Annotated in this window: 114 protein-coding genes and 1 tRNA gene (2 of these 115 only partly in view); 86 read left to right on the top strand and 29 right to left on the bottom strand. The window is 64.1% G+C overall.

The window, feature by feature from the left end:
- From uvrB to K5554_RS11280, 3 genes are all read left to right on the top strand, one after another.
- Window positions 1–118 carry the 3' portion of an excinuclease ABC subunit UvrB gene (uvrB, locus tag K5554_RS11290; protein ID WP_221038562.1) on the top strand. The gene continues 1,985 nt to the left of window position 1, outside the view, so 118 of the gene's 2,103 nt are visible here — the last part of the coding sequence; its start codon lies off the left edge, out of view; its stop codon occupies window positions 116–118.
- Between the two features lie 50 nt (window positions 119–168).
- Window positions 169–354 (top strand): glutaredoxin family protein, encoded by a 186-nt coding sequence (locus K5554_RS11285; protein ID WP_221038561.1) that lies wholly within the window; start codon window positions 169–171, stop codon window positions 352–354.
- Window positions 355–459: 105 nt separating this feature from the next.
- Window positions 460–657, top strand: coding sequence for a DUF433 domain-containing protein (locus K5554_RS11280; protein ID WP_221038560.1), 198 nt, complete (start codon window positions 460–462; stop codon window positions 655–657).
- Between the two features lie 53 nt (window positions 658–710).
- On the opposite strand, the gene K5554_RS11275 is transcribed toward K5554_RS11280, so the two are convergent.
- The gene (locus K5554_RS11275; protein ID WP_221038559.1) at window positions 711–2,465 is read right to left on the bottom strand and encodes a PQQ-binding-like beta-propeller repeat protein; all 1,755 of its coding nucleotides are present in this window, start codon (window positions 2,463–2,465) and stop codon (window positions 711–713) included.
- A 204-nt stretch (window positions 2,466–2,669) separates the two neighbouring features.
- Between K5554_RS11275 and uvrA the strand changes: the two genes are divergently transcribed.
- From uvrA to K5554_RS11240, 7 genes are all read left to right on the top strand, one after another.
- Window positions 2,670–5,513 carry an excinuclease ABC subunit UvrA gene (gene uvrA / locus K5554_RS11270; RefSeq protein ID WP_221038558.1) on the top strand — a complete coding sequence of 948 codons (2,844 nt, stop codon included), beginning with the start codon at window positions 2,670–2,672 and terminating at the stop codon, window positions 5,511–5,513.
- An 11-nt stretch (window positions 5,514–5,524) separates the two neighbouring features.
- Window positions 5,525–7,327 carry an excinuclease ABC subunit UvrC gene (gene uvrC, locus K5554_RS11265; RefSeq protein WP_221038557.1) on the top strand — a complete coding sequence of 601 codons (1,803 nt, stop codon included), beginning with the start codon at window positions 5,525–5,527 and terminating at the stop codon, window positions 7,325–7,327.
- 636 nt (window positions 7,328–7,963) lie between these two features.
- A complete protein-coding gene (locus K5554_RS11260; RefSeq protein ID WP_221040610.1) occupies window positions 7,964–8,341 on the top strand; it encodes a DUF5320 domain-containing protein in 378 nt (125 codons plus the stop codon).
- Window positions 8,342–8,370: 29 nt separating this feature from the next.
- Window positions 8,371–8,733, top strand: coding sequence for a NifB/NifX family molybdenum-iron cluster-binding protein (locus tag K5554_RS11255; RefSeq protein WP_221038556.1), 363 nt, complete (start codon window positions 8,371–8,373; stop codon window positions 8,731–8,733).
- 140 nt (window positions 8,734–8,873) lie between these two features.
- Window positions 8,874–9,212: a NifB/NifX family molybdenum-iron cluster-binding protein gene (locus K5554_RS11250; protein WP_221038555.1), complete on the top strand. Its 339-nt coding sequence runs from the start codon at window positions 8,874–8,876 to the stop codon at window positions 9,210–9,212.
- 56 nt (window positions 9,213–9,268) lie between these two features.
- Complete coding sequence (locus K5554_RS11245; RefSeq protein ID WP_221038554.1) at window positions 9,269–10,111, top strand: ATP-binding protein; 843 nt, start codon at window positions 9,269–9,271, stop codon at window positions 10,109–10,111.
- Window positions 10,108–10,983 carry an ATP-binding protein gene (locus K5554_RS11240; RefSeq protein ID WP_221038553.1) on the top strand — a complete coding sequence of 292 codons (876 nt, stop codon included), beginning with the start codon at window positions 10,108–10,110 and terminating at the stop codon, window positions 10,981–10,983. The genes K5554_RS11245 and K5554_RS11240 overlap by 4 nt, the downstream gene beginning before the upstream one ends.
- A gap of 238 nt (window positions 10,984–11,221) precedes the next feature.
- Here the strand turns inward: K5554_RS11240 and K5554_RS11235 are convergent, their stop codons facing one another.
- Window positions 11,222–12,130 carry an N-acetylmuramoyl-L-alanine amidase gene (locus K5554_RS11235; RefSeq protein ID WP_221038552.1) on the bottom strand — a complete coding sequence of 303 codons (909 nt, stop codon included), beginning with the start codon at window positions 12,128–12,130 and terminating at the stop codon, window positions 11,222–11,224.
- Between the two features lie 194 nt (window positions 12,131–12,324).
- Between K5554_RS11235 and K5554_RS11230 the strand changes: the two genes are divergently transcribed.
- The 5 genes from K5554_RS11230 (at window position 12,325) to K5554_RS11210 (ending at window position 17,668) form a co-directional block, all read left to right on the top strand.
- A complete protein-coding gene (locus tag K5554_RS11230; RefSeq protein WP_221038551.1) occupies window positions 12,325–12,837 on the top strand; it encodes a MerR family transcriptional regulator in 513 nt (170 codons plus the stop codon).
- A 64-nt stretch (window positions 12,838–12,901) separates the two neighbouring features.
- Window positions 12,902–14,236 carry a type I glutamate--ammonia ligase gene (glnA, locus tag K5554_RS11225; protein WP_221038550.1) on the top strand — a complete coding sequence of 445 codons (1,335 nt, stop codon included), beginning with the start codon at window positions 12,902–12,904 and terminating at the stop codon, window positions 14,234–14,236.
- Between the two features lie 556 nt (window positions 14,237–14,792).
- Window positions 14,793–15,452, top strand: coding sequence for a coenzyme F420-0:L-glutamate ligase (locus K5554_RS11220; RefSeq protein ID WP_221038549.1), 660 nt, complete (start codon window positions 14,793–14,795; stop codon window positions 15,450–15,452).
- Window positions 15,449–16,909, top strand: coding sequence for an aminotransferase class I/II-fold pyridoxal phosphate-dependent enzyme (locus tag K5554_RS11215; RefSeq protein WP_221038548.1), 1,461 nt, complete (start codon window positions 15,449–15,451; stop codon window positions 16,907–16,909). Before K5554_RS11220 ends, K5554_RS11215 begins: the two co-directional genes overlap by 4 nt.
- 216 nt (window positions 16,910–17,125) lie before the next feature.
- The gene (locus tag K5554_RS11210) at window positions 17,126–17,668 is read left to right on the top strand and encodes a YhcN/YlaJ family sporulation lipoprotein (RefSeq protein ID WP_221038547.1); all 543 of its coding nucleotides are present in this window, start codon (window positions 17,126–17,128) and stop codon (window positions 17,666–17,668) included.
- Window positions 17,669–17,732: 64 nt separating this feature from the next.
- On the opposite strand, the gene K5554_RS11205 is transcribed toward K5554_RS11210, so the two are convergent.
- The gene (locus K5554_RS11205) at window positions 17,733–19,262 is read right to left on the bottom strand and encodes a Mur ligase family protein (protein WP_221038546.1); all 1,530 of its coding nucleotides are present in this window, start codon (window positions 19,260–19,262) and stop codon (window positions 17,733–17,735) included.
- Between the two features lie 126 nt (window positions 19,263–19,388).
- Between K5554_RS11205 and K5554_RS11200 the strand changes: the two genes are divergently transcribed.
- The 19 genes from K5554_RS11200 to K5554_RS11110 all read left to right on the top strand — a co-directional run bounded on the left by K5554_RS11200 (window position 19,389) and on the right by K5554_RS11110 (window position 37,876).
- Window positions 19,389–20,093: a VanW family protein gene (locus K5554_RS11200; protein ID WP_221038545.1), complete on the top strand. Its 705-nt coding sequence runs from the start codon at window positions 19,389–19,391 to the stop codon at window positions 20,091–20,093.
- A gap of 72 nt (window positions 20,094–20,165) precedes the next feature.
- Complete coding sequence (locus K5554_RS11195) at window positions 20,166–21,695, top strand: polysaccharide biosynthesis protein (protein WP_221038544.1); 1,530 nt, start codon at window positions 20,166–20,168, stop codon at window positions 21,693–21,695.
- A 128-nt stretch (window positions 21,696–21,823) separates the two neighbouring features.
- Window positions 21,824–22,165 carry a YerC/YecD family TrpR-related protein gene (locus K5554_RS11190; RefSeq protein WP_255565390.1) on the top strand — a complete coding sequence of 114 codons (342 nt, stop codon included), beginning with the start codon at window positions 21,824–21,826 and terminating at the stop codon, window positions 22,163–22,165.
- Between the two features lie 128 nt (window positions 22,166–22,293).
- A complete protein-coding gene (hisZ, locus tag K5554_RS11185) occupies window positions 22,294–23,355 on the top strand; it encodes an ATP phosphoribosyltransferase regulatory subunit (protein ID WP_221038542.1) in 1,062 nt (353 codons plus the stop codon).
- 18 nt (window positions 23,356–23,373) lie between these two features.
- Window positions 23,374–24,033, top strand: a complete 660-nt coding sequence (gene hisG / locus K5554_RS11180) for an ATP phosphoribosyltransferase (protein WP_221038541.1) — start codon at window positions 23,374–23,376, stop codon at window positions 24,031–24,033.
- On the top strand, window positions 24,026–25,300 hold the full coding sequence (hisD, locus tag K5554_RS11175; RefSeq protein ID WP_255565388.1) for a histidinol dehydrogenase: 1,275 nt from the start codon (window positions 24,026–24,028) through the stop codon (window positions 25,298–25,300). The genes hisG and hisD overlap by 8 nt, the downstream gene beginning before the upstream one ends.
- Window position 25,301: 1 nt before the next feature.
- Window positions 25,302–25,889 (top strand): imidazoleglycerol-phosphate dehydratase HisB, encoded by a 588-nt coding sequence (gene hisB / locus K5554_RS11170; protein ID WP_221038540.1) that lies wholly within the window; start codon window positions 25,302–25,304, stop codon window positions 25,887–25,889.
- A gap of 13 nt (window positions 25,890–25,902) precedes the next feature.
- Window positions 25,903–26,517, top strand: coding sequence for an imidazole glycerol phosphate synthase subunit HisH (hisH, locus tag K5554_RS11165; protein WP_221038539.1), 615 nt, complete (start codon window positions 25,903–25,905; stop codon window positions 26,515–26,517).
- Complete coding sequence (locus K5554_RS11160; protein ID WP_221038538.1) at window positions 26,508–27,248, top strand: HisA/HisF-related TIM barrel protein; 741 nt, start codon at window positions 26,508–26,510, stop codon at window positions 27,246–27,248. The genes hisH and K5554_RS11160 overlap by 10 nt, the downstream gene beginning before the upstream one ends.
- The gene (hisF, locus tag K5554_RS11155; protein ID WP_221038537.1) at window positions 27,238–28,011 is read left to right on the top strand and encodes an imidazole glycerol phosphate synthase subunit HisF; all 774 of its coding nucleotides are present in this window, start codon (window positions 27,238–27,240) and stop codon (window positions 28,009–28,011) included. Before K5554_RS11160 ends, hisF begins: the two co-directional genes overlap by 11 nt.
- Window positions 27,996–28,676: a bifunctional phosphoribosyl-AMP cyclohydrolase/phosphoribosyl-ATP diphosphatase HisIE gene (hisIE, locus tag K5554_RS11150; protein ID WP_221038536.1), complete on the top strand. Its 681-nt coding sequence runs from the start codon at window positions 27,996–27,998 to the stop codon at window positions 28,674–28,676. The genes hisF and hisIE overlap by 16 nt, the downstream gene beginning before the upstream one ends.
- A 111-nt stretch (window positions 28,677–28,787) precedes the next feature.
- Entirely contained in the window at window positions 28,788–31,016 is a 2,229-nt protein-coding gene (gene pcrA / locus K5554_RS11145; RefSeq protein ID WP_221038535.1) for a DNA helicase PcrA, read from the top strand.
- 76 nt (window positions 31,017–31,092) lie between these two features.
- Window positions 31,093–33,111 (top strand): NAD-dependent DNA ligase LigA, encoded by a 2,019-nt coding sequence (gene ligA / locus K5554_RS11140; protein WP_221038534.1) that lies wholly within the window; start codon window positions 31,093–31,095, stop codon window positions 33,109–33,111.
- Window positions 33,108–33,398, top strand: coding sequence for an Asp-tRNA(Asn)/Glu-tRNA(Gln) amidotransferase subunit GatC (gene gatC / locus K5554_RS11135; protein WP_221038533.1), 291 nt, complete (start codon window positions 33,108–33,110; stop codon window positions 33,396–33,398). Before ligA ends, gatC begins: the two co-directional genes overlap by 4 nt.
- A gap of 15 nt (window positions 33,399–33,413) precedes the next feature.
- On the top strand, window positions 33,414–34,895 hold the full coding sequence (gatA, locus tag K5554_RS11130; RefSeq protein WP_221038532.1) for an Asp-tRNA(Asn)/Glu-tRNA(Gln) amidotransferase subunit GatA: 1,482 nt from the start codon (window positions 33,414–33,416) through the stop codon (window positions 34,893–34,895).
- Window positions 34,888–36,333, top strand: coding sequence for an Asp-tRNA(Asn)/Glu-tRNA(Gln) amidotransferase subunit GatB (gatB, locus tag K5554_RS11125; protein WP_221038531.1), 1,446 nt, complete (start codon window positions 34,888–34,890; stop codon window positions 36,331–36,333). The genes gatA and gatB overlap by 8 nt, the downstream gene beginning before the upstream one ends.
- A 78-nt stretch (window positions 36,334–36,411) precedes the next feature.
- Window positions 36,412–36,873, top strand: a complete 462-nt coding sequence (locus tag K5554_RS11120; RefSeq protein WP_221038530.1) for a hypothetical protein — start codon at window positions 36,412–36,414, stop codon at window positions 36,871–36,873.
- A complete protein-coding gene (locus tag K5554_RS11115; RefSeq protein WP_221038529.1) occupies window positions 36,861–37,583 on the top strand; it encodes a DUF421 domain-containing protein in 723 nt (240 codons plus the stop codon). The genes K5554_RS11120 and K5554_RS11115 overlap by 13 nt, the downstream gene beginning before the upstream one ends.
- Entirely contained in the window at window positions 37,583–37,876 is a 294-nt protein-coding gene (locus K5554_RS11110) for a hypothetical protein (RefSeq protein WP_221038528.1), read from the top strand. The genes K5554_RS11115 and K5554_RS11110 overlap by 1 nt, the downstream gene beginning before the upstream one ends.
- A 13-nt stretch (window positions 37,877–37,889) precedes the next feature.
- On the opposite strand, the gene K5554_RS11105 is transcribed toward K5554_RS11110, so the two are convergent.
- A complete protein-coding gene (locus tag K5554_RS11105) occupies window positions 37,890–38,435 on the bottom strand; it encodes a hypothetical protein (protein ID WP_221038527.1) in 546 nt (181 codons plus the stop codon).
- Between the two features lie 206 nt (window positions 38,436–38,641).
- Here K5554_RS11105 and K5554_RS11100 point away from each other — a divergent pair, with 206 nt between their 5' ends.
- The 7 genes from K5554_RS11100 (at window position 38,642) to K5554_RS11070 (ending at window position 46,151) form a co-directional block, all read left to right on the top strand.
- Window positions 38,642–39,196, top strand: coding sequence for a pyruvate kinase alpha/beta domain-containing protein (locus K5554_RS11100; RefSeq protein WP_221038526.1), 555 nt, complete (start codon window positions 38,642–38,644; stop codon window positions 39,194–39,196).
- Complete coding sequence (gene rlmD / locus K5554_RS11095; RefSeq protein WP_221038525.1) at window positions 39,193–40,569, top strand: 23S rRNA (uracil(1939)-C(5))-methyltransferase RlmD; 1,377 nt, start codon at window positions 39,193–39,195, stop codon at window positions 40,567–40,569. Before K5554_RS11100 ends, rlmD begins: the two co-directional genes overlap by 4 nt.
- Before the next feature lie 41 nt (window positions 40,570–40,610).
- The gene (locus tag K5554_RS11090) at window positions 40,611–41,009 is read left to right on the top strand and encodes a nucleotidyltransferase substrate binding protein (protein WP_221038524.1); all 399 of its coding nucleotides are present in this window, start codon (window positions 40,611–40,613) and stop codon (window positions 41,007–41,009) included.
- Window positions 41,006–41,302, top strand: a complete 297-nt coding sequence (locus K5554_RS11085) for a nucleotidyltransferase family protein (RefSeq protein ID WP_221038523.1) — start codon at window positions 41,006–41,008, stop codon at window positions 41,300–41,302. Before K5554_RS11090 ends, K5554_RS11085 begins: the two co-directional genes overlap by 4 nt.
- A 463-nt stretch (window positions 41,303–41,765) precedes the next feature.
- Window positions 41,766–42,470 (top strand): ABC transporter ATP-binding protein, encoded by a 705-nt coding sequence (locus tag K5554_RS11080; protein ID WP_221038522.1) that lies wholly within the window; start codon window positions 41,766–41,768, stop codon window positions 42,468–42,470.
- Complete coding sequence (locus K5554_RS11075; protein WP_221038521.1) at window positions 42,467–44,830, top strand: ABC transporter permease; 2,364 nt, start codon at window positions 42,467–42,469, stop codon at window positions 44,828–44,830. The genes K5554_RS11080 and K5554_RS11075 overlap by 4 nt, the downstream gene beginning before the upstream one ends.
- A gap of 19 nt (window positions 44,831–44,849) precedes the next feature.
- Window positions 44,850–46,151 carry an efflux RND transporter periplasmic adaptor subunit gene (locus K5554_RS11070; protein WP_221038520.1) on the top strand — a complete coding sequence of 434 codons (1,302 nt, stop codon included), beginning with the start codon at window positions 44,850–44,852 and terminating at the stop codon, window positions 46,149–46,151.
- Here the strand turns inward: K5554_RS11070 and K5554_RS11065 are convergent.
- Window positions 46,148–46,879, bottom strand: a complete 732-nt coding sequence (locus tag K5554_RS11065; RefSeq protein WP_221038519.1) for a DUF1287 domain-containing protein — start codon at window positions 46,877–46,879, stop codon at window positions 46,148–46,150. The genes K5554_RS11070 and K5554_RS11065 overlap by 4 nt on opposite strands.
- A 101-nt stretch (window positions 46,880–46,980) precedes the next feature.
- On the opposite strand from K5554_RS11065, the gene K5554_RS11060 reads away from it, so the two are divergent.
- From K5554_RS11060 to K5554_RS11045, 4 genes are all read left to right on the top strand, one after another.
- On the top strand, window positions 46,981–47,178 hold the full coding sequence (locus K5554_RS11060; protein WP_221038518.1) for a hypothetical protein: 198 nt from the start codon (window positions 46,981–46,983) through the stop codon (window positions 47,176–47,178).
- A 110-nt stretch (window positions 47,179–47,288) separates the two neighbouring features.
- Complete coding sequence (gene corA / locus K5554_RS11055) at window positions 47,289–48,248, top strand: magnesium/cobalt transporter CorA (protein ID WP_221038517.1); 960 nt, start codon at window positions 47,289–47,291, stop codon at window positions 48,246–48,248.
- Between the two features lie 210 nt (window positions 48,249–48,458).
- Window positions 48,459–48,953, top strand: coding sequence for a hypothetical protein (locus K5554_RS11050; RefSeq protein ID WP_221038516.1), 495 nt, complete (start codon window positions 48,459–48,461; stop codon window positions 48,951–48,953).
- 80 nt (window positions 48,954–49,033) lie between these two features.
- Entirely contained in the window at window positions 49,034–50,059 is a 1,026-nt protein-coding gene (locus K5554_RS11045) for an acyltransferase (protein ID WP_221038515.1), read from the top strand.
- Window positions 50,060–50,123: 64 nt separating this feature from the next.
- Here K5554_RS11045 and K5554_RS11040 read toward each other — a convergent pair whose 3' ends face one another.
- Complete coding sequence (locus K5554_RS11040; RefSeq protein ID WP_221038514.1) at window positions 50,124–50,735, bottom strand: DNA-3-methyladenine glycosylase; 612 nt, start codon at window positions 50,733–50,735, stop codon at window positions 50,124–50,126.
- A gap of 191 nt (window positions 50,736–50,926) precedes the next feature.
- Between K5554_RS11040 and K5554_RS11035 the strand changes: the two genes are divergently transcribed.
- A complete protein-coding gene (locus K5554_RS11035) occupies window positions 50,927–52,093 on the top strand; it encodes a flavocytochrome c (protein ID WP_221038513.1) in 1,167 nt (388 codons plus the stop codon).
- Between the two features lie 110 nt (window positions 52,094–52,203).
- On the opposite strand, the gene K5554_RS11030 is transcribed toward K5554_RS11035, so the two are convergent.
- The 3 genes from K5554_RS11030 to K5554_RS11020 all read right to left on the bottom strand — a co-directional run bounded on the left by K5554_RS11030 (window position 52,204) and on the right by K5554_RS11020 (window position 56,541).
- Window positions 52,204–53,394 carry an amidohydrolase family protein gene (locus K5554_RS11030; protein WP_221038512.1) on the bottom strand — a complete coding sequence of 397 codons (1,191 nt, stop codon included), beginning with the start codon at window positions 53,392–53,394 and terminating at the stop codon, window positions 52,204–52,206.
- A gap of 138 nt (window positions 53,395–53,532) precedes the next feature.
- Entirely contained in the window at window positions 53,533–54,723 is a 1,191-nt protein-coding gene (locus tag K5554_RS11025; protein WP_221038511.1) for a hypothetical protein, read from the bottom strand.
- Window positions 54,724–55,050: 327 nt separating this feature from the next.
- On the bottom strand, window positions 55,051–56,541 hold the full coding sequence (locus K5554_RS11020; RefSeq protein ID WP_221038510.1) for a glucosyl-3-phosphoglycerate synthase: 1,491 nt from the start codon (window positions 56,539–56,541) through the stop codon (window positions 55,051–55,053).
- Window positions 56,542–56,728: 187 nt separating this feature from the next.
- On the opposite strand from K5554_RS11020, the gene K5554_RS11015 reads away from it, so the two are divergent.
- The 6 genes from K5554_RS11015 (at window position 56,729) to queG (ending at window position 63,401) form a co-directional block, all read left to right on the top strand.
- Window positions 56,729–57,883, top strand: a complete 1,155-nt coding sequence (locus K5554_RS11015; protein ID WP_221038509.1) for an NADP-dependent malic enzyme — start codon at window positions 56,729–56,731, stop codon at window positions 57,881–57,883.
- An 18-nt stretch (window positions 57,884–57,901) separates the two neighbouring features.
- Window positions 57,902–58,369, top strand: coding sequence for a GNAT family N-acetyltransferase (locus K5554_RS11010; RefSeq protein WP_221038508.1), 468 nt, complete (start codon window positions 57,902–57,904; stop codon window positions 58,367–58,369).
- Between the two features lie 19 nt (window positions 58,370–58,388).
- Window positions 58,389–58,949 carry an O-acetyl-ADP-ribose deacetylase gene (locus tag K5554_RS11005; RefSeq protein ID WP_221038507.1) on the top strand — a complete coding sequence of 187 codons (561 nt, stop codon included), beginning with the start codon at window positions 58,389–58,391 and terminating at the stop codon, window positions 58,947–58,949.
- A gap of 103 nt (window positions 58,950–59,052) precedes the next feature.
- Window positions 59,053–60,630, top strand: a complete 1,578-nt coding sequence (gene pckA, locus K5554_RS11000) for a phosphoenolpyruvate carboxykinase (ATP) (RefSeq protein ID WP_221038506.1) — start codon at window positions 59,053–59,055, stop codon at window positions 60,628–60,630.
- A gap of 360 nt (window positions 60,631–60,990) precedes the next feature.
- Window positions 60,991–62,226: a glycosyltransferase family 2 protein gene (locus K5554_RS10995; RefSeq protein ID WP_370636985.1), complete on the top strand. Its 1,236-nt coding sequence runs from the start codon at window positions 60,991–60,993 to the stop codon at window positions 62,224–62,226.
- A 107-nt stretch (window positions 62,227–62,333) separates the two neighbouring features.
- On the top strand, window positions 62,334–63,401 hold the full coding sequence (gene queG / locus K5554_RS10990) for a tRNA epoxyqueuosine(34) reductase QueG (protein WP_221038504.1): 1,068 nt from the start codon (window positions 62,334–62,336) through the stop codon (window positions 63,399–63,401).
- Here the strand turns inward: queG and K5554_RS10985 are convergent.
- Complete coding sequence (locus tag K5554_RS10985) at window positions 63,394–64,122, bottom strand: LysM peptidoglycan-binding domain-containing protein (RefSeq protein ID WP_221038503.1); 729 nt, start codon at window positions 64,120–64,122, stop codon at window positions 63,394–63,396. The two genes, queG and K5554_RS10985, sit on opposite strands and share 8 nt — an antisense overlap.
- 132 nt (window positions 64,123–64,254) lie before the next feature.
- Between K5554_RS10985 and K5554_RS10980 the strand changes: the two genes are divergently transcribed.
- The 28 genes from K5554_RS10980 (at window position 64,255) to K5554_RS10845 (ending at window position 90,777) form a co-directional block, all read left to right on the top strand.
- Entirely contained in the window at window positions 64,255–64,647 is a 393-nt protein-coding gene (locus K5554_RS10980; RefSeq protein ID WP_221038502.1) for a YlbF family regulator, read from the top strand.
- Window positions 64,637–65,359, top strand: coding sequence for an HAD family hydrolase (locus K5554_RS10975; protein WP_221038501.1), 723 nt, complete (start codon window positions 64,637–64,639; stop codon window positions 65,357–65,359). The genes K5554_RS10980 and K5554_RS10975 overlap by 11 nt, the downstream gene beginning before the upstream one ends.
- Window positions 65,360–65,440: 81 nt before the next feature.
- A complete protein-coding gene (locus K5554_RS10970; RefSeq protein WP_255565387.1) occupies window positions 65,441–66,271 on the top strand; it encodes a YitT family protein in 831 nt (276 codons plus the stop codon).
- A gap of 93 nt (window positions 66,272–66,364) precedes the next feature.
- On the top strand, window positions 66,365–66,622 hold the full coding sequence (locus K5554_RS10965; RefSeq protein ID WP_221038499.1) for an AtpZ/AtpI family protein: 258 nt from the start codon (window positions 66,365–66,367) through the stop codon (window positions 66,620–66,622).
- A gap of 3 nt (window positions 66,623–66,625) precedes the next feature.
- Complete coding sequence (locus K5554_RS10960) at window positions 66,626–67,012, top strand: ATP synthase subunit I (RefSeq protein WP_221038498.1); 387 nt, start codon at window positions 66,626–66,628, stop codon at window positions 67,010–67,012.
- Between the two features lie 7 nt (window positions 67,013–67,019).
- Window positions 67,020–67,670, top strand: a complete 651-nt coding sequence (gene atpB / locus K5554_RS10955; RefSeq protein WP_221038497.1) for a F0F1 ATP synthase subunit A — start codon at window positions 67,020–67,022, stop codon at window positions 67,668–67,670.
- A 46-nt stretch (window positions 67,671–67,716) separates the two neighbouring features.
- Entirely contained in the window at window positions 67,717–67,977 is a 261-nt protein-coding gene (gene atpE, locus K5554_RS10950) for an ATP synthase F0 subunit C (protein WP_305038879.1), read from the top strand.
- 65 nt (window positions 67,978–68,042) lie between these two features.
- A complete protein-coding gene (gene atpF / locus K5554_RS10945; protein ID WP_221038496.1) occupies window positions 68,043–68,564 on the top strand; it encodes a F0F1 ATP synthase subunit B in 522 nt (173 codons plus the stop codon).
- Window positions 68,561–70,363, top strand: coding sequence for a F0F1 ATP synthase subunit alpha (gene atpA / locus K5554_RS10940; RefSeq protein ID WP_221038495.1), 1,803 nt, complete (start codon window positions 68,561–68,563; stop codon window positions 70,361–70,363). Before atpF ends, atpA begins: the two co-directional genes overlap by 4 nt.
- A 15-nt stretch (window positions 70,364–70,378) precedes the next feature.
- On the top strand, window positions 70,379–71,260 hold the full coding sequence (gene atpG / locus K5554_RS10935) for an ATP synthase F1 subunit gamma (protein ID WP_221038494.1): 882 nt from the start codon (window positions 70,379–70,381) through the stop codon (window positions 71,258–71,260).
- A gap of 5 nt (window positions 71,261–71,265) precedes the next feature.
- A complete protein-coding gene (gene atpD, locus K5554_RS10930) occupies window positions 71,266–72,699 on the top strand; it encodes a F0F1 ATP synthase subunit beta (RefSeq protein ID WP_370636882.1) in 1,434 nt (477 codons plus the stop codon).
- 2 nt (window positions 72,700–72,701) lie between these two features.
- Entirely contained in the window at window positions 72,702–73,151 is a 450-nt protein-coding gene (locus K5554_RS10925) for a F0F1 ATP synthase subunit epsilon (protein ID WP_221038493.1), read from the top strand.
- Window positions 73,152–73,269: 118 nt separating this feature from the next.
- Window positions 73,270–73,671, top strand: a complete 402-nt coding sequence (locus K5554_RS10920) for a secondary thiamine-phosphate synthase enzyme YjbQ (RefSeq protein WP_221038492.1) — start codon at window positions 73,270–73,272, stop codon at window positions 73,669–73,671.
- Between the two features lie 12 nt (window positions 73,672–73,683).
- Window positions 73,684–75,549 (top strand): adenosylcobalamin-dependent ribonucleoside-diphosphate reductase, encoded by a 1,866-nt coding sequence (locus K5554_RS10915; RefSeq protein ID WP_221038491.1) that lies wholly within the window; start codon window positions 73,684–73,686, stop codon window positions 75,547–75,549.
- Window positions 75,550–75,576: 27 nt separating this feature from the next.
- A complete protein-coding gene (locus K5554_RS10910) occupies window positions 75,577–76,770 on the top strand; it encodes a pyridoxal phosphate-dependent aminotransferase (protein WP_221038490.1) in 1,194 nt (397 codons plus the stop codon).
- Between the two features lie 77 nt (window positions 76,771–76,847).
- Entirely contained in the window at window positions 76,848–77,216 is a 369-nt protein-coding gene (locus K5554_RS10905; protein WP_221038489.1) for a cell division protein SepF, read from the top strand.
- Window positions 77,217–77,289: 73 nt separating this feature from the next.
- Window positions 77,290–78,141, top strand: a complete 852-nt coding sequence (locus tag K5554_RS10900; RefSeq protein ID WP_221038488.1) for a tetratricopeptide repeat protein — start codon at window positions 77,290–77,292, stop codon at window positions 78,139–78,141.
- Between the two features lie 59 nt (window positions 78,142–78,200).
- The gene (locus K5554_RS10895) at window positions 78,201–81,611 is read left to right on the top strand and encodes a DNA polymerase III subunit alpha (protein ID WP_221038487.1); all 3,411 of its coding nucleotides are present in this window, start codon (window positions 78,201–78,203) and stop codon (window positions 81,609–81,611) included.
- Window positions 81,612–81,685: 74 nt separating this feature from the next.
- The gene (locus tag K5554_RS10890) at window positions 81,686–81,886 is read left to right on the top strand and encodes a putative signal transducing protein (protein ID WP_221038486.1); all 201 of its coding nucleotides are present in this window, start codon (window positions 81,686–81,688) and stop codon (window positions 81,884–81,886) included.
- A gap of 17 nt (window positions 81,887–81,903) precedes the next feature.
- Window positions 81,904–83,655: a pyruvate kinase gene (gene pyk / locus K5554_RS10885; RefSeq protein WP_221038485.1), complete on the top strand. Its 1,752-nt coding sequence runs from the start codon at window positions 81,904–81,906 to the stop codon at window positions 83,653–83,655.
- Between the two features lie 45 nt (window positions 83,656–83,700).
- Entirely contained in the window at window positions 83,701–84,513 is an 813-nt protein-coding gene (gene proB, locus K5554_RS10880; protein ID WP_221038484.1) for a glutamate 5-kinase, read from the top strand.
- Window positions 84,510–85,766 carry a glutamate-5-semialdehyde dehydrogenase gene (locus K5554_RS10875; protein ID WP_370636881.1) on the top strand — a complete coding sequence of 419 codons (1,257 nt, stop codon included), beginning with the start codon at window positions 84,510–84,512 and terminating at the stop codon, window positions 85,764–85,766. Before proB ends, K5554_RS10875 begins: the two co-directional genes overlap by 4 nt.
- 5 nt (window positions 85,767–85,771) lie before the next feature.
- Window positions 85,772–86,242 carry a thioesterase family protein gene (locus K5554_RS10870; RefSeq protein WP_221038483.1) on the top strand — a complete coding sequence of 157 codons (471 nt, stop codon included), beginning with the start codon at window positions 85,772–85,774 and terminating at the stop codon, window positions 86,240–86,242.
- A 4-nt stretch (window positions 86,243–86,246) separates the two neighbouring features.
- Window positions 86,247–86,948: a response regulator transcription factor gene (locus K5554_RS10865; RefSeq protein ID WP_221038482.1), complete on the top strand. Its 702-nt coding sequence runs from the start codon at window positions 86,247–86,249 to the stop codon at window positions 86,946–86,948.
- Window positions 86,939–88,360 (top strand): two-component system histidine kinase PnpS, encoded by a 1,422-nt coding sequence (gene pnpS, locus K5554_RS10860; protein ID WP_221038481.1) that lies wholly within the window; start codon window positions 86,939–86,941, stop codon window positions 88,358–88,360. Before K5554_RS10865 ends, pnpS begins: the two co-directional genes overlap by 10 nt.
- An 81-nt stretch (window positions 88,361–88,441) precedes the next feature.
- Entirely contained in the window at window positions 88,442–89,200 is a 759-nt protein-coding gene (gene pstB, locus K5554_RS10855; protein ID WP_221038480.1) for a phosphate ABC transporter ATP-binding protein PstB, read from the top strand.
- A 75-nt stretch (window positions 89,201–89,275) separates the two neighbouring features.
- Window positions 89,276–89,875 (top strand): phosphate signaling complex protein PhoU, encoded by a 600-nt coding sequence (gene phoU, locus K5554_RS10850; protein ID WP_370636984.1) that lies wholly within the window; start codon window positions 89,276–89,278, stop codon window positions 89,873–89,875.
- 86 nt (window positions 89,876–89,961) lie between these two features.
- The gene (locus K5554_RS10845) at window positions 89,962–90,777 is read left to right on the top strand and encodes an HAD-IIB family hydrolase (protein ID WP_221038478.1); all 816 of its coding nucleotides are present in this window, start codon (window positions 89,962–89,964) and stop codon (window positions 90,775–90,777) included.
- Window positions 90,778–91,106: 329 nt separating this feature from the next.
- On the opposite strand, the gene K5554_RS10840 is transcribed toward K5554_RS10845, so the two are convergent.
- The 8 genes from K5554_RS10840 to K5554_RS10805 form a co-directional block, all read right to left on the bottom strand.
- The gene (locus tag K5554_RS10840) at window positions 91,107–91,643 is read right to left on the bottom strand and encodes a helix-turn-helix domain-containing protein (protein ID WP_221038477.1); all 537 of its coding nucleotides are present in this window, start codon (window positions 91,641–91,643) and stop codon (window positions 91,107–91,109) included.
- A gap of 78 nt (window positions 91,644–91,721) precedes the next feature.
- Window positions 91,722–93,419 (bottom strand): AarF/ABC1/UbiB kinase family protein, encoded by a 1,698-nt coding sequence (locus K5554_RS10835; protein WP_255565385.1) that lies wholly within the window; start codon window positions 93,417–93,419, stop codon window positions 91,722–91,724.
- Window positions 93,420–93,579: 160 nt separating this feature from the next.
- The gene (locus tag K5554_RS10830; protein ID WP_221038476.1) at window positions 93,580–94,317 is read right to left on the bottom strand and encodes a hypothetical protein; all 738 of its coding nucleotides are present in this window, start codon (window positions 94,315–94,317) and stop codon (window positions 93,580–93,582) included.
- An 82-nt stretch (window positions 94,318–94,399) separates the two neighbouring features.
- Window positions 94,400–94,732 (bottom strand): phasin family protein, encoded by a 333-nt coding sequence (locus tag K5554_RS10825; RefSeq protein ID WP_221038475.1) that lies wholly within the window; start codon window positions 94,730–94,732, stop codon window positions 94,400–94,402.
- 40 nt (window positions 94,733–94,772) lie between these two features.
- Window positions 94,773–95,699: a patatin-like phospholipase family protein gene (locus tag K5554_RS10820; protein ID WP_221038474.1), complete on the bottom strand. Its 927-nt coding sequence runs from the start codon at window positions 95,697–95,699 to the stop codon at window positions 94,773–94,775.
- 24 nt (window positions 95,700–95,723) lie between these two features.
- Window positions 95,724–96,344, bottom strand: a complete 621-nt coding sequence (locus tag K5554_RS10815) for a 1-acyl-sn-glycerol-3-phosphate acyltransferase (RefSeq protein WP_221038473.1) — start codon at window positions 96,342–96,344, stop codon at window positions 95,724–95,726.
- Between the two features lie 32 nt (window positions 96,345–96,376).
- Entirely contained in the window at window positions 96,377–97,756 is a 1,380-nt protein-coding gene (locus K5554_RS10810; RefSeq protein ID WP_221038472.1) for a radical SAM protein, read from the bottom strand.
- 7 nt (window positions 97,757–97,763) lie between these two features.
- Window positions 97,764–98,807 carry a beta-ketoacyl-ACP synthase III gene (locus K5554_RS10805; protein ID WP_255565384.1) on the bottom strand — a complete coding sequence of 348 codons (1,044 nt, stop codon included), beginning with the start codon at window positions 98,805–98,807 and terminating at the stop codon, window positions 97,764–97,766.
- A 177-nt stretch (window positions 98,808–98,984) separates the two neighbouring features.
- Between K5554_RS10805 and K5554_RS10800 the strand changes: the two genes are divergently transcribed.
- The 3 genes from K5554_RS10800 (at window position 98,985) to K5554_RS10790 (ending at window position 101,623) form a co-directional block, all read left to right on the top strand.
- Entirely contained in the window at window positions 98,985–99,731 is a 747-nt protein-coding gene (locus tag K5554_RS10800; RefSeq protein WP_255565383.1) for an endonuclease III domain-containing protein, read from the top strand.
- Between the two features lie 142 nt (window positions 99,732–99,873).
- Window positions 99,874–99,962, top strand: a tRNA-Leu gene (locus K5554_RS10795).
- Between the two features lie 185 nt (window positions 99,963–100,147).
- On the top strand, window positions 100,148–101,623 hold the full coding sequence (locus K5554_RS10790; protein ID WP_221038470.1) for a L,D-transpeptidase family protein: 1,476 nt from the start codon (window positions 100,148–100,150) through the stop codon (window positions 101,621–101,623).
- 147 nt (window positions 101,624–101,770) lie between these two features.
- Here K5554_RS10790 and K5554_RS10785 read toward each other — a convergent pair whose 3' ends face one another.
- From K5554_RS10785 to K5554_RS10735, 11 genes are read right to left on the bottom strand one after another with little or no spacing between them, the layout of a single operon-like run.
- Window positions 101,771–103,960, bottom strand: coding sequence for a complex I subunit 5 family protein (locus K5554_RS10785; RefSeq protein ID WP_221038469.1), 2,190 nt, complete (start codon window positions 103,958–103,960; stop codon window positions 101,771–101,773).
- A gap of 3 nt (window positions 103,961–103,963) precedes the next feature.
- Window positions 103,964–105,511, bottom strand: coding sequence for a complex I subunit 5 family protein (locus tag K5554_RS10780; RefSeq protein WP_221038468.1), 1,548 nt, complete (start codon window positions 105,509–105,511; stop codon window positions 103,964–103,966).
- 50 nt (window positions 105,512–105,561) lie between these two features.
- Window positions 105,562–106,998 carry a complex I subunit 5 family protein gene (locus K5554_RS10775; protein ID WP_221038467.1) on the bottom strand — a complete coding sequence of 479 codons (1,437 nt, stop codon included), beginning with the start codon at window positions 106,996–106,998 and terminating at the stop codon, window positions 105,562–105,564.
- Window positions 106,999–107,016: 18 nt separating this feature from the next.
- On the bottom strand, window positions 107,017–108,492 hold the full coding sequence (locus K5554_RS10770) for a proton-conducting transporter membrane subunit (RefSeq protein WP_221038466.1): 1,476 nt from the start codon (window positions 108,490–108,492) through the stop codon (window positions 107,017–107,019).
- Window positions 108,489–108,839 carry a sodium:proton antiporter gene (locus K5554_RS10765; RefSeq protein WP_255565382.1) on the bottom strand — a complete coding sequence of 117 codons (351 nt, stop codon included), beginning with the start codon at window positions 108,837–108,839 and terminating at the stop codon, window positions 108,489–108,491. Before K5554_RS10765 ends, K5554_RS10770 begins: the two co-directional genes overlap by 4 nt.
- Before the next feature lie 2 nt (window positions 108,840–108,841).
- The gene (locus K5554_RS10760; RefSeq protein ID WP_221038465.1) at window positions 108,842–109,261 is read right to left on the bottom strand and encodes an MnhB domain-containing protein; all 420 of its coding nucleotides are present in this window, start codon (window positions 109,259–109,261) and stop codon (window positions 108,842–108,844) included.
- Window positions 109,254–109,547, bottom strand: coding sequence for a hydrogen gas-evolving membrane-bound hydrogenase subunit E (gene mbhE / locus K5554_RS10755; RefSeq protein WP_221038464.1), 294 nt, complete (start codon window positions 109,545–109,547; stop codon window positions 109,254–109,256). The genes K5554_RS10760 and mbhE overlap by 8 nt, the downstream gene beginning before the upstream one ends.
- On the bottom strand, window positions 109,544–109,783 hold the full coding sequence (locus K5554_RS10750; protein ID WP_255565381.1) for a hydrogenase subunit MbhD domain-containing protein: 240 nt from the start codon (window positions 109,781–109,783) through the stop codon (window positions 109,544–109,546). The genes mbhE and K5554_RS10750 overlap by 4 nt, the downstream gene beginning before the upstream one ends.
- Window positions 109,777–110,097 carry a monovalent cation/H(+) antiporter subunit G gene (gene mnhG / locus K5554_RS10745; protein ID WP_221038463.1) on the bottom strand — a complete coding sequence of 107 codons (321 nt, stop codon included), beginning with the start codon at window positions 110,095–110,097 and terminating at the stop codon, window positions 109,777–109,779. The genes K5554_RS10750 and mnhG overlap by 7 nt, the downstream gene beginning before the upstream one ends.
- Entirely contained in the window at window positions 110,097–110,372 is a 276-nt protein-coding gene (locus K5554_RS10740; protein ID WP_221038462.1) for a monovalent cation/H+ antiporter complex subunit F, read from the bottom strand. Before K5554_RS10740 ends, mnhG begins: the two co-directional genes overlap by 1 nt.
- Window positions 110,369–110,920 (bottom strand): Na+/H+ antiporter subunit E, encoded by a 552-nt coding sequence (locus K5554_RS10735; protein WP_221038461.1) that lies wholly within the window; start codon window positions 110,918–110,920, stop codon window positions 110,369–110,371. The genes K5554_RS10740 and K5554_RS10735 overlap by 4 nt, the downstream gene beginning before the upstream one ends.
- 169 nt (window positions 110,921–111,089) lie before the next feature.
- Here K5554_RS10735 and K5554_RS10730 point away from each other — a divergent pair, with 169 nt between their 5' ends.
- From K5554_RS10730 to polA, 3 genes are all read left to right on the top strand, one after another.
- Window positions 111,090–111,680, top strand: a complete 591-nt coding sequence (locus K5554_RS10730; protein ID WP_221038460.1) for an RNA polymerase sigma factor — start codon at window positions 111,090–111,092, stop codon at window positions 111,678–111,680.
- 15 nt (window positions 111,681–111,695) lie between these two features.
- The gene (locus K5554_RS10725; protein WP_221040601.1) at window positions 111,696–112,958 is read left to right on the top strand and encodes a DUF4349 domain-containing protein; all 1,263 of its coding nucleotides are present in this window, start codon (window positions 111,696–111,698) and stop codon (window positions 112,956–112,958) included.
- Window positions 112,959–113,108: 150 nt separating this feature from the next.
- Window positions 113,109–114,274, top strand: the start of a protein-coding gene (gene polA, locus K5554_RS10720) for a DNA polymerase I (protein ID WP_255565380.1). The gene runs 1,465 nt beyond the window's last position; only the first 1,166 of its 2,631 coding nucleotides appear in the window; it begins with the start codon at window positions 113,109–113,111; its stop codon lies beyond the right edge, outside the window.

The raw sequence follows: 114,274 nt of genomic DNA, 5'->3' as shown, positions 1-114,274 counted from the left end.
CGATACAGCGCCGGCGAAAAAAATGAGTAGCCGGGCCCAAAAGGAAAAAAATAGCTGTACAACGGCGGGCCGTCTGGATAAAATAGAAGCAAAGGCAAAAAGGAGGAAGCGCGCATGACCGTGCCGGAGGTTATCGTTTACACCACCCCGACGTGACCCTACTGCACCTTGGTGAAAGAGTTTCTTTCCCAAAACAACGTTGCCTACCAGGAAAAGAACGTGGCTGTGGACCGCGCCGCCCGCCAGGAGATGCTGGGCCTCACCGGGCGCTCGGCGGTGCCTACGGTGAAAATCGGCGACGAAGTGATCGTGGGCTTTGACAAGGCCCGCATCTCCGAGCTTCTGGGACTTTAGCGCCGGCGGTGGACAAGGCCCGGACCTACAGCAGGTCCGGGCCGTCTTTCGGGGAAGCTGCCGCAGAGGACGTTGCTATGGTATACTTAAGGCGGGTGATGAGGTATGCCGGAGATTTACCCTGGAATTGTGGTCGATGAGGGGCTCAAGGGCGGCAAACCGGTCATCAAGGGGACTCGTGTGCCGGTGGAAATCGTGCTGGCCAAGGTAGCCGGCGGCGCGACCTTTGAAGAAGTCATGCGCGAGTATGATTTGCAGCGCGAAGATCTTCTGGCTGCTTTTCGCTGCGCTGCGAGCGTGTGAGGCGGAGAAAATAGGCCTGGTCAAGCCCAACGGAACTGGCTTGTTGTTCTTTTCTATTCTTCAAGCGCGAACAGCCCGCGGTGGGAGGTCAGGTATAGACGGTCGGCGTCGGCGGTGAGGCCGAGGAGACCGCCGGGCGGGGTGTAGAACCAGCGGCGCTCTCCGGTGCGCCGGTCGTAGGCGGCCAGGCCGGGGCCGTGCGGGATGAGGATGGCCCCGCGCCAGGAGAGAAAAGTTTCATAGTAGCGAAAGTGACCCGCGGCGCCGGGTTCTTTTTCTTGCCCTGTTTCCCAGAGCAGGGCGCCGTCCGAGGCGCGATGGGCGCGCACGCCGCTTCCGCAGGCGACGAGGAAGAGACCGTCCAGGTACTGCAGCGTAAACGGCTCGGAAGCGGGAAGGGGCAAGGTGTACCGCACGGCGCCGTCGTCGCCGATGAACTCTGCCGGCGCCGCCTCAGGCGCGCGCAGCGCTACGAGGAGCCCGCCCGGGCCGGCCGCCCAGCTGAGGGCGCGGCAGTTCTGGGGTAAGGTGCGCTGCCAGGCCGTCCCGCCGTCGGCACGAAAGGCCCGCAGCCGGGGGCCGGCTTGCTCCACCTCGGCGATGTAGACCATGCTGTGGTCCGGGGCGACCGCCATCCCGGAGCAGCGCCCCGACGCTTCCTTTTGCCAAAGGAGCCTGCCCGTGGCGCCGTCGACAGCATAGAGCCCCTCAGAGCTCAGGCAGAAAACCCGCCTTGGGCCCGGCACGAGCCGGGAGGAAAAGCTCTCCTGGAGGAACGGGTTGACCTCCAGCCACGGCGGCTCCATCGGGCCGGGCTGTACCGGCGGGAAGTCGGGGGAGCATGACCAGAGGAGGTCCCCGTCTGCACTGAGCCGTTCCAGGGCTTGGGGGCGCAAGATGTAGAAACCGTCCGGCGCGGGTGCGGCCGCGAGCGCGGCCTCGCCGGGCAGGTGCCGTAGCGTCCCTTCGGCCGGGTCGAGGAGCTTCAGCTCGCTGCCGCCCCGGCGCCTGAGGAGGAAATGCCCGGCCGCACCCAGGGGCCTTTCCCAGCAGCCCCGGGCCGTATCTCCGGGCAGGAGCCGCTGCGGTGCGGGAAGGGCAAAGGTGGCCAGGCGGCCGCCGTCCTCAGCCTGCAGCACATCCACCCGGCCGGGCAGGTCCAGGAAGACCACGCGCCCGGCTTCTACGGCCGGATCGGCCGGAGCGTAATCGGCCCGGCTCCAGGGGAGCGGCGCCCAGGCGGCCCAGGTGGCCTGCCAAGGGGTGACGCGCCAGGCCGGGGCCGGTACGTCCCCGGCAGACGGGATGGGTTTTCTGACCGGCAGAGAAGCCAGCCAGGCGCTGAGCCCGGCCAGGAGAAAAGCCGAGAAAAAGGCCATGGCGGCCGACCCGCGCTGCTCTGCCGGCCACCTCCCCAGGAGGCGCCGGCCCCAAGGCACCAGGAAAACAAGCACTTCCCCCGCGGCCAGGTAAAGGAGAAAGGAGTAAAGGTCCGGCGCCCAGCAGCCGTGACCGTACCAGAGGGGCACTGCCAGGAGCACCAGCGGTACGGTGATGAGAGAAAGGAGAAGGGCCAGGATCCTCCTGTTGCCTGTGTCCTTCTCCGGCTCCGGCGGGTGCAGCAGACCTGGCCACAGAGCGGCAGCTGCCAGGAGCACAAAGGGCAGGAGCAGCCGGCGCGCCAGCCCCAGGCGCGCCGCCGGCCCGTGCAGCAGCACCTGGGCAACCAAGCCCGCCAGCAGCAACACCAGAAGCGGCACCCAGCGGGCGAGCCGGTCCCACCTTCCGGGCTTAAGCCGTCCGCCCATCAAATCACTTCCTTTCACCCAATTTTGTGTCTGCCTGCAAACTTAAGACGAACCCAACGCCCTTATCGCCGCCTTCCTGCCCACTGATTTTCGCCGGCGGCCGGCCCATTTCCTCTGAGGGGCTGCCCGGCCACGTTGCGCTTGGCCGGCGAAAAACGTGTGGTATAATAACTTGAGGGCAGTACCCCGGGAGGTGCCAGCAGTATGGCCGAAGAATACATCCGGGTCCGAGGGGCCCGCCAACATAACCTGAAAAACATCAGCGTGGACATTCCGCGGGACAAGCTGGTGGTGATCACCGGCCTCTCCGGTTCGGGTAAGTCTTCGCTGGCTTTCGATACAATTTATGCGGAGGGGCAGCGCCGCTACGTGGAGTCGCTTTCGGCCTATGCCCGCCAGTTTTTGGGCCAGATGGATAAACCGGACGTGGACTCCATCGACGGACTGTCGCCGGCCATCTCCATCGACCAGAAGGCGGCCAGCCACAACCCGCGCTCTACGGTGGGCACCGTGACTGAAATTTACGACTACCTGCGCCTGCTCTTTGCGCGCATCGGGCAGCCCTTCTGTCCACGCTGCGGCGGAGCCATCGCCCGCCAGACGGTGGACCAGATGGCGGACCAGCTCGCGGCCCTGCCTGAGGGGACGCGCTTTATGGTGCTGGCGCCGCTGGTGCGCGGGCGCAAGGGCGAGTACCACAAGCTCATCGAGGAGACGAAAAAGAACGGTTTCGTGCGCATGCGCATCGACGGCGAGGTGCGCGACCTGAACGAAGAGATTAAGCTGGCCAAGAACAAGAAACACACCTTGGAAGTGGTGGTGGACCGCCTAGTGGTACGCCCGGGCGTGCGCAAGCGCCTGGCGGACTCCCTGGAGCTGGCCGTGGGCCTGACCGGCGGCCTGGTGGTGGCGGCCGTGGTAGGCGGAGAGGAGTTCACCTTCTCCCAGAACTTCGCCTGCCCGGTGTGCGGCTTCAGTTTTGAGGAGCTCACGCCGCGCCTCTTTTCCTTCAACAGCCCCTACGGGGCTTGCCCCACTTGCACCGGCCTGGGCATCACCATGGAGATCGACCCGGACCTGGTGATCCCGGACAAGAACAAGTCGCTGGCCGAAGGGGCGGTGGCGCCCTTCAGCCGCTCGGCCAACTACTACCCGCAAATCCTGGAGGCCCTGGCGCGGCGCTACGGCTTCAGCACCGAGGTGCCGGTGCGGGAGCTGAAGCCCGAGCACCTGGACCTGATCCTTTACGGCAACCACGGCGAACGTTTCCGGGTGAACTACGAGAACCGCTGGGGTGAAACGCGCATCTTCGACACCGACTACGAGGGCGTGATCCCGATCTTGCAGCGCCGCTACCGCGAGTCGCAGTCGGACGCGGCGCGAAGTGAATACGAAGAGTACATGAGCTCGCGCCCCTGCCCGGCCTGCGGCGGGAAGCGCCTGAAACCGGAGGCCCTTGCGGTGCGCATCGGGGGGCTCAACATCGCCGAGGTGGCGGCCTTTTCCGTGCGGGAGGCGCAGCAGTTTTTCGCCCGGCTTGAGCTCAGTGAGCGCGAGCAGCTCATCGCCGAGCGCGTACTCAAGGAAATTCAGGCCCGCCTGGGCTTTCTTGTGAACGTCGGGCTGGACTACCTGACGCTGGACCGGGTAACGGGCACCTTGTCCGGCGGCGAGGTGCAGCGCATTCGCCTAGCCACGCAGATCGGCTCCAGCCTCATGGGCGTCCTCTACATTCTGGACGAACCCAGCATCGGGCTGCACCAGCGCGACAACCAGCGCCTGATCCATACCCTGGAGAAGCTGCGTGACCTGGGCAACACCGTGCTGGTGGTGGAGCACGACCAGGAGACCATGGAGGCGGCCGACTTCCTGGTGGACATCGGCCCCGGGGCCGGGGAGCAGGGCGGTGAGGTGGTGGCCGCCGGGACCCTGGAGCAGGTGAAGGCCTGCCCGCGCTCACTCACCGGCCAGTACCTGAGCGGCCGGCGCCGCATCCCCGTGCCCGTGGAACGCCGGCGGCCGAACGGGAACTGGCTCACCGTCCTCGGCGCCAGCGAGCACAACCTCAAGGACATCGACGTCAAAATTCCCCTGGGGGTCTTCGTCTGCGTCACCGGCGTCTCCGGCTCCGGCAAGAGCACCCTGGTGAACGACATTCTCTACCGGCGCCTGGCCCAGGACTTGAACGGCGCGCGCACGCTGCCCGGCCGCCACGCGGGCATCCAGGGGGAAGAGCACCTGGATAAGGTGATCGCCATCGACCAGTCGCCCATCGGGCGCACGCCGCGCTCCAACCCGGCCACCTACACGGGGGCGTTCGATCCCATCCGTGAGGTCTTCAGCCTGACACCGGAGGCCAGAATGCGCGGCTACAAGCCGGGACGCTTCAGCTTCAACGTGCGCGGCGGGCGCTGCGAGGCCTGCCGCGGCGACGGCATCCTGAAGATCGAGATGCACTTTCTCCCCGATGTCTACGTCCCCTGTGAGGTCTGCAAAGGAAAGCGGTACAACCGCGAGACGCTGGAGGTCAAGTATAAAGGCAAAAGCATCGCCGACGTGCTGGAGATGACGGTGAGCGAGGCGCTGCCCTTTTTCACCAACATCCCGCGCATCGCAGGCAAGCTCGAGACCCTCTACGACGTAGGCCTGGGCTACATCCGCCTGGGACAGCCGGCCACCACGCTTTCCGGCGGCGAGGCGCAGCGGGTGAAGCTGGCGACAGAGCTTGCGCGCCGCTCCAATGGGCGCACGCTCTACATCCTGGACGAGCCGACCACCGGGCTGCATTTCTGCGATATTGAAAAGCTGCTGCAGGTGCTGCAGCGGCTGGTGGAGGCCGGGGACACGGTGCTGGTAATCGAGCACAACCTGGACGTGATTAAGTGTGCGGACTACATCATCGACCTGGGTCCGGAGGGCGGCGAGGGCGGCGGGCGCGTGGTGGCCTGCGGTACGCCGGAGGAAGTGGCCGCCTGCCCGGCGTCGTACACAGGCCAGTTCCTGCACCGCGTGCTGGAGCGCGAAAAGGCCGAGCCGGCCGGACGGTAGGGGTGAGAAACGTGGACCTGGAGAAAAAGCTGGAGCTCCTGCCTGAGCGGCCCGGCGTTTACCTGATGAAGGACCGGCGGGGCGAGATCATCTACGTGGGCAAGGCGGTGAACCTGAAGAACCGCGTGCGCTCCTACTTCAAGTCCCATGACCATGCTCCGAAGGTGCGCGCCATGTTGGAGCACGTGGCCGACTTCGAGTACATCGTCACCGACTCCGAGGTGGAGGCCCTGGCGCTGGAGTGCAACTTCATCAAGAAGGAGCACCCGCGCTACAACATCCTCCTGCGCGACGACAAGCAGTACCCTTACCTCAAGCTGACCGTGAACGAGGAGTTTCCGCGCCTGCTCATTACGCGTCGGCTCAAGGAAGACGGTGCCCGTTACTTCGGCCCCTACACGGACGTTGGGGCCTTGAACGACACGGTGCGCCTCCTGAAGAAGGTCTTTCCCCTTCGAACCTGCAGCCCGCACGATTTTGCCCACCGGGACCGCCCCTGCCTCAACTTCCACATCAAGCGCTGCCTGGGGCCGTGCACCGGCCGGGCGGACCGCGCGGCCTACCAGGAGATGGTAAAGGAGCTGACGCTCTTTTTGGAGGGCCGGCAGGAGGTGTTGGTAAAGCGGCTGAAAGGGCGGATGGAAGCGGCGGCGGCCGGGCTGCGGTTCGAGGAGGCGGCAGAGCTGCGCGACCAGGTGGCGGCGCTGGAGCGGGTGCTGGAGAAACAAAAGGTGGTTTCGCTGGACGGGGAAAACCAGGACGTAGTGGCCCTGGCGCGCGGGGTAACGGAAGCCTGCGTGCAGGTCTTCCAGGTGCGGCACGGCAAACTCGCCGCCCGCGAGACGTTTTTCCTCAAGGGTACCGAGGGACACGAGCGGCCGGCGGTGCTGGCGGGCTTCCTCAAGGACTACTACTCCCGGGCGGCGGCGCTGCCGCCGACGATCCTGTTGGCCGAACCGGCCGAGGACCAGGAGCTTTTGGCCCAGTACCTGAGCCGACTGGCCGGCCGGCGGGTAAGCATCCGCGTGCCGCAGCGGGGTGCAAAGAAGGAACTGGCGGCCCTGGCGGCCAACAACGCCACGCTGGCCCTGCGCGAGGAAGAGGAGCTGTGGGCGCACCGGGAGGCGCGCACAGAGGGTGCGGTGGCGGCGCTTAAGGCGGCCCTGGGGCTGGAGAGGCTGCCGCGGCGCATCGAGGGCTTCGACATTTCCAACATCCAGGGGCAGGAGGCGGTGGCTGCCATGGTGGTCTTTGAGGACGGCCGGCCGCGCAAGGGCCACTACCGCCGTTTCCGCATCCGCACGGTCCTGCAGGCCAACGACTTCGCCATGATGGCTGAGGCAGTGCGCCGGCGCTACAGCGGCAGCCTGCGCGACAAGCTGCCGCTGCCCGACCTTATCCTCATCGACGGCGGGAAGGGCCAGCTGGGCGCGGCGCGGGCGGTGCTGCGCGAGCTGGGGCTGGCGGGTATTCCCACCTACGGGCTGGCGAAACAGCACGAGGAACTCTACGCGGAAGGAAGCGTGGAGCCGCTGCTCCTGCCGCGCGACTCGGTGGCGCTGCAGCTTTTGCAGCAGGTGCGGGACGAGGCGCACCGCTTCGGCATCACCTACCACCGGTCGCTGCACGGGAGGGAGGCCCTGCGCTCAGAGCTGGAGGAGGTGCCGGGTATCGGCCCGCGGCGCCGCAAGGCGCTCCTCAAGCACTTCGGGTCGCTGAAGCGGCTGCGGGAGGCCACCCTGGAGGAGCTCCTGGCCGTGCCCGGCCTCACCCGCCCCGCCGCCGAAGCCCTCTACGCCCACCTGCACGGGTGACCGGTATAGAGTCTGCGCCCCTGGCACGTGGTACTGCCCTCTCGGTCCAACCGAGGGGGCAATTGTTTACTCTCTAATGATGCTCCAGCCCGGTCGAGCCGGCCGGCGCCCCGTTTGCCGGGTTTGGCTACTCCCACAGGGAATGCTGCGAAGCTGAAGGAATGCGAGGCTGGGGGATGAGTAGCTGTGTACCTGAAGCCGGAAGGCAACTGGCGACTGGGCCGGGCGGAAAAAATTGTTCACGGTTATTGACTTATGCCCAGAATTACGGGTATACTAATAATGGACATATGACCATAAGTAGCTGTTTACACGTTGGGTTGTCGAGGGTTGTGCGGGCAGGCGTATCCGGATGGAAATCCGCGGGAGGTGGGTGCGTGGAGCGGAAGTTTCGCTGTGCAGTTTGTGGGTATGAATTCAGCCTTCCTTACGGCACAGGGCGGCAAGGGGCAAACCTGCGTTGCCCTAAGTGCGGCGGCCTTGTGCACCGCGCCGATCCGGGCGGTGCGGGCGGCCGCGGCCCAGGTGGAGGAGGTGGCGGTTGGGGAAGAAATCGCGCCGGGCAAGAATAGTGTAGATGTTTGCGTCTTATGCAAACTAACAGGAATCACTCGCGAGAAGAAAGGAGAGATTGTCATGCCGTTTGGTGACGGAACCGGACCGCTTGGTATGGGACCGCTCACGGGGCGTCGTTTGGGATACTGCGCCGGTTATCCGGGGCCGGGAGCCTACAATCCCATCGGGTTCCGGGGGTTCGGCTCAGGTTTTGGCCGCGGACGCGGGTTTGGGAACAGGTACTGGTACTGGGTGACCGGTCTACCCGGCTGGGCACGCGGGTTTTACGGCTTTCCCTATGCTTACCCGCCCGCAGTACCTTTTGTCCCCGGAGGTCCTGCACCGGCTGAAAGCGAGGTTCTCAAGGCGCAGGCGGCCTACCTGGAAGAACAGCTGGCCGCGATTAAAGAGCGGCTTGCCGAACTCGGTAAGCAGGTTGATGCCGAGAAGAAAGAATGATGCCAGGCGCAGCTGAAGGTGGTAGTAAGATGAAGATCGCCGTTACCGCCCAGGGGCCGACCCTGGACAGCGCCATCGATCCCCGCTTCGGCCGCTGCCGGTATCTCATCCTGGCTGATACTCTAGCGAATGACTGGACGGCGATTCCGAACCCGGTGCTCGGCGAACCCGGCGGCGCAGGGATCGCCATGGCTCAGCGCCTGGCACAGGAAAAAGTGGAGGCGCTGATCACCGGTAATGTCGGCCCGAACGCTGCACGGGCACTGTCGGCCGGCGGAATCCCGGTTTACATTGCCGGAGGCGGCACGGTGCGACAGGCGCTGGGGGACTTCCGCGAAGGGCGGCTGGCTGCGGCTTCCGGCCCCACGGTGTCAGCTCATAGCGGCACGTGAATTAAGCTGCACAATCCCCTTAACCCCAAGGCGTCAGGGTAAGGCGCCCCGTATAAGAGCGAAGTGCGGCCTGCGCTGAACCCTGGCGCCGTTTGTTTTTGGGGCTTCTGACGTTGCCGGACGAGAAGGAGGCAAGATGCATGAGGATTGCCGTTGCAACCGAAAACGGGCAGGTTGCCCAACACTTCGGCCGTTGCCAGGAGTACACGCTGTTTGACGTGGACAACGGTCAAATTCAGTCCAAAGTGGTTATCCCCAACCCTGGGCACCAGCCGGGCTTTCTGCCCCGCTATCTGGCGGAAAAAGGGGCGGACTGCATTATTGCCGGCGGGATGGGACCTTCGGCCCAGGATCTTTTTGCTGCGCAGGGCATAAAAACCGTCATCGGGGCAAGCGGCCCTGCCGATGAGGTGGTTAAGGCTTACCTGGCCGGTGACCTCACCCTGGGCACCAGCGCGTGTGAACATGGAGGACACTGAAAAACGCAAACTAAAAGGCGCCCTCTGGTGCTCGCCGGATTGAGGAGTGGATGGCAATGCAGGTGGCGGTGGCGAGTGGTAAGGGCGGGACCGGGAAGACTACGGTGGCGGTGAACCTGGCGCACGTGCTTGCCGAAGAAGGCCCGATCCAGCTTCTCGACTGCGATGTGGAAGAACCGAACGCGCACCTCTTTCTTCACCCCACCCAGCATGAAGTGCGCGAGGTTAACATAAGGGTTCCGACGGTGAAAAGAGCCCGCTGCTCCGGCTGCGGAAAGTGCGTCGAGGCCTGTGCCTTCCATGCCGTGGCCGTGCTTGGGGAAAAGGCGCTCGTTTTCCCCGAGCTTTGCCACGGCTGTGGCAGTTGCGTGCGGGTTTGCCCGGCGGGAGCGCTGCACGAGGAACCGCGGCGGCTCGGCGTAGTGAGCCGCGGGAGCGCCGGGCGCACAGGTTTTGTTCAGGGCAGGATAGACGTAGGTACGGCCCTGGCGGTTCCGGTGGTGAAAGCGGTGAAGAGAGCAGCCTGGGCGGGTGATGTCATACTCGATGCGCCGCCGGGGACTTCCTGCCCGGTCGTGGCCGCCATTGCCCGGAGCGACTACGTCCTTTTGGTTACGGAACCGACTCCGTTCGGGCTGAATGACCTCAAGCTGGCCGTCGAGCTGGTACGGGAGATGAAGCTACCGCATGGGGTGGTTCTGAATCGAGCAGGAATAGGGACGGACGACGTGCAGGCATACTGCCGCCGGGAAGGGATACCCCTCCTGATGCGTATACCCTTCGACCGCCGTTTTGCCGAAACCATCGCCCGCGGACGGCTCATAGTTCAGGAATTTCCCGACTGGCGGATGGAGTTTCGCCGCCTATGGGAGAGGGTACGGGGAGGCGGTAGGGGATGAAACAGCTGCTCGTCCTGAGCGGCAAAGGCGGGACAGGCAAGACGACCGTAGCCGGGGCTTTTGCCGCCCTGGCTTCCAAGAAGGTTCTTGCCGACTGCGACGTTGATGCGGCCGACCTGCACCTTCTCCTCGCTCCCGAAGTAGTGGAAACCCATGACTTCAAGGCTTTGCCCAAGGCTGAAATTGATTCCGTCAAGTGCACCGGTTGCGGAACCTGTGCGGCCGTCTGCCGCTTTGCTGCCCCGGCCGCTCAACCTGACGGCCGGTACCGGATCGACCCTTTCCTCTGCGAAGGCTGCCGCGCCTGCGTTTCAGCCTGTCCCGGCGGGGCCATTTATCTTTCCGAAAGAGTGGCGGGAGAGTGGTTTCTGTCTCGCACCCGCTTCGGGCCGTTTGTGCATGCACGCCTCAAGCCGGGAGAGGAAAACTCAGGCAAGCTGGTGGCCCAGGTGCGGCGGGCGGCAGCTGAAGTGGCGGCTGAAGAGGGGTGCGATCTCATTATCATCGATGGTCCGCCGGGTATCGGTTGCCCGGTGATTTCTGCGCTTTCCGGTGTGGATCTGGTCCTTGTTGTAACCGAACCATCCGCCGCCGGCCGGCACGATCTTGAGCGGGTGGTTAAGCTGGCGTGCCATTTTGCTGTTCCGGTCCTGGCGGCCGTGAACAAGTGGGACCTGGAGCCGGCAGGCACTGAAGCCATCGAGAGGTACTTAAGAGATGAGGAAATCCCGCCGGCCGGGCGAATTCCCTTCGACCCTGAGCTGGTCGCAGCTGCGGCGGCCGGGCTGCCGGCGGTGGAAGGAAGGCGTGGGGAAGGAGCAAGGGCGCTTATGGCTCTGTGGGAGACGGTGCGCCGCACTCTTGAAATCTGATTTGGATGGAAGTCGAGAAGAAGGCGGCCGACAGCCGTGAGGCCTGTACCGGCCAAGAAGACATTCACGCGCAAAAACAGCATACTGCGCCCGAGAAACTGCCGCAGCCCGAGCAGAGCGCCGGCGGGCACACCGTTGCCGTTATGGGGCCAAAAAAAGAGCGGGGAAATCCACCCTGGCGGCGCTTGTGCCGCTCAGCTTGCTAGGAAGCTTAAAGCTTCCGCCGGGCACAGCCCTCTTACTCTTTTTCTTTTGCGGCGGCCGCGGCGCCGGCGAAGAAATGCTTCAGAGCGTTAAAGAACGTCTGTGCCACCTTTTGCTTGAAGTCGATGTCTCTGAGCAGCCCTTCGTCCACCCGGTGTGACAGGCAGCCCACCTCCACCAGCGCACCGGGCGCCGGGATCTCCCGCAGCAGCCGGTCGCCGGCTTCCGTCTCGGCAAGGAGCGGCAGGGGCAGCTTGCGGGTGATTTCCGCCGCCAAGAGGCGCGCGAGGCGGAGGCTGGCCGCATCGCCCGGCCGGCGGCGCACCGTGAAGCCGGAGCGCGGGTGGCGCGGCGCGTACGCCGTGGCGATGCCGAGGACCGCGTCGCACCTTTGCCCGCTGCGCACGGCGCGCGGCGTGAGCACCGGCAGCGGCCCGCCGCTTACCAAGTGCGGCTGCGCCCCGGCGCTGGTGAGAAGGCGCCCCAGGCGCGCGGCGATGTCCCGCGTGGGCACGCCCTCGAGGAGCTGGGTGGGGCTGAAGGCCCGCGGCCGCGCCCAGGGATCCAGGAGCACAACCTTTCCGTCGAGGATCGGTTTGAGCGGTGCTGGGTCAAGGTAAAGGGTGAAACGTTGGACGAGCCCTTCCTCCTTTTTCACCTCCCAGGGGCCGGCCAGGTCGCGCTCTACCTTAACCACAACCCGCTCTCCCTCCTCCCGGACGACCACCGTGCTCACCAGGGAGTCGTAAACGGCGTAGGTTCCGGCCGGCATGTTAAGCGCGGCACCGGTAAAGGTAAGGCTGAGGCAGAGGCCCTCTTCCCTGGCCGCCAGCTCCGGCGCGCCTACAAACTCCAGTACGAGCACCGATCCACCGGCCAGGGTGGTGTCACCGGCCTGCGAAAGATGACTGCGCAGGTTGACAAGCAAGGCAGGTTGAACCACACCCGTCACCTCCTGGTGATGTTCTTATACATACTTATTCCGGCCCCGGTGGAAAGCTGCCGCCCGGCGGAAGGTCGTGAGCTCCACTCAGTGCAGGTTGCTAACGAAGGCTTAATAAAAAAACTTCAAGAAGTGCGGTAGGATACCTGACATAGAGGCTTGTCGGACGGGCGACGGAGGAGTATAATGAGTCCATGTTTAAGAGGTTACAGCGCGCTGTAAGGAAACCTAACATGAACCAGGGAGGGATGCGCGTGGGTGACGTGGACCAGCACACACCAGTTTACCCCATCGGGGTAGTGCGGCAGCTTACGGGTCTCACGGACAGACAAATCCGCTACTATGAAGAGACGGGCCTGGTTATTCCCGCCCGGACCGCCGGCCACCAACGCCTTTACTCGCCCTGGGAGGTTGAACGGCTGAAGGAGATCCGCGATCTCCTGGCTGATGGTTTCACCATCAAGACAATAAAGGCCCTCTTCAATCGCCGGGGAGAAAAGCAACCGGCCCGGCACACCAGCCTGCCTTATGAGGATGCCGAGGTCTACTTCCGCGCCGCCGGCCAGGCGGGACGCTCGGTAATCACACGCGAAGCACGCCTGCCGGGTGCACTCACGTCCGGCCGTACCACGGCCACTGCCATGGTGCGGCAACAAGAGCGCGTGAGCCGGAATCCCGATTACGGTCGGCGGACGCGCAATCCGTAGGCTTGAGTTGGATCAGCGCTGGCCACCCTAAAACCTGCATTTTATTGTTGAGGAGGAAAAAAGCATGGCTAAATTGACGGAGGCGGACGTACTGCGGATTGCCAAAGAGGAAAAGGTAGAAACCATCTTCCTGCAAATCACCGACATCCTGGGAACCACCAAAAACGTAGCCATTCCTTTTGGTCAACTCGAAAAGGCCCTCAACGGCGAGATCCAGTTTGACGGTTCCTCCATTGAAGGCTTTGTCCGGATCAACGAGTCCGACATGAACCTCAAGCCGGACCCGGCCACCTTCGTTATCTACCCTTGGCAGAACGGCAACCACGTCCGCACGGCCCGGCTGATCTGCGACGTGTATAACCCGGACGGCACCCCCTTCGCGGGTGACCCGCGTTACGTGCTGAAACGGGTGATGGCGGAAGCGGCGGAGCTCGGCTACACCATGAATGTGGGACCAGAGCCGGAGTTCTACCTCTTTGAGCGCGATGAGAAGGGGCGGCCCACCACCATCACCATGGACCAGGCCAGCTACTTCGACCTGGCACCCATCGACCTGGGCGAGCATGCCCGCCAGGACATGGTGCTGGCGCTGGAAAACATGGGCTTTGAGATTGAAGCGGCGCACCACGAGGTGGGCCCCGGCCAGCACGAGATTGACTTCAAATACGCCGATGCTCTGACCACGGCCGATAACATCGCTACCTTCCGCTTTGTGGTGCGGATCATCGCCAGGGAGCACAACCTGCACGCCACCTTCATGCCGAAGCCGATCTTCGGTATTCCCGGGTCCGGCATGCACTGCCACACCTCCCTCTTTAAGGACGATGTGAACGCCTTTTACGATCCTCAGGGCAAGTACGAGTTCAGCCCGACGGCCCTCAGCTTCCTGGCCGGGCTCATGGAGCACGCGCCCGGCTTCACCGCCATCACGAACCCGTTGGTTAACTCGTACAAACGCCTGGTGACCGGTTATGAGGCGCCGGTGTACATCGCTTGGTCGCTGCGTAACCGCAGCCCGCTCATCCGTGTCCCGGCCCGGCGCGGTATCGGCACTCGCCTGGAACTGAGGAGCCCGGATCCTTCCTGCAACCCCTACCTGGCCATGGCGGTGATCCTGAAGGCCGGCCTGGACGGCATCAAGAAGGGCCTGACCCCGCCGGAACCGGTGAACACCAACATCTACGACCTCACGGAAGAGGAGCGCCTGGAGCTGGGCATCCCCAGCCTGCCGGCCAACCTGGGGGTCGCGCTGGAAGCCCTGAAAGCGGACAACGTGATCAAAGAAGCCCTGGGCGACCACGTGTTCAACCGCTTCATCGATGCCAAGGAGATCGAGTGGAACCTGTACCGCACGCAGGTTCACCAGTGGGAGCTGGACCAGTACCTCAACCTGTTCTAGATGGCGTTTGGCGGTTGGCGTTTGGGTGTTGGGCGTTGAGCAGTCAGCGTTTGACTTGAGGTGTTGGGTGAGAGGCAGGGACGCCCCGCACGCATGCAGAAAAAACGTGTCGGCAGTCCCCTGTGTTGACCGTGGAAAAGATGTCCAGAGGGGCGGCCCCCTGTGCCCGCTCACGAGACCGGAGCGCTGGTTGGTTAGGGATTATCCTGAACCCGCCGGCGCTCCTTTCTTGCCTTCCCAACTGTTTACAACCAACAACCAACTGCCACCACCGACTTCTTCGGCTTCCGACTGCTCGCGACTCAGAACCAACCAGCAATACGTCCCACTCTCCACGACCAACTGCCGACGCCCCACCACCGACCTGTCCCGCTCCCAACCACCAACCACCAACGACCCACCACCAACTTGTCCCGTTCCCAACCACCAACCCCCAACGACCCACGACCAACTTGTCCCGCCCCCAACGACCAACCACCAACGACCCACCACCAATTAGGGCAGGCACCAAACCACCCTCACCCACATAGCATGCGGGAGAGAGGAGGTGAGGCGGGTGGTGGTGAAAGTACCTCTACGGACGCACCTCATCACCGCACAGGACGACATCGTCCAGGTGGTGGAACGTTACGCCGGCCGGATCGCCGCGCCCGGGGACTTGATCGTGCTGGCCGAAAGCGTGGTCGCCATCAGCCAGGGGCGTATCTTCCGGCCGGAAGAGGTTAAGGCCGGCCGCCTGGCCCGCCTGCTTTGCCGCTATACCAAACGGCACGGCAGCCTCACTTCCCCCGCCACCATGCAGCTGGCCATGGACGAGGTGGGCACCTGGCGGATCCTCCTGGCCGCGGCCGCCGGCGCAGTGGGCAGGCTGCTGCGGCGTCCCGGCTATTTCTACCGGGTGGCGGGCCTGCCGGTGGCGCTCATCGACGATGTGGCCGGCACCATGCCGCCCTTCCATGCCCACATCGTCCTGGGGCCGCGCCATGCCGACCAGGTGGCGCAGGCGGTGGCAGACCGGCTGGGGGTGGACACCGTCATCGTCGATGCCAACGACCTGGGCAAGGTGGACGTGGTGGGCGCTTCCCGCGGCGTGCCGCGCCGTCTTGTTTCCTCACTCCTCACCGACAATCCGTGCGGCAACTATGAACAGCAGACGCCGCTTACGGTGGTCAAGGCTTACCGGCAGGCGGCGGGAAGGGAGGGAAGAACAGCGTGAAGGAAGATCGTGAGCGGGCCCCCCTGGCGGAGGCGGTGGCCTGCTACGCCGCCGAGCAGGTGACGCGCTTTCACATGCCCGGCCACAAGGGCGGTAAAGGGATTTCGGCGGCGGCGGCCCGGATCATGGGACGACGGGTCTTCGAGCTGGACATTACGGGCGTCGAGGGCATGGACGACCTGCTGCAGCCCACCGGCGTCATCCGGGAGGCGGAGCAGCTCCTGGCGCAGGCCTACGGGGCTGAGGCGAGCTACTTTCTCATCAACGGGACTTCCTCCGGCATGCAGGCCCTGATACTCAGCACCTGCAACCCGGGCGACGAGATCATCGTCCCGCGCAACATGCACAAGTCCATGGTCTCCGGCGTCATCTTAAGCGGCGCGCGGCCGGTGTTTGTCTCGCCTGAGGTCGACCCGGACTTCGGAATCGCCTTGGGCGTGACCCCGGAAAAAATCGCGGCGGCGCTGGCGGCGCACCCTCAGGCCCGGGCGGCGCTGCTCATCAATCCGACCTACTACGGCACCACCTCGGACCTCACGACTATCGCCGCCCAGGTGCACGGGCGGGGCCTGCCGCTCCTCATCGACGAGGCGCACGGCCCGCACTTTTACTTCCATGAGGGCCTGCCGCCGGGGGCGCTCACCCAAGGCGCGGACGCCGCGGCCCAGGGAGCGCACAAGATCCTCTGCAGCCTTACGCAGAGCTCCTGGCTGCACGTTAAGGGCGGCCGCATCGACCGGGGCCGGCTGCAGGCGGTGCTGGCGGTTCTCCTGAGCACCAGCGCCTCCTACCTGTTTTTGGCGGCGCTCGACCTGGCGCGGCTGCAGATGGTCAAAGAGGGGAGGGCCATCCTGGAGCGCACCATCGAGCTGGCCGAGCGGCTGCGCCGCGGTGTACGGCAGCTGCCGGGGCTGACCACCTTTGGGGCCGAGTACTGCGGCCGGCCCGGGGTGAAGGGGCTCGATCCCACCAAGGTGACGGTGGGCGTCAAGGGGCTGGGGCTCACCGGGCAGCAGGTCGAGCTTTACCTGCGCTACCGGCACCGGATTCAGGTGGAACTGTCGGACCTGTATAATGTGCTCTTTATCGTCGGGCCGGGCAACACCGCCGAGGATATCGATAAACTGCTGGCGGCGCTGGCCGCGCTGGTCAAGGACGAGGCCGGGCGTCGGGAGCGGACGGAGCTGCCGCCGGCCCTGCCGCCCGCGCCCCGGCAAATCCTGACACCGCGGGAAGCCTTCTTCGCCCCGGCCGAGAGCGTACCCCTGGCTGCGGCGCGCGGGCGCATCAGCACCGAGACTGTCACCTGTTACCCGCCCGGCATCCCCATCCTCTGCCCAGGCGAGGAAGTGACGGCCGAGATCATTGAACATATTGAAGTGATGAAAAGCAATGGTTATCGCATCCAGGGGCCCCAGGATGGTGGGCTCACTAGGTTGCGGGTGGTTAAAGAGTAAACCCAGGCCAGGCCTGGGTTCTTTTTTTCGCATAGCTTTGTTTTTGCCAGCGAAAGCTAAAAGTAAAGAGGTTAAGCAGCGTCAGGTCTGCGCCTGAGCAGAACCGTCGGCGCAGCTTCCTTTCCGGCCCGTTGCTGGCAGCTAAACAGTGGATCTTGCGTAGGGCGCGATACCTGACCCAATTGGTGTGCACAACCGTGAAAGGAGGTGAAGGAGGTGCGGAACAAGCAGCTGAGAATCCTCCTGGTTTCGCTCCTGGTATTCGTTGTTCTGGCGGCCCTTGCCGGCTGCCGCCCGCCGGCGCGCAAGCCGTTGCCGCCGCGGACACCGGCTCCGACCCGCCCTGCCCCCATGCGGACCACACCGGCGCCGCCGGCTCCGGCTCCGGCCCGGCAGCCCATGCCGACGCGGCCGGCCGACATTGCCCGGCTGCAGGATAAGCTGGCGACGGAGGCGGAGAAGGTACCCGGCGTGAAGCGGGCGTGGGTGGCCCTCTCTGGGACGACGGCCCTGGTGGGCGCGGAGCTTAAGAGCAACGTGCCGCGCGGCCAAGGCGATGCCGCCGGTTTGAAAAACGATATCGCCACCCGGCTGCGGCGCGCGGAGCCGCGGCTCACCGGGGTAGCGGTGGCCACCGATGCCGCCACCATAACGCGCGTCCGCCGCATCGCTGAGGGCATCCGCGCCGGGAAACCGGTCAATACCTTTACGCGGGACCTGAACGACCTGATGCGCCGGATGGCGCCCGGGGTCAAGTGAACTCCAATTGATGAACAGCGTCGGGTCTGCGAGAACTGAGCCCGGGGGATCCCGGGCTGCTTTGCTAGGAGCCGGCCAAGGCTGCTTCTGGCCGGCGGGCCGGCAGGAGCGCCGCCTGCTTCTCGGCCCACAGGTCCTGGAGCACTGCCCGGCCGGTGTCCATACCCTGGGCACCCAGGAGCAGGATGAGGTCCCCCGAGCGGGCGCAGCCGAGGGCGGCGGCCAAGGCGTCCTTCAAGGCCGGGAAGTGCCGCGCGGTGAGGCCGGCGGCGGCTAGCCCGGAGAAAAAGGCCGTCTCTTCCTCTGCGGTTACCTCGTCCAGGGGGCCCACGTCCCCGACGCTGCTCGTGGTGATGAAAGCGCTGAAGGTAAGACGCTGGGACCAGTGCGCCAAGGCCAGGGCGTTGATGCGGTTCACAGCCGGACTGCGGCTGCCGCGCAGGGCGTATACCACCACCAACCGTTGGTGCGGTAGGGAACTTACCGCCTGAAAGGCGGCGTCGAAGCTGGCGGGATTGAGCGCGGTGTCATCCACCACCGTGAGTTTACCTAGGGAGAACACCTCCAGGCGGCGTTCCACCCCCGAGAAGGTGGCCAGGCCCGCCTGGATGTCGCGGGGTTCGACCCCGAGAGCCAGGGCGACGGCGGCGGCCGCGGCCGCGTTGGCCATGTTATGCGTACCTAAAAGCTGCAGGGTGAGCGGCAGCGACAGGGCCGGCAAGGTCCCGCGGTGCGTCGTAAGCGGCCGGTCAATGCGGAGGAGGAATGAGCCGGAGCCGGACGCGGCCCGTGCTGGGACAATTTGAATGTCGCCGGCGGGATGGAAGCCGAAGGTGACGACCCGCGCCTTCAGTTCGGGAAGGAGGCTGCGTGCTCCCAGGTCATCGCGGTTGAGAAAGACGGTGCGGTCCGGAGCCAGCATGTCCAGGAAGCGTTTTTTTGTGGCGATGTACTCTTGAAACGAGGCGTGCGTGTCCAGGTGGTCCAGGGTGATGTTGGTGAGCACGCCGAAAGAAAAGTGCACGCCCGCCACGCGGCCGGTCTTGATACCCTGCGAAGAAACCTCCATCACCACGTGGCGCAGGCCTTCCGCCCGCATTCCGGCCAGGTGCTCCTGGAGTTCGTCGGCACCGGGGGTGGTGAGGTGGGCAGGGAAGGTGCGGGTACGGTACTTTACGCTCACCGTACCGATCAGCCCGCTGGGACGGCCCGCCGTACGCAGAATATGATCGAGCAGGCAGGCGGTGGTGGTTTTGCCGTTCGTGCCGGTGATGCCTATCACCTCCAGCGCACGGGAAGGATGGCCGTAAAAGTGAGCCGCGAGTTCGGCCAGCGCCCGGCGGCTGTCTGGAACCAGGAGGCAGGGTACAGGGGTAGCGTGCTCCTGGACCTCTGCTACCACCGCCCGGGCTCCGCGCAGGCAGGCCTCGCCGATAAAGGCGTGACCGTCACGGCGGCTGCCCGGCACTGCGACAAAAAGGAAACCGGCCTTCACTTTCCGCGAGTCGCAGGTGATCCCTGTGATGTCTACGGATGGCAGCGTCAGGGGATCATGACCGAGAACAGCAGCCAGCTCCGGGAGGGGAACTCCCATAACTTTAAGTCACCTCCTCTTGTCGACACACTGCTATATAGTATGGCGCCGGCCTTGTTTCGGCGCCCGCTGACAGGAATTGCCGTGACCGGGGGTAATCAAGGCGGCGGGAAAGGGGGCGGCGGGTTGAGGCCGCAGCGGCAGAGGCTTTTGACCCTGGGCTTTTTCTTGTACTTTTTACTTTGCTTCAGTGGTTGCTGGTGGCAGGAGCGGGTGGCCGCCGGGGTGATGCTGGAAGGAAAAGCGGTGGGCGGCTGGACGCGCCACCAGGTGGAGGAACATGTGCGCGACCTGGCCCGGCGGGAGCCGGGGCTCCAGGTGGACGAAACGGTGGAGGCCGTGCTTGCGGCGGAACCGGGTGCGCGGCTCCGGGTGGTGCGGCGGCCGCTTAAGGTGCTGGCTGCGTATGCCACGCGCCTCCTCGACCGCGATCCCGACCGGGTGCACAACATTCACCTCACCGTCGAGCGGCTCAACGGCCACGTCATCTTACCCGGGGAGGTTTTCTCTTTTAATGCCGTGGTGGGACAGCCCACCGCCGCCGCCGGCTTTCGTCCCGCCACGGTACTGGGCGATGACGGCCGGAAGTTGAAAGAACTGGGCGGGGGCATGTGTCAGGTGTCTTCCACCCTGTACAACGTCGCCCTCGGAGCGGGCTTCAAGGTGCTGGAGCGCCACCCGCATGCCAAGCCGGTCAAGTACGTGCCTCCCGGGCGGGACGCCACCATCTACACCGACCTCGACTTGAAGTTTCAGAACAACAGCGGGCGTCCTGTGACCATCCGAGGTGCGGTGGAGAAAGAACGGGTGCGCCTGTGGTTTCTAGGGTAAGCGCCGCCTGGACATAAGCGCTTCTTATCCTGCGTAAGATCAGAAGGAAAGAGCAGAGGGAGGCGCGGAAGCTTGTCCCTGACGCAGGGTGTTTTCATGCTGCTTATGTCCGGTGCTTTCACCAAGGTCATGGGTGTATTCTACCGTGTGCCGCTCAGCTACCTGTTGGGTGCCGAGGGCATCGGGCTCTACCAGATGGCCTACCCGATTTTTACGGTGGCGGCGATTCTGGCCACCGGCGGCCTGCCCCTGGCGATAGCCAAGTTCATGGCCGAACACCTGGCCCTGGGAAGGGAAGACGAGGCCTGGCAGTACTACCGCGTGGGCGGGCAGGTGCTCATTGTGCAGGGGCTGCTTTTGGCCGGCCTGCTCTTCGCTGCAGCTCCGTTCCTGGCAACCGCCGTCCTGGGTGACCCGCGGGCGGAACTGCCGCTGCGGGCCTTGGCGCCGGCGGTTTTCTTCCTGGCGCTGGAGGGAAGCCTGCGCGGCTGTTTCCAGGGGCAGCAGGCGCTCGGGGTTTTGGCCCAGGCCCAGGCCTTGGAACAGCTGATCAGGGTTTTAACCATGCTGGGGCTGGCTTTCCTGCTGCTTCCCCGGGGGCTGGAGCATGCTGCTGCAGGTGCTGCCGCAGGAGCGGCCGGGGGCGCTGCCGGCTCGGTGCTCTATTTTGAATGGCGCCGGTTGCGCGGGCCTCGTCCCAGGGCAAGGAGACGGGGGGCGAGCTGGTACGCGTCGCTGCGCCGCCTGGAGCACTTTGCCCTGCCGGTGATGTTCGGCTCCTTTATCATGCCCGTCATGCAGATGGTGGACGCGGCCATTGTGCCGGTACGCCTGCAGGCCGGGGGGATACCCATGCGCACGGCCACGGCTTTGTTCGGGCAGCACGCCGGCATGGCGCTATCCTTGGTGGGAATCCCCACGGTGGCTACGGCCGCCCTGGCCACGGCCCTGGTCCCTTCCCTGGCGGCGGCAGCGGCGCAGGGCGACCGCTCCGCCCTCTCCTTTCGGATGCGCCAGGCCCTGGGCCTTACCCTGGCGGTGTCAATCCCGGCCGCCGTCGGCCTCTATACGCTCCCGGAAGAGATCTGCCAGGTGCTCTTCAACACCCCCGAGGCGGCCGTTCCCCTGCGCTACCTGGCCTTTGGGACGGTGGGGCTTTGCCTCATGGAGACGAGCAGTGCGCTCCTGCACAGCCTGAATCTCGGTCCCTGGGCCGCAGTGTCGATTTTCGCCGGCGGTGCGCTGAACGCGCTGCTCGATTACCACCTGGCGGCACTGCCCGCCTTAAATATCCGGGGTGCGGCGCTGGGCACCGCCCTGGGCTTCACGCTGGCGGCCGCCCTGGGCCTTCTCCGCCTTATGCAGCGGGTGCCGGGCTGTTGGAGTGCCCGGCTGCTGTTGGTCCCGGCGCTGGGTTCGGCGCTGATGGTGCCGGTGGTGCGCGGGGCGCTGGCTTGGGGATTGGGACACGGCTGGCCCCTGGCCGCGGCCACCTTGGGCGCGGTGGCCGCCGGTGCGGCCTCCTACGGGGCTCTGGCGCTGGGCACCGGCATTATTCCCCGCAGCCTGCTCACCCGTCCGCCGCTGGGTCCGCGCGCATGAGGGGGACGCGGCCGGCCACAGGCCGAGAGAAATCCGCACCGCCGGCAGGAATTAGGCGGCGTTCAGCGAAGTTGTTCTTTAATAGGGGAAAGGCCCGGCGCCAGGCACAACGGATAGGGGGGTTGCCCGTGGAGTATGAACCGAAGTGGCGCAACGAGTTGACCGACCAGCTCTGCCTTGCCTTTTTGGCCCTGCGTACGCCGGAGGAATGCTGCCGGCTGCTCGAGGACATCTGCACTATCGGCGAGATCCAGGCCCTGGCCCAGCGCCTGGAGGCAGCCCGCATGCTCCGGGCCGGCTACACCTACGACCTCATCGCCGAGCGTACCGGTATGAGCACCGCCACCATCAGCCGCGTCAAGAAGTTTCTCTTCTACGGGGCCGATGGCTACAAACTGGTCCTCGACCGGTTGGAGGCGGAAGGAAAATTACCGCCGCTGCCGCCCCCAGAGCCCGAAACAAAGAGCTAAACGCCCGTCAGGGCGTTTTTTTCTGCCTCGGGGCCGTTGACACTGGAGGTGCTTTCATGCTAAACTGCAGCCAACTTCATTAAGTTGCCGTTTTAGCACGGTGAAGGATTAAAGGGGAGGAGAGAGAGGTGGAACAAAGCCGCGTGCAACTGCCGCAGGGAATAAGGGATCTGGGGCCCGCCGAGGCGGCGGCGCACCGGAGGCTCCTGGGGCTGTGGGCAGACTCCTTCGAGCGCTGGGGCTACCGGGAGGTGGTGCCGCCGACCTTCGAGTTTTACAGCACCTTTGCCTGCGGTTTTGCCGGGCGCGAGGCGGAGCGCGTGTATCGCTTTTTCGACCGGCAGGGGCGCATCCTGGCCCTGCGCTCAGACTTCACCGCCCAGGTGGCGCGCCTGGCGGCCAGCAAGCTGGCTGAGGAGCCGCGGCCGCTGAGGCTGTGGTACGGGGGTTCCGTTTTCCGCGTTCAGGAGGCGCGCAACGGGTACCAGAGCGAGTTCACCCAGGCGGGCGTGGAGCTTATCGGGGCGGCCGGCCCGGCGGCGGACGCCGAGGTGGTGGCCCTGGCCCTGACGGCCCTCGCGCAGGCGGGGCTCACCGGGGCGCGGGTGAGCGTGGGCCACACCGGTTTCCTGCGGGCGCTTTTGGCGGAGCTGGACCTGAAGGCGGAGGAGCGGGCGGCGGTGGCGGCCGAGCTGACGCACCGCAACCTGGTAGGGGTGAGCGGCATCCTCAGCGCGCTCGAGCTGGCGGCGGAGCAAAAGGAAGTGTTGCGCCGGCTGCCGCAGCTCTTCGGCGGGCGGGAAGCGCTGGCGGCCGCTGCGCAGGCGGCCGGGGAGAACGAGGCGGCGCGGGCGGCACTGGCAGACCTGGAGGCCATCGCCGGGCACCTGGCGGTTTACGGGGTGTCTGGGCAGGTGACCTTTGACCTCGGCCTGGTGCGGGAGCTGGATTATTACACCGGGATGGTCTTTGAAGCGTACGTGCCCGGGTTCGGCTACCCCTTGGGCGGCGGTGGGCGCTACGACAACCTCCTGGCCCGCTTTGGGCGGCCGGAGCCCGCTACTGGTTTTGCTCTCGGCCTGGAACGGGTGCTGGCGGCGCGGGAGCGCCAGGGGAGCGGGGGCGGCGGCGGCCGTGTCGATTACCTGCCGCTTGCGGATCCGCCCGGCCGCCTGCAGGCGATCCACTGAGAAGAAAGGAACGATACCATGACGGGACTGCTCTTGGCTTTACCGACGGGCCGGCTCCTGCCTGACACCCTGGACCGGCTGGCGGCTGCGGGGGTGGACGTGAGGGCGGTGCGGGCCGACGACCGGCGCCTCCTGGTACCGCCCCGGGGGGATAACCCGGGTTTTCTCCTGGTGAAGCCGGCGGACGTGCCGGTGTACGTGGAGGCGGGCTGTGCGGACGCCGGGATTGTGGGGAAAGACGTGCTCTTGGAGACGCAGAAGAGTGTGTGCGAGCTGCTCGATTTGGCGTACGGCTTCTGGCGCCTGGTGGTGGCCGTTCCCGCCGAAAACGAGGCACGCTGGCCGGCGGAGATGCCGCTCAGCCTGCGCATCGCCACCAAGTACCCGCGTTTGGCCGAGGCGTACTTTACCGGGCGGGGCCGGCCGGTGGAGCTGATCCACCTCAACGGTTCCCTGGAACTGGCCCCGCGCGCCGGCCTGGCGGACGGCATCGTGGACCTGGTGGCTACCGGTCGCACGCTGGCGGCGAACGGCCTGGTGGAGGTGGAGGAGATCACGCGCGGCAGCGCGCGCCTGGTGGCGAACAGCATCAGCTTCCGCACCAAGGCCGCCGCCCTGGCTGAGCTGGTGGAGCGCCTGCGGCTGGGGGCGGCACAGGGGGGTGAGGCCGGTGCTTGACATCCGCGAGTGCCGGGAGGTGCCGGCGGAACTTAAGCGTGGCGGGCGCAGCTTCTGGCGGGAGCAAAAGGAACTTGCGGCGCGGGTGACGGCCGTCATCGACCGGGTGGCGCAGGAAGGAGATGCGGCGCTCACGGCCTTAAGCCGGGAGCTCGACGGGGTGGAGCTTACGGCGGCGGAGCTGCGGGTGGCGCCGGCCGAACTGGCGGAGGCGGCGGCGGCGCTCCCGGCCGCGCTGAAAGAGGCGCTCCTTGTGGCGCGGGAGAATATCAGGCGCTTTTCGGCCGCCCCGCCGCCGGGGAGCCTCACCGTTAACGCCGCGGGGGCGGTTCTCGGTACCCGGTCGCTGCCGCTCAAGCGCGTGGGAGTGTACATCCCGGGCGGGCGGGCAGCTTATCCTTCGTCGGTACTCATGAATGTGGTGCCGGCGCAGGCGGCCGGGGTGGCGGAGATCGCCCTGGCCACACCGCCGGCGGGCGGGCACGGCCACCCGCTGGTGCTGGGGACGGCCTACCTCCTGGGCGTGCGCGAGGTGTACTGCGTGGGCGGGGCGCAGGCCATCGCCGCGCTGGCTTTGGGTACGGAAACAATTCCGGCGGTGGACAAGGTGGTGGGTCCGGGCAATGCCTACGTGGCGGCGGCCAAGCGCCTGCTCTTCGGCTGCGTGGGGATCGATGCGGTGGCGGGGCCGAGCGAGGTACTGATTTTGGCTGACGCCGGCGCGGCGCCGGCGGTGGTGGCGCGGGACCTCATCGCCCAGGCGGAGCACGACGCCGCGGCGCAGGCCCTGCTCGTGACCACCTCGCAGCGCCTGGCGGAGGAAGTGGCGGGGGAGCTGGAAAAGGAGCTGGCCACCCTGCCCCGGGCGGAGCTGGCGCGGGCGGCCTTGGCGTCGAGCGCGGCTTACGTGGTGCCGGACCTGGAGCTGGCGGTAGCCTTGGCCAACGCGTGGGCGCCCGAGCACCTGGAGCTGCTGTTGGCAGACCCCTGGGCGGTGCTACCCCGGGTGCAGAACGCCGGTACCGTTTTTCTGGGGCCGTACACGCCGGAGGCGCTGGGCGACTACATCGCCGGTCCCAGCCACGTGCTCCCCACCGGCGGGACGGCGCGTTTCGCCTCGCCGCTGGGGGTGGAGGACTTCTGTAAGCGCCTCAACTTCCTGGCCTACGGCCGGGAAGCCTGGCGAAAAGATGCGCCGGCGGCCGAGCTGTTGGCCCGGGCGGAGGGGCTGGCGGGCCATGCCCGGGCGCTGGTAGGGAGGGAGTAACATGGGACGGAGCGCAGAGGCCGAGCGCCGAACCCGGGAAACGCAGGTTAAGGTGCGGCTGGAGCTGGATGGTACGGGCGGCAGTGAGGTCAAAACCGGAGTCGGGTTTCTGGACCATCTGCTCACCCTCTGGGCCGCCCACGGGGGCTTTGACCTGACGCTTCAGGCCACGGGGGATACCTGGGTGGACGACCACCACACCGTGGAGGACGTGGGGCTCACCCTGGGGACGGCCTTGGAGCAGGCGCTGGGCGAAAAGCAGGGCATCCGGCGCTACGGGGCCTCGCTGCTGCCCATGGATGAGGCGCTGGTGCGGGTGGTGGTGGACCTGTCCGGGCGACCCTACCTGCATTATGATGTAGCCTTGGCAGCGCCCAGCATTGGGGACTTTGCGGTGGAGCTGGTGCCGGAGTTTTTGCGGGCCTTGGTGGTTGAGGCGCGGCTGGCGCTCCACGTGGACCTGCTCCATGGCGCGAACGGGCACCACATTGTGGAGGCAATCTTCAAGGGCCTGGGCCGTGCCCTGCGCGAGGCCGTGGCCCTGGATCCGCGGGTCCCCGGCATACCGTCCACTAAAGGGGTTTTGTAGGGAGGGCGAGACGGTGATTGCGATCGTGGACTATGGTATGGGCAACCTGGGGAGCGTGAGATACGCGCTGCAGGCGCTGGGGGAAGAGGTGCGCGTCACCGCGGACCCGGCGGCGATTGCCGCGGCGCCGGGGGTGATCCTCCCGGGCGTCGGGGCCTTCGGCGACGCCATGGCGGAGCTTAGGGCGCGGGGACTGGTGGAGACCGTGCGGCAGGCGGCCGGCAGCGGGCGTCCCTTCCTGGGCATCTGCCTCGGGATGCAGCTTCTTTTCACCGCCGGCGAGGAGGGCGGTTATCATGAGGGCCTGGACATCCTGCCCGGCGTCGTGCGGCGCCTGCGGGGGGAAGTGAAGATCCCGCACATCGGCTGGAACTCGCTCAGCTTCCCCCGGCCGACGCCGCTTTTTGGCGGCGTCGCTCCCGGCAGCTTCGTGTACTTCGTCCACTCCTACGTGGCCGTGCCGCAAGAGGAGGCCGTCGTTGCCGCTACGTGCAGCTACGGCGAGGAATTCACCGCCGCCGTCCGCCGGGGCAACGTGTGGGGCACGCAGTTCCACCCGGAAAAGAGCAGCCAGGTGGGGCTGGCCGTCCTCAGGAACTTTGTCAGCGAGGTGAGAGCATGCTCGTGATCCCGGCGGTGGACCTTCGGGGCGGCGCCTGCGTCCGCCTCTACCAGGGCCGCTTCCGGCAAGAGGTTTACCGCGGCGATCCCCTGGCGGCGGCGCGGCGCTGGCGTGCAGCGGGCGCGCGGCGGCTGCACGTGGTGGACCTGGACGGCGCCCGCAGCGGGCGGCCGCAGAACCTGGCCGTGGTGGCGCGCCTGAAAGCGGAGCTGGGGGTCGAGATCCAGCTGGGCGGCGGGCTGCGGCGGCGCGAGGACCTGGCGGCGGCGCGCGCGGCCGGGGCACGCTGGCTGATCCTCGGCACGGCGGCGGCCCGCGATCCGGCCGTGGTGGCGGCGGCCTGCCGGGAGTATGGGGACGGCACCTTGGTTTCCCTGGACGTGCGGGAGGGCCGCGTGCAGCTGGCGGGCTGGGAGGAGGAGAGCGTCCTGCCGGTGGAGGCGCTGGCGCGGCAGCTGGCGGCGCTGGGAGTCGAGACGTTCATCTATACGGACACCGGTCGCGATGGCACCCTGACCGGGCCGGACCTGGACGGCGCCTGTTCCCTGGCCCAGGCGGCGGGGCGGCCGGTACTGGTGGCGGGCGGGTTCGGGCACCTGGCGGAGGTGGAGGCGGCGGCGGCGCGGGAGGCTGAGGGGATAGCCGGGGTCATCCTGGGCCGCGCGCTCTACGCCGGCACCATCTCGCTGGCAGAGGCAATCAAGATCGGCGAAAGGAGTGAGAGCGATGCTGGCTAAGCGCATCATCCCCTGCCTGGATGTCAAGGACGGGCGCGTGGTGAAGGGCACTAATTTTCTCAACCTGCGCGACGCGGGGGACCCGGTGGAGCTGGCGGCCTGCTACGACCGCGAGGGGGCCGATGAGCTGGTGTTTCTCGATATCAGCGCGTCCCAGGAGGGGCGGCGGGCGCTCTACGATGTGGTGGCACGCACCACGGCGGCCGCCTTTATCCCCTGTACCGTGGGGGGCGGGATCCGCTCGCTGGGCGACATCCGCAGCCTCTTGAACGCCGGGGCGGACAAGGTTTCCGTTAACACCGCGGCGGTGGAAAACCCGGACCTCATTACGGAAGCGGCGGTGCGCTTCGGCAGCCAGTGCATCGTGGTGGCCATCGACGCGCGGCGCCGCCCGGAAGCGCCGGCGGCCTGGGAGGTGTGCACCTACGGCGGCAGCCGTTCCACCGGCCTGGATGCGGTGGCCTGGGCGCGGGAGGCGGAGCGGCGGGGTGCCGGCGAGATCCTCCTCACCAGCATGGACCGGGACGGGACGTGTACCGGCTACGACCTGGAGCTCACCCGGGCGGTGGCCGCGGCGGTGGGCATTCCCGTGATCGCCTCCGGCGGGGCCGGGACGCCGGCGGACTTGGCCCGGGTGGTGAGCGAAGGGAAGGCGGACGCGGTGCTGGCGGCCTCCATCTTCCATTACGGCCGTTACCGCATCGCCCAGGTAAAGGAGTACCTAGCGGGGCAGGGGGTGCCGGTGCGATGGGTGAAGGGCTGAAGGCGGGCCAGGCCGGCGTGGAGGACGTGCGCTGGGACGAGCGCGGCCTGGTGCCGGCGGTGGTGCAGGACGCGGCGAGCGGCCAGGTGCTGATGCTGGCCTACATGAACCGGGAGGCTCTGGAACGCACCCTGGCGAGCGGCCGCACCTGGTTCTACAGCCGCTCGCGCCGGGCGCTCTGGCCCAAGGGTGAGACCTCCGGCAACCGGCAGCAGGTACGGGAGGTGGCCCTCGACTGCGACGGGGACGCCATCTTGGTAAAGGTGGACCAGACGGGCGCCGCCTGCCACACGGGCGCGCGCTCCTGCTTTTTCCGGCGGCTGCCGGCGGGCGAGGCGCGGCTCGGCCCGGAGCTTATCGGCGAGCTGTGGGCCGTGTTCCAGGACCGGGCGCGGCAGCCGCGCGCGGACTCCTACGTGAGCCGGCTCCTCACCCGGGGGATGGACCGCATCCTGAAGAAGGTGGGGGAGGAAGCGGGCGAGGTGATCATCGCGGCCAAGAACGGGGACAAGAACGAGCTTACCTGGGAGCTGGCGGACCTCCTCTTTCACAGCCTCCTCCTTACCTTCGCCAGCGGCCTCGCACCGGAGGACATCCTGGCCGAACTCGCCCGCCGCCGGGGTCAGGTATCAACTTCTCATCGTTCTTTGCAAAAATGCACATGACTTATCGGCAGCAGGCGCAACGAATTGTACAAAAAGGAAAACCTGCGGTGGGTGTCGAAGTCTGTTGGGTAGTAAAATAGGCTGGTAGGGCAGAAACTGGAGGATCAGTGCATGGATTTACTGGCAGGGCTCAACCCGGAGCAGCGCCGGGCGGTGGAGCACGGCGCAGGCCCGCTCCTCATCCTCGCCGGGGCAGGCAGCGGCAAAACGCGCGTGCTCACCCACCGCATCGCCTACCTTCTGGAGCGCGGTGTGCGGCCGGAAGAGATTCTGGCCATCACTTTCACCAATAAGGCGGCCGCCGAGATGCGCGAGCGGGTGGAGCAGCTTATCGGCGCCCGGGTGGCGGGAATCTGGCTGGGTACCTTCCACGCCGTCTGCGGGCGCCTGCTGAGGCGGGAGATCCTGCGCCTGGGTTACGGCGCCAACTTCGTCATCTACGATGCCGACGACCAGGGCAGCCTCATCCGCCGCTGCGTGCGGGAGGCGAACCTGGACGAAAAGCTGTACAACCCGCGCACCATCCAGTTCCTGATTTCGCGGGCGAAGAACGAGCTGGTCGGCCCGGATGGCTTTTACAGCTACTGGCTGCGGGCGGAGAACTGCGACGCCAGCGGCTTTTTCCTGGAACGGGCGGCGGGGGTTTACCGCGCGTACCAGGCTGCCCTGAAGGCGAATAACGCCCTGGACTTCGACGACCTGCTGCGCCTGACGGTGGAGGTGCTGACGACGTGGCCGGACGCCCTGGCGCACTGGCAGGGGCGTTTCCGCCATATCCTGGTGGACGAGTACCAGGACACCAACCATGCGCAGTATGAGCTGGTGCGCCTGCTGGCTGGGGAGCACCAGAACCTCTTTGTGGTGGGGGACGACAACCAGTCCATCTACGGCTTCCGTGGCGCCGACATCCGCAACATCCTGGAGTTCGAGCGCGATTTTCCCCACGCCGAGGTTATCAAGCTGGAGGAGAACTACCGCTCCACCCAGACCATCCTGGACGCCGCCAATTACCTGGTGGCCAACAACATTCAGAAAAAAGACAAGCACCTCTGGACGGCCAACGGCCAGGGGGACAAGCTGCGCCTGTACGCCGCCGACGACGGCGAAGATGAGGCGCGCTTTGTGGTTGAGGAGGTAGAGCACCTCTTGGGGCGCGGGTTCCGCCTTCGGGACTGCGCCGTGCTCTACCGCACCAACGCCCAGTCCCGCCTCCTGGAAGAAGCCTTTCTAAACGAGCGCGTGCCCTACCGCATCGTCGGCGGGCTGCGCTTTTACGAGCGCCTGGAGATCAAGGACACCCTGGCCTACCTGCGGCTCCTGGTGAACCCCGACGACACCCTGAGCCTGGAGCGGGTGATCAACACACCCCGGCGCGGTGTCGGGCTGCAGACCCAGGCGCGGCTTCTCGCCTTCGCGCGGGAAAACGGCCTGGACCCGCTGGCGGCGGCCGCCCGGGCGGGAGAGATAGCGGGAGTGCAAAAGAAGGCGGCTGCTGCGCTGGTGGAGTTTGGCCGGACCATGCGGGAACTGACCGACCTGGCGCTGCACGCTCCGTTAACCGACCTGGTGGCGGCGGTGCTGGACCGGACGGGTTACCTGGCCGCGCTGAGGGCGGAACGGACGCCGGAGGCCCAGAGCCGCGAGGAGAACCTCAACGAGTTCCTCAACGTGGCCAAGAGCTTCATGGCGACCAACGAGGATGCTTCGCTACCGGCCTTTCTGGCCACGATTTCGCTCTTTACCGACCAGGACAACTACGATACCGGGGCGGAGGCGGTGACGCTGATGACGCTCCACAGCGCCAAGGGCCTGGAGTTTCCGGTGGTGTTCCTGGTGGGCCTGGAGGAAGGGCTCTTTCCCCACAGCCGCTCTCTGGAACGGGAGTCCGAGCTGGAGGAAGAGCGGCGCCTCTGTTACGTGGGCCTTACCCGGGCCAAAAAGCGCCTTTACCTGAGCTATGCCCAGGAGCGCTACCTGTACGGCAACGTCACCCTCACGACCCCTTCCCGCTTTATCGCCGAGATTCCGGATCACCTGGTGCGACGGGTGCGCCGGCCGGGCGAGGAGGAAGCAGCGCCGGCGTCTGGGGGAGCGCGCCCGGGGCGGGAGCGCCGCACGGCGCGGCCGGCGGCTGCCCCGGTGGCGGTGGAGAAGGAAGAGGGCTTTGCGCGCGGCGCCGCCGGCTGGCGGCCGGGTGACCGGGTGGAGCACAAGAAGTTCGGCGCCGGCACGGTGGTGCGCTGCCGCGGCGAGGGGGAGGACGCGATCATTACGGTGGCGTTCCCAGGCGCCGGGGTAAAGGACCTGGCCGTGCGCTACGCGCCGCTCAAGCGGGCGTAAGCGGTGATCGGCTTGTTCTTAGTTGCCGGTTGGGTATAATAGAAGAAACAGGTAGCAGGCCAGAAGGAGGGTCGATATGGCCGAAGACGTTACCGCACGGGCGGCGCAGCTGCGCCGCCAGCTGGAATACCACAACTGGCGCTACTATGTTCTTGATGACCCCGTGATCACTGACAGCCAATACGACCGGCTGCTGCGCGAGCTCATGCGGCTGGAGGAAGAACACCCCGAGCTTAAGACGCCTGATTCGCCCACGCAGCGCGTGGGCGGCGCACCGCGGCCCGAGTTCGGCACAGTGGTGCACCGCGTGCCGCTCTTTAGCCTGGCTAACGCCTACAATGAAGAGGAACTGCGCGATTTCGACCGCCGCATCCGCGACCTGGCGGGCGACGCCAAGGTGGAGTACGTGGTGGAGCTCAAGATCGACGGCCTGGCCGTCTCGCTCACCTACGAAAACGGCGTTTTTGTCCAGGGGGCGACGCGCGGCGACGGTGTGACGGGGGAGGATATCACCGCCAACCTGCGCACCGTGCGCTCCCTGCCGCTGCGCCTGCACCCCGAGGCCGGGGCGCCGCCGCTGGTTGAGGTGCGGGGCGAGGTTTTTATGCCCAAACAGGCCTTTTTGGAACTCAACGCCCGGCGCGAAGAGGAGGGCGAGCCCCTCTTCGCCAACCCGCGCAACGCCGCCGCCGGCTCCCTGCGCCAGCTCGACCCCAAGGTGACGGCGGCGCGTTCCCTCGACACCTTCCTCTACGGCCTGGGGGCGGCGGAGGGCCTGGAGCCGGCCACCCACTGGGAACTCCTGGAGTTCCTGCGCCGGGCCGGGTTCAAGGTGAACCCACATATCCGCATGGCCGCGAACATAGAGGAAGCCATCGCCTACTGCCTGAGCTGGCGCGAGCGGCGGGCGGAGCTGCCCTACCCCATCGACGGCCTGGTGCTCAAGGTGAACAGTCTGGAGCTGCAGCGCGCTCTGGGGACCACCGCCAAGAGCCCGCGCTGGGCCATCGCCTACAAGTTCCCCGCCGAGCAGGGGGAGACCCGCCTTAAAGAGATCATCGTCAGCGTAGGCCGCACGGGGGTCCTTACGCCTACGGCGGTGTTCGACCCGCCGGTGCACCTGGCCGGGACCACGGTGAGCCGTGCGGCGCTGCACAACGAAGAGATCATCCACGCCCGCGACATCCGAGTGGGCGATATTGTTCTAGTGGAGAAGGCCGGGGACATCATCCCCGAGGTGGTGGCCTCCCGGCCGGAGCGGCGCACGGGAAAGGAAACTGTCTTTCACATGCCCCAAAAGTGCCCCGCCTGCGGGGCGGAGGTGGTGCGGCTCCCGGGCGAAGTGGCACACCGCTGCCCGAACGTCTCCTGCCCGGCGCGGCTGCGCGAGAGCCTCCTGCACTTCGGTTCCCGCGCCGCCCTGGACATCGACGGCCTGGGGCCGGCCCTGATCAACCTGCTCCTGGAGCGCGGTTTGATAAAAGACGTGGCCGACCTCTACCACCTTCAAGCCGAGGAACTGGCCGAGCTGCCGCGGTTCGGCGCGAAGTCCGCCGCCAACCTGCTGGCGGCGCTGGCCGCAAGTAAGACCCGCAGCTGGGACCGGCTGCTCTATGCCCTAGGCATCCGGTACGTGGGGGCAACCGTGGCCAAGACGCTGGCGGCGCACTTCCCCGACCTGCGCTCGCTCATGGCCGCCGGCCGGGAGGAACTCACGGCCATCCCCGGCGTCGGGGAGAAGGTGGCGGCCAGCCTGGTGGATTTCTTCGCTGAGCCGCGCAACCGGGAGACCATCGAGCGCCTGGCGGCGGCGGGGCTCAACATGAGCGGCCGGCGGCGGGAGCGGGCGGGGCCGCTGAGCGGCAAGACGTTCGTTCTCACCGGCACCCTGGCCGGCTTTACCCGGTCCGAGGCCCAGGCAGCCATCGAGGAGCGGGGCGGCCGCGTGACAGGCAGTGTCAGCCGCGCCACGGATTACGTGGTGGCGGGGGAGAAGCCGGGCTCCAAGCTGGACAAGGCCCGGGCGCTGGGCGTCCCGGTGCTCAGCGAGGAGGAGTTTAAGAAGCTACTCGAAGAAAGGTTGGTGCAGGCATGAAGATCAGCATGGCCGAGGTGGAGCATGTGGCCCACCTGGCCCGCCTCGAGCTCACCCCCGAGGAGAAAGAAAAATTCACCCACCAGCTCAACGACATCCTGGCCTTTGCCGAGAAACTGGGTGCCGTAGATACGCAGGGGATCCCACCCACCTCCCACGTGCTGGACCTGAAGAACGTCTGGCGCGAGGACGAGGTATACGACTGGCTGACCCAGGATGAGGCCCTGGCCAACGCGCCGGCGGCGGCCGACGGTTGCTTCCAGGTGCCGCGCATCATAGAGGAGTAGAGAGGGGGAGGCAACGTGGAGATCTACGACCTGACGGCGCACGAGCTGGGCCGGCTCCTGGCTGCGCGGGAAGTGAGCGCGGTGGAGGCGGTGGAAGCTGTGCTCGGGCGCCTGGCAGCGGTCGAGCCGGCGGTGCATGCCTTTGTTACCGTGACGCGCGAGGAGGCCCTGGCGGCGGCGCGTAAGGTGGATGAAGCCCGCGCCCGGGGCGAAAAACTGGGGCCGTTGGCCGGCGTACCCATGGCCCTCAAGGACAACATGTGTACCCGCGGCGTGCGCACCACCTGTTCGTCGCGCATCCTGGAAAACTTCATTCCGCCTTACAACGCCACCGTGGTGGAACGCCTCCAGGCGGCCGGCACCGTGATGGTGGGCAAAACCAACCTGGACGAGTTCGCCATGGGTTCTTCCACTGAGAACTCGGCCTTTTTTACCACCCACAACCCCTGGGACCTCACCCGCGTGCCGGGCGGCTCGAGCGGCGGCTCGGCGGCGGCGGTCGCCGCCGGCCAGGCTACCTTCAGCCTGGGCTCCGACACCGGCGGTTCCATCCGCCAGCCGGCTTCGCTCTGCTCGGTGGTAGGGCTGAAGCCCACCTACGGCCGCGTCTCGCGCTTCGGCCTGGTGGCCTTCGCTTCGTCCCTGGACCAGATCGGTCCTTTCACCAAAGATGTCACGGACTGCGCCCTGGTGCTGAACGCCATCTCTGGCTGGGATAAGCTGGACTCCACCTCCGCCCCGGTGGAAGTGCCGGACTATACCCGCTACTTGGGCCGGGAGATCAAGGGCCTGAAGGTGGGCCTGCCGCGGGAGTACTTCGCCGAAGGTGTCGACCCGGACGTGAAGCAGGTGATCATGGCGGCGGTGAAGGTACTGGAGAACCTGGGGGCTACGGTCGAGGAGACCTCGCTCCCGCACACCGACTATGCGCTCCCCGTGTACTACATTCTGGCGCCGGCGGAGGCTTCCTCCAACCTGGCCCGCTTCGACGGCGTGCGCTACGGCCTCAGGGCGGACGCTCCAGAGCTCGTCACCCTGTACGAAAAGACCCGCAGCCGCGGCTTCGGCGCCGAGGTGCGGCGGCGGATCATCATCGGCACCTACGCCTTAAGCTCCGGCTACTACGATGCATACTACAGGAAGGCGCAGCAGGTGCGCACCTTGATCAAACAGGACTTTGACCGGGCCTTTGAGAAGTACGACCTTCTGGTGACGCCCACCTCGCCCACCCCAGCCTTCAAGATCGGCGAGAAGGCGGACAACCCGCTGCAGATGTACCTCTCCGACATCTGCACCATCCCGGTGAACCTGGCCGGTATCCCAGGTCTAACGATCCCGTGCGGCTTCAGCCGGGGCCTGCCGGTGGGCCTGCAGCTTCTGGCGAAGCCCTTTGCCGAGGGTGCGCTCCTTAAGGCGGCCTACGCCTACGAACAGAGCACCGAACACCATAAGAAACGTCCGCCGCTTACGGCAGCTGGAGGTGAGACCCGTGCGTAAGGAAGACCTGGAGACAGTCATCGGCCTGGAGGTGCACGTGGAGCTGGCCACCCAGAGCAAGGTGTTCTGCCGCTGCAGTACCGCGTTCGGCGCACCGCCCAACACCCACGTTTGCCCCATCTGCCTGGGCATGCCGGGGGTGCTGCCGGTGCTCAACAAGAAGGCGCTGGAGTACACCCTGCGCGCGGCCCTGGCACTCAACTGCGAGATTGCCTCCTTCAGCAAGTTCGACCGCAAGAACTACTTCTACCCCGATCTTCCCAAGGCTTACCAGATTTCCCAGTACGACCAGCCGCTGGCGGAGAACGGGTACGTGGACATCGAGGTAAACGGGGAGCCGCGCCGGATCCGCATCAAGCGCGTGCACCTGGAAGAAGACGCCGGCAAACTGCTGCACGCCGGCGACATCGCCGCCGCGGCCACGAGCCTGGTGGACTTTAACCGCTCCGGGGTGCCGCTCATCGAGATCGTGAGCGAGCCGGACATCCGCTCCCCGGAAGAGGCGCGCCTCTACCTGACGAAACTGAAGACCATCCTGCAGTACCTGGGCGTCTCCGACTGCAAGATGGAGGAAGGGTCGCTGCGCTGCGACGCCAACCTTTCCGTACGCCCGCGCGGCAGCGAAAAGTTCGGCACCAAGACCGAGCTTAAGAACTTGAACTCCTTCCGGGCCGTCTTTAAGGGCCTCGAGTACGAGGAAGAGCGGCAGAAAGAGGCCGTGGCGGCAGGCGAGGTGATTGTCCAGGAGACGCGGCACTGGGACGAGGCCCGCAGCGTCACCGTAAGCATGCGCGGCAAGGAAGAGGCCCACGACTACCGCTACTTCCCAGACCCGGACCTGGTGCCGGTGGTTGTCGACCGGGCGTGGGTGGAGGAGATCCGCCGCAGCCTTCCAGAGCTGCCCGATGCCCGCCGCGCCCGCTTCATGCGCGAATACGGCCTCCCGGCCTACGACGCCGAGGTGCTCACGGCCTCGCGTTCCTTGGCCGACTTCTACGACGAGTGCGTGCGCCTGTTACCTGACCCCAAGGCGGTGAGCAACTGGCTGATGAGCGAGGCGTTGCGCCTCCTCAACGCCGAGGGTAAAGACATTGCCGAAACGCCGCTCACGCCGCAGCACCTGGCAAAACTCCTCACCCTGGTTAAGAAGGGCACCATCAGCGGCAAGATCGCCAAAGACGTTTTCGAGGAGCTCTTTAAAACGGGGGCCGATCCCGAGGAGATCGTCAAGCAGCGCGGCCTGGTGCAGATCTCCGATGAAGGCGAGCTGGGGGGTATTGTGGACCAGGTGATCGCAGCCAACCCGGCGGTGGTAGCGGACTACCGCGGCGGTAAGGAAAAGGCCCTCACCTTCCTGGTGGGCCAGGTGATGAAGGCTACGCGCGGTAAGGCCAACCCGGCCGTGGTGAACAAGCTGCTGAAAGAGAAACTCAGCTGACGCCGCGCTTTTTCGGGAACGTCGCCCTATGCATAGCTCTCCTCCGGCCCGGTGAACATAAGGCAGGAGGAGATTCTTATGCCGGAGAAAGACTCAGCGCCGCAGGCCCCGGTTCTCGGCGGCGAGCGCCTGCGCCTCAAGCAGTTTCTCGCCGCCCTGCTCAGCCAGGTGGAAGACCAGGCCACAGGCGTGGAACAGAACCTGAGCCAGCTCCTGCCGGAGGTTAAAGAAGGCATAACCGAGGCGCAGAACCAGGCCCAGCTGGAGGTGCTGCTGTCGGAGCTGGTGCGCGCCGGCCCGGCCGGGGAGAGCCCGGCGCAGTTGGAAGCGGCACTTACGGCCGCCCTGGAGCTGGCCTGGCGGGAGGAACGCAGCCGGGCGCAGGCGCGGGAGAAGGCGCTCGAACACTGCATAGCTGAGCTGGTGCACGCGGCGCGCTTGGGTACCGGCCTGAAGCGCCAGGCCCAGCTCACGGAGGGCCTGGCGGCGGCCCGGGAGCGGGTGAGCGGGAAGGGAGGAGAAGCGGCGTGGCCGGTGTAGCCAAGCTCTTGCACCTGCATGCCACTGATCTTTGGTTGGTGCTCCGGGCAGCGGTGCTGTTTGCCTTTGCCCTGCTGGCGATTCGCTTTATGGGCAAGAGAACCATCGGCCAGCTTTCTCCCTTCGACCTCTTGGTGATCATCATCCTTGGTTCGGCGGTCGTCATCCCCATGGAGGACGAGAAGACCCCCTTTACCCACGGACTGATTCCTCTGGTCCTCATTGCGGCCATCAACTACCTGATCTCCAAGGTGGTTTTGCGCAGCCGCAGGATCGAGAACTTCTTACAGGGCAAACCCAGCGTGCTGATTGAAAACGGGGAAGTGGTGACCAAGAACCTGAAACAGGAACGCGTCTCCATGGCCGACCTCCTTATTATGCTGCGCGAGAAAAATGTGACGAACATCGAGGACGTGCAGGAGGCGGTGCTGGAGCCCAACGGGAAGCTGAGCGTTCTGCTTAAGCCGGAACGCCAGCCCTTGACGCCGAAGGATCTCGGGCTCAGCACGGCGCCGGGCCTCAACCCCACGGTGCTGGTGGAAAACGGCGAGGTGGTCTATGCCAACCTGGACAAGGTGCGCCTGGGGCTGGGGCACCTGATACGGGAGCTAAGTGCCAAGGGAGTGCGGCGCCTGGCGGAGGTGAAACGGGCCACGTTGGACGAGCTGGGCGGGCTGACGGTGGAGCGCCAGGAAGGGGGCGAACGCTAGTGGCAACGCCGGGTGAGAGGAAGGACAAGGTGCGGCCGCGCCTGCAGCAGGAGGATGTGAAGGTAGACTGCTCGGCGCTGGAGCGGGAGCTCGGCACCAGCCTGGGGCCGGTGCTGGATGCCTTCGCTCTGGGGATGAACGACAAAGAAGTGGCCGAGATGGCGGAGCTGCCGGAAAGCCGGGTGAAAGACCTCCGGGCACGCCTGGCGGGTGCGGGCAGCAACCTGGGGCTGGGCTTCAAGAAACCGGTCTGCCAGCAACAGGAAAGGGACGGGCCGCCGCCGGGGCGTTGACCCGTCCCTTTAGTTACTGCAGCGGCGCCCCAGCGGGCGGCTGGCTCTGCCACTGGCTGAGCGACTGCTTCAGGTTCCCCACCAGCTGTTCGAGCTGGGCGTACGTTTGCGCGTCCAGCATCGCGCTCTGGGCCTGGGCCAGGGCGGCTACGGCCTGCTGCAGGCCCTGGGTTACCTGGCTGTCGGTCTCACGGATCTGCTGGCGCAGCTGCCCCTCCACTTGGTCCACCTGGCTGCGGTAGGTTTGGGCCAGGGCCGGCGAGAGGGTTTGGCCGGCCAGACCCTGCTGGATCTGGTTCAGGAGGGCGAAGATCTGGTCGAGGCGTTGCCGGCCGGCCAGGGAGGTGGAGGCCTGGCTCAATGTGGACTGGGTGTTCTGTTCGGCGGTCAGCTGCTGCCGGCGGGCGGTGTCCACCAGCTGGGTGAGGAGCGCCTTGAGCTGTTCCTGGGCCTGGGCGGCCGGCGTGCCCGTCCCCAACTGCGCCAGGTGGGCGGCGGTGTTTTGGTCGAGCTCGCGGTTGATGCCGGCCAGTACTTCTTGGGGCCTTTCTTCCGTCATTCATTTCACTCCCTTGTTTCAGGCGGCCGGGGAGTCGAAACGAGCCTTCCGGCGACCTGCGTCTCTCCCTTAGTATGGCAAAACTTGCGGTTCCATGAGAAGGAAAGTTTCTCCTGAAGGCGAAAGAATTACCGCAGAGGGGAAAAAGGAAATACCCCTTCAGTGCGGAGAACGAAGGATCAAGGAACAATTTGGGAGGTTGGAGCATGAAAACCTGGCCGAAAAGTGGACCGGAAAACACTGCGGCTACCGTAGAGGCGGCGGTGGCGCGCGCTAAGGAACTGGGAATCAAACGCGTGGTGGTGGCTTCCAACACCGGGGAGACAGCGCGCCGGTTTGCCGGCCAAGGCTTAGAAGTGGTGTGCGTCACCCACCAGGTGGGCTTTCGCGGCCCCAACGTGGATGAGATGCCGCCCGAGACGCGGCAGGAGTTTGCCGCCCAGGGCATCAAGGTCCTCACGACCACGCACCTCTTTCGGGGCGTGGCCCGCGGTTTCATTAACGCCCACCAGGGGTTTGATGTGGGCCGCATCGTAGCGGACACCCTCTACCTCTTCGGCCAGGGCACCAAGGTGGCCGTGGAGGTGGCGGTGATGGCCCTGGACGCGGGGCTTGTCCCGTATGGCGAGGACATCATCGCCGTGGGCGGCACCGGCCGGGGGGCAGACACGGCCCTGGTGATGCGCCCGGCCTACTCGGGCGAGTTCCTCAAGACCAGGATCCACGAGATCATCTGCAAACCCTGGGAGACAGGGAAGTGAAAGGGGTCCCGCCGGTAAGGCGCGGCCAGGAGGTGACGCTGGAGATCGCCGACCTGGCCTCGAACGGCGAGGGGGTGGGGCGTCACGAGGGCTTCACCGTGTTTGTCCCCGGCGCCCTGCCGGGGGAGAAGATACGGGCGCGCGTCATCTCGGTACAAAAAAGCTACGCCCGCGCACTGGCGCAGGCGGTGCTCGACCCGGCGCCCCACCGCGTGACACCGGCCTGCCGGGCTTATCCTGCGTGCGGCGGCTGCCGGCTGCAGCACTTAAGCTACCCGGGGCAGCTTCGCTTCAAGCAGCAGGTGGTGGAGCGGGCGCTCAGGCATATCGGCAGGCTGAGCGGCGTTACGGTGCTCCCTACCCTGGGCATGGACCAGCCCTGGGCCTACCGCAACAAGGCGCAGTTTCCCCTCGCCCGGCGGGGCGGGCGGGTGGTGGCAGGGTTTTACGCCCCCCGTACCCATCGGGTGGTCGAGATAGAGGAATGCCCCCTGCAACACCCGCGGGCCAACCAGGCGCTGGCTGCGGTGCTTGCGGCAGCGAACGAGCTTAGGATACCGGCGTACGACGAGGAGACGGGTGCCGGCTTCCTGCGCCACCTTTTGGTGCGGGTGGCGGTGCAGACGGGCGAGCTGATGCTGGTTCTAGTGAGCCGGGAGCGGGCGGTGCCCCAGCTCACGAGGCTGGTGAAGAAACTTGTGGCCGGCGTGCCCGGCCTGACCAGCCTTCTTCTTAACGTGAACCCGCAGCGCACCAATGTCATTCTGGGGGAGGAGTGGCAGACCCTCTGGGGAAGTCCCACCATCAGCGAATACCTGGGACCGTATCGCTTCCGCATCTCGGGCGGGTCGTTTTTTCAGGTCAACCCTGCGCAGACGGTGAGACTATACGAAAAGGCGGTGGAATACGCCGCCCTGACCGGTAGAGAGACAGTGCTCGACGCCTACTGCGGCATCGGGACCATCTCGCTTTTCCTGGCGGCCCAGGCACGTCAAGTGCACGGCATTGAGGTGGTGGCGAGTGCCGTAGAGGACGCCCGCCTTAACGCCCGGGAAAACGGGGTGGCGAACGCCGAGTTCCACCTGGGCCGAGTGGAAGAGGTGCTGCCCCGGCTCAGCGCCGCCGGCGTTCACCCCGACGTAGTGGTGGTGGACCCACCCCGCCAGGGCTGCCGGCCGGAGGTCCTATCCGCCTTGGCCGCCGCCCGTCCGGAGCGGCTGGTTTACGTCTCCTGCCACCCGGCCACCCTGGCGCGGGATCTCGGCATTCTCGCCGTACACGGATTGAAAGCGGTGGTGGTCCAGCCGGTAGACATGTTTCCCCAGACCATGCACGTAGAGTGTGTGGTCTTGCTGGAAAAAAGTGCGGGCTGACGACCAACGCTGATTCCGGGCCTACGAAAGGAGCATCGTCGATGGACGCCGAGCGGTTACAGGAAAGACTGGAAGAGTACAGACGAGCGGTGCTCAGGCTTAAAGAGGCTGTGGAAGAAGACGAGTCCAATCCGCTGATCTACGATGCGGTCATCCAGCGCTTTGAGTTCACCTATGAGCTGGCTTGGAAGCTTATCAAGGCATACTTAGAATACCAAGGATTAGCAGTCATCAATTCGCCGCGGTCGGCTTTCAAAGAAGCTTTTGCGGCGGAGTTGATCTTGGACGGGGATGTGTGGATCGAGATGATCAGCGACCGTAACCTCACTGCTTATACGTACAATCAGGAACGGGCCAAGGAGATTTACGCCAGAGTGAAGGAGAAGTATCTGGACCAGTTTGCCGCCCTTGTCTTCCGAATGGAGGCAATAGTCAAATGAAGTTCGGTCTGCCGGAGCCTGTTCTGCAAGCCATCGTTCGGGAACTGGCGAAAAGGGAGAACGTTTTGCGAGCGGTTGTCTTTGGGTCGCGGGCCAGGGGAGACCACAAATACAATTCAGATATCGACCTTGCCGTTTACTGCGAAGGAGCACTACCGCCGGATTTGTCCTTGGATTTGGATGAAGCGGCGGGGATTTACAAGATCGATGTTGTGGATATGAACGGGCTCGAGAGCGGCCGCCTACGCTTGCGGATCGAGGAGGAGGGGGTAGAGGTTTACAGGCGAGGGTAAGGAATAGCTGGCTGAGACAGCTGGAAGCTCCGAGAAATCATTGTTGCCCTTTTGAGGTATGAGAAAATTTGAGGTATGAGGAAAACGGAGGATTCAACAATAAAAGAAAAGTTCATGGCGGAAATAAAGACGAGACGGCGATGTTTATTTCAGGTTGGAAAGTGATAAGGTTGATGAGACCATAGGCCGATTAGCCAAGGGAGTAACTCTTACTTATCTACTGCTTTTCAACTCCTGGCCTCACTGAGTTGACGAGGCGCGGCTGGAGCAGAACATCAAGACGCCGGTGGAAAACTTTTGGCGCGGGATTGAAAAACGTGGGGAACAAACGGAGAGTCAGGCTGAAGGGTGTAAGAGAGCTGCCGGCCGAGGATCAGCGCTTGAGGAGGTGTAAGAGGAGTACGTGCCTTACCGGGCGGGTGGCAGCGGCGCCACGGAGTTCCAGGGTGAGGGATGAGGAGCGATGGACGTTATTCTTCGGGCCCGTAAGCTTACCAAGTACTATCAGATGGGCGAGGTGCGCGTAGAGGCGCTCAGGGGAGTCGACTTCGACATCTACGCGGGCGAATTCATCGTGGTGCTGGGTCCCAGCGGTTCGGGCAAGAGCACCATGCTCAACCTGATCGGCGGCATGGATGTGGCGAGTTCCGGCGAGATCTACTACCGCGACCGGCCCCTGCACGGTGCTTCAGAACAGGTGCTCACCGAATACCGCCGGGACGCCGTGGGGTTTGTTTTCCAGTTCTATAACCTGATGCCCAATCTCACTGCTTACGAGAATGTGTTGCTAGCGGTGGAGATCGCCAAGAACCCTCTTTCGGCGGCCGACGTGTTGGCTCAGGTGGGGCTGGCGGACCGGGCGGACCATTTCCCGGCGCAGCTTTCGGGCGGCCAGCAGCAGCGGGTGGCCATCGCCCGGGCGGTGGCGAAGAACCCGGAGCTGCTCCTCTGCGACGAGCCCACCGGAGCGCTGGATTCGGCCACCGGCATTCAGGTGTTGAAGGTGCTGAGGGACTTCAATCAGCGCTACAAAAAAACAGTCGCCATTATCACGCACAATGCCGGCATTGCGCGCATGGCGGATCGGATCTTTCACCTCAAAGACGGTCGGATCGAGCGTACGGAAAAGGTGGCCCATCCGGTGGCGGCGGAGGAGGTGTCCTGGTGATCCTCCTGCGGAAAATGCTGCGCGACATTGGGGAGAACAAAACGGCGTACCTGGCGTGCGCAGTGGTGCTGATCATCGGCCTCTTAACCTACACCGGCATGTTAATGGCCAGGGACAATCTCTTTATCGCCCGCGAGCAATTTTACCAAGAGTATCATCTGGCCGATGGTTTTGCCCAGGTCCGGGCCATGCCGTATACTGAGGTGAAGAAACTCGCCGCGATAGAAGGTATAGCGGAAGTCCAAGGGCGGCTGGTCAAGGACGTCCGGGTCTTGGGTCTCAATGAAGACAAGAACATCTATCTGAGATTTGTTTCGTTGGACCAGTCCCAGCCCTTTCTGCTGAATGGGGTTCAGCTCCTGCGCGGTGCCTTTCCGCACGGTAATGAGCGGGCGCTCCTCGTGGGCGACAAGTTTTTCACCGCCCACCGGCTGTCCCTGGGCCAACCCCTTACCGTAGCCATTGCCGGCAAAAAGGTGGAACTGCCCGTGGCCGGCAGCGGCCAAAGCCCGGAGTTCGTTTATGCCATCAAGGGCGGGCAGAACATCTTCCCCGATCCCGCGGGGTTTGAGGTGGCCTACCTGCCTTACACGGTCATGGAGAGCTTGTTCAACCAGAAGGGCCGGGTCAATGACATCGTCTTCACGCTGCGTCCCGGCTACAAGTTTGAAGATGTGGAACCGCGCCTGAAGGCGGAGCTGACGCGGTACGGCCTGGAGAGCCTCATCCCGCGCAAGGACCAGGCCAGCAATGCGATCCTGACACAAGAACTGGACGGACTGGCGAAGATGGCGCAGAGTGTACCCGTGTTGTTCCTGACCATCGCCGCCCTCATACTGTACATCATGTTGAAAAGGCTGGTGGAGGCGCAGCGGGGGCAGATCGGTACCCTGAAGGCCTTTGGTTACCGCCCGCGCGAGATTCTCCTGCACTATCTGTCTTACGGCCTGCTGGTGGGCTTGGTGGGAGGTGTGGTGGGCGGGCTCCTGGGCACGGCGCTGTCCTTTTCGCTGACCCGGCTTTATGCGCAGTACTTCAGCCTGCCCAACCTGAGCGGCCGGTTTTCCCGGGCGTATTTTGTCTCTGGGGTGCTGCTCTCCACCGCTTTCAGCCTCTTCGCCGCCTACCAGGGGACCAAAGGCGTCCTGAGACTCCGGCCGGCGGATGCCCTGCATCCTCCCGTCCCGCTTTTCAAGGGCAAATCTTCCTTGGAACGCCTGCGGGTGGTCTGGGCGGCGTTCACCGTGCCGGGGCGCATGGCCGTGCGCAATGCCCTGCGCAACCGGGCGCGGAGTCTTTTCACCTTGCTGGGCGTCACCTTTACCTTCAGCCTGATAGCGGTAGTGTGGTCCCTGAACGGCCTGATGGACACCATGGTGCTGGAGCAGTTCACCAAGGTGCAGCAGTACGACGTGAAGATCAGCTTCACACGCCCCCTGCCATTGACAGCGGTGGTAAGGGAGCTGGAGGATGAGCCCGGGGTCAAACGGGTGGAACCGCTGCTGGAGGTCCCGGTGACCCTGCAGCACGAGCACCGTAAGAAGAGTGTGGCCGCCTTGGGCCTGCCCCCGGCCGCCCAGCTGTACACACCCCTGGACAAGCGGGGTAGTCCGGTGGCGATACCGGAGGGAGGTGTGGTGCTCTCCGAGCAGGTGGCGGCGAAACTCGACGCCCAGGTAGGGGACCGGCTGCGGCTGGAAAGCGTGTGGGCTGAGGAGTCGCCGGTGTACGTGGACGTGGCGGGCATCGTTCCGCAGTACCTCGGCGCCAATGTCTACCTGAACCAGAACACGCTGCTGGGCCTTTTGCGCCAGGGTGAGATGGCCACGTCACTCGTTATTGCCGTGGATAAGGGGTGCATCCCGGCGCTCAAGGAGAAGTATGAGACGGCGCCGTACACCGGGATGTTCGAAGAAAGGCGGCAGGCCGTCGACCTCTTTCGCGAACTCATCGGTTCCTCCCGGTACATGCTGTACAGCATGGCCCTGCTGGCGGTGGTGACCGGTTTTGCCATCGTGTACAACTCGAGCATCATCTCCCTGGCAGAAAGGAAAAGGGAGCTGGCTTCGCTGCGCGTCTTGGGGATGCGGCCGGGCGAGGTGTTGGAGGCGGTCTCGGTGGAACAGTGGCTCCTGGGGGTGTGCGGTATAATCGCGGGCATACCCCTGACGGCGGTGCTGAATCAAGTTCTGGCCCGGAGCATGAGCAGCGACCTGTACTCCCTGCCGGCGGGGACCACTCCGGCGGCTTTGCTTGAGGCCCTGCTGGGCACCATGCTCGCCATCTGGCTGGCCCAGCAGTGGGTGGCCCGCCGGATCAGGCAGCTGGACCTGGTGGAGGTACTGAAGGAAAGAGAGTGACGGTGAGGAGTGGAGGAACGTGAAGAAGTCCGTGAAGTGGGGAGCTTTGGTGGTCCTGGGGGTGCTGGCGGCCGTGTCGGTCGCCTCTGCGGCCGTGCAGCCTCTCACGGCGGAGCTGATTGAGGTAAAACCGCAGACGGTGGCCCAGGTGTTCAAGGAAGAAGGGATCGTGGAAGCGGTAGAGGACCGCCTGGTGTACAGCCCCGTCGGTGGTGAGATCACCCGTTTGGCCGTCCAGGAGGGGCAGAAGGTGGCCCAGGGGGATCTGCTGGTCGAGCTTAGCACCAAGGAGTTGGAGTACCAGCTGGCTCAGCTCCAAGCCCAGCTGAGGAGCCTGGCCGGCCAGATGGAAAAATCAATCCAGGAAATTCAGCAGCAGGTAGAGGAGCAGCAACTGGCGCTCGCAGAAACCCAGCGCCAGTTGGCGAAAAGCAGGGAGGATTACCGGCGGACCAAGTACCTGTATGAGGCCGGCGCGGCGACCCAGGTGGAGCTTCTTGCCGCCGAGCGGGCGGTGGAGCAGCTGCAAAACGCGGCCGCTCAACAGGAGTCGAGGCTCGAGCTGCTGCGAGAGCAGGCGGGTCACAGGGGACAGGCCGCCGGTCAGGCGGCACCGGCCCTTGGTTCAACCGGAGCCGGCGCCGCCCGGCAGTACTTCCAAGGCCAGCTGGAAGCGGTGGAGGCCCAGATAAGCCAGCTGGAGTACCAGATCGCCCGGAGCCGGATCACCGCCCCCATCACGGGCGTGGTGGAAGAGCTTACGGCCGAGGAAGGAATGGTGATCGCACCACAGGTACCGCTGCTGAAACTGGCGGGCGATCAAGGCTACGAAGTCAACGCCTACCTGCTCACTGAAGATGTGCTCCCCGTGAAAGTCGGGCTGAAGGTTACGCTGATCCAGAAAAGAAGGGACGGGGACTACAGGTTTCCGGGAACTGTCAAAGCCATCGCTCCGGCGGCGGTGGAAAAAGTGTCCGCCCTGGGGCTCAGTGAGCGCCGCGTGAAAGTCACCATCCGGCCCGAAGGAAAGGTGCCGCAGCTGCGGCCCGGCTACGCCCTGGACGTGGAGTTTTCCGTGCTGGAGCAGGAAAACAAACTGGCGGTGCCCAAGACGGCGCTTTTCCCGTACGAAGGCGGCGACGCGGTGTGGGTGGTGCGAGCGGGCTGCGCGCGGATTCAGCCGGTAAAAAAGGGCCTCGAAACCACGGAGCTGGTGGTGATCGAAGCCGGCCTGGCTGCGGGCGATGAAGTCATCAAGAACCCGGGGTTAGAAGGGCTGAAAGCAGGAAAACGCGTGCGAGCGGGCGGCCGCCGGGGCTAGGGCAGCTTGGGGAAACGGTGGTGGCCGATGAGCGGCGAGGGCCAGGTGAGGAGGCGGTCGGCCTCCTCGGCGTAGGGTCCGGCGTTGTGAAGGAGCAGGGGGACGCCGTCGGGCCGGCGCCGGTCGGAAACGATGGCGATGTGGTCCACAGGCGGGCCGAAGACCACGATGTCACCGCCCTGCCAGGCCTTAAGGTTTTCAGCGTCGCCGGGTTTCACCTCCAAGGTGAGCGCCGTGGCGTGGCGCTTCAAGAAAACGTGCAGGTTCTTCACGCGGCGGAAGTCGATGTTCGGGTCCGGTTTACCGGCCACCCGGGGGTACGCGCGCAGGTTTTCGCGGATGTCCTTATCGACCATGGCCTTAAGGTCGTAACCGGCGGCCTGGAGAGCCTGCCAGACAACGTCGGTGCAAACGCCTTCACCCGGCGGGGGGTATCCGCCGGCGTAGTAGGCGTTTTTATATTGGGGCCGGGTCTCTACGTAGGCCCGCGCCCCCTGGACGATGTCGGCCAGGTCCAGGATACCGTCCCCGTCCTGGTCATGGTCCAGGGTGATGGTTTCCACCGCAACGGTGGGGACCGGGGCCGGCAGGGAGTCTCGGGACAGAGTAGGGGCCGGCCCTGGTACTATCGCTCCGCTCGGCCCGCCGCCCGGGGCGAAGGACGGATCTTTCAGGAACACGGCGGCGACCAAGACCAGCAGGATGAGGACCAACGGCACTCGCTTCATGGCACTCGACCACGTCCCTTCTTAAATCTCAGCATAAAAAACACCTTCGCTTCAGGGGAACGTATTCCCTTTTCCCGGCGTCTATAAAGAGGGGTGAATTCATGCGCCTGCTGCTTAACGTGCTCTGGCTTGCCGGCCCGCTGTTTGCTTTTCTGGCTTGGGCCAATACGAAGCTTATCCTGGAGGAGCTGGCGGACCTTAAAAAGTTCCTCGCTCTGCGCGAAGGAATCGAATCCCCGGCAGTGAATGAAGTAAAGGACGGCAAACCCGGCGGTACAGAAGCGAAACTGGAAGGATGAGTCGCGGTCGGTGAGCTTGGCCGGCGAAGGTGGGATAAAAGAGCGCCTAAGCATTGCAGCCGGGTTGAGCAATGGGGTAGACTAAGGAAAACGGTCGGAAGGAGTCGCTTATGCTGCGGGTTTTAGTTTATGATGAAGAGCAGGGGCTGCGCACGGAGCTCGGTCAAGGATTTGCACCCCGCAAGGCCGCCGCCTACACCTGGGTGGATCTGGTAGAACCCACCGCGGAGGAACTGGAACTACTTACCGGCGTGTTTCATTTTCACCCTTTGGCGGTGGAAGACTGCCGCCGCCCGCACTACCGGCCGGAGCTGAGCCAGTACGACGAGTACGCTTTTTTGCTGCTGCGCTACGTTCAGGCGGAGCAGCGGGGCCGTCGGCCCATTACCGCGGCGCTGAGCGTTTTTCTCGGCCCCCGGTACCTGGTCACTGTTCACCACGAAGAGCTGACCTTCCTCACAGAGCTCTTTGCGCAGTACCGGAAAGACCCGCAGCTTTTCCAAAAGGGTCTCGACTTCGCCCTCTACAGCCTGCTGGAGGCATTGACCGAGACCTTTTTCACCTTCTTCGACCGTACGGAGGAAAGAATCGAGCGTTTGGAAGAAGAGGTCTTTCACCGGCCGACCCGGCGGCTCCTCAATCAGGTTTTTACGCTGCGGCGCCAGGCCATCAAGCTGCGCAAAGTCTTGGGGGCACAGCGGGATATTATGAACCTTCTGGCCTTTCCGGAGTTTAAGCTGGTACAACCGGACAACCGGGCCTTCTTCCTGGACATTTACAACGAGATGCTGCGCCTTATCGACCAGGTGGAGACCCTGCACGACCTGGCCAGTTCCACGGTGGAGATTTACCTTTCCATCACCTCGAACCGCCTGAACGAAATCATGAAGGTGCTCACCATCATCACCACCATCATGATGCCGCTCAGCCTCATCGCCGGGATTTACGGGATGAACTTCCGCTACATGCCGGAGCTTCAGTGGCGCTACGGCTACTTTGCGGTTCTCGGCGTCATGGCCCTTTTGGCCGGCGCCATGATGGCTGTCTTCCGCCGCCGGGGCTGGTTCTAGGGCTTTCTCGGGTTTTGCGTGGAAATACCACCCCAAAACCGCAGGGGAGCAGCCAGGCCCGAGTCCCCGCTTTTACATCCCATGTGGCGCGTACGGCACGCAGAGCAGGCAGCTGCGCGGGAATTTCCCGGAGGCATTCAGTGTTCCGCCGACGCCGTGCCAGATAGATCAAGATATAGGCCTTAAATTAAAGAACGGGGAGATGAAGCAGTGCAAGATAAAAGGTGTACGCTCTATAACGTAATCTTTCCTCTCTGGCTGGTGCTTTTTGCCCCCCTCTTTCCACTTGTTTATTTGCCTGTTCTGTTGGTGAACCTGGTGATTGATGCCGGGGTGATCGGCGCCGCGTTAAGGCTTCTGAAGTTCAGCCTGCCGGGTGGGGCGCTCCGTTCCTACATCTTCAAGGCGTGGCTCTGCGGCTTTCTGGCCGACTTTCTAGGGGTTGCCATTCTCTTCGCTTTGGCCGACTCTTCCCTGATGGCTCCCGATTCGATCCTGACCATTTGGAACAACCCTACGACGGTGGTGCTGCACCTCTTGACGATCGCTTTGGTGGGCGCCCTGATCTATCTGGCGAACAGGCGGCTGGGCACGCGGGCCGGGCTGCCTGCAGCGGTGGCCCACAAGGTGGCGCTGGCCATGGGCATTATTACTGCTCCCTGGGTTTTCCTAGTCCCCACATCCATTGTTCCTTTTCTTAACTAGGACCGGTTTTAGTTACCAAGGCAAAGGAGCCGGCGGCAACGAAACATAGTCAGCGAGCAACATCCAAGGGGAAATCACGCGTGGCATGGATCAAGGAACTTGATGCTCTGCGCCTGGTGGGTATTGCGGCGGTGGTGCTGCTCCACGCCACCGCCGCGCCGGTGGCCGGGCTGCCGCCTACGGCGCCGGCCTGGGCGGTGTATTGGTTCCTCAACCGGGCGGTGAGCTTCGCCGCGCCCTTCTTTTTCCTGATCAGCGGCCTGGCGCTTACGGCCAGCCACCGGGAGCGTCCGCTAAGCTGCCGGCGGTTTTGGCGGCACCGTTTCCAGAGCATTCTCCCGGCGTATGCCGTGTGGACGGTGGTCTACCTCTTTTACGCCGCCCGCATTGAGGGGCGGCGCTGGAACACTGCCTTAAGCTTTTTAGGCGAGCTGGCCGGTAAACTCCTCACCGGGCGGGCTTTCGGCCACCTGTACTTCTGCGTTGTCTTGCTGCAGCTTTACCTGCTTTTCCCCTATCTTTTGGCCCTTCTCCAGCGGGGGCGCAGCTGGCAGGGGCGGCTCTTGACCGCTGCCCTGCTTTTACAGGTGATCTGGAACGTCAAAACCGCCGGGCTAAACAGGGCTTGGGCCAGCGTTTTTCTCGGCTACGGAGTCTACTTCGTGGCCGGCTGTGTCGCCGCTTTACACCTGGAGGTGCTGACCCAGGTGGGGCGGAAGCGGCAGGCGGCGCTGGCGGGTCTTTTCGTGCTGCTCCTGGCGGTGGTTGCGGTACCGCAGGTTTCCCTGGCGCTGCCGGCGGCGCTCAGGCAGCTGGCGGTGATCCTTTACGCGGTGGTTGCCTTCTGGCTTTTCTTTGTCCTGAGCGCTGGGTGGGCGGGGCGAGGCTGGCCGAGTTTGAACCGGGCGGTGTTCTTCATTTATCTGGCGCATCCGCTGGTACTGGGCTGGACCGGTTTTCTGCTGGCGAGTATGGGTGTCGAGCGCCACTTGGTGCTGGTGGGCGCGAAGCTCGTTGCCGGCCTGGTGGTGCCCTGGTTGGTGTATGCCGGTTGGCAGCGGCTGGAGCGGCGCCGGCCACCCCTGCGGTACGATGCCCGCGGGTGACGCACTGCAGCGGCGGCTCAGTCTACACTTTAACAAGTATTTCCAGAGAATATTAGAAAAATGGTTACCTGCCTGCCGGCAGCAGGAAGCGCCAGGGTCGCTGGGCCCATTCGCCGGCATAGGCTACGTTGATGCGGGGCGTGGTGCGGATGTCCGCAGGATCTACGCTGCGGCCGGGAGTGAGAAAGAGTTCGTCCCCCGTCAGGTCCAGGCCGTACTGGGCCTGGGTGATGCCCAGGGCCTGGCAGAGCTTCCCTGGGCCGTCGGTTAAGGTGCGGAGTTTGCGGGGATCCGCCAAGAGCTTTTGCGCGGCCGCCGGACTCTTGCCGCGACGGCGCGCCATGAGCTCAACCCCCGCGGCGGGTTCGAGGGCGCGGATGAGTACGGCCTGGGGCTCACCTTCCCGGGCCACCACCACGTTAAAGCAGTAGTACATACCGTAAATGAGGTAGACGTAGGCGTGCCCGGGCGGGCCGAACATGGCCCGGGTACGCTGGGTGGGCCGCCCGCCGTAGGAGTGGGCGGCCTTATCCTGCGGCCCCATGTAGGCCTCGGTCTCCACTATGTAACCGCCGGCAGTGCCTTCCGGTGTAACGTGTACCAGGAGTTTACCTAAAAGGTCCGGCGCCACTTCCGTGGCGGGACGGGCGTAAAAACGGCGCGGCAACCTTTCCACGTAAGAACCTCCCTTGGACCCTCGCCGGGACGCAGTCTTAAGATAGTATTCCAGCCGGAAGCCGCCGACTCCTTTTCTTACTTTTCTCCTCAGTTCCCCAAGAGCGGCATAACACGAGCGAGATCGGGGCGAGGCGGAAGGCTGCTGGGTGCCACCTGAGCCAGAAACCGCTGCGCGGATGATGGGAGCGTTTGGCGCTGGGTATCCTTGGCCCGGAGACGGGTTTCGAAAGAAAGGAAGGCGGCAAGAACCAGAACATTCCAGAGCTGGTGCGCACCCTGGTGGACAACGCCAATAACACCCTGGAATGGCTAAACGGCATGGGCGCCAACCTGGTGCATGTGGTGATCGCCGGCGGAGCAACCAACCCGCGCACCCATGCGCCGGAAGGCGGCGGCGCTGTGGGCCCGGTGATCGTTAAGACCCTGGAGAAGGCGGCAAAGGACCAGGGCATTGAGATCTTTACTGACACCAAGGTCACAGAGATCACCACCGACGGGAACGGCCGCGTAACCGGAGTGAAAGCGGCCAGCAAGGAAAAGGGCGACCTCGTCGTCAGGGCCAAGGCTGTCATTGTGGCCACCGGCGGTTTCGGTGCCAACCCGGAGATGGTGGCTCAGTACAACCCGGCCCTCAAGGGGTTTGACACCACCAACCACCCGGGTGCCACGGGAGACGGGATTAAGATGGCTACGGCCGTAGGTGCGGCCACGGTACAGATGGAGAACATCCAGACGCACCCGACCGTAGTGCCGCATAAGGGTCTGATGATCACGGAGGCCGTGCGCGGCACGGGTGCCATTCTGGTCAACCATAAGGGCGACCGTTTCATCGACGAGCTGCAGACGCGGGACGTGGTCTCTAAGGCTATTTTGGACCAGGAGAAGGGCACCGCCTTCCTGCTCTTCGACCAGGGCGTGCGGGAAAACCTCAAGGCAATCGAAGAGTACGCCCGGTTAAATCTCCTCACCGAGGCCGACACCCTGGACGAGCTCGCTGCCAAGTTGAGCATTCCGGCCGGCAGGCTGACAGAAACCGTAAAGCGGTATAACGGGTTTGTCGCTGCCGGTAAAGACAGCGATTTCGGCCGCCAGCACCTCCAGCGCAAGCTTGCGAAGGCACCTTTTTACGCGGTGGAAGTGACGCCGGCCGTGCACCACACCATGGGCGGCCTGGCCATTAACACCCGGGCCGAGGTTCTGAACAAGGCCGGCCAGCCCATCCCCGGCCTTTACGCCGCCGGCGAGGTGACGGGCGGCATCCACGGCGCCAACCGGCTGGGCGGTAACGCCGTGGCGGACATCGTGGTCTTCGGCCGCATCGCCGGCCGGCAGGCGGCTGAGTTTGTCAAGAAATAAGCCGGTGCCTGCCCGGCGCTGGCGGCGGTGCAAAGGCGTTTCTTCTCAGGCGTGAGGATGACCCAAAGGCCCTGTCCCGGGTGGGGCAGGGCCTTTTAATCCAAAGACGTCTAGTTCTTTGCTTTTACGATTCGGCCCTCCTTAACAACCACCTGCACGTTGCGCACGGCCTTGATGTCGGCCAGGGGGTCACCGGCGACGACGACCACGTCGGCCAGCTTACCTGCTTCCAGCGTGCCCACCTTGTCCTCGATGCCGAGGAGCTCGGCGCTGACGCGCGTCCCCGCCTCCAGGGCCTGGAGCGGGGTCATGCCGTTCTCCACCAGGAGCTCAAGCTCAAAGGTGTTGGCGCCGTGCTCGTTAAAGGGCGTGCCGGCATCGGTGCCGAAGGCGATCTTCACGCCGGCGGCCAGCGCCTTACGGAAGCTGGCCAGGTGGGCTTCGATGACGTCCTCGGATTTTTTTACGGCGTAGTCGGGGATCCCGGCCGCGCGCCCTTTCTTCACAATCCAGTAAGGCGCCACCAGGGTGGGCACCAGGTAGGTGCCGTGCTCCAGCATGAGCTCGATGACCTCATCGCTGAGGAAGATGCCGTGCTCGATGGAGGTGATCCCGGCCAGGACGGCGTTTTTGATGCCGGTGGTGCCCTGGGCGTGGCTGGCGGTGCGGCGGCCGGCCTTGTTGGCCTCTGCGACGCCGGCCTTGAGTTCCTCGTAGGTGAGCTGCGGGGACCCCGGTTCCACGCCGGGGGTCATGACGCCGCCTGTGGCCATGAGCTTGATCACGTCTGCGCCGGCCTTGAGCTGTTCGCGCACGGCCTTGCGCACCTCGTCCGGGCCGTCGGCCTCGCGCGCCGTGGGCCAGCCGTGACCGCCCGTCATAACCACCGCGCGGCCGGAGGCCAGCATGCGCGGCCCGGGGACCATGCCGCCGGCGATGGCGTCGCGCAGGGCCAGGTCGACATAGTTTTTGCCGCCCATGTCGCGCACGGTGGTGACACCGTTGGCGAGGGTTTCTTGGGCGTGGGTCGCCGCCCTGAGGGCGGTCATGGCGTCGGACTCGCTGGTGATTACTTTGAAGGAATCTCCCACCGGCGGCATGGTGAGATGCACATGGGCGTCGATGAAGCCGGGGAGGATGGTGCAGCCGGGAAGCTCCAGCACCTCGGCGTCCGCCGCGTAGGGCACCTCCGGCCCGCCTACGGCTGTGACGACCTTGTCTTCAATGACCAGGGTGGCATCGGCAATCGGCTGACGCCCGGTGCCGTCGATAAGCCGGCTGCCTTTTAGTACCAGTTGCATAGCGGTTTCTCCCTTCTCAGTAGAAGTATGCCGGCGCGCCGCGGTCCGGGCGCTTTTTGCCGGCGCGGCCGGCGCTCCAGGCTGTGCCCCGGGCCGGGCACGGTGGAGACAAATGATGCGAGAACGGCGCGGTGCGCGTTAAACGAGGAGTTTGGCGAAGATGCCGGCGAGGATCACGGAGCTGATGGTGACGGTAACGAAGCCGGCCACCAGCATCTTCGGCAGGATGTGGTGCAGGATGGCCTGCTCTTCCTCCTCATTTTGGGCCACGGCCTTGGCTGCCTCGTGGGAAAGGATATACGTGCCCGGGAAACCGTAGAGAGCGGTCAGGCCGATGGTCGTGGCCATCTCAAAGGAATAGCCGAGGAGGTGCCCCAGGACAAAAGAGAAGAGACCGATGCCGATGACGCCTAAAACCAAGGTGCCTGCAAGGGGGGCGAGCAGCTTGGTCACCATGGCGGGCGTGGCCGAGGCCAGGTTGCCGAAGACCACCGCCAAGAGCCCGGCCATGGCCAGGCCCAGGCCGTTCGCCTTTTCAAAGATGTTGTCTTCGAGAAGCCCGATTTCGCGGGCGATGATACCAACGACGAGGCTGACGACCAGGGGATGAATGACGTTGTTGAAGAGTCCGGCGATTAGCACCGCGGCATAGGCCACCAGGGAGAGCTTGGCCAAGAGCACGAAGTTTGTCTGGTACTCTTTGGGAATCTGGGGGAGGCGGAACCCGAAGGCGCCTTTGTCCACCGCGCCCTCGGCACCGACGGCTGTTTCCTGTGCGACGCGCACCAGTTCGGGCTGCGACACAATGCGCCGCGCTTCGCGCGTCAGCAGGATTGAACTTAAGGGGTAACCGATGAAACCCTGGGCGACCAGGAGCATGGTGGCGAGGAGGGAGAGGTCGGCAAACCCTTTGGCCTTCGCCGCCTCAGACATGATGAGCGCTGCCACCACGCCGCCGGAGATGGGGGGCGCGGCGACCACAGCCACGTTGCGGCCGAAAAGCGGCGAACCGACGAGAAAGACAAAGATACCGATGCCGGCCACGGCACCGGCGGCGATGAGGACGGTTTTCCACTGCTGCAGGAGATCGCGCACCTTCATCAAGGTGCCCATGTGGGTGATGAGCAGGCCTACCAGGACGCTGCCGATGCCCACCAGCTGCGATTGGGGCAGCAGGTTGCCCGGGATACCGGACCAGTAACCGAGGAGGAGGAGGACGGAACTGACGAAGAGCATAGAGAGGATGGCTTTAGTTTTGATGGCTACCACGTCACCGACGGCGAAGATGGTAAGAACAATACTTAAGGCCAAGATGGGGGTGAGTTGCATACGGGTTTCTCCTTTCTTTGTACTCGGCGTTGGTGGATGGGGCTTTCCCCCTGCGATTAATGAAGAAGCCTTTGACGTTCACCCCCCTGCCTGGGCTGAAAATAAAACCCGAGCGGCAAACTAAGCATCGCTTAGGACTTTCCGCTCGGGTATTTTCCACCCACGGTGTACCAGGCCCAGCCTGGTTTGTACCGCTCGGTCGCGGCCGCCTGACGGCGCGGAACCCTAGGTACACTCCTAATATGGTTCTCATTCTAGCCGAGTCCGTCCGGTACTGTCAATCGTCCTTACCTGTTTTTATCCAGTGAACAGCGGCTTCACGCGGAACTAGGAAGCTCCCAGGACACCATCCGCGCTCAATCCCCGGTCAAGCGCGGCCCCCAGCGCGCTTTTCGGCGGCCGCCAGGAGATGGGCAGGGCCTTGGCCACCAGGGTGACGCTGCGCTCTTCATCGTAAGCCCGCAGAAAAAGGTCCTGGCGACGGCCGGGTGTAGGGACGGCGTCCAGGTCGCGTACGGTTTGGAGGATTTGAAAGGACATCTCGGTAAGCCCCTCAAGGCTCTTGGACTTGTGGATGACCTCCCCCACATCCACCTGGGCCAGCGCCTGCGGGCCCCAGCGGCGGTAGGCTTGGAGCAGCAGGGCGATCTCCACGCCGTAGTGATCGGGGAAGAAGAACTCTTCTGCCGCCCGGCGCCGGATGGCGGTTACTCCGGAAAGCGGCTGCACCAGGCTGGCCAGGCCGGGGTAGTGGAGGTTTAGAAAGGGTTTGACCAAAAGCTCGGTGACGCGGCCGCCGCCTAAGGCCGTGCCCTGCTCGGTAACGCGCACCGGCCGTTTGAAGAAGCCCTTGACCAGTTGAATCCCGGGACCGGCGAAAAGGGGTGCCAAGGGAGCGGTGAAGAAACTGGGGGTGATGGTTTCGATATCTGTGTCTACCCAGAGGATGATATCGGCGTCGGTAAGAAAAAGGGACTTGTAGAGGTTTTCGCCCTTCCCGCGCGCGGGCGGCAGCTCCGGCCCCACTCCTGCCGCCTGGTACACCGGCACGCCCAGCCCGGTGGCTATCTCTGCGGTGCGGTCGGTGGACGCCGAATCCACCACGAACACCTCATCGAGGAGCCCCTGCGCCTTCACCTCCAGGGCGGCGCTGAGCGCCTTGGCCACGGTGGCTTCTTCGTTTAGGGTGGGCAGGGCGGCTGCCACTTTAAGTCCCTGGCTGCGTTTGCGCCTGAGGAGTTGGGAAAGCGGGAAGGAATTCCAGGGGAACACCGGGATCGGGGGGTGCTGCAGGGTCACCGGGCCTTCGCTGCCGCTGAAATCCGGCAGAGGCTCTTGAATATCCACCACCGCCACGTTCACCGGCAGGCTGGCGAGGCGCGCGCAGAAGCGGGCCCGGGCCTCTTCGCGCCGGGGCCGCCCCGCAACCACCAATCCGGCGGGCTGCTGGGACAGCAGTCTTTCCAGCGGCTGGGGCGGGAAGGAACGCACCTTCACCTCGCTGAACATCTCCAGCGCTTCGGGTACCAGTTCGCTGTAAAAGAGGTCATCCTTCTCGGGCAGGCTCCTGATGTGCCAGAGCTCCAGGACATTGAGGCCCAGGTGAGCCAAAAAGTGCAGGATTTCACTGGCTTTCGGCCCACCGCGCAGCAGCGCCACCACCGGGCCGGCAAGGGGCTGGGGCAGGTGAGCGTAGACAACATACGGCTCCTTGCCGCGGTACGTTTCACTGAGGGGAACCGCTGCCACCGTAAGGTTGGTCGGGGCAAAAAAGCGGGCGAGTGGTGCCAGGTCGGGATGGGTCAGGTTCCAAGGCACGCGCTTCACCTCCAGGCATTTTCTCTGAGCATAAGTATACTATAACAGGGGTACAGCATACAACTTTTATTTCTGTCAGAAGTTGTAGAAAAGTAGCGGGTGCTAGGTAGGTTCAGGCAGGAAAAACTGCGGCCGACGAGAAAATAACAAGGCGAGAGCAAAATGGTAGCCGGATGGAGGTTGCAGCATGGATGTGCAGGAAGCGGCCCTGGCTTTGCACCGGGAAAGGCAGGGCAAGATCAGCGTGGAAAGCAAGGTCCCGCTGAGGACACGGGCGGACCTCAGCCTAGCCTATACACCGGGCGTAGCCGAACCCTGCCGGGTTATCGCCACCCGCCCGGAGGAGGTTTACACGTACACAGCGCGCGGCAACCTGGTGGCGATAGTAACCGACGGCAGCGCCGTGCTGGGACTGGGGGACATCGGCCCGGAGGCGGCCCTGCCGGTGATGGAAGGGAAGGCTGTACTCTTTAAGGCCTTTGCCGGCGTGGACGCTTTTCCCCTGTGCCTCGCCACCAAGGACGTGAACGCCATCGTGGAGACGGTAAAACTGATCGCTCCCACCTTTGGCGGCATCAACCTGGAGGACATCAGCGCGCCGCGCTGCTTTACCATTGAGGAGCGGCTCAAAGCCGAGCTTCCCATCCCGGTTTTCCACGACGACCAGCACGGCACGGCCATCGTCGTTGCGGCCGGCCTGCTCAATGCCCTGCAGGTGGTGGAAAAGAGCCTGGCCGAGGCGAGCGTGGTGATAAACGGTGCCGGCGCCGCCGGGGTGGCTATTGCGCGGCTGCTCAAGCGGGTGGGGGTCGGCGATGTGATCCTTTGCGACCGCGCCGGTGCCCTCTATCCAGGCCGGCCGGGCAACAGCGGCATTAAAGAAGAGCTGGCAGCGATGACCAATAAGGAGTGCGTGCGCGGGGACTTAAGCCGGGCCGTGCGCGGGCGCGATGTGTTCATCGGCGTGTCGGCACCCGGGGTCCTCACGGCGGACATGGTGCGTACCATGGCGGCCCGGGCGGTGGTGTTCGCCATGGCCAACCCGGTACCGGAGATCTGGCCGGAAGAAGCCAAGGCGGCCGGCGCTGCCGTGGTGGGCACCGGGCGCTCCGATTTTCCCAACCAGGTCAACAACGTGCTGGCCTTTCCCGGCGTGTTTCGAGGAGCGCTGGATGCGCGCGCCCCGCAGATAACAGAAGAAATGAAAATCGCTGCGGCCCGGGCGCTGGCGGGCCTGGTGGGGGGAGAGCTGAACGCAGAACACTGCCTGCCTGATCCCTTCGATCCCCGGGTGGCGCCGGCGGTGGCCCGAGCGGTTAAGGCCGCGGCGGGCCGGTCTTAACACTGGGAGGTGGTGGGGGTGACCGGTTTTCGGATACGCACCCTTGCGGCAGGTGAGGGCGAAGCAGCGCGGACGCTGATGCGCGAGTATCTGGCCGAGCTCGGGCTCAGCTTCGACCCGGCACGGCTGGATGCCGACCTGGTGGATCCGGCGGCCTACTATGCCCCGCCCCAGGCCGCCTTTTTCCTGGCGGTAACCCAGGACGGGGAGCCTGTGGGGACGGCAGCGGTACGGCCGCTTACGGCAGACACCTGTGAGCTGAAGCGGATGTTCGTCCGGGGGGCCTACCGCGGCCGAGGGCTGGGTCGGCTGCTCGTTGACGCCGCCCTGGAGTTTGCCCGCCGGGCCGGGTACAGGCGCATGAAACTGGACTCCCGCCCCGACCTTACGGCAGCGCTCGCCCTCTACCGGCGCAGCGGCTTTCGGCCCTGCGCGGATTACAACGGCAACGAACGCGCCGGGGTTTTTCTGGAAAAGGAGCTGTAGCCGAAAGGAGTGAGACCACATGGAGGTAACATGGAGCGGCACGCGGGTGCTGCTGGTACAGGGGGATATCACGCGGCAGGAGACGGACGCCATTGTCAACGCCGCCAACAGCAGTCTTTTGGGCGGCGGGGGCGTGGACGGGGCTATTCACCGCGCAGCGGGACCCAAGCTGCATGAAGAGTGCCTCGCCATCCGCGCCCGGCAGGGCGGCTGCCCCACCGGGCAGGCTGTCATCACGACGGGCGGCAACCTCCCGGCCCGTTACGTCATACACACGGTAGGTCCGGTCTGGTACGGCGGCGAGCGGGGCGAGGCGGAGCTGCTGCGCCAGGCTTACACCAACAGCTTGCGCCTGGCCCGGGAGAAGGGCCTGAGGTCAATCGCCTTTCCTTCGATTAGCACCGGCGCCTACCGTTTTCCCATCGGCCGGGCAGCGGCCGTCGCTCTGGGTGCTGTGCGCGACTTTTTAGACGGGTACCCGGGAGCTTTTGCCGAGGTGCGGCTGGTGCTTTACTCGGCGGCCGACCTGGCGGCTTATGAAGCGGCTCTACAGGCGCTGTCGGGGGAAGGTGTGGAATAAAACAGTAACAAAGAAAGCAGGAATTCCAGCCCGGCTGGCGAATCCTAATTGGAGTTTTATTGGAGGTTCTAAAGTATACAATATACAAGAAAGGGCGGTTCAGATGCATAAATCCGACTACGGGCTGGCAGACCTGGGCCTCAACCACCCGGGGCAGGTCCACCGCAACCTTTCCGTGGCGGAACTGGTGGAGGCGGCCCTGCACCGGGGCGAAGGCGTGCTCACCGCCGGCGGTGCCTTGCGCGTCGCCACCGGCAAATACACCGGACGTTCACCCCACGACAAGTTCGTAGTGGACAGGCCGGCACTGCACGACCGCATCTGGTGGGGAAACAACGCCCCTTTTGAGCCGGAGCGGTTTGAGCGGCTCTACCGGCGCCTCCTGGCTTACCTCGAGCAGCGCGAGCTCTTCATCTTCGATGGTTTCGCCGGCGCCGACCCACGCTACCGGCTGCCCATCCGCGTGGTGAACGAGCTGGCCTGGCAAAACCTCTTCGCGCACCAGCTGTTCCGGCGGCCCACGGCGGAGGAACTAAAGGCCCACGAGCCCGGCTTCACCATCATTGCGGCCCCCGGGTTCAAGGCCGACCCGGCGCTGGACGGGACCAACTCCGAGGCCTTCATTGTGCTCGATTTTGAGCGGCGGCTGGTGCTCATCGGCGGCACCTCTTACGCCGGGGAGATCAAGAAATCCGTCTTTACCGTCATGAACTACCTGCTGCCCCTTAAGGGTGTCCTTTCCATGCACTGCTCCGCCAACCAGGGCGAAGACGGCGACGTAGCCCTGTTTTTCGGCCTCTCGGGCACCGGTAAGACCACCCTCTCCGCCGACCCGCAGCGCTTCCTCATCGGCGACGATGAGCACGGCTGGTCTGACGAGGGCATCTTTAATTTTGAAGGCGGCTGCTATGCCAAGTGCATCCGGCTCTCCCAAGAGCACGAGCCGCAAATCTGGGGGGCCATCCGCTTTGGGACAGTTCTGGAAAACGTTGTGCTGGATCCGGCGACACGCCTGCCGGACTACGCCGACGACAGCCTTACTGAGAATACGCGCGCGGCGTACCCCCTGGATCACATCCCCGGCGCGGTGCTGAGCGGTACGGGAGGCGTCCCGCGCACGATAATCTTCCTCACGGCCGATGCCTTTGGGGTGTTGCCGCCCATTGCCCGGCTCACCCGCGAGCAGGCCATGTATCAGTTTATCTCCGGCTATACCAGCAAACTGGCGGGTACCGAGCGCGGTGTCACCGAACCTCAGGCCACTTTTTCGACCTGCTTCGGGGCGCCCTTCCTGCCGCTCGCGCCTACGGTGTATGCAGAACTATTGGGCCGGCGCATCGACCGGCACGGTACCGATGTTTACCTGGTGAACACCGGCTGGTCAGGCGGCTCCTACGGGGTGGGGCAGCGCATGAACCTGGCCTACACCCGCGCCATGGTGCGGGCGGCGGTAAGCGGCCAACTGCGCGATGTACCCTGCACCCCGGACCCCATCTTCAAGGTTTTGGTACCGCAAAGCTGTCCCGGTGTCCCGGCGCAGGTGCTGCGGCCGCAGGAGGCATGGGAGGATAAAGAGGCTTACGCGCGGACAGCCCGCGCTCTGGCGGCCCGCTTTGCCGCCAATGTCGAGAAGTTCGGCACCGTTCCGGCGGCAGTATTAAAGGCCGGGCCGCAGGCTTAGGAAGGCAGGTGCTCAAGCCGCCCCTCGTGGGGCGGTTTTTTGTGCGCCCGGTATGGGCGCTGTCTATGGGGTGGAAGTCCCGAACGGCGAACGAGCGGCGGCCGCCGGCCTAAGGCCCGGTGTCCGCCGCGAGGCGGAATCTCTGCGACGGAAAGCCGGGGCCGCGGGCGAATCATTATAAGGCGGGCTGGCGGCTGCGGGCGGAGTTTGCCTGCGGGGATCGGACGAGCAACCCGGGACATGGTGATGCCGCCGAACCCGGACAGGCGAAGGAAGACCTGCCAACCGGTGAAAATGTTGACAAGCTGCCAGAAGATAACTATACTCAGATCTGGCAAGGGGAAAGGAGGGGTTTTGGTGTTGCGCCACCCTTTTGACGTGATTATGGTCCCCCTGCAGCTCATCACCATTTTCTTCTCTTTTTACTACTTATTTCTCGCCCTGTTCGGTTTCCGGCTGCGGCGTGAAGAAGAGCACCGCCCAGCGGAGAAATCCTTCGCAGTGGTGGTGGCAGCGCATAATGAGGAGGCGGTGATTGGACCGCTGGTTGAAAACTTGTTTCTCCTGGACTACCCGCGCGAACTCTACGATGTTTTCGTCGTCGCGGACAACTGCACCGACCGTACGGCCGCCATTGCCCGCAAGCAGGGCGCGCAGGTTTACGAACGCTACAACCAAACGAAAAAGGGCAAGGGCCACGCGCTGGAATGGATGTTCCGGCAGCTCTTCAGCTTACGGCGGCAGTACGATGCCGTTGTTATTTTTGATGCCGATAACCTGGTGGCAACGGATTTCCTGCGGTACATGAACGACCGGTTGCTCAGGGGCGAGCTGGTGATTCAAGGGTACCTGGATGCCAAGAACCCGGGTGACAGCTGGGTGGCCGGCTCCTTTGCCCTGGCTTTCTGGGTGATCAATCGCATGTGGCACCTGGCCAAGTACAACCTGGGCCTCTCCTGCGCCCTGGGCGGGACGGGGATGTGCATCGCCACGTCGGTGCTGAAACGCTACGGCTGGGGCGCCACCTGCCTGACAGAGGACCTGGAGTTCAGTATGAAGGCGCTGCTGCAGGGGATTCGTACCACCTGGTGCCATGCCGCGCGCGTTTACGACGAGAAGCCGCTTACCTTCGCCCAATCCTGGCGGCAGCGGGTGCGCTGGGCGCAGGGGCACGTGGATGTGGCCCACCGCTACTTTTTCCCGCTGCTCTGGAAAGGGATTGTCACCCGCAACTTCCGGCTCATCGACGGGGCTTTCCACGTTTTCCAGCCCATCTACATCATCCTGGGCCTGGTGTTCATGGTGCTGAGCAACTTCCCGCACCTCTTCCCGGAATACACCTACCTGTTTACCCAGGTGGTACCGAGCTCTATCTGGGTGGCGGTGACCATTTTCCAATACTTAATACCGCTCATCTGCGCCACGCTGGACAACAAGCCGGTTACATTTGCCGCGCTTCTAGGCTACCCCATCTTCGTCTATTCGTGGATCCCGGTGACGCTGGTCGGTTTTCTGAAGAAAAACAACGGTGAGTGGAGCCATACGCGGCACGTGCGCAGCCTGCGCTACTATGACGTGGTCGGGGCGAAAAAATAGCGCCGTTGCCTGTTGCAGGAATGAGTTATATAATAGAAAAGTCAGGAAGGCAGAAAACGAGCTTTTCGTACGGAGAAGCTCGTTTTCTGCCCCAAGAGGGTGAAGCTGTGTCGCTTGCGGAACGCCTCAAAGCAAAAGCCCGCGCGCTGGGCCTGGCACCGGTGGGCATAACCGGCGCCGAGCCGCTCCTGGACGTGCGGCGCCGGCTGGAAAGCCGCGCGCAGGCGGGGGAAGGTGCGCCCTTTGTGCCGGCGGACGCGGCGCTGCGCACAGATCCCCGCCAGGTTTGGGCCCAGGCCCGGGCGGTCATCATGGTGGGCCTGCCGTATCCCGTGGCCCCGGTGCCGCCACCCAAGGATCTCACCGGGCGCCTGGCGGCCGGGGCGACAGGCCCGGACTATCACCGGGTGCTGAGAGGTAAGCTGGAGGAGCTGGCGGCTTTTCTGGAAGCGGAAGTTCCGGGGAGCGCGGGCCGCCCCTTTGTGGATACGGGACCGCTCGTGGAGCGGCCGCTGGCCTGGCGGGCGGGGTTGGGGATCCTGGCCGAGAACACTTTTTTGCTCGACCCGGCGGGTGGGCCGGCCTTTTTCCTGGGGGGGCTGCTGGTGAACGTTCCCCTGGAGGCAGACTCGCCCCGGGCGGAGCAGTGCCTCGGCTGCGGGCGTTGCCGCTGGAGCTGCCCCACGGGCGCGCTGGCCGAGCCGTTCCGGCTGCGCCCGGCTTTGTGCCTGTCCTACCTCACCCAAGCCCGGGGCAGCGTACCGCGTGCCTTAAGGCCTCTCCTGGGCAACCGGCTGTACGGCTGCGATGCGTGCCTGGCAGCCTGCCCGCTGGTAAAGAAGGCGCCGCAGGCCGGGGCGGAGGTGGACCTGCGAGAGTTCCTGAGCCTGGGCCGGCGCGAGTTTGCCGCGCGCTACGGCGGGACGGCCATCGCCTGGCGCGGGCGCACGGTGCTGCAGCGCAACGCCGCTTACGCCCTGGGCAATTTACGCGACCCGGCCGGAGTACCGCTGCTTACAGACCTGCTGCGGGACCCGCGGCCGGGACTGCGGGCGGCTGCGGCCTGGAGCCTGGGCCGGGTGGGGGGCGCAGCGGCCCGCGCGGCCCTGGCCGAACAACTAAAGCAGGAAACGGCAGAGGAGGTACGGGCGGAAATCGCCCTGGGCCTTACCTGATTTCCAAGTAGACGGTCACAACCTCATCCCGCAGCTCGCGGGCGGTGTTCCAGGCTACAACGCGGTAGCGGCCGGGTTCTACTTGGCGACCGGCACTGTCCACCTGCGGCCAGCTCTCGGTGAAGATTTCGGTTTCGCCGGGACGGACCCGCAGCCGTTGTACCCGCTGGGTGAAGGGACGCCCTTCGGACCACCGCCAGATGAGACGGTTGTCCTGGCGGATTTCAAACTCATAACGCTGCCCTGTCATGTAGGTGAGGACTTCACTGCGGCGGCAGATGTTGGTTTTGGTGAGCTTCATGGTCACCGGCATCCCCGGACTGTACCGCGCGCGGTCGGTGGAGAGGGTAAGGCGGAAGCACTCCTTTTCCCGGGTTTCCTCCGGCGGTCGTTCCGACGGCGGGGCGGCAACGGGGATGCGCAGCTCCAGGCCCGGGTAAACCAGCGCCGGGTTGGCCTCAATCAGGGCGGCCAGCGGCACCCGGTAGCGCCGGGCAATGCTGAAGAGCGTCTCTCCGGGCCGCACAATATGCAGCGTGACGGCAGCGGGCGGGACCTGCGGCGGTGTGGGTTCGGTTACGGCGACGATGTCAAGCTCCTGCCCGGGCATGAGCTCAGTGGTGGTCAAGTTGTTGGCGCGCATGATCTCTTCAACCGAGACACCGAAACGCCGGGCGATGCTCCACAGGCTGTCGCCGGGCTGGACGACGTAGATAGCCATGGACGACTAGCCTCCTTCCATAGAGACTCTGCTTCATTGTATGCGCCACCCGACGCAATGGCGCGTCTCACCGGCCGCTGAGCGGCGGAAAGCCGGCGCAGGAACGTGGACTTTTATATGGGGGTGTGTGACGTGGAGGTATACGATGAGGCGCATGCGCTGGCCAGGAGCCTGCGCGCTTCCGCGGAGTTTCAGCGCCTGCTCAAGGCCAAGGACGCCCTGCAGCGGGAACCGGAGAAGCTGAAACGCGTGACAGAGTTTAAGGCCAAGGAGTTCGAGGTGGAGGGGCAGAGGCTTTTAGGCGTGGACCTGCCGCCGGAAAAGCTGGAGGCGCTTCAGCGCCTGGCCGACCTGCTCCTCCTGGACCCGGTGGCACGGGAGTACCTGGAGGCAGAGGCGCGTTTTGCCCGCCTGTTCAGCGACGTGCAGAAGATCGTGCTGGACGCCGTGAAGGAATGGGAACCGTTGCTCCCACCGGGGGCAGGGGAGCGCCGGGCAAAGGAGAGTGAACCGGGTGGGCGGTAAGAGTCACCGGGTGAAGACACTGCTCTTTGATCTGGATGGTACCCTGATTCGCCTGGACATGGCGGCTTTTTTACCACGCTACTTTCAGGCCCTGGGGAAACGCTTCAGCCGCCTGGTGGACCCGCAGGCGCTGGTGAGACACGTTCTCGCCTGTACCGAGATCATGGTGGGTAACCGGGACGCGGCCGTGACCAACCGAGAGGCCTTTATGCAGGCTTTCTTGTCCCGGCTGGGCCTGCCGGCGGCTGAGGTGCTGCCGCTCTTGGATGCCTTTTACGCCGAGGAGTTTCCGCGCCTGGGCGGCCCGGAGGTGGCCAGCCCGGCGGCCCGGCAGGCGGTAGAGCTGGCCCTGGCGGCAGGGCTGGAGGTAGTAGTAGCTACCAACCCCGTCTTCCCGCTCCAGGCGATCCGCCACCGCCTGGCCTGGGGCGGCCTGGACCAGTATCCCTTTCGCCTTGTCACGGCCTACGAGGACATGCACTTTTGTAAGCCGCACGTGGAGTACTACCAGGAAATCTTAACCTTCCTGAGGCGCAGGCCGGAGGAGTGCTGGATGATCGGCAACGACGTCGGGGAAGACATGGTCGCGGGCCGGTTAGGGATCAAGACCTTCCTGGTGGAAGATTTCCTCATTCCGGCCGGAGGCAAGGCAGTTCCCACCCGGCGGGGGCGCATGGCCGATCTGCCTGCCTTTGTGGCCGGCCTGGTGTAGCGCCCGGGCCGCCCGCTTCGCATGGAAGCAACCGGTTGGGGAGAGACTGAGGACGCAAGGTGTGAAGTAGGGGGTAGTGGCGTGCGGGAACGCCTGGTGAACCTGGCCCAGATCAGCGCCGGTGCCTTGATAACCGCGCTGGGGCTGAACCTGTTTCTCATTCCCAACCGCATTGCCGCCGGCGGCGTCAGCGGCGTCGCCACTATTCTTTACTACATATTGGGGTGGCCGGTAGGCCCCACCATGCTGGCCATCAACATTCCCCTTTTTGCCGCCGCGGTCCATTTCTTGGGCGGCCGCTTCGGGGTCCGCACTTTGGCCGGGGCGTTGCTGCTTTCCGTGTTCGTGTCCTTAACCGCCCGCTTCGGGCCGCTGACAACGAACACCCTCTTGGCGGCCATTTACGGCGGCATCGCCGGCGGCATCGGCATGGGGATCGTTTTCCGCGCCGGCGGTACCACCGGCGGCACGGACCTGGCTGCCGCTCTCCTACATCGCTTCCTGCGGCTTTCCTACGGGAAAGGCCTGCTCACCATCGATTCCCTGGTCATAACCGTGGCCGGGGTTGTCTTTTCCCCGGAGCTGGCGTTATACGCTCTCGTCACGCTCTTTCTCACCAGCCGGGTTATCGACCTGGTGCAAGAGGGTGAGACCTATGCCAAGGCGGCGTTTATCATCAGCGAAGAGGCGGAAGCCATTCGAAAGGCCGTTCTCGAAGAGATGGGGCGGGGGGTCACCCTGTTCAAAGTGGAAGGCGGCTACACCGGGCAGGCGCGGTCCGCCCTCCTTTGTGTGGTGACGCAGGCTGAACTGCCGCGGCTGAAAAAGGCGGTGGCCGCTTGTGACAAGCAGGCCTTTGTCATCGTCGGCAGCGTTTACGAGGTTCTGGGAGAAGGCTGGGAGGGAAGCTGACCCCCTTGTCAAAGCCCAGCCGGAGTGCTATTATGGTCACTGTAAGATGGAACCAATGGATGGCCGCCGTAGACGGCCGAGTGGGGGCTGGTAATGGCGAAGAAGCGCGGAACCATAGTAGAAGGCTTCGGGGTGGCCATGGATCTGGGCGTCAGATTGGCGGCACCCATTGTTCTCTTCGCCTATCTGGCTAATTACCTGAACGAACACTACGGGCTTAGTGCAGGATGGGGTTTTGCTCTCATTCTCTTCGGCCTGGTCTCAGGGGTGTGGAATGTGTACAAGCTGCTGGCCAAAATGGCCGCCCGGGTACCCAAACCGAAGCCGGCTAAACGGAAGAGGATTCGATAGAACGTGAACAAGCTCTGGGGTTTGACCCGGCGGGCAGGCTGGGTGAGCCTGGGCCTGGGGGCGATGGCCGCCGGCGTGTTGGCCATGGGTGTCTCTCCGGCGGTAGCGGGCTTCTTCCTGGGCGGCCTGGCCCTAGGGATAGTAAATCTCCGCCTTCTGACCTTCACTGTTGAGCACGGTCTGCAGCCCAAGAGGCGCAACCGGGTTCAGGTGTTTTTTTTGCTCCATTTTTTGGCTCGTTACGGTTTTGTCTTTGCGTGCTTTTACCTGGTGGCTTCCCTCTCGCTGCGCGGCCTGGTGGCTGCGGCCGGCGGGTTCTTGCTGCCCGAGGTTGTACTTTGGGCGCGGGCTCTGGGCTTGCCGCGCGCCCCAAAGAAAAAAGGGGGGTGACCTGAACATGGAAGAGCTGGGCCCTGTAGTGGTGGCGGAGTTTTACGGTCTCCCTGTCACCAGCACAGTGGTGATGAGCACCGCCTTGAGCGGCTTTATCGCGGTGATTTCTTTTCTGTCCACCCGGCACCTACAGGCAATACCAGGGCGCCTGCAAAATGCTCTGGAGACTGTGGTGGAACTCTTGGAGGGGCTGGTAGAGGATAACATGGGGGAGAAGGGCCGGCTTTACTTTCCTTTTCTCGGCACCTTGTTCCTCTATATCCTACTCAGCAACTGGATGGGGGCTGTCCCCGGCCTGAAGTCGCCGACCAGCGATATCAATGTTACCGTGGCCTTGGCGGTGATAGTTCTTCTGGCTTCCCATGCCTATGGTCTGAGCAAAAAGGGCCTGGCACATCTGCACCACTTCTTGGAACCCATGCCCCTTTTCCTGCCGCTTAACATCATGGAAGAGATCACGAAGCCGCTCTCACTGGCCTTCCGACTGTTCGGCAACATTACCGGCGAGCACATCGTGGTGGCGGTGCTCGGCCTTATTGTGCCCCTTGTCGTACCGGTGCCCATGTCGCTTTTTGGCCTCTTTACCGGGCTGATTCAGGCTTTGGTGTTCACCATGCTGGCCATGGTTTACATTGCCCAAGCCACCGAGGAATAAGAGGTACGTTGGACTCGAGTTTTAGAACAAGGAGGAACCTGTTGTGATCACGGCAAAGGCGCTCGTCTTGGCAGTCACGATCCTTAGCGCCGCGTTGGCTATCGGGCTCGGCACCATCGGCCCCGGCCTTGGTCAAGGCATGGCCATCAGCCGGGCGGTGGAAGGCATTGCCCGGCAGCCGGAAGCGGCCGATAACATTCGCATGACGATGCTGATCGGTATCGCCATCATTGAGTCCCTCACCATTTACGCCTTCGTTATCGCTCTGGTGCTAATCTTCGCCAATCCGCTGGTCGCCCGCCTGTAGCCGACGGGGTCGGCCGGCGCCCGGAGCGATCCGTACCCATGGTAAAGTGAAAGGAGGAAGGTCGTATGGAAGGCGGACTCTTGAGCCCTAACCTTACCACCTTTCTGCACACCATAATAAACTTCTTGATTGTCCTTCTGGTTCTCAGGCTGTTTGTTTACAAGCCGCTCACTAACCATATGAAAAAGCGCCGCGACACTATTAAAGAGGCGCTGGAACAGGCGGAAAAAGCGCGTGCCGAACTGGCCGAGATTAAAGCTGCCGGTGAGGAAGAGCGTAAGAAGGCCCGCCGCGAGGCCGAGGAGATCATTGCGAACGCCGTGCGCGAGGCGGAGAAGGCCAAGCGGGAGATCATCCAGCAGGCGCGCGAGGAGTCCAAGCGCATCATCGCCGCCACGCAGGAAGAGGTTAAGCATGAAAAGGAGAAGGCCCTGCTGGACCTCAAAGAGAACGTGGTCAGCCTGGCCATCCTGGCCGCCAGCAAGGTGGCGGAGCAGTCGGTGGACGAAAAGGCCGGCAAGAAGCTGGTGTCCGACTTCCTCGATAACCTCGACCTGCGCAGTGTCGGTGGGGGTGCCAAGGTATGAGCGTTCAAGGCAGCGTGGCCTTTAAGGAGGAAAAGCCGGCGGAGCCGGAGCTGGTCGTGGAGGTTACCTCGGCTGCCCCGCTGGGCGAAGAAGAACTGCGGAAACTGCGCCGTAAGCTTGTGGAGTCTGTAAAACAGCACTACGCTTTGAGCCTCAGGGTGGATCCGAGTCTCCTCGGCGGCCTGGTGATCCGCATCGGGGACAAAGTAATTGACGGCAGCGTGCGCGGGCGGCTTGATGCCTTGCAAGCCAACCTGTTGAAGAAGAAAGAGTTGCCAGAAGAAGTCAAGGAAGGAACCAATTTCCAGCAGGTGGCCTCCGTGGTGCAGATGGACATCGCCAAGACCCAGCTGGCGCCCGAAGTGGCTGAAGTAGGCTGGGTGCTGGAAGTGGGCGATGGCGTGGCGCGCGTGCGGGGCCTGAGTGGTGCCATGACAGGAGAGCTGGTGGAGTTCCCCGGCGGCACCCTGGGCGAGGTGCTGAACCTGGACCTGGACCATGTGGGCGTGGTGCTCCTGGGGCCGGACAGCCACATCAAGGAAGGCGACGAAGTCCGGCGGACGGGGCGTGTGGTGAAGGTGCCCGTAGGTATGGGCCTTCTGGGACGGGTGGTTGACGCCCTGGGCCGGCCGATTGACGACCGGGGTCTCATAATGCCTGCCGGCTACCGCTCCGTCGAAGGCCCGGCGCCGGGGATAGTGGACCGCCAGCCGGTACGCGAGCCGCTGCAGACGGGGATCAAGGCCATCGACTCCATGGTGCCCATTGGCCGGGGACAGCGCGAACTCATCATCGGTGACCGGCAGACGGGCAAAACGGCCATCGCCATCGATACCATCCTGAACCAAAAGGGCAAAGACGTCTACTGTGTCTATGTATCCATCGGGCAAAAGGCCTCCAGCCTGGCCCAACTTGTGCAGACTCTGGCCGAACACGGCGCCATGGCCTACACCACGGTGGTGGCGGCCACCGCCAGCGACTCGCCGACCATGCAGTACCTGGCTCCTTACGCCGGGTGTGCCATCGCCGAGTGGTTCATGTACCAGGGTAAACACGCGCTGGTGGTTTATGACGACTTGTCCAAGCACGCCGTGGCGTATCGCGCCATGTCGCTGCTTCTTCGGCGCCCGCCGGGGCGCGAGGCCTACCCGGGCGACATTTTCTACCTGCACTCGCGGCTTCTCGAACGGGCGGCCAAGCTGAGCGATGAACTGGGCGGCGGTTCGCTCACGGCGCTGCCCATCATCGAGACCCAGGCCGGCGATGTGTCGGCTTACATTCCCACCAACGTTATCTCGATTACGGACGGCCAGATTTACCTCGACACCGACCTGTTCTTCGCCGGCGTGCGCCCGGCGGTCAACGTCGGCCTTTCGGTTTCCCGTGTCGGCGGCAACGCCCAGATCAAGGCCATGAAGCAGGTGGCCGGCAGCCTGCGCCTAGACCTGGCGCAGTACCGCGAGCTGGCGGCCTTCGCCAAGTTCGGCGCCGATCTGGATAAAGCGACGCAGGCCAAGCTGAAGCGCGGCGAGCGCCTGGTGGAGGTGCTGAAGCAGGAGCAATACCAACCGCTGGCGGTGGAGGACCAGGTACTGGTGCTCTATGCCGCGGGCAAAGGCTACCTGGACGATCTGGATCCTCAGGATGTGCCTAAGTGCGAGCGGGCACTCCTAAGGTTCTTCAGCGAGCGGCAGCCGGACCTTAAGGCCGCGATAGCGCGCGAGGGCAAGCTGACGCCGGAGACGGAGGCGGCCCTGAAAGAAGCCTGTGCTGAGTTCTTCCGCGGCTTCGGCGCATAGATGGGGGGGAGCGCAGTGCAAACTCTGCGCGACATCAAGCGGCGCATCAAGGTTGTACAGAACATCGAGCACATCACGCGCGCCATGAAAATGATCTCGGCAGCCAAACTGCAGAAAGCCCAGCGCCAGGTACAGGAGGCCCGCCCCTATGCCCGGAAAATCCGTGAGATCCTGCGGGACCTGGAGGCGCAGCAGGGGGAGTTCGAGCACCCGCTGCTTAAGGAGCGCCCGGTGCGACGTGCCTGCTATGTGGTACTGACGGCCGACCAGGGGCTGTGCGGCGGGTATAACACCAACGTGCTCCACGAGGCCGCCTTTGCCGTGGGCCAGGACGAAGCGGAGGTGGAGGTGATCACCGTCGGTGCCAAGGCCCGGCGCTTCTTTCACGAGCTGGGCTACCCGCTGGCGGCGACTTACCCCAGCTGCCCGGACAAAGTGACCTTCCTGACGGTACGGCCCTTGGCCGACCGGGTGAGTTCCGATTTTACCGCCGGCCGCTATGACGCGGTTTACTTTGTGTATACGCGCTTTTACTCGGCAGTGACGCAAAAGCCGGTGGTGCGGCGGGTACTGCCGGTGGAAACCGAAGAGGTGGAAGGTCCTATAGCGTACCGCAGCATCTACCAGCTGGAACCGAATGAAGAAGAGGTTCTGAACCGCCTGCTGCCGCGCTACGTGAGCGCCACTATTTATCGCATTTTCCTGGAGGCGAAGGCGGCGGAACACGGAGCGCGGGTAACGGCCATGGATGCCGCGACGGACAACGCTGAGGAGCTCCTGGGGCAGCTGACGCTTTCCTACAACCGGGCCCGCCAGGCGGCCATTACAGAGGAGCTTACGGAAATCATCGCCGGCGCCGACGCCTTGAAAGAAGAAGTCGGGCTGAGAGGGGAGTGAGAGGTTTGCGTGTAGGCGTTGTGGAGAAAATCCGCCGCGTCATCGGGCCGGTTATCGATGTTCAGTTTCCTGAGAGCGAGATGCCGCCCCTGTACACGGCGGTTAAGATCATAGATTCCGCCCAGCGGGATGCCGAAGGAAAACCTGTGGAAATCGTCGCCGAGGTGCTGCACCACGTGGGCCAGGGCCTGGCGCGTTGCGTGGCCCTGTCCTCCACCGAGGGCTTGGTGCGCGGGATGCAGGTGATAGATACAGGAGGACCGCTCTCGGTGCCGGTGGGGCGGGCCTGCCTGGGCCGAGTGCTCAACGTGTTAGGCCAGCCCATCGACAAGTTGGGTCCCATTGAGGCCAGCGAGTACTGGGCGATTCACCGTCCGGCGCCGGCCTTTGAGGAACAGGAGACCTACACCGACATCCTGGAAACCGGGATTAAGGTTATCGACCTCTTGGCGCCGTACCCGCGCGGCGGGAAAATCGGCCTCTTCGGCGGGGCCGGCGTAGGCAAAACCGTCATCATCATGGAACTTATCCGCAACGTGGCCATGGAGCATGGCGGTTACTCGGTATTTACCGGCGTGGGCGAGCGTACCCGTGAAGGAAATGACCTGTGGCTGGAGATGAAAAACTCCGGCGTTCTGGACAAGGCTGTGCTGGTGTACGGGCAGATGAACGAGCCGCCGGGAGCCAGGCTGCGCGTTGCCCTGACCGGTCTCACCATGGCCGAATACTTCCGGGACGTGATGGGGCAGGATGTGCTGCTCTTCATCGATAACATCTTCCGCTTTATTCAGGCGGGCTCCGAGGTGTCCGCGCTTTTAGGGCGCATGCCGGCGGCGGTGGGTTACCAGCCGACTTTGGCCTCTGAGCTCGGGGCGCTGCAGGAGCGGATCACTTCAACCCGCAAGGGGTCCATTACTTCCGTGCAGGCTGTTTACGTACCGGCGGATGACCTGACGGACCCGGCACCGGCTACCACTTTCTCCCACCTGGACGCTACCACGGTGCTGTCGCGCAGCATCGCTGAGCAGGGCATCTATCCGGCGGTGGACCCGCTGGACTCGAGCTCGCGCATCCTGAGCCCTTGGGTGGTGGGCGAAGAGCACTACCAGGTGGCCCGCAAGGTGCAGGAGACGCTGGAGCGTTATAAGGAGCTGCAGGACATCATCGCCATCCTGGGTGTGGAAGAGCTGTCCGAGGACGATAAGCTCGTGGTGGCGCGTGCCCGTAAACTCCAGCGTTTCCTGTCGCAGCCCTTCTTTGTGGCCGAAACCTTTACGGGCCTGCCGGGCCGCTACGTGCCGCTGCACGAGACCGTCCGCGGTTTCAAGGGGATTGTGGAAGGCAAGTACGATGATTTGCCGGAACAGGCCTTTTACATGGTGGGCACCATTGACGAAGCCGTGGAGAAGGCCAAACGGCTCCAGGAAGGTAAGGTCTAACCATGGCCAAAACGCTTAAGGTGGATGTGGTGACGCCGGAGAAGATCGCCTTCAGCGGCGAGGTGGAGCGGGTCATTGCCCCAGGTATTGAGGGGAGCCTGGGCGTGTTGCCCGGACACGCGCCGCTGCTTACCGAGCTGGGCACGGGCCCGGTGGTCCTGAAGCGCGGCGGCCAGGTGATAGAGCTGGCGGTGAGCGAGGGCTTCCTCGAGGTGATGCCGCAGAAGGTGGTTATTCTGGCCGAGACGGCCGAACGGGCGGAGGAGATCGACGTCGCCCGTGCCCAGGTCGCTCTGGAACGGGCGCAGGCGGAGCTGGAGTGCGCCCGCGACCGCCAGCAACACGCCCAGGCCCTGGCCGCCGTGCGGCGGGCGGCGAACCGCCTGCACGTGGTTGAGGACTACCGCAAACGCAAGCCGGAGCGCGCGGGCCGGCTGCCGCAGGTGCACTGAGAGCCTCCTCCTTTTAAGGGGGCTCTTTTTTCTTTTTTTTACCTTTTGAACAAACCAGGCTCTGCTGGAAGGAAAAAGTTGCCCGGACGTGGAATACTAGGGCGCAGGAGGGAAAAATGTGCTCCAGCGTGTGACCGTGCGCACGGGCGCACAATGCGAGTTTATGGATATCACCGGGTTACTCCAGCAGGCGGTAGCCAAAAGCGGCGTCGGAGAGGGAGTTCTCTTTGCCACGGTGCCCCACACCACGGCCGGCATCACCCTTAATGAAAACGCGGACCCGGCGGTGCGAGCGGACATAGAGCAAACCTTGCGCCGGCTGGTTCCCGACCTGGCAGACTACGCGCACGCCGAAGGCAACAGCGCGGCCCACGTGAAGGCGTCGCTGGTTGGGTCGTCGGTGACGCTCCTCATCAGCGGCGGCAGGCTGGCCTTGGGCCGTTGGCAAGGTGTCTACTTTTGCGAGTTTGACGGCCCGCGCACCCGGGAGGTATTGGTCCGGGTTGCCGGCCTGCCTTAGAGGAGCTGCATCATGACCGCGATCGAGCCGCGCTTTTCACCCAACGCCCGGCGAGTGCTCGAGCGGCGCTACCTGAAGCGCGGCCCCGGCGGCCGGGTCAGCGAGACGCCGGCTGAAATGCTGCGGCGGGTGGCTGCTGCAGTGGCCGCGGCCGACCGCCGGTATGACCCGGCGGCGGCCCTGGAGCCGCTGGCAGAAGAGTTTTACACCGCCATGGCGCGCCTGGAGTTTTTGCCCAATTCGCCCACCTTGATGAACGCGGGCCGGGAGCTGGGACAGCTGGCGGCCTGCTTTGTGCTGCCGGTGGAAGACTCCATAGCGAGCATCTTTGAGGCTGTCAAGAACATGGCGCTTATCCAGAAAAGCGGCGGCGGCACCGGGTTCTCTTTTTCGCGCCTGCGGCCGAAGAACGATGTGGTACTCTCAACGCAGGGCATTGCCAGCGGGCCGGTTTCATTTATGCGCGTCTTCGATGTTGCGACCGAAACCGTCAAGCAGGGTGGCACGCGGCGCGGGGCGAACATGGCCGTCCTGCGCGTGGACCACCCGGACATTTTGGAGTTCATAACCGCCAAAGAGAAGGAAGGAGCCTTTGCCAACTTTAACCTGTCCGTGGGTGTAACCGCGGACTTCCTGGCCCGCCTGCGGGCCGACGAGGAATATGCCTTGATTAATCCCCGCACCGGCCGCACGGTGCGCCGCCTGCCGGCACGCCGGGTGTTCGACCTCATTGTGAACACGGCCTGGGCCACCGGGGAACCGGGGGTGGTGTTTCTCGACCGGATAAACCAAGATAATCCCACGCCGGCCCTGGGCCGGATTGAAAGCACCAATCCCTGTGGTGAAGTGCCGCTTTTGCCTTACGAAAGCTGCAACTTGGGCTCGCTTAACCTGAGCCGGATGGTGCGCCGGGGTGCCCGGGGGCCGGAGGTGGATTGGGAACGCTTGGGGCGCGTGACCCGCCTGGCGGTTCACTTCCTGGATAACGTGATCGATGTAAGCCGCTACCCGCTGCCTGAGATCGCCGCCGTGACGCGGGGCAACCGCAAGATCGGCCTGGGCGTCATGGGGTGGGCCGAGCTTCTTATTCAGCTTTCCCTGCCCTACGACAGCCAGGCCGCCACCGACCTGGCCGCGCAGCTGATGGCCTTTATCCGCCGTGAGGCGCGCCGGGCCTCAAGCGAGCTGGCGGAGCGACGGGGGCCTTTCCCCAACTGGGAAAAGAGCATTTATGCGGGCAAGGAAAAGCTGCGCAACGCCACCCTCACGTCCATCGCCCCCACCGGCACCATTTCCATCCTGGCCGGCACGAGCAGCGGGATCGAGCCCCTTTTCGCTTTGGCCTACGTGCGCCGCGTGCTGGGGGGAGAGGAGCTACCGGAGCTCAACCCGCTCTTCCTGACGGCGGCCCAGGAGCGCGGCTTCCTTACCCCGGACCTGCTGGACCGCTTGGCGCACCGTGGGAGCATCCGGGGCCTGCCCGGGGTGCCGCCGGATGTGGAGCGAGTTTTTGTCACGGCGCACGACATCGCCCCCGCCTGGCACGTGCGCATGCAGGCGGCCTTCCAAAAGTACACCGACAACGCTGTGGCCAAGACGGTGAACTTGAAGCAGAGTGCGCGGCCGGAGGATGTGCGCGAGGTGCTGCTTTTGGCCGCCGGCCTGGGCTGTAAGGGCGTAACCGTTTACCGTGACCGCAGCCGGACGGAACAGGTGCTTAACCTGGGTCCCCCTGCGGCGCCGGAGGGAACGCCGGCCGCCGGGAGCTCGCTGGCGGAGAGCGCGGCCGCCCGCTGTCCCGAGTGCGGCTCGGCCCTCACGGGCGCCGGCGGTTGCGCTGTGTGTCCGGCCTGTGGGTATTCCAGGTGCCAGCTATAAAGCAAAAGAAAAGAGGAGGAATCGAACATGAGACTTGCGCAGCGTGCTCAGGGGATTGGCGCTTCCCCCACCTTGGCCATGAATGCCCGGGCCAAGGAAATGAAGAAACAGGGCATTGATGTCCTTTCCTTCACCGTGGGCGAGCCGGACTTCAACACGCCCGCGCCCATCGCTGAGGCCGGCATTGCCGCCATCCGCGAAGGCTTCACCCGTTACACCCCGGCGGCCGGCATCCCGGAGCTCAAAGAAGCCATTTGCGCCAAGCTCAAGCGCGACAACGGGCTGGAGTATGCGCCCGGGGACGTGGTGGTCGCCAATGGCGCCAAGCATGCCATCTATAATGCTCTCCAGGCGCTTATTGATGAAGGCGACGAGGTTATTATCCCGGCTCCTTACTGGGTAAGCTACACCGAGATGGTGAAACTGAACGGCGGCGTGCCGGTTATTGTGCCGACGCGGGCCGAGAACGGGTTTAAACTCACTCCTTCCGACCTCAAGGCGGCGCTTACCCAGCGCACCCGCGCCATCTTCATCAACTCGCCCAACAACCCCACGGGCGCAGTGTACTCGCGCCGGGAGCTGGAAGAGCTGGTGCAGATCCTGGTGCCCCGGGACGTGGTGATCATCTCGGATGAGGTTTACGAAAAGCTGCTTTACGACGGAGCCACCTTCACCAGCGTTGCCGCCCTCGGCCCGGAGGTGAAAGACCTTACTGTAACCATCAACGGCGTCTCCAAGACCTACGCCATGACCGGCTGGCGCATCGGCTACGCGGCTGCGCCGCGCGCACTGGCCCAGGCCATGGCCAACATCCAAAGCCATGCCACCTCAAACCCGAACTCGATCGCCCAGAAGGCCGCTGTTGCGGCGCTCACCGGCTCCCAGGAACCCGTGCAGCAAATGTTGGCCGAGTTTGCCCGCCGCCGCCAGCGCATGGTGACCGGGATCAACGCGCTGCCCGGCCTGAGCTGTGGCACGCCGGAAGGAGCCTTTTATGTCTTTGCCGACGTCGCCAGCCTGTTTGGGCGGACGCTGCGGGGGCAAAAAATCACCGGTTCCGTAAGCCTCGCGGAGCTTTTCCTGGTGGAGGCCCACGTGGCGGTGGTTCCAGGAGCGGCCTTCGGCGACGACCGCTACGTGCGCTTTTCTTACGCCACGTCGCTTGCCACCATCGACGAAGGCCTGGCCCGGCTCCATGCGGTCCTGTCCGAGGTGCGCTGAACCGCACCGGCTGATGCCGGTGCCGCAGAGCGGGCCCTGCGGCCTGGTCAAAGAGAGAAGCGGGAAGGGTGACAAGGATGCCCGACCTCTGGAAAAAGGTGCGCTCGCTGGTGGGTAAACGGCAAGGCACGGCTGCCGGCGCAGACGAAGGCGGCGATGTGCTCGATCCGCCCCCGGGCGAGGTGCGGGTGGCGGTACGCCGGCCGGCTTCGTTCGCCGAAGCGGAACCGATAGCGGCTCAAATTAAAGAGGGGCAGGCCGTGGTGGTGAACCTGGAGGGTTTACCGCTGGCGACGGCGCAGCGCCTGGTGGACTACTTAAGCGGTGCCACCTACGCACTGGACGGGAACCTGAAGAAGGTCGGCGCGTCGATCTTCCTTTTTACCCCTCCCGGCGTCAACATTCATGTGCGGGACCTTATGGGCGGTCAACTACCGGGAAATTAGCCGCAAAAGCGCGGGAATAACCCCCCTTCCTCCTAGAAAAACTACGGCCAGGGGAGAGAAGGGGGGGTTTGCCGTGCGCCCACGGTTACGAACCTCACTCCTGGTGCTTTTGCTCTTGGGTGCCTTGCTGGCCGGCACCCGGCTGGCGCTGCCGCCGGCCTTGCAGTACGCGGCGGAAGAGTCGCTCCTCCACGGCCGCCTGGAGCGTGCCCTGCGGCTTTACGCCTGGCTCAGCCGCTGGTACCCCCGGCGTCCCGAGGCCGGCCTTTACGAGCTGCAGCAGGCGGACATTTACTATTATAAGTACGGTAACCTGCCGGCTGCCGCCGCGCACTACCGTGCCGCCCTGGGTCGTGACAGACTCCCCGGGGGCCTTGCGACATACGCCCGGGAGCAGCTGGATCTTATTGCGCTCTATGGCGGCGACACCAGCTTCTTTCCCCGCTTTATCGCCGTGGCGGATGCCTTTCGCCGGGGCAGCAGCGCCGGCTTCGAGGAGGCCGAGGCCTTGGGGCAGGCCCTGATTGCGGACAACCCGCCGCCCGGCCTGGCGGGTGAAACCTGGTTTCTCATCGGGGAAAGCCGTCTTCGTTTGGAGAAGTATGAGGAAGCCATCCAGGCTTACGAGCAGGTGTTTACGGCGACGACCGGCCACCGCCTGGAGGCGGATGCCCTGTACGGGGCCGCTTACAGCGCCGAACAGGTGGGAGCTTATGCCAGGGCGTACGAGTACTACAGCCGCCTGGCTGCGGCTTACCCGCGAACCCTCCTGGGAGAAGTGGGGCTCTTCACCAGCGCGCAGCTGCTCGCGCAGAAACTGGGCCGGCCGGCGGAGGCGCGCCGGAGGTTTGAGCTCTACACCCAGAGTTACCCCGAGGGTTACTTCCGGACGGAGGCGCAAGAGAACATAAAAAGGCTGACCTAGGCAGGAAGGGTGGGGGGCGCTTGTGGAATTACCTCCGAGAGAATCCGGGGGGAATGAACATGAGCGCCGAATTTGTTCATCTACACGTCCACAGCGCGTACAGCCTGCTCGACGGTGCCGGGCGCATCGGCGACCTGGTGGCGCAGGCCCAGCGTTACGGCATGCCGGCCCTGGCCCTTACGGACCACGGTGTGATGTACGGGTGTGTGGACCTGTATAAGGCGGCCCGCGCAGCCGGCCTGAAGCCCATTCTAGGCTGCGAAGTTTATGTGGCGCCGCGCACCCGGCGCGACCGGACGCCGCGGCAGGACGATAACCTGGCCCACCTGGTGCTGCTCGCCGCCGACGCCCGTGGGTACCGCAACTTGATGGCCTTGGTGAGCCGGGCCTTCTTAGAGGGCTTTTACTATAAGCCGCGGGTGGACAGGGAGCTCTTGGCCGAGTACAGCGACGGCCTGATCGCCCTCTCCAGCTGCCTGGCCGGGGAAGTACCGGCGCGGCTTTTGGCCGGGGACGAGGAGGGGGCGCGGCGCGTGGCCGGGGAGTACCGGGATATCTTTGGACCGGGCAACTTCTACCTGGAGCTGCAGGACCAAAACCTGCCGCGGCAGCCGGAGCTCAATGCGGCCTTGGTGCGCCTGGCCCGCCAGGAAGACTTGCCGCTGGTGGCCACCAACGACGTACACTACGTACGCCCGGAGGATGCGGCGGCGCACGACATTCTCCTGTGCATCCAGACGGGCAAGAGCGTTCACGACCCCAGCCGGCTGCGTTTCCCGACAGAGGAGTTCTACCTGAAGTCACCCCAGGAGATGGCAGCCGTGTTCGCCGAGGTCCCCGAAGCACTGGCGAACACCCTGGCCATCGCGGAACGCTGCAACGTAGAGCTGGAGCTGGGGAAGCTGCACCTGCCGGAGTTTCCTTTGCCGCCGGGGAAAACGACAGAGACGTACCTTAAGGAACTTTGCGAGGCAGGGCTCAGGCGCCGCTACCGGTCCCCCGGCCGGCACGAGGAAGAACGGCTGAGCCGTGAACTCGACATTATCCGCCGCATGGGTTACAGCAGCTATTTTCTCATCGTCTGGGACTTTGTACGCTTTGCCCGCGAGCGGGGGATACTGGTGGGGCCGGGGCGAGGCTCGGCTGCCGGGAGCCTGGTGGCCTACACCCTGGGCATTACGGACATCGATCCGCTGGCCCATGGGCTTCTCTTTGAACGCTTCCTCAACCCCGAACGGGTGAGCATGCCGGATATCGACATCGACTTTGCCGACGACCGCCGGGACGAGGTGATTGAGTATGTTACGGCCACCTACGGTGCCGACCACGTGGCCCAGATCATTACCTTCGGCACCATGGCCGCCCGCGCTGCGATCCGCGATGCCGGGCGCGCCTTCGACCTGCCCTACGGCGAGGTTGACCGCATTGCCAAGCTGGTACCGGCTGAACTGGGGGTGTCTTTGGACAGCGCCCTGGAGCAGAGCCCCGAGCTGGCTGAGCTTTACGCGCGCGAGGAGTGGGTGACAAAACTCATCGACACGGCGCGCAAACTGGAGGGGCTGCCGCGCCACGCCTCTACCCACGCCGCCGGCGTGGTGATCGCTGCGCGGCCGCTTGTGGAGTACGTGCCGCTGCAAAGGACGGGCGAGGGAGCGGTCACCACCCAGTACCCGTGGGAGACCATCGAGGAGATCGGGCTTCTTAAGATGGATTTTCTCGGGCTGCGCACCCTGTCCGTGCTGGCGGGGACCGTGCAGCTGGTGCAGAAGGGACGCGGTGAAGCCCTGAACCTGGCTGAGCTGCCGCTCGACGACGGCCCCACCTACGCGCTCCTCAGCGCCGGGGCCACCGGCGGCGTGTTCCAGCTGGAAAGCCCCGGGATGCGGTCGCTCATCCAGGAACTGAAGCCGTCGGAGCTAAGGGACCTCACCGCCCTGGTGGCGCTCTACCGGCCCGGGCCGCTGGGGAGCGGCATGGTGGAGGACTTTATCGCCAGAAAGCACGGCCGGAAGCCCGTGGAGTACCTTCATCCCCTGCTCGAGCCTATACTCAAAGAAACCTACGGCGTTATCCTGTACCAAGAGCAGGTGATGCAAATCGCCAGCCGCCTGGCCGGCTTTACCCTGGGCCAGGCCGATCTCTTGCGCCGTGCCATGGGCAAAAAAAAGCCCGAGGCGCTTGCTGCGCAGCGGGAACGCTTCCTGGCCGGCGCCGCCCGGCTGGAGGTGGAGCGCGAGACGGCGGAACGGGTCTTTGAACTCATGGAGTACTTTGCCGGCTACGGCTTCAACAAGTCCCACTCGGCCGCGTACGCCCTCCTGGCTTACCAGACGGCGTACCTGAAGGCTCACTACCCGGCGGAGTACATGGCGGCGCTGCTCACCAGCATTATGGAGGACAGCGACAAAGTGGCCCTCTACTGCGAAGAGTGCCGCCGCCTGGGGCTTGCGGTGCTCCCACCCGACGTGAACCGCAGCCAGGTGGACTTCACCGTGGACGCAGGCGGCATCCGCTTTGGGCTGGCGGCCATCAAGAACGCCGGCCGCGCGGCCATGGCCGGCATTGTCGCCGCCCGGGAAAAGGGAGGCCCCTTCCGCTCGCTGGAAGATCTCTGCCGGCGCATTGACCTGCACAGCAACAACAAGCGCACGCTGGAGAGCCTCATCAAGGCCGGGGCCTTAAGCTCCCTGCCGGGCAACCGTGCCCAGCAGCTGGCCGCCCTGGAGGCAGTGTTGGAGAGCGCCCAGCATTACCAGCGCGAGCGCGCCAGCGGCCAGGGTTTGATCTGGGACCTGTTGCCGCAAAGCCCGCTGGCGACGCCCCTCCCGGAGCTGCCGGAGGTGGACCCGGCGCAGCTTCTGGCCTGGGAAAAAGAAGCGCTGGGGCTTTACCTCAGCGGGCACCCGCTGGCGGCCCAGGCGGAGGTGTTGCGCCAGGTGGCTACGGCCGAAAGCAGCGAGCTTAACGAGTTGCCGGAGGGGACGGCGGTGGTGGTGGGCGGGCTGGTGACGGCGGTGAAAAGGATAACCACCAAGCGGGGGGATCCGATGGCTTTTGTCACCCTGGAGGACCTCACCGGCACCCTGGAGGCGGTCGTCTTCCCGCGCACCTTTGCCGCCGCCCGGACGCTCCTTACGCCGGACGGCTTGGTGCTGGTGCGCGGGCGCGTGGCCCGGCGGGAAGAAGAGGCGGCCAAGGTGCTGGCGGACGAGGTCTGGCCGCTTACCGGAGCAAAAGAGCTCTACCTCAAGCTGGAGCCGGGGCAGAAGGCGGCGCTCGGCGCTATAGAGCGGGAACTCAAGCGGGCCCCCGGGGAAACCCCGGTGTTCCTCTTTTACGCCGGCGACAAGCGCCTGGTCCGCCTGCATGAAGAGTTCAATGTGGCGCTGGAGGAGGGGCTGCTGGCGCGGCTGAAGGAGCTCTTGGGACCGGAAAACGTGGCGGTGAAGGTGAAAAAATTGCCCCTGTAAAAAGGATTTAGCGGAAAGGGAAGCGAAAAATATAGCAATCCCGGATGACAAGGTAAGGGGGGCCTTGGCTTAAGATGTGGACCGTAATCTACGTCGCCCGTAACCGGACGGAGGCTGAGATGCTCAAGGGCATTCTCAGCGCCGAGGGCATTCTCGTAATGTTGCGGGCGGTGGGGGTACCGCACTTAGGCAACTCAGGCAGCGTGGAGATTCTGGTTCCCTCCTCGGAAGCGGAGGAAGCAAACGAGATTCTGCAGGGTAACCTGTGTTCTTAGTCAGGGGGTGGGCGCGTTTGCGACGAACAAAGATTGTCTGTACGATTGGTCCGGCCAGTGAAAACAAAGAAGTGGTGCGGGGACTTTTGACGGCCGGTATGGACGTGGCGCGGCTCAACTTTTCCCACGGCAGTCACGCTGAACACAAGCGCCGGATCAATACCCTGAGGGCGGTGGCCCAGGAGATGGGCCGCCCCCTGGGCATCATGCTGGATAACCGGGGCCCGGAAATCCGGCTGGGCACCTTTCGGGGCGGGCGCATTAAGCTGGAGGAGGGCGACACCTTCACTCTGACCACCGAGCAGGTGACGGGCGACCGCACCCGGGCCTACGTGACCTACAGCGGACTGCCGCGCGACGTGCGGCCCGGCCAGACCATCCTGTTGGCCGACGGCGCCATCGCTATGGAGGTGCTGGAGGTCCGGGAGAACGAGGTGGTTTGCCGGGTAAAAAACAGCGGTGAGCTCTCCGACCGCAAGAAGCTGAACCTGCCCGGGGCCTCGGTGTCCCTGCCGGCGCTTTCCGAGCAGGATGTGGCGGACCTGGCCTTTGGGGTGGAAAACGGCGTCGATTTCGTAGCGGCGTCCTTTATTCGTAAGGCCGAGGATGTCCTTGAGATTCGCCGCGTACTCGAAGAAAAGGGAGCCGACATCCCGATTATCGCTAAAATTGAAAGCCGGGAGGGCGTGGCCAACATCGACGCCATCCTGCGCGCGGCGGACGGGGTGATGGTGGCCCGCGGGGACCTGGGCATTGAGATCCCGGCGGAAGAGGTGCCGCTCATCCAAAAGATCATCATCAAAAAAGCCAACCGGCTGGGCAAGCCTGTTATCACCGCCACGCAAATGCTGGAGTCCATGGTGGCGAACCCGCGGCCGACGCGGGCGGAAGCCAGCGATGTGGCCAACGCCATCCTGGACGGGTCGGACGCCGTGATGCTTTCGGAAGAGACGGCCACCGGGCGCTACCCCAAGGAGGCGGTGGCCACCATGGCCCGCATCGCTGAGCGGGCGGAAACGGCGCTGCCTTATGCGGAGCTGCTGGGGCGGCGGGGCCTGGAGGCGGATGTGAGCGTCACCGACGCCATCAGCTACGCCACTTGCTCGGCGGCGAGCGCCTTGAAGGCCGCCGCCATCGTGGTGTCCACCAGCTCCGGCTACACAGCCCGCATGGTGGCGCGCTACCGGCCGGCCGCACCCATTATCGCCATTACGCCCAGCGAGGCGGTGGTCCGGCGCCTGCTCTTGGTGTGGGGCGTGGTGCCCGAGTGGGCGCCGGCTACAGCCAACACCGACGAGATGATCGACCGGGCGGTGGATACGGCTTTAAACCGCGGCTACATCCACCAAGGCGATCTCGTGGTGATCACGGCGGGCGTGCCCGCCGGGGTGGCCGGCACCACCAACCTGATCAAGGTACAGGTGGTGGGCGACGTGCTGGCCCGGGGGAGCGGCGTCGGGCATGTCGGTGTCTCCGGGCAGGTGGCAGTGGTCAAAGACGCCGCCGAAGGCCGGCGCAAGTTTAAGCGGGGGCAGATTCTGGTTACCACCGCCACCGACCGCAGCCTGGTCCCCTTTATGGAACAGGCCGCGGCGATTATTACAGAGGAGCCGGGCCTCAGCTCGCACGCGGCGGTGGTGGGGCTCAACCTGGGCATCCCCGTGGTGGTGGGGGTGGAGGGGGCGGTCGAGCTCCTGGCTGACGGCATGGTGGTGACCGTGGACCCGGTGCGCGGCCTGATTTACCGGGGCCGCGCGCAGGTGAGGTAAAAGTTTGGGAGATGGTAGAGACTATGAAGGGAAGAAGTGAGTGCAGTGCGGGAGGCTTTGGAGAAAGCCAGGCGTTTAGTGGTCAAGGTGGGCACGTCCACTTTGACCTACGGTTCCGGTAAACTCAACCTGGACCGCATCGAACACCTTGTGCGGGAGCTGGCCGACCTGGCCCACAGTGGCCGCCAGGTGATCTTGGTGTCTTCCGGAGCCATTGTGGTGGGGCGTACGCGCCTGGGGATTCCCCGGCGGCCCAGCAGCACTCCTGAAAAGCAGGCCATGGCGGCGGTAGGACAGGGCATTCTCATGCAGACCTACGAAAAACTCTTTGCCGAGTACGGCCTCAATGTGGCTCAAGTGCTGCTGACCAAAGAAGATGTGACCAACGGCAAGCGTTACGAAAACGCCTGCAACACCTTCAACATGCTGCTCGAGTACGGGGTGATCCCCATTGTTAATGAAAACGACACCGTAGCTACGGAAGAGATCGAGTTCGGTGACAACGACACCCTGTCGGCGTACGTGGCCGTGCTGGCCCGGGCCGATCTTTTGGTTCTGCTGTCCGACATCGAGGGCCTCTACACCGCCGATCCCAGGCGGGATCCGGCGGCGCGTCTTATCCCGCTGGTGGAGGGAATCACGCCCGCGATCGAGGAGCTGGCCAGCGGCGCCGGTTCCGACCGGGGCATCGGCGGCATGGTCACTAAGATTGAGGCGGCGCGCATTGCCGGTGCCGCGCAGATTCCGCTCATTATCGCCAGCGGCGAAAAGCCGGGTTTGATAAAGAGCATCCTGGCCGGGGAAGAAATCGGCACGCTGTTTTTGCCCGTACGCGCGGACCAGCAGGAAGGGAAGTGAATTGGGTGGAAGAGGTAAAAAGGAAGGGCCGGGCGGCCAAGGCGGCGAGCCGGGTACTCGCTACTCTACCCACAGCGGTTAAGGACCGGGCCCTGGCGGCCATGGCCGGGGCGCTGCTGGAAAGGCAGGAGGAGATTCTGACTGCCAACCGCCTGGACGTGGAAGAAGGACGGGCCAGGGGACTGAGCGCCGCCCTGCTCGACCGGCTCACCCTGGACCCGGCGCGGATCCGCGGTATGGCGGAAGGCTTGAAGGTGCTGCGGGCTTTGCCCGACCCGATCGGCGAAGTGGTGGCGATGTGGAAACGGCCCAACGGCCTGCGCATCGGCCAGGTGCGCGTGCCGCTCGGCGTCATCGGGATCATTTACGAGGCACGGCCCAATGTCACGGTGGATGCCGCGGGCCTGGCCCTGAAGGCCGGGAACGCCGTTATCTTAAAGGGCGGTTCGGAAGCGATCAACTCGAACAAGGCCATCGTTAAGGCATTGCAGGAGGCAGTAAGCGCCGCGGGGCTGCCGCAAGGCTGCATCCAGCTGATCGAGGACACTACGCGCGCGGCGGCTGCCGCCCTGATGAAACTGAACGAGTACCTCGATGTCCTCATCCCCCGGGGTGGTGCCGGGCTCATCAGGGCGGTGGTAGAGAATGCCACCGTGCCGGTCATCGAAACCGGCGTAGGGAACTGTCATGTTTACGTGGATGCCAGCGCCGACCGGGAGATGGCCCGGCGCATCGTTCTCAACGCCAAGTGCAGCCGGCCCGGCGTGTGCAACGCCATCGAGAACCTCCTGGTGGATGAGGCCATCGCGGATGCGTTCCTACCGGTGATCGTGCGCGAACTCACCGCTGCCGGTGTGGAGGTACGGGGCTGCCCGCGCACGCGCTCCCTCTGCCCTGAGGTCAAACCCGCCACCGAAGAGGATTGGGGGACTGAGTACCTGGACTACATCATCGCCGTCAAGGTGGTGGCCGGGCTGGACGAGGCCATTCGGCACATCAACACGTACGGTACGCACCACTCCGAAGCCATTGTCACAGAGAACTACTCGCACGCCCAGCGCTTCCTGGAAGAGGTGGACGCGGCGGCGGTGTACGTGAACGCCTCCACCCGCTTTACCGACGGCTTCGAATTCGGCTTCGGCGCCGAGATGGGCATCAGCACCCAGAAACTGCACGCCCGCGGCCCCATGGGCTTAAAGGAGCTCACCACCATCAAGTACATCATCTACGGCAACGGGCAGATCCGGGAGTGAGCGCCGTGCAGCAAGGAAAGGCCGTGCGCACCCAGCTTTCCGTGCGGTACGCCGATACCGACCAGATGGGTGTGGTCTACTACGCCAACTACCTGGTGTGGTTTGAAGTGGGGAGAAACGCGTTCTTTCGTGTCCTGGGCGACTCCTACCGCCGCTGGGAAGAGGCCGGGCTGCTCCTGCCGGTGGTGGAGGCGGGCTGCCGGTACTATCAACCGGCGCACTATGACGACGAAGTGACTGTTGCTACCACCTTGGCGAACCTGAGCGTCGCCCGCCTGACCTTTACTTACCGTGTTGAACGGGGAACGGTCCTTTTGGCCGAGGGGCACACGGTGCACGCCTTTTTAGGACCTGGGGGGCGTCCGGTTAACCTGAAAAAGGCTTTTCCCGGGCTGTGGGATAAACTTCTGCCCTGCGTCGCGCCTCCGGCGGGCAGGGAACCCGGCACGCCGGGAGCAGCCAAGCAGCGAGGTTAAAAGCATGGCCGAAAAGATACTGGTAGTGGACGACGAGGAGAATATTCTCGAGCTGGTGCGCTATAACCTGGAAAAAGAAGGTTACGAGGTACACCTGGCCCGGGACGGCGCCGAGGCACTCCAGGTGGCGCAGCGGGAAAAGCCGGATCTTATCATCCTTGACCTGATGCTCCCGGCGGTGGACGGGCTGGAGGTGTGCCGGACGCTGCGGCAGAAGAGCAACGTGCCCATCCTGATGCTTACCGCCAAGCGGGAGGAAACGGACCGCGTCATCGGCCTGGAGCTGGGCGCCGACGACTACCTGACCAAGCCCTTCAGTCTGCGCGAACTCATGGCACGCGTGCGCGCCGTTCTGAGGCGGACCCACGGTTATGAAGAACTGGCCCGCTCCCAGGTGATCACGGTGGGCGGCCTCACCATCGACCCGGAACGCCACGAGGTACTGGTCGGCGGCCGCACGGCCGAGCTGACGCTCAAGGAGTTCGAACTCCTTTCCTTCCTGGCGCGCCACCCAGGCCGGGTGTTCACCCGGGAAGAGCTCCTGGAACGCCTCTGGGACTATGAGTTCTTTGGCGACACCCGCACGGTGGACGTGCATATCCGCCACCTGCGTGAGAAGATTGAAACCAATCCCAGCAGCCCGGTCTATATCAAGACGGTGCGCGGCGTGGGCTACAAGTTTGAGGAACCGGAACAATGCGGCTGAGCCTGCGCTGGAAGCTGACGCTGAGCTACCTGCTCGTCAGCGCGGCTCTGCTGCTCGTTTTGGCCGGCTTTCTAGCGCATGCCTGGAGCGTGCTCGGTCCGGTCCTCCCGGCCGTGGAGCCGGGCGTCTGGCGCCGGCTGGAGCTGATGCTGCTTTCGGCGGCGGGCCTGGCAGTGCTGATCGCTTTTTTTCTAGGGGTGAAGCTGGCGGGAGACATCAGCAATCCCCTGGAAGAGGTGACGCGCGCCGCCCGGCGGTTGGCGCAGGGCGACTTCAGCGTCCGCCTGCGGGTGCGCAGCCAGGATGAGATCGGCCAGCTGGCGGCCGCCTTCGGCTACATGAGTGAGACGCTTAAGGCCAGACTGGAGGAAATCAACGCGGCGAAAAGCCGCCTGGAAGCGGTACTGCATTACACGGTCAGCGGGCTGATGTTGCTCGACACCCGCTGCCGGGTGGTGATGATGAACCCTGCGGCGGAGAAACTCTTCGGCCTGGCGCCGGGGGCGGCGGTAGGCCGCCACAACATCGAGGTAGTGCGCGACTACCACCTGAGTACCGCCATCAATGAAGCCATGCGCAACCACCAGGTGGTTAGCCGCGAGGTAACCTTCCTCTATCCGGAGGAACGGACCGTCCGCGCCTACGTGGCCCCGGTGTGGGAAGATAAAGAAGTAACGGGCCTTATTGTGGTGTTCCACGACATCACCGAACTCAGGCGACTGGAGCGCATGCGCACAGAGTTTGTGGCCAGCGTCTCCCACGAGCTCCGGACGCCGCTCACCGCCATCCGCGGCTTCAGCGAAACCCTGCTCGATGGTGCGCTCGCGGATAAAGCCGCCGCGGAGCACTTCCTGCGCATCATCGACGACGAGGCCCGGCGCTTAACCGCACTCATCGATGACCTTCTCGATCTTTCACGCCTGGAGCTGAAGCGGGCCAACCTGAAGCTGGAGAATTTTGCCCTGCTGCCCCTCGTCGAGAGCATCGCCGCCAGCCTGAAGCCGCGCCTGGATAAGGCCGCTCTAACGCTGAGCGTAGAAATCAAGGACCCGGAGCTGGCGGTGCAGGCCGACCGGGACCGGATTCGCCAGGTACTACTCAACCTGATCGACAACAGCATCAAATACACCCCGGCCGGCGGGCGCATCAGCATCAGTGCAGCGGCGCTTGATGGTACGGTGCGCGTGGCCGTGGCGGACACCGGGCGCGGTATCCCGTCGGAGGACCTGGAACGCATCTTCGAGCGCTTTTACCGGGTGGACAAAGCCCGCTCACGTTCGGAAGGCGGGACGGGCCTGGGCCTGGCCATCGTCAAGCACATCATCGAGCTGCACGGCGGCAAGGTGGAGGCGCAGAGCGAACTCGGCAAAGGGACGACCATCGCCTTTACCATACCCGCCGGCAAGGTTTAACATTACCTTAATACAAACTTAAAGCCAGGCTAAACCTGAACTGTTACACTGAAAGAAGACAGCGGATTTGAGGTGAGCCGCTTGGAACAAGTGAAAATCAAGACCGAGCACCTGAACCTGTTCTACGGCAAGTTCCACGCCCTGAAGGACATCAGCCTGGACATCCGAGGCAATACGGTAACCGCCCTTATCGGGCCCTCTGGGTGCGGCAAGTCCACATTCTTGCGTTCGCTCAACCGGATGAATGACATCATTGAAGGTGTCCGCATCGAGGGACAGGTGCTTTTTGACGGGACAAACATCTATAACCCGGATACCGACGTGGTGGCCCTGCGCAAGCGGATCGGGATGGTTTTCCAGCGGCCCAATCCCTTTCCAATGAGCGTTTACGACAACATTGCCTATGGGCCGCGCATCCACGGCGAACGCAATCGGGCGCGGCTGGATGAGATTGTGGAACGAAGCCTTACCCAGGCTGCCCTCTGGGACGAAGTGAAGGACAGACTGCATTCCTCGGCGCTGGGTCTTTCGGGCGGCCAGCAGCAACGACTCTGCCTGGCCCGGGTACTGGCGGTAGATCCCGAAGTGGTGCTGATGGATGAACCTTGCTCTGCCCTGGACCCCATCTCCACTACAAAAATCGAAGAGCTCATCGATGAACTGAAAAACAAGTATACCATCATTATTGTTACGCATAACATGCAACAAGCGGCCCGGGTGTCGGCCTGGACGGCGCTCTTTCTGAGCGGTGAGGTCATCGAGTACGACAGCACCAGCAAGGTTTTCACCAATCCGCGCGACAAACGAACCGAGGACTATATAACCGGCCGTTTCGGGTAAAGGAGGTTGAGGCAGGTGACGGGCAGAAAGTCTTTTCACCTGGAACTGGAGGAACTGCAGCAAGATCTCTTGCGTATGGGTTCGCTGGTGGAAAAAGCCATCGCCGAGGCGGTGCGCTCCCTGGCCGAGCGTGACCTGGAGTTGGCCGAAAAGGTGGTGGCGGGCGACGACCTGATTGATACCATGGAGCTCGATATCGAAAACCGTTGCCTGCGCCTGCTGGCCCTGCAGCAGCCGATGGCGAGCGACCTGAGGGTGATCGGTACCGCGCTGAAGATTGTAACCGACCTGGAGCGGATGGCCGACCATGCCAGCGATATCGCCAAGGTGACGATCCGCCTGCAGGGGCAACCCTTGATCAAACCACTGGTGGATGTTCCGCGCATGGCCGCCATTGCCCGGGAGATGACGCGCCAGAGCCTGGATGCCTTTGTGCAGCGCGACGTGAACATGGCCCTGGCCATGATTGAGTCCGACCACGAGGTGGACCACCTGTATTCGCAGATCTTCCGCGAGCTCCTCACCTACATGATGGAGGATCCGCGGACCATTCAGCAGGCCACCTACCTGCTTTTCGTCGGTATGTACTTGGAACGCATCGCTGACCACGCCACCAACCTGGGTGAGTGGATCATCTACATGGTGACAGGCGAAAAGAAAGAACTGAACCGCTAGCCCCGGACCGCGATCGCCGGCGTAAGTTGTACGTCTTGCATACGGTGCCGACGCAGGTAAGCCTTAAGGCGGAGAGGAGTGGCGGCGTGGCGATTAAGCTGCTGGTGCTGGACGTGGACGGGACCTTAACCGATGCGGAAGGGCGCATCGGCGCGGCCAACAAAAGCGCTGTGCGCGCAGCGCTCGCCGCCGGGGTGGAGGTGGCGCTCGCCACGGGCCGTCCCCGGCAGGGGGTGGAGGCGATCTGTGCGGAGCTGGGCATCCGCGGACCGCTGATGCTGGTGAATGGCGCCCTGGTACTGGCTGACGAAGAGGTCTGGCTGGAAGACTACCTGGCCCCGGCCGACGTAGAGGCTGTGCTGGCCTATGGGCAGGCGGCGGGCGGGCTCGTTCTCTCCACCTTTCAGCCCGAGGTGGTTAACCTGTGGGTACCTCCCACCCTGGACCGCGGCTGGGTTCTGGAGCGGTTTCATTCCTACTCCCTAACGCGGCTCGCCCTGGCCGCCCGGGTGGAAGACCTGCCGCGCGAACAAGCCGCCAAGGCCATGTTCATGGCGGCAGAACCCGCCACCATCGCCCGTACCCTGGCCGGCTGGCCGGCAAAGCTGGATCACCTGACCTGCGCCCGCTCCTATCCTTACCTGTGTGAAATCAACAGCAAGAGCGCCGACAAAGGGCGTGCCCTGCGAGTGGTGTGCGAACGGTTGGGGCTTGCCCCGGCAGAGGTTCTGGCGGTGGGTGACGGCGAGATCGACCTCCCCATGCTGGAGCTGGCCGGGCAGGGGGTGTTTGTGGCGCGTTCGGCTTTGCGGCCCTCCCTGCCGCCCCACGTGGTTGTCACGCCCCCCGGCTGCGAGGATGCCGGCGTGGCCTGGGCGGTGGAACGGTTCATCGCCGGCTAAAAGCCGGCGCGTCTTTTCTTTTGGGCGGGTGTCTTTGGCCCCGCCCGGACAAATCATGGGCAAACATAAGGCCCTGCCTGCCGAGCAGCCGGGCAGAGCCCAGCGGGACCTATGCCGGCCGGGGTCAGGCAACTCCGGTCTTGTTTAGTTTGGGGCGCAGCGGTAGTTGAGAGCGGCACCCCTCGCGAGCACTTCCAGGATGGCGCGGACAAAATCATCCCCGGTCTGTCTTTTAGAGCAGGGTGGCGTCGTAGCCGCGTCGAGCGAGCTCCTGAAAAAGGTGAGGAACGGCTGGCAGGGCACCCGTACCCTGCCTTCTGGGCACTGGTTCAGAAAGAAGGCGGCGTCATGGCCCACACCGAGACGGATTCTTCGTTTCCTGGGTTGAGGTAGCGGTGGGGAATGTTGCTGGCGAAATAGATGCTGTCGCCCTCGGTCAGCTCGAACTTTTTGTCGCCCCAGCGGACGATGAGCCGCCCTTGGAGCACCAGCCCGCACTCCTCGCCGGTATGGCTGAGCTGCTCCTGGCTGCTGCACTGTCCCGGTGCCAGCCGCACCAGCAGGAACTCGATCTGACGGTTCATGTCCGGGGAAAGCATCTCGTAGACCAGGTTGGATTGGGGGAGGGCGATCTTGCGGCGCTCGTTCTTGCGCACCACCACCCCGCTGCCGGCCTCATCGAAGAAGTAACCGATGGGCACCTCCAGCGCGCGGGCGATGCGGTAAAGCGATTCCACCGAGAGGCCCACCAGGTCGCGCTCGATCTGGCTGATAGCGCCCGTCGAAAGCTCCGTGAGCTGGGAAAGTTGTTCAATGCTGAGCCCGCGTTTCTGGCGCAGGGCCCGGATTTTGCCGCCGATCTCCATATGCTTTGTCCTCCTAACTCTTTCCCCTGAGTCTGCTTTTGCTGTTCATTATAGCACGCGCCGGCGGGCCTGGGAACTTCAAATCCGGCCCGAGCGGAAGATGGCCCAGATGAGCCAGCCTACCATGATGCCGGCGGTAAGGAAACCGAGCTCCAGGATGGGCAGGCGCCAGAGGAGGGAGCGGGCGCCGGCAGCGGGGCCGATGATGGCGGAGCCGAGGATGAGGCTGGCCATGATGATGCTGAAGGCGAGAAGGACCATGCTAAAAGAGAGGCGGTTGCTGATCCGGTCGAGGCGCCGAAGGGACGCCTCGAGCTCCGGCAGTTCCCAGCTCAGCTTAAGTTCCCCACCCGTGGCCTGTTCCAGCAGGTTCTTGAGGAGCCGCGGCAGGTCTTCGGCGAGCGTGATGTACTCGCCCAACCGCTCGCCGGCGCTCGCGAGCAGGTGGCGCGGTGCCAGGCGCTCCCTGAGGTAGTTGCGCGCAATGGGCTCCATGATTTGCAGCAGGCTCAGCTTGGGGTTGAGTCCCGTGATTACGCCCTCCAGGGTGAGGAGCGTTTTGGCGAGCAGGGTGAAGTCGGCCGGCAGGCGCAAATGGTGGCGAAAGGCGACGTCCATGAGCTCGCGGATGGCCTGCCCGAGGTGAATGCGTGCCAGGGGCAGGCCATAGTATTTGTCCAGCAAAAGCTCGATGTCCCGGCGCAGCTCGCTTTCTTGCAGCGGGACGGTGGCGGCGCCCAGCTCTTTGAGCCCCTGAACCAGAACATCGGTCTGATGGCGGTGAACGGCCAGGATCAGGCGCAAAAAGGTTTCTTTTCGCTCCCGGGAGAGGTAGCCCACCAGGCCGAAATCGAGAAAGCCGATGACTTCCCCCGGCAAGACGACGATGTTGCCCGGGTGGGGGTCGGCGTGAAAGTACCCAGCCTCAAGAATCTGTTTCAGCATGGCCCGCGTAAGCTTCTCGGCCAGCCGCGGCAGGGAATAGCCGGCTGCCTGCAGCGCGGCATGCTCTTCCAGCTTGATGCCGGCCAGGTACTCCTGCGTGAGCAGCCGGGTGGTGGTGAACTCCCAGTGGATGCTGGGAATATGTACATCCGGATCATCGCGGAAGGCGGCGGCCAGCCGTTCAGCGTGCCGCGCCTCAGCGGTGTAGTCCAATTCTTCGTTGAGCGAACGGCTGAATTCTTCCACCATGTCGCTGAAGCTGTAAATGCGCCCCCAGGGTGTGCGCCGGTCGGCCAGCCGGGCCAGATCGGCCAGAACCAGAAGGTCCGTGCGGATAATGCGCGCCACGCCCGGGCGCTGTACCTTGACCACCACCCGGCGGCCGTCCGGCAGGGCGGCCCGGTGGACCTGGCCCAAGGAGGCCGAGCCCACCGGTTCCGGGTCGAAGGAGGCAAACACCTCGTCCAGCTCCTGCCCCAGTTCCGCGGCCACCACCTGCCGTACATCGGCAAACGGGAAGGGCGGGACGCGGTCCTGCAGCTTGGCCAGTTCGCTCACCATGTCCGGCGGCAGCAGGTCCGGGCGCGTGCTCAGGAGTTGGCCCAGCTTGACGAACGTAGGTCCGAGGTCCTCCAGGGCGCGGCGCAGCCGCACCCCCCGGGAGGGCGCTTCTTCTTCCGCCACTTTTCGGGCCCGGTCAAAGGGGGAGAGGAGCTCCTTAAGGTCCAGCTGGTCGACGAGGTAGCCGAACCCGTAGCGAAAGAGTACCTGGACGATCTCCCTGAGACGGCCCAGCCGTGAGTAAGCGGTAAAGAAAGACGTGCCGTTCACCTACTTTCCCGGGGCATTTGCAAAGAGGGGACTTTTGCCCCCTCTTTCCATCCGGCTTTCCCTCTACCTGGCGAAACCACGTAGCGCGCGGTTATCAGGCACCATACGTCAACGCAGCGTATAGTTGCCGGTTTGTTGTGGCCGGTGATCTGGCGGCGTGTTAGGCCGTAGGACTGGACTTCATCGATGCAGAACGGGAATCCAGCACCCTGGAGAGAGCGTCCAACAGGAACTGCCGCAGGCGTTCAACATCCTCAGCGCCGAGGCGGCTCATGGCTGCCTGCAGCTGTCTGACATACTGGGCCAGCTGTGTGGCAAGAGGAAACTGGGCGGCCGTTCTAAGTACGCTACCGATCACTACGCCGGCAAACACGCTAAACCCTTCATCTGCTGCTTCGGTCTGGTGCAGGAGCTCCTTCAGAAAAGCAATGCTTTTGTGACTGAGGCTTCTCAGGTAGATCACCAGCAGGCTCAAAATATAGGCGCTGACGAAAAAAGGGTATTCAAGACCACTGTTGTTACCGAAGTTGTTGAGCAATTCTTCAGCGATGGCCTTAGTGTTCCCCATGGTACAGAGGCGCAGCAACCGAGAACGCACCTGCTCCCAGGTTGCACCGGGGCAACCATTCTTCCCCTCATTACTTTCTACCAGTCCCAGTGCCTGAGCGGTGGGCCGGAAAAACACCATGGAGCGGCCGGGGAATCGCGCTTCGGGATTGACGGCGTACTCGGTGGCGAGAAAACCTTCCTTCTCCAATTTGCGCAGCATCTCGTATGCCGACCACTTGGTAACGCCCAAGAGTTCGGCAATGCCGGCATAGTGGACAGGCAAACCGGATTTCCGGTAAAGGGTAACCACCTTTTCCAAGCACTCTTTACGCCGGCGGGTCAGCTCCATGTCCAGGCCTCCTGATAAGAACGCTCAACATCATTATCCCCGGCCGCATGCCATTAGTCAAGCCGTTTCGCATCGAGGTTGCCTAGTCACGCGCCTGGTTTTGGCCGCCTAGCGCCCCCTTCTTTTCTTCGCGTTCCAGCAAACGGTCCAGCTTTTCTTCCAAGCGAAGGAGATCATCCCGGGAGGGGAGACTGAGTTCCTTCAACGCCCGCGTTACTTCTTGGCGAATGGTTTGTTGTACTTCCTCCCGCGCTTTCTTACCTCGTTCCACCAGGCCGCTTACCAAATCCTTGGCTTCCTCTTGCTTCACTTCGCCCTTTTTTACCAGTTCGTCCACTAGTTTCTCCGCTGTCTCCCGGGTGATGGCAATGACTCCCCAGCTCAAGGCCAGGCTTTTAGCAATCAGTTCCTTCATAATCTTCCCGCTCCTTTCGAACTTAGTTTGAGGCTTCCTGTTAAGAACTCCAGCCTTTCTCAAGAACAGAAGTGATTTCCCGGGCCACCTGCCGCCCGATTGCTTCACCGGCGTCAATGCACTCCTTGGCCCGGTGAAATTCATACCACCTTACGTGGTCCACCGCCGGTCGTATCCGCCAGTAACGGCCGGGCAAAGCCACCAGCGCAGGAGTGGCAGGGTAATGAGCGCAGAGTTCCAGCGAACGGCTGACAATGCTGACGCATTGGGGCAACGTCGGCTTAAAGAAACGCCAGGCAGCGGAAAGGCCCACCCCCTGAGGTACTCGCCTGGTCCGCACGGTCTTTAACCACCTCCACGTCTGGACCAGGACATCGCTGTGATCCACTGACGAACAGACATCAACAGCCAGCACCACGGTGGCTCCCGCTTCCAGGGGGGCTGCTACTGGGACGGGCGTTGCTATTGAGCCATCCACCAGGAGGCGTTGGCCCACCTTCACCGGGCAAAAGATTCCCGGAACAGCCATGCTGGCCCGCACGGCCGGGGCGACGGGACCAGAATTGAGATGTACCGGCTTGCCGGTAGCAATATCGGTAGCAACGATTGTAAGCGGTACATCCAACTGGTCAAAGGTCTTCCCTTTGGTCAGCGTGTTAAAGTACTCTTCCAGCCGGTTGCCGGCCAGCACACCCTGGCGGGGTAGCGTAAGGTCGGCTAAAGAGAATAACCGCCTCCAGTGCATCTCCAGGGCCATCTCCACTAACTCTTCGATGGGGCGGCCCGCAGCGTATGCTGCCCCCACCACTGCTCCCATGCTGGTCCCGGCGATAACGGCGACAGGGATGTTTGACTGATGTAGGGCTTTGAGTACACCCAGGTGGGCATAGCCCCTCGCTCCGCCGCCCCCCAGGGCCAGGCCAATTGCCGGTAGTGTGCCAGCTGGTTGGTGATTCTTGTTTTGCATGGGTAACCTCCGCTGTGAGCTGAGTCAGTGTGTGCTGACCGACACGGTGTACAGCATTTGCTCCATGTCCCTGTGCAGTGCTGTGTTCAGAGATGCCAAGGTGTCTGCCCGCGGCCGCTCACTTTTCTCCACCCACTGCGCTGTGGCGATGCTGAGCCCGATTTTGCTGCGGCGCGGCAGGGTTGCCCCTTTGGGCAGGACGTTCTGCGTTCCCGTGATGATTACTGGCAGCACCGGTGCACCGCTCTTGGCGGCTAAATATGCCCAGCCGGCTTGAAAGGCCCCCAGCTTGCCTGGCGGTGAAACCCTGCCTTCGGGAAAGAGAGCCAGAGTTCCTCCTTGCTGCAAAACGCGCAGGGCCACCCGCATGGCGGAGAGCTCGCCGTTTTCCTTCTGGACGGGAATGGCGCCCACGGCCCGCAAGAAGGTTCCGACGAGTGGTAATTTGAACAAGTAGGCGGCTGATAAGAACGTAAGCCGGCGCGGCCAGAAAGCGGCCAAAAGGAAGCCGTCCAGAAGGCTGGTATGGTTGGCCACGACAATGACTGGGCCCGTCCGGGGGATATTCCCCAGGCCGGTGATTAGGGGTGGCCCCAATAGCCAGAGCAGAGACCTGGCTACTAACCTGCTAAACGCATAGGCCATCCGCTTGCTTTCTCCCTTCACAATTCATGGGGCTAGCGTCCGGTTGCTCGGCCTTGGGCGGTCTCAGCTCTCTCAGCTCGGAGCTTAGTCACCTCCTCAGCCCAGGCGCGCGAGCGTTCGTCGAGGAAAGATCCAATTGCGCCCTCAAGCACGGTTTCTGCGCCAGGGTGCGTCGGTTGGGCCCCGCTTTCGCGCACGATGGTGCGGAGAGCCGTCGGTACGTCGATGATGGGGCAGGGACGCAGGTGGTCTTTCGAAAACGGCTGCCGCTTTTGGAATGCCTCAAAAAGCGGTGACTGGAGAATCTCGGCCAGGGGTTTGTCATAAATGTTGTCGGTGGCAAAGTGGACGAAGGCACATGGTTCTACCGTTCCGTTAGGCGTAACGTGGAGGTAGCGGCGCCCACCGGCGATGCAACCCTGGGTATACTCACCGTCATTCCAGAAGTCCGCCAGGAGCAAGGGCCAGTGAGTACGGATGTAGGGAACGCGCCGGGCCAGGAAGGCGCGCTGCTCAGGGGTGAGCATAAGATTCGGGTCCGGGCTTCTACCGATAGGGATGTAATGGAACAGCCACCCGTAGCGTGCGCCTTTTTCCGTAAGGAAGTCCAGGAAAGCGTCGGAGGCAATGGTGGCGACATTCGCACGTGTGGCCGTGAGTGAAATCCCGAACACGGCGCCGCGCGCCCGCAGCCGGTCCATCGCCGCCGTGATACGCTGAAACACTCCCTCCCCCCGGCGGTCGTCGGTTTCCTTTTCCCAGCCTTCCAAGCTGATGGCCGGAGAAATGTTGCCGACTTCGATGATTTTATCGGCTACCCTGTCATCAATCAAGGTGCCGTTGGTGTAGAGCATGAAGGCCATGTCGTTATGTTTTGCCGCCAGATCGAACAACCGCGGGTAAAGGAACGGTTCGCCGCCCGACATGACGATCCAGTAAATACCCAGCTCCTTGGCCTCGCTTAAGAGCTGGTCCAGGCGCTCATAGCTTAAGGCGTCGTGGTGGGGATACTCACCGGCCCAGCAGCCCTTGCAGCGGAGGTTGCAGGCGCTGGTGGGATCGATGAGCAGAAAGTGGGGGATGTTGTAGCCCAGCTTCTCGGAGAGCTGGCGCTGGCGGGGAATGCCTAGTAGAGCCGAATTGACCGCCCAGTTGTAAATGAGATGGTCGAGAATATTCCGGTGCGAATTGCGTAGCACGTCTTCGGCCAGAGTGCGGACGGCGGGGTAGGTCTTAATGTTATGCTCGATCGCTGCGATGGCCTGGCGGTGCTCTTCGCGCTGCGCGATAAGCTTCCCCACGGCGAGGATCCTGGTAAGATTCCCTACCGGGTCCTTGGACAAATAGGTTAAACCTTCACGCAGCAGGGCCTCACTCACATAGCGCTTGGCGAAACTGAGGTTAACCGGCATACCGTCATTACCTCCTGATAGTAGAATTGTTGTTGAACGACGGTGCGTTATCGGCTCCATTCTCACCTCCCCCTGTTTGTCCGCATACCAACGGCTGGTAGGTCAAAAGGCAGGTGGCCCAGGTTAAGCCGGCGCCGAAGCCGACGAGGGCGACACGGCTGCCCGGGCCAAGCAGCCCTTTCTGGGCGGCTTCGGCCAGGGCGATTGGAATGGAAGCGGCGGAGGTGTTGCCATAGTGCGCGATGTTGCTGAAAAAGCGTTCGGGCGGAAGATTGAGCCGCTGGGCCACCGCTTCGATGATACGCTGGTTGGCCTGGTGCAGGACAAAAAGGTCTATCTCTTGCAGGCGAAGTCCAGACTGAGCTGCTAGGTGCTCCAGTTCTTCCGTTACTGCGCGCACCCCGAATTTGAAGATCTCACGACCTTTCATTTGCAGGTAGCTACCACGGGGAGCAAAGAGGAGATCTTTTCCCGAGCCGTCGGCCCCCAGGTGGCAGTACCAGTCGTCGCGCCTTAAGGGCACTGGACTTAGCACCGCGGCGCCGGCCCCGTCGCCGAACAGGATGGCCGTCTGGCGGTCGCTCCAGTTCACCAACCGCGAGAATGTTTCGGCCCCAATTACCAGGGCGTAGTGGACTTGACCACTTCTGATCCATTGACCGGCCACGGCACAGGCGTAAGCAAAGCCGGAGCACGCTGCCGCCAGGTCAAAAGCGAAGGCCCGGCTCGCCCCCAGGGCGGCCTGCACCTGGCAAGCAGTGGAAACAAGAGCATCGTCGGGTGTAGAAGTGGCTACGATAATGGCATCCAATTGTTCTGCTGTAAGCTGGCTCGCGTTTAACGCAACTGAGGCGGCCTTGGCGGCCAGCGTGGCGGTTTTGTCTTCGGCCGATGCCAGGTGCCGTCTTTCTATCCCGGTACGCTGGCGGATCCAGTCATCGGTGGTGGCAAGAGTCGCCTCAAGGTCTTTGTTGGTTACCGTTCGTGCGGGTACAGCGAGGCCGACGGAGGTGATAGCAGGAACTATGTATGCGTGAAGTGAACCCGTCAACGCCCTCATCCTTCCCTAAACGCTTCCCTAACCCAATAAATAATAAAAGCCACAAAAGCCACAAAAGCTCTTGCGCCTATGATAACACGTTAGAATGAGGCAGTCAACCTGTGCTGGGAGATTCTTCCCTTGACTTCTGCGGCCGGCTCCGTTACCCTGTTGGTGGAGGTGCTCCAAGTGCGAAGAAACAAGGAGGGCTTCCAGCGGAAAGAAGGGCTTCAAGCACAGCTTCTCCAGGTCTACCAACGCCTGTGGGAAAAGTTTGGTCCGCGCCACTGGTGGCCGGCTGAGACGCCGTTCGAGGTCATCGTCGGGGCGATCCTTACCCAGAATGTGGCTTGGCGCAACGTACAAAAAGCGATTGGCAACTTAAAGGCGCGAGAGGCCTTAAGGGCGGAGGCCCTTTTGGCTTTGCCCGAGGCCGAACTGGAGGAGCTTATCCGGCCCACCCGTTACTATAAGGTAAAGGCGCGCAAGCTCAAGGCCTTCTGCCTTTACCTGCATAAAAACTACGGCGGTTCCCTAGAGGCTTTGTTTGCCCGGCCGCTGCCGGAGTTACGCAAAGAGCTTCTCGGCGTTTGGGGCCTGGGGAAGGAGACGGTGGATTCCATCCTCTGCTACGCGGGCGGGAAAGCCATCATGCCTATGGATGCCTACACGGTACGCATTTTCTCGCGTCTGGGGCTGGTGCCGGAAAAGATAAGCTACGACCGACTGCAGGAGCTCTTTATCGCAAATCTTCCGGCAGGCAACCGGCTCTTCAACGAGTACCACGCTCTCATCGACGCCCTGGGCCACTACATCTGCCTGCCCCAGGAGCCGCGCTGCCTGGAGTGCCCGCTGAGAGCCATCTGCTCTTGGGCGGCGGGGAAGGGCGTGCCCGGTTCCCACGACGAATCCGCGCTGGCCGTTCCGGGCCAGTGAGAGCAGCCCCCGAGGACTTCATCACGCAAACGGCGGCTCTTATGCTGCAAGAAGCGTGTGGCTAAAGAAAACGGCGCCGGGCGCGCAGTGTCTTGCCAGGACGCTATGCCTGTGCTAAAATGTACTTAGCTGCTGTAGCAGTGCCGAAGTGGCGGAATTGGCAGACGCGCTTGACTCAAAATCAAGTGTGGTTCACCCCACGTGCCGGTTCGACCCCGGCCTTCGGCACCAAATATAGACTTGCAGGGCTCTGGGCTGGCGCCCAGGGTTTTTCTTTTGGGTAGCGTGAAAACAGGTTAACCCGCAGAGCCGTTGCGGTCTGATGGTTACAAAACGGTTAAAATTTGTGTCTGCGGACATAGCGGCAGGGGTCGGGGCATATATTCCGGCGGAAGGGTCAAAAAGGGAGTGATGCTGTGCCCCTGCCTGCGACTTGGAGATATACGGGGAGGTGGATTAAGAAGACAGCCTGGCGCGGGGCGGTGCTCGTTGCGGTGGCGCTGCTGGTCTGGCCGGGCGCGGTCCGGGCGGAACCGGCGACGGCTACGGCGGCGCTGCAGGAGTTCTCGCCGCCCGCCAAAGGCTCCGCCCTCGTCATCAACATACCCAGCTTTACCCTGACGTACTTTCGCGATGGGAAAGAAGTGAAAAGGTACCCGGTGGCGGTGGGAAAGCCCACCGCGCCTACGCCTGTGGGTAGCTTCCGCATCATCAGCAAAGTGGTGAATCCCACCTGGTACCCGCCCTTCGGCGGGCGTCCGGTGCCTCCCGGCCCGGGCAACCCGCTGGGCAGGCGCTGGTTGGGCTTTCTTCCCAGCGGTTACGGCGTTCATGGCAATAACAACCCTTCCTCCATCGGCAAAGCCGTGTCGCTGGGCTGCGTCCGCATGCGCAATGAGGATGTGGAAGAGCTTTTCCCTTTGATTCCTGTGGGAACGCCTCTGATGATCACCTACGAGACATTGGGCCTGGAGACTGACCCCATGACCGGGCAGACCTGCCTCGTGTTCTACCCCGATGTTTACCGCCGCGGCACCCCCACGGTGGAAGCGGTGCTGGCCCGCCTTAAAAAGTCGGGGCTGGACGGCCATTATGCCCCGGCAGAGATCAAGAAGGCGCTTGTGGCCAGCCGCCGGGGGGCGAGCTTCGTCTCGCTGGGAACGTGCGTGCGCGTTGCCGGGCAGGAGGAAACGGTGGAGACCACGGTGGTTTCCGGGGAAACCCTGCTCGCTGTACGCCCGGTGCTGGCGGCTTTTAAGCTGCCCGTCGGCTGGGATGCGCGGCGTAAAGCCGTGGTCATAGGCACAGCTGTACTTCCGGTCCACCTGGTGGAACAACGGTCCTTTGCCCGCCTGGGGGACCTGCAGCGGGTGCTGGGCATCAAAAGCGCCTGGAATGACGAAGACAAGGTCCTGGAGCTCTTCCAGTGGGCTGTCAAAGTAAACGGCGAGGACCTGGGCTGCGGAGCTTGGTATGAAGGCGACCAGGTCTGGTTGCCGGCCGGGGCCATTGCACAGGCCTTGGGAACAAAGGTGAGCTGGGATCCGGAGCGTCAGGTGGCGCTCGGGGCGGAAAAAGAGTGGCCGGGCAGGTTGCGGGGCCAAGAGCTGTACGTTTCCCCCGCTGTCCTTGCCGAGCTCCTCTCGGCTAAGGTTACGGTGCTCGCCGGGGAAAGGTTGGTTGAGGTTGTCGAGCGGGCGGCAGTGGTCCCGGTGACCGGGGCGCCAGAGGCGCCGGCCAAAGAGGAGCAGCCCACGCTGCCGCCGCCGGCTGCGCCTCCAGCGGCCCCAGCGGCGGATGAGGTGCAGGAAGCGGCGCCGGTACGCGCCTTGGAAGAGAACACACCCGCCGGCGACCCGGCCGTGTCGCCGCCTGCAAAACCGCCAAGGTAGAGGCAAGTCAGCTCAAGGCGACGCTGCGCTTCGGACGAGCGTTTGCCAACCAGGCTTAACCCGCTGGGCCGGAGCAGCCTCTGCTCAGCTTCCATCGCCTGATAAAACGGGCCCGGGCGTCAGCCCGGGCCTGCGTCCTGGAGGGCTTTAGGCCGTGAGCAGAAAGTACAAGAGGGTAAGGATAAGAAGGAGCGCCAGCAGGAGAACAGCCACATCCAGGTTGAGCAGGTCCAGGTGCAGGAAGCGCTCCCAGCGGGTAAGCGGCGGGTCGGCGTTTGCGGCCGGACGGGGCGGCGCCTCCAGGTGGCCTAGTCGGCGCAGGAAAGAGTGGAGGGAGCGGGCCAGGGTGGTGCTCAAGTTTTCCAGGGCCTCGTCGAGCCGCGCCGTAGAGCGAAAAAGAGCCAGGGTGCCGCGGCCCAGGGCGGCGCCCAACTCGTTTAGAAGGTCATCCAGGACGTTGAGAACCTGGCAGGTGACGAGCAGAAGGCCGCCGGCAGCGGAAAGAAAGTAATCGGTCGACGGAAAGGGTACCCCTGCCACCGCACGGCGGACGAGGTGGGCCCGGGAGCGATCAGCCAGCTCCTCGGCCGCACGCAGTTGGCTACCTAACGCGGCAAAGGACCGCAGCAGCATTGCCAGGGGATCGGACCGGTGACTATCCGGCGCCGTACTGGGTGCCAGGCGCGCTGCCAAGGCAGCAAGAGCGCGAGCTGCAGCACCGGGGGCTAGCTTTGAGGCCGGAGCGTAAAGCGGCCGGAGGAAAGCGGCCGCTCTACTGCGGCCGGCTTGCGCGAGCGGGGCGAGGGCCTGGCGGATGCTGCGGCCAAGCCTCTTAAGCAGCGCGGCGAGCGGCAGCCGTGGACAAGAGAGGGGGCTTGTACGCCGGCGCGGCAGCAGGCCGCGGGCGTAAGCGGCGTAGACGAGGAGGCCCAGGGCTACGGTGAAGATGGCTCCCTTGAGATCGGCTGCCGACCAGGGGTGAAAGTGCTCCAGCTCTGCTGCCAGGTGGTGGGCTTCTTCCGCTTTCATGAGAACCAGGGCGGCCGGGACGACAAGGCGCGGCAGGAAAAGCCCGGGCAGGGCGCCGGCCGCCAGGGCGCTGAGGGTGAGAACGAGAGGCGGCAGCCAGAGAAGCGGTGCGGCCCGCTGCGGGCGAGCACCGCTTTTTTGGTACCAGGGAGTAAGGAACACCAAGTAGTACGCCACTGTCCCGGCGCCGGCCAGGAGAAAGAGGGGCTCGAGGAGCCCCCAGACGGCACCCGCCGCCTGGGGCGCTGCCACCACGGCATGGTGGAGCAGGGTTTTGCTGAGATAGCCGCTCAGTCCGGGCAAACCGGCCATGGCGGCCGCCCCCAGCGTCACTGCGGCGCCGAGACCGCGGTACCTCAGGCCAAGCCCGGCCGCAGCGCTGAGCTCCAGGGAGCCGCTCAGCACCCCTAACGAGCCGGCGGTGAGAAAGAGCGCGCCCTTGGCCAGGGCGTGGTTGAGCGCGTGGTAAAGGGCCGCGGCCCACACCAGGGGAAAGGCCGGAGCTAGGAGTGCCGCCAGGGCGGCGCCCAGGACCACGTAGCCCAGCTGGCTTACGCTGGAGAAGGCTAAAAGCCGCTTGGCGTTTTGCTGCTGGAGCGCCTCATAGGCACCCAGCAGCATGGTGAAGACGGCCAGAAGGGCCAGGAGTGTTCCGAGCGGTGCCAGAGCGGTGAACTCCCACCGGGCCAGGAGGCTCACGGTGCGCAGCAGGCCGTACGCTCCCACCTTAAGCAGGATGCCGGACAGGAGGGCGCTGGCCGGGGCGGGGGCCACCGGGTGGGCCTGGGGCAGCCAGAAGTGCAGGGGGAAAACCCCGGCTTTCAGGCCAAAGCCCGCCAGAAGCAGGGAGGCTACCGGCCGGAGGATTCCCTCCGGCGGTGCCGGGAGGAGGGAGAGCTGCTGCCAGGCGGTTGTCCCGCAGCTCGCCTGGAGGAGGAAAGCCGCCGCGAGCAGCGCCAGCCCGCCGGCCAGGCTGAGGTAGAGATAGGTGCCCCCGGCTTTTAGCGCGGCGTAGTCTTCTTCGTGTACCACCAGCGCCCAAGAAGCGAGCGACATCAGCTCGAAGAAGAGGTAAAGGGTGAAGAGGTCAGCAGCCAGGAACGATCCCAGGCAGCCGGCCAGGGTGAGCAGCCAGCAGAGGTAAAAACGGCCGCGCGTGTGCCCGTGGGAGAGGTAGGGGAAGGAAAACAGGGTCGCCCAGAACCCGACCCACAGGGTTAGGAGAACAAAGAGCAGGCTCAGGGCATCGGACCTGAAGCGCAGCCCCTCGCCGAGGAGCGGTAGAACCAAGGTTACACCTTGCGGCATGGGTTAGCCTCCAAAGTAGGTCTGAACCACCTCTTGCGCCAAGGAAAAAGGTGGGGACGTCGGGAAAAGGCCGAAGAAAAGGGTGCCTGCGGCCAGGGTGAGGATCGAAAATAGCATGGCCGGCGGCAGCTCTGGCAAGAGCGGCCGCGGTTCCAGAGGAAGCGGCCCGGAAGCGGTGTCGGAGGCGGCGGTGGGGGCTTCTTCCGGTGGCAGCACCTGGAAGGCGGCAAAGGGGCAGGCTGCACGGTTAAAGAAGGCGCGGGTAACAATGGGCAGGTAGTACAGGGCGTTAAGAAAGCTGGAGAGGAGCAGAAAGCCGAGAAAGAGCGGCTGGCCGCCGGAGACGGCTCCCAGCCCCAGGTACCACTTGCTGATAAAGCCGCCCAGCGGCGGTATCCCGACCATGGCCAGAGCGGTGACGGTAAAGGCCAGCATGGTGCGCGGCATGGCCCAGCCGACGTTATCGAGTTCAGAAACCTTGTGGCGTCCGGTACGGAAAATCACGGCGCCGGCCGCCAGAAAGAGGCCGCTTTTCATGAGGGCGTGGTTAAGGATGTGGAGTACGGCGCCATAAAGTCCCGCCGGGGTGAGCAGGCCTAAGCCGAGCAGAATGTAACCCATCTGGCTGATGCTGGAGTAGGCGAGGCGCCGTTTGAGATCGTCCTGCACAATGGCCACCAGCGAGCCGAAGATGATGCTTATGCCGGCCAGCACCACCACGATCTGGGCCCAGCCGGCAGCTTCCAGGTACGTACGGCCGAACACGTCCAGAAACGTCCGGGCCATACCGAAGGCACCCGTTTTGAGCAGCACGCCGGAGAGGAGGGCGCTGGCCGGTGCCGGTGCCACGGGATGGGCGTCCGGCAGCCAGACGTGCAGCGGCACCATGCCGGCCTTGATACCGAAGCCGATGACATAAGAGAGAAAGATGGAAAAGGTGTACAGGCTGAAATCAGGGAAGCGGAAAGAGCGCAGTGCCGTAAAAGACAGTTCTCCTGCGAGGTCGTAGGTGGCGATGATGGCGTAGAGAAGAAAGAGGCCGCCGATGATGCCGAGGTAAAGGTACTTGGCGCCGGCGCGCAGTGCCGCCGGTGTTTCCGTATGAATGACCAGCATGTAAGAAATGAGGGACATGAATTCAAAAAAGATGAAGAAGCTGAAAAGATCGCCGGCAAAAGCTACGCCCAGGCAACCGCAGAGGGTGAAGTTGGAAAAGGCCCAGTAGCGCGGTATGTGCTTTTCGCACTGCATGTAGGCCAGGGCATAGAGGGAAGACAGAAACCAGATGAAGGCCACGACTAAGGCCAGCAGGTAGCCTAGCGTGTCCACGCGCAGGAAGAGCCCGTGCGGGGGCAGCAGGGCCGCCACGTTGTACGTCAGGGGACGCCCGGCGCGTACGGCGGGAAAAAGGCCCAGGAGAAGCAGCAGGAGTCCCGCATGGATCAAGGTCGAGAAGCGCGCCCGGCGCTCGGCGGGCCAGGGGAGCAGCAGGGTCAGGACGCCCACGACCAGGGGGACGGCCACGGAGATGAGCGGTATGAGTAGTAGCATTCTGCACTTCCTTTCCTTTGGTCTCGGCATGATGGCCCCCGGTCGCCGGTTTAACCCCCGCCCTGGAACCAAGCGGCAAGGAGCAGGGGCAGCTGGGGCCAGAAGAAGAAAACGAGGCAGCCGGCGCCGAGAAGGAGGGTGGGGAGCAGCATGGTGAGCGGGGGCTCGCTCGGCGCCGGCACGGCGGCCGGCTCCCGGCGGAAGGCCGTAAAGACAATGGGCAGAAAGTAGCCGGCATTGAGCAAAGCGCTCAAGAGGATCACTCCCACCATACCCGGCAGCCCGGCTTCCAGGGCGCCCAGGCCCAGGTACCATTTGCTGAGAAAGCCGTTGACCGGCGGGAGGCCGATCATGCCGCCACTGGCCACCGTAAAGGCCGCCAGCGTCCAGGGTTGGCTGAAACCAACGCCGCCCAGCTCGCTTACCCGGGTTTTACCGCTGCCAATGGCCAGGTTGCCGGCGCAGAAAAACAGGGTGATCTTAAGGAGGGCATGGTTAAAAAAGTGGAGCAGGGCGGCCGTCCAGCCGCTGGGCGAGAGGAAAGAGGCGCCCAGGCCCATGTAGGCCAGCTGGCTGATGGTGGAGTAAGCCAGGCGGCGCTTCAGGTCATCCTGGCGAAAGGCCCAGATGGAGCCGAGGATGATGGTGGCGGCCATGGGCCAGCGCAGGAGAGGTGCCAGGTCCATGGCGCGCAGCGTTTCGGCGCCGAGGATGTAAGCCCAGACCCGGAGTAAGCCGAACACCCCGGCGTTCACCACGGCCACGGCGTGCAGCAGGGCGCTCACGGGGGTGGGTGCCACCATGGCCCGGGGTAGCCAGTGGTGGAGCGGGATCACAGCAGCTTTGACACCAAAGCCGGCCACAAAAAGGATAACGAGCCGGACGAGCTGGACGCGCGTAAACAGCCCTGGGGGTATGATGCCCCCGTAGATAAAGTCTACCTTGTGGACATGGCCGGCCAATGTGGCGATGGCCAAAAGGACCAGGGTGGCGCCGGCCAGGTTGTAGGCCAGGTAGACGATGCCGGCCCGCATGGCCTCCGGCGTGTGCCGGTGGATAACCAGGGGAAAGGTGACCAGCGTGAGGGCTTCGTAGAAGAAAAAGAGCGTTACCAGGTTGCCGGCGAGCGCTATGCCGTTGGTGATGCCCAGCGAGAGGATGAGAAAGGCCAGGTAACTTCGCAGGCGCTCTTCGTGCGCCATGTAGCCGTGCGAGTAGATAACGGTGAAGACCCACAAGCAGGAGGCTATCAGGGCGAAAAGCAGGCCCATGGCATCCATGACGAGGGCCAGGGAGACGATGGGTGTAAACCGGTAAGCGAACAGCAGGCGCGGGTGCGGCCCGGCCAGGAGCTGCAAAGCACCGGCGGCGGCGAGGACGCTGGCGGAGAGGGCCAGTCGCCAGGCGACCTTGTCCGGCGGCGCGAAGAGAAGGAGGAAACAACCGGTGAGGACGGGGACAAGGATGAGAACGAGAAGAAAAAGCACGCGGCCGGCCTCCTTCGCTTAGAGGAAAAACTGGTGGGCGATATCTTGGGCCAGGTGCAGGGGTAGTGAAGGCCAGAGCCCGAAAACAATGCTGGCGCAGGCCAGGAAGCCGGCCGGCAGAAGCAGTCCGGCCGGCACACGGTCCCAGTGGAAACGAATCTCACCGGTACTGCCGTGGCCGAAGAAGCCGAGGATTATTACCGGTAGATAGTAGGCGGCATTGAGCAGGCTGGAAAGGAGGACAACCCAGGCCAGTAGCGGCGAACCGGCCTGGAGGGCGCCTACGGTAAGCAGCCACTTGCTGGTAAACCCGCAGGTGGCCGGGATACCCACCATGCCGAGGGCGGCGATGGAAAAAGCCGACAGGGCGGTCGGGCAGGTGTGCCCGCTGCCGATGAGGTTCGGCAAGTGTCGCTCCCCAGTGCGCCGGATGATGGTCCCGGCGGCCAGGAAAAGCGTACCTTTTAAGAGAGCGTGGTTAAAAATGTGCAGAATGGCACCGGTAAAGGCGGTGACGTTACCTGCGGCCAAACCCAGGAAGATGTAACCCATTTGCGCCACGGTGGAGTAGGCCAGCATCCGTTTGAGGTCAACCTGGGCCATGGCTGAAATGGAGCCGAAGAAGATGGAAGCGGTAGCCAGGACAAGGAGCAGCGTCTTAAAGGGGAGCAGGGTAAGGAACACCTGGCCCAACGTACCCCAGACCACCCGTACGAGCACCACCACGTAAGCCTTCACCACCAGCCCGGAAAGGAGGGCGCTGGCCGGAGCGGGGGCGCTGGCGTGGGCGTCGGGCAGCCAGGTGTGCAGCGGAAAGAGGGCGGCCTTTACGCCCAGGCCGGCGAGGAGAAAGGTGCCGGCGGCCGCCACGATTTTCGGGTACAGGGGGGCCTGGTACGGCAGTTCCCGGGCCAGGAAACCCAAGTTGAGCTGGCCCGTCACCATATAAAGCAATGCGATGGCCATAAGGACGCAGCCGGACCCCACTGTGGAAAGAAGCAGGTACTTAAAGGCGGCTTCCAGGTTGGCCGGGCGGTGGACACTGGCCACCAAGGCACAGGCGGCCAGGGACGAAATCTCGAGAAAGACGTAGGTATTGAAGAGATCGCCCGCCTCCGCCAGGCCCAAGAGCGAGAACACCAAGAGCAGGTACAGGGTCCAGAAAGAGGGGAGGGCGCGCTCCGGCACGGCGGCGGGCAGGTCCACCACGGCGCCGAAGGCCGCCGGCAGGGTGACCAAAAAAACCGTACCGCCGAAGAATACGGCGAGCTTGTCGGCTGTTATTTCAATCCCCACCGGTGGCGGCCACCCGCCCAGGTGGTAGGTGACAGTTCCCGAGTGCAGTACCGAGGCAGTGAGCGGGAGCCAGAGGAGGAAAGCGAGGCCGAGGGCGGCCAAGGCGAACGGCGCAGCGCGCCGCGGCTTGAGAAGCGGCAGTACCAGGGCCGCCACCAGCAGGGTTAAAAGGGGAAGGAGCAGCTGCGCGCTTGTCATGAGAACTCTCCCTTGCGCCGGGCGATCTCCGGGGCGCTCAAGGTGCCGTAGGCCTGGTAAAGCGCGCGTACCAGGGCCAGGGCATAGGCGGTAACGCTGACCGAAACCACCAGGCCGGTGAGGATGAGGGCCTGGGGGAGCGGGTTGACGGGCGCTGCGGGTAGCTGCCCCGGGAGGGCGATGGGTGGCTTCCCCCCGCGCACGTACCCGCTGAGGATAAAAAGTAGAAAAACGGCCGTCTCCATGATGTTCATTCCGAAGATCTTCTTGATGAGGTTTGAGTGAAACAGCATGATCCCCAGCCCGGTGACGTAAAGCAGCATCGCGGCCACATAATCGAAGTGCACGGCTATTCCTCCTCCAGGTGGCGAAAGAGCGTAGCGATGGTGGCGGCGACTTTGATACCGATGCCCAGGTTGAGCAGAAAAACGAGGCCGCTGGAAAAAAGCCGCCCGGCTGGGCCCAGGGGGAAGCCGGCCCGGGCGTTGGCCAGAAAAGCCCCGCCGGAGAAAACCCCTACCAGACCCAGCCCCACGTACCAGAGGATGCCGCCGCTCTCCAGCCAAGTGGAAAGACGTTCGGGAAACACGGCCGCGAGCGCCGACCGGCCGAAGGCCAGGGCATAGAGCACGAACCCCGCCGCTACGATCACCCCGCCGGCAAACCCGCCGCCGGGCGAGAGATGGCCGTGCAGGATGACGTACAAACCGTAGAGCTGGATGAAAGGGATGAGCAGCCGGGCCACCGTCTTGAGAACCAGGTCATCCACGGTCCTTCTCCTCCTTCCGGCTGTGCCTGAGGGTCAGGATAGCGGCGACAGCGGTGAACAGTACCGTGGTTTCTCCCAGAGTATCATAGGCCCGGTAGTCGGCCACGATGGCAGCAACCTGATTAGGACAGGCGGTTTCGTAAAAAGCCCGCGCCTGGTAGTAGGCTGTAAGGGGGCTTGCCAAAGCGGGAGCACCCGGCGCACCCAAGGGCGGCATCTCCAGGGCCACTGCCACCAAGGCGCCGGCGGCGAGGAGGAGGATCAAGGTGATGAGTACCGCTCTCACTTTTCGTACCTCCCGGTGCGGGCGATGGTCACGATGAAGAGGAGGCTGGTGATGCCGGCCCCGATGGCCGCTTCCGCCAGGGCGATGTCGGGGGCTCGGAGCTGCTGCCAGACGGTGGCCATGACGAGGCTGTAAGCGGCGAAGATCACCGCTGCACTCAAGAGGTCGCGCGTGCGGCCCACCGCCAGGGCACAAAGGATGAGCAGGGCGAGAAGGAACAAGCGGACCACTAACACGGCCTTTCCTCCTTCGGGAGCTCTGTTCCCCGGGCCAGGGGTGTACCGGCGGCCCAGGCGGCCCGGGCCAGGATATGGGCGGCGGTGGGGTTCGCCAGCCAGAGGAAGATAAGGATCACCACCAGCTTTACCGCCTGCTCCGGCGGCCGCCCGCTGAGGATAAGGGCCAAGAGGATGAGACCGGCGCCCAAGGTGTCGCACTTGGTGGTGGCGTGCAGGCGGTTGTAGACGTCCGGCAGGCGCAGCAGCCCCAGCGTTGCCGTGAAGGAAAAGAACAGGCCGCCCAAGAGCAGGAGCTTAGAAGCGACAAGCATCACCTGGCTTCCCTTCCCTGCTCTTTTTGCAGCACCAGGCGCGCCAGGCAAACGGTGGCCAGAAAGCTGATGAGGGAGTAAACCAGGGCTACGTCCAGGAAGAAGCCCTCCTCAAAGGCGGCGGAAACCAGGCAGAGCAGAATGACAGCCTTGGTGCCGATGACGTTTACCGCCACCACCCGGTCGGCGGCGGTGGGGCCCAGGTAGGCCCTGAGCAGGCACCCTAAGATGAGAAAGGCAAGCAGGGCGGCGGCCCCGGCATGGAACTGGATCAAGGCTCTCCTCCCCTTTCGAGCTCTGCGAGAAGCTTGGTAAGGGTCCATTCCGGCAGGTTAAAGGGTACGTTGCGATCGATCATGTGTACCAGGAACGCCTGGTCCTCTACCTCCACGGTTAAGGTACCTGGGGTCAGGGTGATGGAGTTGGCCAGGGCGGTTTTTCCTCCGGGGGTGCTCAGGGGCACCTTTACCTTGCGGAAGGCGGGAGCAATGGGGAGGCGCGGGTTCAGCACGATGGCGGCCACATGCACCCCGGCCTGCAGGATTTCCCCGGCCAGGAGGGCGAGGTAAAGGATTAAAGCCGGAAAAGCGCGCAGCGGGAAGCTGTGCCGGGGAACGAGCTCACGCCACAGGATTGCCAGAAAGAAAACACAGACAACTCCGGCTACAAGGTGCTGGCTGTCTGCCGCCCAGGCCAGGGCGAGCCAAAAAGCGAATAACGATGCTGCCCACGCGAGCTGGGCCTTGATACGCGGCACTAAACGGAGCAGTTCGGCGAGGAGCGGCATAGGACGTCCACCACCGGCATAAGTGTAGATCGGCACGCGAATTGTAACACCTATTATTAATTAATTTATTCAACGGCGGTTTCCTCCAATCCTGCCCGGAATGGGAGAAATGTTCGTTAGGAAAAGATAGGATTTTTCTTCCAGAAGGAATCAATCACCTGCAGGTGGAATTACTTCTCGAGTGTGCCTTTGAGGGGGTGGGGGGATGGTTGCGGACGAAGTGCTGGTGAGCGCCTGCCGCCGGGGAGACCAGGATGCGTTCGCCACGCTGGTGGAGCGCTATCAGGGCAAAATCTACAACCTGGCCTACCGGCTGTTGGGCAACGCTGACGACGCCGGCGAAATGGCGCAAGAGGTGTTCTGCCGCGCCTACGTGAAACTCGGCGAGTTCCGCGGGGAAGCCAGCTTCAGCACCTGGCTTTATCGCATTGCCCATAATATCTGCTATGACGAGCTGCGCCGGCGCCGGCGCCGGCCGGTGGTTTCCTTGGAGGCGGAGACGGAAAGCGGGACCCGCCTCGAAGTGTCGGCTCCGCAGCCCGGTCCGGCGGAACTCTGTGCCCGCCAGGCCGTGCGGGAGCGGTTGCAGCAGCTCATTGCCACGCTTCCCCCTGACCAGCGCACAGCTCTGGTCCTAAGGGACATCCAGGACCTTTCCTACGAAGAGATGGCTCAGGTCCTACAATGTTCCCTCGGCACGGTTAAGTCGCGGCTTAACCGGGCGCGGCGGACGCTGCGCGACAAACTGAACGCCGAGCGGGAACTTTTCTTGGGCAGCGGCGTCTATTCCGGGTGAGAGGGGGAAGAAGGCATGGACTGCAAGGCAGTAGAGGAAAAGCTCTCCGCTTACCTGGACGGGCAGCTCAAAGCGGAAGAACTCCAGCTGATCGCCGCGCACCTGGAAGCGTGTCCAGCCTGCCGGGCCGAGCTCTCTTCCCTGGAAGAGACCGTGGGCTTAATTCGTTCGTTGGAGCCGGTAAACCCACCACCTGAACTTAAAGAGAGAATCATGGGCCGCGTGCAGGCAGTGACTTCGGCCCTAGGTTCCGGTACTCCCGCCCCGGGAGCGCGCGCCTTCTTTCTTGAGGTACTGCGCCGGCTGGGTAGGTGGCCCGCCGGCGGCCTCGCGGCGGTAGCGGCGGTGCTGCTTCTTGCGGTGATCGTGGGCCGTGGGCCGCTGGCAGGCAGGCCGGGGGTTGGCTTCAAATCCCCCCTGGGCGGCGTGCCGCACGTGGCGGCGGAGTCAGAGCAAGGGCAACAAGCTGTAAAGAGCGAAGAGCAGCTCAGCGTGGCAGGCGCACCGCCCGAGCAGCCGGCTGCAGGGGAGAAGAAAGCCGGCGATTCGGCGATACAGCCGAAGCGGGCTGCGTTGGGGCCGGCGCCCCTGGAGCGCAAGGTGATCCAAACGGGCCGCCTGGTTCTGCGCGTGGAGGACCTGGATGCGACGGCGGACCGGCTGACCAAAGTGGTGGCGGCCGAGGGTGGTTTTATTCAAAGCTCCAACCTGCGCCGCGGCGACGGTGTCCGCGGGGCGAGTTACACCCTGCGCGTGCCGGCCCCGGCGTTTATGGATGTGGTGCGAACGGCAGAAAAACTGGGTGAGGTGGAGCAGCGCGAACTGGGCGGTCAGGATGTGACCGAGGAGTACGTGGATGTGGACGCGCGGCGCCGCAACCTGGAGCGCCAGGAAGAGCGCCTGCTGGACATCTTGGGGCGGGCGAAAACGGTGGATGACGTGCTCAAGGTAGAAACGCAGCTGGAGCGCGTCCGCGGCGAGATCGAATCCCTCACGGCCCGGCTCAAATATCTGGACAACCAGGCCGCCCTTTCAACCCTTACGGTGGACCTGCGGGAAAGGCCCCAGCCGGTGAGCGCGGTGCGTACCTTACGCGTGGCCGACCTGGGTGTCCGGGCGCGGCAGGCGGTGCTCTCCAGCATCAATGCCCTGCTCGATTACGCCGGGCAGGCTGTGGTGTGGCTGGCGGCGGCTTTGCCTTTCTTCGTGCTCGCCCTGGCGCTGGTGGCTTTCGCCTGGTGGATCGAGCGGCGCCGGCGCAAGGGAACCCGCAGCTAGCGCTGCGTCTCGGCTGCCCTGCCCCGCGGCAGGGCAGCCGCCTTTTGGCCCGGACTAAAGAGGATTTGCCTCCCCGGTGGTGAAATACTAGCGGGGATGATACCTCGAAGTGCCGGCCCGGGCCGAGGTTTGTGTAAAAGAGGTGACCTCGTGAAGAAGAAACTCATTTTGATTGACGGCAACAGCCTGCTTCACCGTGCCTACCATGCCCTGCCGCCGCTGGCGACGGCGGCGGGGGAGAAGACGCACGCCGTGTATGGCTTCACCACCATGCTGCTGCGCCTTTTGGAGGAGGAGCAGCCCGACTACCTGGCGGTGGCCTTCGACAGGGCGCGCGAGACCTTTCGCACGGAGCGCTACGCCCTGTACAAGGCCCAGCGCGACCAGGCGCCGGAGGACCTCCTTTCCCAGTTCGCCTTGAGCCGCGAAGTGCTCACCGCCCTGGGCGTTCCGTACTTTGAACTGGCCGGGTTTGAAGCCGACGACATTCTCGGTACCATGGCGGCCCAGGCTGAGCGCGCCGGCTTCAAGACGCTCATTGTCACCGGCGACCGCGACGCTCTGCAGCTGGTGAACGAGGATACCCACGTGCTGCTGACCCGGCGCGGCATCACCGACCTGGAACGGCTGGATCCGGCCGGCGTCAAGGAAAAGCTGGGCGTTACCCCGGCGCAGGTGCCGGATTTCAAGGCGCTTACGGGAGACGCTTCCGACAACATCCCGGGCGTACCCGGGATCGGTCCCAAGACAGCGGCCGCTTTCCTAAGCGAGTTTCCTACCTTGGAGGACATCTATGCGCACCTCGATGGTGTAAAGGAGCGCTGGCGAAGACTGCTGTGCGAGAACGAAGAGCAGGCGCGCCTCAGCCGGGAACTGGCTACCATTCGCCGCGATGTCCCGCTCACGGCGGATTGGGAGGAGTGCCAGGTCAGAAAGCCTACACCGGAGCGGGTGGCGCCGCTCTTTCGCCGGCTCGAGTTTCACAGCCTGTTGAACCGCCTTTTTCCGGAACAGGGCGAAAAGGCGGCCGCGGCGCCGGCAAAGGTTTGTGCCTATGAGCGGGTTGAGACGGCCGAGGCTGCGGCGCATTGGGCGGCAAAAGTCCGGGCAGCCGGGTCCTTCAGCTTTCTCATCGTTCCCGGTGCAGCTCAGGAACCGGCTGGTTTGGCGGTGGCCGCCGGCCAGGAGGTGGCCTTTGTGCCCTGGAAACACGTCGATGCCCTCCGCCCGCTCCTTGCCGATGCGGGCCTGGCCAAGAACACCCACGACGTGAAGGCGGCTTTAAACACCCTGGCTGCCTCCGGCCTCACCCTCGC

This window comes from Gelria sp. Kuro-4, assembly GCF_019668485.1.
Classification (GTDB): Bacteria; Bacillota; DTU030; order DUMP01; family DUMP01; genus DUMP01.
This window is presented reverse-complemented; position numbering and strand designations above follow the sequence as displayed.

Excerpts from the sequence above, each read along its gene's own strand:
- K5554_RS11280 (WP_221038560.1), top strand. The coding sequence starts at position 460 with ATGCCGGAGATTTACCCTGGAATTGTGGTCGATGAGGGGCTCAAGGGC.
- K5554_RS11275 (WP_221038559.1), bottom strand. The coding sequence starts at position 2,465 with ATGGGCGGACGGCTTAAGCCCGGAAGGTGGGACCGGCTCGCCCGCTGG.
- uvrA (WP_221038558.1), top strand. The coding sequence starts at position 2,670 with ATGGCCGAAGAATACATCCGGGTCCGAGGGGCCCGCCAACATAACCTG.
- K5554_RS11260 (WP_221040610.1), top strand. The coding sequence starts at position 7,964 with ATGCCGTTTGGTGACGGAACCGGACCGCTTGGTATGGGACCGCTCACG.
- K5554_RS11255 (WP_221038556.1), top strand. The coding sequence starts at position 8,371 with ATGAAGATCGCCGTTACCGCCCAGGGGCCGACCCTGGACAGCGCCATC.
- K5554_RS11250 (WP_221038555.1), top strand. The coding sequence starts at position 8,874 with ATGAGGATTGCCGTTGCAACCGAAAACGGGCAGGTTGCCCAACACTTC.
- K5554_RS11245 (WP_221038554.1), top strand. The coding sequence starts at position 9,269 with ATGCAGGTGGCGGTGGCGAGTGGTAAGGGCGGGACCGGGAAGACTACG.
- K5554_RS11240 (WP_221038553.1), top strand. The coding sequence starts at position 10,108 with ATGAAACAGCTGCTCGTCCTGAGCGGCAAAGGCGGGACAGGCAAGACG.
- K5554_RS11230 (WP_221038551.1), top strand. The coding sequence starts at position 12,325 with ATGTTTAAGAGGTTACAGCGCGCTGTAAGGAAACCTAACATGAACCAG.
- glnA (WP_221038550.1), top strand. The coding sequence starts at position 12,902 with ATGGCTAAATTGACGGAGGCGGACGTACTGCGGATTGCCAAAGAGGAA.
- K5554_RS11205 (WP_221038546.1), bottom strand. The coding sequence starts at position 19,262 with ATGGGAGTTCCCCTCCCGGAGCTGGCTGCTGTTCTCGGTCATGATCCC.
- hisG (WP_221038541.1), top strand. The coding sequence starts at position 23,374 with ATGACGGGACTGCTCTTGGCTTTACCGACGGGCCGGCTCCTGCCTGAC.
- hisB (WP_221038540.1), top strand. The coding sequence starts at position 25,302 with ATGGGACGGAGCGCAGAGGCCGAGCGCCGAACCCGGGAAACGCAGGTT.
- K5554_RS11160 (WP_221038538.1), top strand. The coding sequence starts at position 26,508 with ATGCTCGTGATCCCGGCGGTGGACCTTCGGGGCGGCGCCTGCGTCCGC.
- hisF (WP_221038537.1), top strand. The coding sequence starts at position 27,238 with ATGCTGGCTAAGCGCATCATCCCCTGCCTGGATGTCAAGGACGGGCGC.
- hisIE (WP_221038536.1), top strand. The coding sequence starts at position 27,996 with ATGGGTGAAGGGCTGAAGGCGGGCCAGGCCGGCGTGGAGGACGTGCGC.
- pcrA (WP_221038535.1), top strand. The coding sequence starts at position 28,788 with ATGGATTTACTGGCAGGGCTCAACCCGGAGCAGCGCCGGGCGGTGGAG.
- ligA (WP_221038534.1), top strand. The coding sequence starts at position 31,093 with ATGGCCGAAGACGTTACCGCACGGGCGGCGCAGCTGCGCCGCCAGCTG.
- gatC (WP_221038533.1), top strand. The coding sequence starts at position 33,108 with ATGAAGATCAGCATGGCCGAGGTGGAGCATGTGGCCCACCTGGCCCGC.
- K5554_RS11120 (WP_221038530.1), top strand. The coding sequence starts at position 36,412 with ATGCCGGAGAAAGACTCAGCGCCGCAGGCCCCGGTTCTCGGCGGCGAG.
- K5554_RS11105 (WP_221038527.1), bottom strand. The coding sequence starts at position 38,435 with ATGACGGAAGAAAGGCCCCAAGAAGTACTGGCCGGCATCAACCGCGAG.
- K5554_RS11100 (WP_221038526.1), top strand. The coding sequence starts at position 38,642 with ATGAAAACCTGGCCGAAAAGTGGACCGGAAAACACTGCGGCTACCGTA.
- K5554_RS11090 (WP_221038524.1), top strand. The coding sequence starts at position 40,611 with ATGGACGCCGAGCGGTTACAGGAAAGACTGGAAGAGTACAGACGAGCG.
- K5554_RS11085 (WP_221038523.1), top strand. The coding sequence starts at position 41,006 with ATGAAGTTCGGTCTGCCGGAGCCTGTTCTGCAAGCCATCGTTCGGGAA.
- K5554_RS11080 (WP_221038522.1), top strand. The coding sequence starts at position 41,766 with ATGGACGTTATTCTTCGGGCCCGTAAGCTTACCAAGTACTATCAGATG.
- K5554_RS11065 (WP_221038519.1), bottom strand. The coding sequence starts at position 46,879 with ATGAAGCGAGTGCCGTTGGTCCTCATCCTGCTGGTCTTGGTCGCCGCC.
- K5554_RS11060 (WP_221038518.1), top strand. The coding sequence starts at position 46,981 with ATGCGCCTGCTGCTTAACGTGCTCTGGCTTGCCGGCCCGCTGTTTGCT.
- corA (WP_221038517.1), top strand. The coding sequence starts at position 47,289 with ATGCTGCGGGTTTTAGTTTATGATGAAGAGCAGGGGCTGCGCACGGAG.
- K5554_RS11030 (WP_221038512.1), bottom strand. The coding sequence starts at position 53,394 with ATGCAACTGGTACTAAAAGGCAGCCGGCTTATCGACGGCACCGGGCGT.
- K5554_RS11025 (WP_221038511.1), bottom strand. The coding sequence starts at position 54,723 with ATGCAACTCACCCCCATCTTGGCCTTAAGTATTGTTCTTACCATCTTC.
- K5554_RS11015 (WP_221038509.1), top strand. The coding sequence starts at position 56,729 with ATGGATGTGCAGGAAGCGGCCCTGGCTTTGCACCGGGAAAGGCAGGGC.
- K5554_RS11005 (WP_221038507.1), top strand. The coding sequence starts at position 58,389 with ATGGAGGTAACATGGAGCGGCACGCGGGTGCTGCTGGTACAGGGGGAT.
- pckA (WP_221038506.1), top strand. The coding sequence starts at position 59,053 with ATGCATAAATCCGACTACGGGCTGGCAGACCTGGGCCTCAACCACCCG.
- K5554_RS10985 (WP_221038503.1), bottom strand. The coding sequence starts at position 64,122 with ATGGCTATCTACGTCGTCCAGCCCGGCGACAGCCTGTGGAGCATCGCC.
- K5554_RS10965 (WP_221038499.1), top strand. The coding sequence starts at position 66,365 with ATGGCGAAGAAGCGCGGAACCATAGTAGAAGGCTTCGGGGTGGCCATG.
- atpB (WP_221038497.1), top strand. The coding sequence starts at position 67,020 with ATGGAAGAGCTGGGCCCTGTAGTGGTGGCGGAGTTTTACGGTCTCCCT.
- atpF (WP_221038496.1), top strand. The coding sequence starts at position 68,043 with ATGGAAGGCGGACTCTTGAGCCCTAACCTTACCACCTTTCTGCACACC.
- atpA (WP_221038495.1), top strand. The coding sequence starts at position 68,561 with ATGAGCGTTCAAGGCAGCGTGGCCTTTAAGGAGGAAAAGCCGGCGGAG.
- K5554_RS10925 (WP_221038493.1), top strand. The coding sequence starts at position 72,702 with ATGGCCAAAACGCTTAAGGTGGATGTGGTGACGCCGGAGAAGATCGCC.
- K5554_RS10915 (WP_221038491.1), top strand. The coding sequence starts at position 73,684 with ATGACCGCGATCGAGCCGCGCTTTTCACCCAACGCCCGGCGAGTGCTC.
- K5554_RS10910 (WP_221038490.1), top strand. The coding sequence starts at position 75,577 with ATGAGACTTGCGCAGCGTGCTCAGGGGATTGGCGCTTCCCCCACCTTG.
- K5554_RS10905 (WP_221038489.1), top strand. The coding sequence starts at position 76,848 with ATGCCCGACCTCTGGAAAAAGGTGCGCTCGCTGGTGGGTAAACGGCAA.
- K5554_RS10895 (WP_221038487.1), top strand. The coding sequence starts at position 78,201 with ATGAGCGCCGAATTTGTTCATCTACACGTCCACAGCGCGTACAGCCTG.
- K5554_RS10890 (WP_221038486.1), top strand. The coding sequence starts at position 81,686 with ATGTGGACCGTAATCTACGTCGCCCGTAACCGGACGGAGGCTGAGATG.
- K5554_RS10865 (WP_221038482.1), top strand. The coding sequence starts at position 86,247 with ATGGCCGAAAAGATACTGGTAGTGGACGACGAGGAGAATATTCTCGAG.
- pnpS (WP_221038481.1), top strand. The coding sequence starts at position 86,939 with ATGCGGCTGAGCCTGCGCTGGAAGCTGACGCTGAGCTACCTGCTCGTC.
- phoU (WP_370636984.1), top strand. The coding sequence starts at position 89,276 with ATGGGTTCGCTGGTGGAAAAAGCCATCGCCGAGGCGGTGCGCTCCCTG.
- K5554_RS10840 (WP_221038477.1), bottom strand. The coding sequence starts at position 91,643 with ATGGAGATCGGCGGCAAAATCCGGGCCCTGCGCCAGAAACGCGGGCTC.
- K5554_RS10830 (WP_221038476.1), bottom strand. The coding sequence starts at position 94,317 with ATGGAGCTGACCCGCCGGCGTAAAGAGTGCTTGGAAAAGGTGGTTACC.
- K5554_RS10825 (WP_221038475.1), bottom strand. The coding sequence starts at position 94,732 with ATGAAGGAACTGATTGCTAAAAGCCTGGCCTTGAGCTGGGGAGTCATT.
- K5554_RS10820 (WP_221038474.1), bottom strand. The coding sequence starts at position 95,699 with ATGCAAAACAAGAATCACCAACCAGCTGGCACACTACCGGCAATTGGC.
- K5554_RS10815 (WP_221038473.1), bottom strand. The coding sequence starts at position 96,344 with ATGGCCTATGCGTTTAGCAGGTTAGTAGCCAGGTCTCTGCTCTGGCTA.
- K5554_RS10810 (WP_221038472.1), bottom strand. The coding sequence starts at position 97,756 with ATGCCGGTTAACCTCAGTTTCGCCAAGCGCTATGTGAGTGAGGCCCTG.
- K5554_RS10785 (WP_221038469.1), bottom strand. The coding sequence starts at position 103,960 with ATGCCGCAAGGTGTAACCTTGGTTCTACCGCTCCTCGGCGAGGGGCTG.
- K5554_RS10780 (WP_221038468.1), bottom strand. The coding sequence starts at position 105,511 with ATGCTACTACTCATACCGCTCATCTCCGTGGCCGTCCCCCTGGTCGTG.
- K5554_RS10770 (WP_221038466.1), bottom strand. The coding sequence starts at position 108,492 with ATGACAAGCGCGCAGCTGCTCCTTCCCCTTTTAACCCTGCTGGTGGCG.
- mnhG (WP_221038463.1), bottom strand. The coding sequence starts at position 110,097 with ATGCTTGTCGCTTCTAAGCTCCTGCTCTTGGGCGGCCTGTTCTTTTCC.
- K5554_RS10730 (WP_221038460.1), top strand. The coding sequence starts at position 111,090 with ATGGTTGCGGACGAAGTGCTGGTGAGCGCCTGCCGCCGGGGAGACCAG.
- K5554_RS10725 (WP_221040601.1), top strand. The coding sequence starts at position 111,696 with ATGGACTGCAAGGCAGTAGAGGAAAAGCTCTCCGCTTACCTGGACGGG.